This window comes from Exiguobacterium sp. s152, from assembly GCF_018618335.1.
In the GTDB taxonomy this organism is placed as follows: Bacteria; Bacillota; Bacilli; order Exiguobacteriales; family Exiguobacteriaceae; genus Exiguobacterium; species Exiguobacterium chiriqhucha.
Genome location: NZ_JACSLX010000002.1, coordinates 343071 through 457339 on the forward strand (window position 1 = coordinate 343071; position 114269 = coordinate 457339).

At 52.0% G+C, this 114269-nt stretch carries 121 protein-coding genes (1 of these 121 only partly in view); 34 read left to right on the plus strand and 87 right to left on the minus strand.

All coding sequences use genetic code 11. The features are described 5' to 3' along the window. From tig to KNP72_RS05815, 11 genes are all read right to left on the minus strand, one after another. Positions 1 to 760, minus strand: the 5' portion of a protein-coding gene (tig, locus tag KNP72_RS05765) for a trigger factor (RefSeq protein WP_021066844.1). Its footprint begins 533 nt before the window's first position; only the first 760 of its 1293 coding nucleotides appear in the window; the start codon lies at positions 758 to 760; its stop codon lies beyond the left edge, outside the window. Between the two features lie 88 nt (positions 761 to 848). Beyond that, the gene (locus KNP72_RS05770) at positions 849 to 1754 is read right to left on the minus strand and encodes a hypothetical protein (protein WP_214719950.1); all 906 of its coding nucleotides are present in this window, start codon (positions 1752 to 1754) and stop codon (positions 849 to 851) included. Between the two features lie 541 nt (positions 1755 to 2295). Continuing rightward, positions 2296 to 2808, minus strand: a complete 513-nt coding sequence (locus KNP72_RS05775; protein ID WP_214719951.1) for a metallophosphoesterase family protein — start codon at positions 2806 to 2808, stop codon at positions 2296 to 2298. 5 nt (positions 2809 to 2813) lie between these two features. Next, the gene (locus KNP72_RS05780) at positions 2814 to 3404 is read right to left on the minus strand and encodes an XTP/dITP diphosphatase (RefSeq protein ID WP_214832463.1); all 591 of its coding nucleotides are present in this window, start codon (positions 3402 to 3404) and stop codon (positions 2814 to 2816) included. Further along, the gene (gene rph, locus KNP72_RS05785) at positions 3401 to 4150 is read right to left on the minus strand and encodes a ribonuclease PH (protein WP_214752631.1); all 750 of its coding nucleotides are present in this window, start codon (positions 4148 to 4150) and stop codon (positions 3401 to 3403) included. The genes KNP72_RS05780 and rph overlap by 4 nt, the downstream gene beginning before the upstream one ends. Further along, positions 4143 to 4949 (minus strand): glutamate racemase, encoded by an 807-nt coding sequence (gene racE / locus KNP72_RS05790; RefSeq protein WP_285222555.1) that lies wholly within the window; start codon positions 4947 to 4949, stop codon positions 4143 to 4145. The genes rph and racE overlap by 8 nt, the downstream gene beginning before the upstream one ends. A 116-nt stretch (positions 4950 to 5065) precedes the next feature. Then, positions 5066 to 5329, minus strand: a complete 264-nt coding sequence (locus KNP72_RS05795; protein ID WP_021066838.1) for a phosphocarrier protein HPr — start codon at positions 5327 to 5329, stop codon at positions 5066 to 5068. Positions 5330 to 5399: 70 nt separating this feature from the next. Continuing rightward, a complete protein-coding gene (locus KNP72_RS05800) occupies positions 5400 to 5840 on the minus strand; it encodes an acyl-CoA thioesterase (protein ID WP_214832464.1) in 441 nt (146 codons plus the stop codon). Between the two features lie 9 nt (positions 5841 to 5849). After that, positions 5850 to 6638 (minus strand): succinate dehydrogenase iron-sulfur subunit, encoded by a 789-nt coding sequence (gene sdhB, locus KNP72_RS05805; protein WP_200881496.1) that lies wholly within the window; start codon positions 6636 to 6638, stop codon positions 5850 to 5852. An 8-nt stretch (positions 6639 to 6646) separates the two neighbouring features. Next, positions 6647 to 8404, minus strand: coding sequence for a succinate dehydrogenase flavoprotein subunit (gene sdhA / locus KNP72_RS05810; RefSeq protein WP_034776790.1), 1758 nt, complete (start codon positions 8402 to 8404; stop codon positions 6647 to 6649). A gap of 16 nt (positions 8405 to 8420) precedes the next feature. Then, a complete protein-coding gene (locus KNP72_RS05815) occupies positions 8421 to 9038 on the minus strand; it encodes a succinate dehydrogenase cytochrome b558 subunit (protein WP_034776788.1) in 618 nt (205 codons plus the stop codon). Between the two features lie 223 nt (positions 9039 to 9261). Between KNP72_RS05815 and KNP72_RS05820 the strand changes: the two genes are divergently transcribed. Next, on the plus strand, positions 9262 to 9654 hold the full coding sequence (locus tag KNP72_RS05820; RefSeq protein WP_251128893.1) for a YslB family protein: 393 nt from the start codon (positions 9262 to 9264) through the stop codon (positions 9652 to 9654). Between the two features lie 44 nt (positions 9655 to 9698). Here KNP72_RS05820 and uvrC read toward each other — a convergent pair whose 3' ends face one another. Further along, positions 9699 to 11483 (minus strand): excinuclease ABC subunit UvrC, encoded by a 1785-nt coding sequence (uvrC, locus tag KNP72_RS05825; RefSeq protein ID WP_214832466.1) that lies wholly within the window; start codon positions 11481 to 11483, stop codon positions 9699 to 9701. A 73-nt stretch (positions 11484 to 11556) separates the two neighbouring features. Between uvrC and KNP72_RS05830 the strand changes: the two genes are divergently transcribed. Next, positions 11557 to 12870 (plus strand): dihydrolipoyl dehydrogenase family protein, encoded by a 1314-nt coding sequence (locus tag KNP72_RS05830; RefSeq protein ID WP_214832468.1) that lies wholly within the window; start codon positions 11557 to 11559, stop codon positions 12868 to 12870. 37 nt (positions 12871 to 12907) lie between these two features. Here the strand turns inward: KNP72_RS05830 and mnhG are convergent, their stop codons facing one another. The 16 genes from mnhG to KNP72_RS05910 all read right to left on the minus strand — a co-directional run bounded on the left by mnhG (position 12908) and on the right by KNP72_RS05910 (position 26647). Then, on the minus strand, positions 12908 to 13267 hold the full coding sequence (mnhG, locus tag KNP72_RS05835) for a monovalent cation/H(+) antiporter subunit G (RefSeq protein WP_031200113.1): 360 nt from the start codon (positions 13265 to 13267) through the stop codon (positions 12908 to 12910). Next, complete coding sequence (locus tag KNP72_RS05840) at positions 13245 to 13535, minus strand: Na(+)/H(+) antiporter subunit F1 (protein WP_114165745.1); 291 nt, start codon at positions 13533 to 13535, stop codon at positions 13245 to 13247. The genes mnhG and KNP72_RS05840 overlap by 23 nt, the downstream gene beginning before the upstream one ends. Further along, the gene (locus tag KNP72_RS05845; RefSeq protein ID WP_214832470.1) at positions 13535 to 14014 is read right to left on the minus strand and encodes a Na+/H+ antiporter subunit E; all 480 of its coding nucleotides are present in this window, start codon (positions 14012 to 14014) and stop codon (positions 13535 to 13537) included. The genes KNP72_RS05840 and KNP72_RS05845 overlap by 1 nt, the downstream gene beginning before the upstream one ends. A 7-nt stretch (positions 14015 to 14021) precedes the next feature. After that, the gene (locus KNP72_RS05850; protein WP_138859773.1) at positions 14022 to 15506 is read right to left on the minus strand and encodes a Na+/H+ antiporter subunit D; all 1485 of its coding nucleotides are present in this window, start codon (positions 15504 to 15506) and stop codon (positions 14022 to 14024) included. Further along, positions 15499 to 15840: a Na(+)/H(+) antiporter subunit C gene (locus tag KNP72_RS05855; protein ID WP_021066825.1), complete on the minus strand. Its 342-nt coding sequence runs from the start codon at positions 15838 to 15840 to the stop codon at positions 15499 to 15501. Before KNP72_RS05855 ends, KNP72_RS05850 begins: the two co-directional genes overlap by 8 nt. After that, on the minus strand, positions 15840 to 16277 hold the full coding sequence (locus tag KNP72_RS05860) for a Na(+)/H(+) antiporter subunit B (RefSeq protein ID WP_138859774.1): 438 nt from the start codon (positions 16275 to 16277) through the stop codon (positions 15840 to 15842). The genes KNP72_RS05855 and KNP72_RS05860 overlap by 1 nt, the downstream gene beginning before the upstream one ends. Beyond that, positions 16261 to 18690, minus strand: a complete 2430-nt coding sequence (locus KNP72_RS05865) for a Na+/H+ antiporter subunit A (RefSeq protein WP_214832472.1) — start codon at positions 18688 to 18690, stop codon at positions 16261 to 16263. Before KNP72_RS05865 ends, KNP72_RS05860 begins: the two co-directional genes overlap by 17 nt. A gap of 371 nt (positions 18691 to 19061) precedes the next feature. Beyond that, positions 19062 to 19376: a thioredoxin gene (gene trxA / locus KNP72_RS05870; RefSeq protein ID WP_021066822.1), complete on the minus strand. Its 315-nt coding sequence runs from the start codon at positions 19374 to 19376 to the stop codon at positions 19062 to 19064. Between the two features lie 106 nt (positions 19377 to 19482). Further along, positions 19483 to 20448, minus strand: coding sequence for an electron transfer flavoprotein subunit alpha/FixB family protein (locus KNP72_RS05875; protein ID WP_214832474.1), 966 nt, complete (start codon positions 20446 to 20448; stop codon positions 19483 to 19485). Between the two features lie 13 nt (positions 20449 to 20461). Next, positions 20462 to 21235 carry an electron transfer flavoprotein subunit beta/FixA family protein gene (locus tag KNP72_RS05880; RefSeq protein WP_214832476.1) on the minus strand — a complete coding sequence of 258 codons (774 nt, stop codon included), beginning with the start codon at positions 21233 to 21235 and terminating at the stop codon, positions 20462 to 20464. A 79-nt stretch (positions 21236 to 21314) separates the two neighbouring features. After that, a complete protein-coding gene (locus tag KNP72_RS05885; RefSeq protein ID WP_021066819.1) occupies positions 21315 to 21893 on the minus strand; it encodes a fatty acid metabolism transcriptional regulator FadR in 579 nt (192 codons plus the stop codon). 80 nt (positions 21894 to 21973) lie between these two features. Continuing rightward, entirely contained in the window at positions 21974 to 23647 is a 1674-nt protein-coding gene (locus KNP72_RS05890; RefSeq protein ID WP_214832478.1) for an AMP-binding protein, read from the minus strand. Positions 23648 to 23784: 137 nt separating this feature from the next. Further along, positions 23785 to 24252 carry a DUF4825 domain-containing protein gene (locus KNP72_RS05895; protein WP_058763177.1) on the minus strand — a complete coding sequence of 156 codons (468 nt, stop codon included), beginning with the start codon at positions 24250 to 24252 and terminating at the stop codon, positions 23785 to 23787. Positions 24253 to 24266: 14 nt separating this feature from the next. Further along, positions 24267 to 25400 (minus strand): ABC transporter permease subunit, encoded by a 1134-nt coding sequence (locus KNP72_RS05900; RefSeq protein ID WP_214832480.1) that lies wholly within the window; start codon positions 25398 to 25400, stop codon positions 24267 to 24269. Further along, on the minus strand, positions 25390 to 26271 hold the full coding sequence (locus KNP72_RS05905; RefSeq protein ID WP_214832482.1) for an ABC transporter ATP-binding protein: 882 nt from the start codon (positions 26269 to 26271) through the stop codon (positions 25390 to 25392). Before KNP72_RS05905 ends, KNP72_RS05900 begins: the two co-directional genes overlap by 11 nt. Continuing rightward, positions 26246 to 26647: a GntR family transcriptional regulator gene (locus tag KNP72_RS05910; protein ID WP_214832484.1), complete on the minus strand. Its 402-nt coding sequence runs from the start codon at positions 26645 to 26647 to the stop codon at positions 26246 to 26248. Before KNP72_RS05910 ends, KNP72_RS05905 begins: the two co-directional genes overlap by 26 nt. A gap of 179 nt (positions 26648 to 26826) precedes the next feature. Here KNP72_RS05910 and KNP72_RS05915 point away from each other — a divergent pair, with 179 nt between their 5' ends. The 6 genes from KNP72_RS05915 (at position 26827) to KNP72_RS05940 (ending at position 29791) form a co-directional block, all read left to right on the plus strand. Further along, positions 26827 to 27579: a hypothetical protein gene (locus KNP72_RS05915; protein ID WP_214719970.1), complete on the plus strand. Its 753-nt coding sequence runs from the start codon at positions 26827 to 26829 to the stop codon at positions 27577 to 27579. 122 nt (positions 27580 to 27701) lie between these two features. Beyond that, positions 27702 to 28112 (plus strand): MarR family winged helix-turn-helix transcriptional regulator, encoded by a 411-nt coding sequence (locus tag KNP72_RS05920; RefSeq protein ID WP_214719971.1) that lies wholly within the window; start codon positions 27702 to 27704, stop codon positions 28110 to 28112. A 23-nt stretch (positions 28113 to 28135) separates the two neighbouring features. Continuing rightward, the gene (locus tag KNP72_RS05925) at positions 28136 to 28774 is read left to right on the plus strand and encodes a nitroreductase family protein (protein WP_021066809.1); all 639 of its coding nucleotides are present in this window, start codon (positions 28136 to 28138) and stop codon (positions 28772 to 28774) included. Between the two features lie 15 nt (positions 28775 to 28789). Beyond that, the gene (locus KNP72_RS05930) at positions 28790 to 29083 is read left to right on the plus strand and encodes a putative quinol monooxygenase (RefSeq protein ID WP_021066808.1); all 294 of its coding nucleotides are present in this window, start codon (positions 28790 to 28792) and stop codon (positions 29081 to 29083) included. A 1-nt stretch (position 29084) separates the two neighbouring features. Next, positions 29085 to 29441 carry a DUF1304 domain-containing protein gene (locus KNP72_RS05935; protein WP_214719973.1) on the plus strand — a complete coding sequence of 119 codons (357 nt, stop codon included), beginning with the start codon at positions 29085 to 29087 and terminating at the stop codon, positions 29439 to 29441. A gap of 77 nt (positions 29442 to 29518) precedes the next feature. Beyond that, positions 29519 to 29791: a CPCC family cysteine-rich protein gene (locus KNP72_RS05940; RefSeq protein ID WP_214719974.1), complete on the plus strand. Its 273-nt coding sequence runs from the start codon at positions 29519 to 29521 to the stop codon at positions 29789 to 29791. A 46-nt stretch (positions 29792 to 29837) separates the two neighbouring features. On the opposite strand, the gene KNP72_RS05945 is transcribed toward KNP72_RS05940, so the two are convergent. The 6 genes from KNP72_RS05945 to KNP72_RS05970 all read right to left on the minus strand — a co-directional run bounded on the left by KNP72_RS05945 (position 29838) and on the right by KNP72_RS05970 (position 37860). Continuing rightward, positions 29838 to 31376, minus strand: coding sequence for a hypothetical protein (locus KNP72_RS05945; protein WP_214832486.1), 1539 nt, complete (start codon positions 31374 to 31376; stop codon positions 29838 to 29840). Positions 31377 to 31503: 127 nt separating this feature from the next. Next, positions 31504 to 31761 carry a hypothetical protein gene (locus KNP72_RS05950; RefSeq protein WP_214708034.1) on the minus strand — a complete coding sequence of 86 codons (258 nt, stop codon included), beginning with the start codon at positions 31759 to 31761 and terminating at the stop codon, positions 31504 to 31506. A gap of 20 nt (positions 31762 to 31781) precedes the next feature. After that, positions 31782 to 34139 carry a DEAD/DEAH box helicase family protein gene (locus KNP72_RS05955; protein ID WP_214832488.1) on the minus strand — a complete coding sequence of 786 codons (2358 nt, stop codon included), beginning with the start codon at positions 34137 to 34139 and terminating at the stop codon, positions 31782 to 31784. After that, the gene (locus KNP72_RS05960; RefSeq protein WP_214719977.1) at positions 34132 to 34461 is read right to left on the minus strand and encodes a nucleoside triphosphate pyrophosphohydrolase; all 330 of its coding nucleotides are present in this window, start codon (positions 34459 to 34461) and stop codon (positions 34132 to 34134) included. The genes KNP72_RS05955 and KNP72_RS05960 overlap by 8 nt, the downstream gene beginning before the upstream one ends. Positions 34462 to 34480: 19 nt before the next feature. Next, on the minus strand, positions 34481 to 37027 hold the full coding sequence (locus tag KNP72_RS05965; RefSeq protein WP_214832490.1) for an ornithine cyclodeaminase: 2547 nt from the start codon (positions 37025 to 37027) through the stop codon (positions 34481 to 34483). Positions 37028 to 37656: 629 nt separating this feature from the next. Next, on the minus strand, positions 37657 to 37860 hold the full coding sequence (locus KNP72_RS05970) for a hypothetical protein (protein WP_021066795.1): 204 nt from the start codon (positions 37858 to 37860) through the stop codon (positions 37657 to 37659). Positions 37861 to 38065: 205 nt separating this feature from the next. On the opposite strand from KNP72_RS05970, the gene KNP72_RS05975 reads away from it, so the two are divergent. Together KNP72_RS05975 and KNP72_RS05980 are read left to right on the plus strand one after the other, a co-directional pair. Beyond that, positions 38066 to 38758, plus strand: coding sequence for an ABC transporter ATP-binding protein (locus KNP72_RS05975; RefSeq protein ID WP_214719979.1), 693 nt, complete (start codon positions 38066 to 38068; stop codon positions 38756 to 38758). Beyond that, entirely contained in the window at positions 38751 to 41975 is a 3225-nt protein-coding gene (locus KNP72_RS05980) for an FtsX-like permease family protein (protein ID WP_214719980.1), read from the plus strand. The genes KNP72_RS05975 and KNP72_RS05980 overlap by 8 nt, the downstream gene beginning before the upstream one ends. Positions 41976 to 42030: 55 nt before the next feature. On the opposite strand, the gene KNP72_RS05985 is transcribed toward KNP72_RS05980, so the two are convergent. The 8 genes from KNP72_RS05985 to zapA all read right to left on the minus strand — a co-directional run bounded on the left by KNP72_RS05985 (position 42031) and on the right by zapA (position 49712). Continuing rightward, positions 42031 to 42453, minus strand: coding sequence for a hypothetical protein (locus KNP72_RS05985; RefSeq protein WP_214719981.1), 423 nt, complete (start codon positions 42451 to 42453; stop codon positions 42031 to 42033). Positions 42454 to 42554: 101 nt separating this feature from the next. After that, positions 42555 to 43499, minus strand: coding sequence for a sensor domain-containing diguanylate cyclase (locus KNP72_RS15960; protein WP_214719982.1), 945 nt, complete (start codon positions 43497 to 43499; stop codon positions 42555 to 42557). A 155-nt stretch (positions 43500 to 43654) separates the two neighbouring features. Further along, positions 43655 to 44113, minus strand: a complete 459-nt coding sequence (locus KNP72_RS05995) for a hypothetical protein (protein ID WP_214719983.1) — start codon at positions 44111 to 44113, stop codon at positions 43655 to 43657. A gap of 274 nt (positions 44114 to 44387) precedes the next feature. Further along, the gene (locus tag KNP72_RS06000; RefSeq protein ID WP_144429829.1) at positions 44388 to 44804 is read right to left on the minus strand and encodes a DUF350 domain-containing protein; all 417 of its coding nucleotides are present in this window, start codon (positions 44802 to 44804) and stop codon (positions 44388 to 44390) included. A 7-nt stretch (positions 44805 to 44811) separates the two neighbouring features. Further along, positions 44812 to 47166 carry an endonuclease MutS2 gene (locus tag KNP72_RS06005; protein WP_214719984.1) on the minus strand — a complete coding sequence of 785 codons (2355 nt, stop codon included), beginning with the start codon at positions 47164 to 47166 and terminating at the stop codon, positions 44812 to 44814. Then, positions 47167 to 48876, minus strand: coding sequence for a DNA polymerase/3'-5' exonuclease PolX (gene polX, locus KNP72_RS06010; RefSeq protein WP_214832491.1), 1710 nt, complete (start codon positions 48874 to 48876; stop codon positions 47167 to 47169). Positions 48877 to 48945: 69 nt separating this feature from the next. Then, positions 48946 to 49482 carry a CvpA family protein gene (locus KNP72_RS06015; protein WP_021066786.1) on the minus strand — a complete coding sequence of 179 codons (537 nt, stop codon included), beginning with the start codon at positions 49480 to 49482 and terminating at the stop codon, positions 48946 to 48948. An 8-nt stretch (positions 49483 to 49490) separates the two neighbouring features. After that, complete coding sequence (gene zapA / locus KNP72_RS15840) at positions 49491 to 49712, minus strand: cell division protein ZapA (protein ID WP_021066785.1); 222 nt, start codon at positions 49710 to 49712, stop codon at positions 49491 to 49493. A gap of 211 nt (positions 49713 to 49923) precedes the next feature. On the opposite strand from zapA, the gene KNP72_RS06025 reads away from it, so the two are divergent. The 3 genes from KNP72_RS06025 (at position 49924) to KNP72_RS06035 (ending at position 52319) form a co-directional block, all read left to right on the plus strand. Continuing rightward, positions 49924 to 51138: a dicarboxylate/amino acid:cation symporter gene (locus KNP72_RS06025; RefSeq protein ID WP_214719986.1), complete on the plus strand. Its 1215-nt coding sequence runs from the start codon at positions 49924 to 49926 to the stop codon at positions 51136 to 51138. Between the two features lie 86 nt (positions 51139 to 51224). After that, the gene (locus KNP72_RS06030) at positions 51225 to 52070 is read left to right on the plus strand and encodes a GNAT family N-acetyltransferase (RefSeq protein WP_214832493.1); all 846 of its coding nucleotides are present in this window, start codon (positions 51225 to 51227) and stop codon (positions 52068 to 52070) included. Positions 52071 to 52112: 42 nt separating this feature from the next. Then, positions 52113 to 52319, plus strand: a complete 207-nt coding sequence (locus KNP72_RS06035) for a hypothetical protein (protein WP_214832495.1) — start codon at positions 52113 to 52115, stop codon at positions 52317 to 52319. A 33-nt stretch (positions 52320 to 52352) separates the two neighbouring features. Here KNP72_RS06035 and KNP72_RS06040 read toward each other — a convergent pair whose 3' ends face one another. Both KNP72_RS06040 and KNP72_RS06045 read right to left on the minus strand, forming a co-directional pair. Further along, positions 52353 to 53657 carry a murein hydrolase activator EnvC family protein gene (locus KNP72_RS06040; protein WP_214832497.1) on the minus strand — a complete coding sequence of 435 codons (1305 nt, stop codon included), beginning with the start codon at positions 53655 to 53657 and terminating at the stop codon, positions 52353 to 52355. A gap of 291 nt (positions 53658 to 53948) precedes the next feature. Continuing rightward, positions 53949 to 54470 carry a VanZ family protein gene (locus tag KNP72_RS06045; protein ID WP_214828687.1) on the minus strand — a complete coding sequence of 174 codons (522 nt, stop codon included), beginning with the start codon at positions 54468 to 54470 and terminating at the stop codon, positions 53949 to 53951. A 162-nt stretch (positions 54471 to 54632) separates the two neighbouring features. Between KNP72_RS06045 and KNP72_RS06050 the strand changes: the two genes are divergently transcribed. Next, positions 54633 to 55106 carry a glutathione peroxidase gene (locus KNP72_RS06050; protein WP_029595900.1) on the plus strand — a complete coding sequence of 158 codons (474 nt, stop codon included), beginning with the start codon at positions 54633 to 54635 and terminating at the stop codon, positions 55104 to 55106. 44 nt (positions 55107 to 55150) lie between these two features. On the opposite strand, the gene KNP72_RS06055 is transcribed toward KNP72_RS06050, so the two are convergent. Further along, positions 55151 to 56077 carry a CAP domain-containing protein gene (locus tag KNP72_RS06055; RefSeq protein ID WP_214719991.1) on the minus strand — a complete coding sequence of 309 codons (927 nt, stop codon included), beginning with the start codon at positions 56075 to 56077 and terminating at the stop codon, positions 55151 to 55153. 19 nt (positions 56078 to 56096) lie between these two features. Beyond that, positions 56097 to 56543: a MarR family winged helix-turn-helix transcriptional regulator gene (locus tag KNP72_RS06060; protein WP_214719992.1), complete on the minus strand. Its 447-nt coding sequence runs from the start codon at positions 56541 to 56543 to the stop codon at positions 56097 to 56099. 118 nt (positions 56544 to 56661) lie between these two features. Between KNP72_RS06060 and KNP72_RS06065 the strand changes: the two genes are divergently transcribed. The 3 genes from KNP72_RS06065 to KNP72_RS06075 all read left to right on the plus strand — a co-directional run bounded on the left by KNP72_RS06065 (position 56662) and on the right by KNP72_RS06075 (position 59274). Next, positions 56662 to 57075, plus strand: coding sequence for an organic hydroperoxide resistance protein (locus KNP72_RS06065; RefSeq protein ID WP_214828681.1), 414 nt, complete (start codon positions 56662 to 56664; stop codon positions 57073 to 57075). 94 nt (positions 57076 to 57169) lie between these two features. Beyond that, positions 57170 to 58027: a metallophosphoesterase gene (locus tag KNP72_RS06070; protein ID WP_214719994.1), complete on the plus strand. Its 858-nt coding sequence runs from the start codon at positions 57170 to 57172 to the stop codon at positions 58025 to 58027. Positions 58028 to 58134: 107 nt separating this feature from the next. Beyond that, positions 58135 to 59274, plus strand: coding sequence for a zinc-dependent alcohol dehydrogenase (locus tag KNP72_RS06075; protein WP_058763103.1), 1140 nt, complete (start codon positions 58135 to 58137; stop codon positions 59272 to 59274). A 41-nt stretch (positions 59275 to 59315) separates the two neighbouring features. Here KNP72_RS06075 and KNP72_RS06080 read toward each other — a convergent pair whose 3' ends face one another. The 3 genes from KNP72_RS06080 to abc-f form a co-directional block, all read right to left on the minus strand. Further along, positions 59316 to 60227 carry a cation diffusion facilitator family transporter gene (locus KNP72_RS06080; RefSeq protein ID WP_214719995.1) on the minus strand — a complete coding sequence of 304 codons (912 nt, stop codon included), beginning with the start codon at positions 60225 to 60227 and terminating at the stop codon, positions 59316 to 59318. Positions 60228 to 60341: 114 nt separating this feature from the next. Beyond that, entirely contained in the window at positions 60342 to 61118 is a 777-nt protein-coding gene (locus tag KNP72_RS06085) for a hypothetical protein (protein ID WP_214832499.1), read from the minus strand. Positions 61119 to 61130: 12 nt separating this feature from the next. After that, positions 61131 to 62825, minus strand: a complete 1695-nt coding sequence (gene abc-f / locus KNP72_RS06090) for a ribosomal protection-like ABC-F family protein (protein ID WP_214719997.1) — start codon at positions 62823 to 62825, stop codon at positions 61131 to 61133. 363 nt (positions 62826 to 63188) lie between these two features. Between abc-f and KNP72_RS06095 the strand changes: the two genes are divergently transcribed. The 3 genes from KNP72_RS06095 (at position 63189) to KNP72_RS06105 (ending at position 65623) form a co-directional block, all read left to right on the plus strand. Beyond that, entirely contained in the window at positions 63189 to 64100 is a 912-nt protein-coding gene (locus KNP72_RS06095; RefSeq protein ID WP_214832501.1) for an MBL fold metallo-hydrolase, read from the plus strand. Positions 64101 to 64161: 61 nt separating this feature from the next. Next, the gene (locus tag KNP72_RS06100; protein ID WP_214719999.1) at positions 64162 to 64995 is read left to right on the plus strand and encodes an aldo/keto reductase; all 834 of its coding nucleotides are present in this window, start codon (positions 64162 to 64164) and stop codon (positions 64993 to 64995) included. Between the two features lie 13 nt (positions 64996 to 65008). Continuing rightward, positions 65009 to 65623, plus strand: a complete 615-nt coding sequence (locus KNP72_RS06105) for a PH domain-containing protein (protein ID WP_021066768.1) — start codon at positions 65009 to 65011, stop codon at positions 65621 to 65623. A gap of 40 nt (positions 65624 to 65663) precedes the next feature. Here the strand turns inward: KNP72_RS06105 and KNP72_RS06110 are convergent, their stop codons facing one another. After that, positions 65664 to 66188 (minus strand): DUF1836 domain-containing protein, encoded by a 525-nt coding sequence (locus KNP72_RS06110; protein WP_214720000.1) that lies wholly within the window; start codon positions 66186 to 66188, stop codon positions 65664 to 65666. Between the two features lie 124 nt (positions 66189 to 66312). Here KNP72_RS06110 and trhA point away from each other — a divergent pair, with 124 nt between their 5' ends. Both trhA and KNP72_RS06120 read left to right on the plus strand, forming a co-directional pair. Beyond that, the gene (gene trhA, locus KNP72_RS06115; protein WP_029595912.1) at positions 66313 to 66957 is read left to right on the plus strand and encodes a PAQR family membrane homeostasis protein TrhA; all 645 of its coding nucleotides are present in this window, start codon (positions 66313 to 66315) and stop codon (positions 66955 to 66957) included. Positions 66958 to 67043: 86 nt separating this feature from the next. Continuing rightward, positions 67044 to 67739 (plus strand): DsbA family oxidoreductase, encoded by a 696-nt coding sequence (locus KNP72_RS06120; protein ID WP_021066765.1) that lies wholly within the window; start codon positions 67044 to 67046, stop codon positions 67737 to 67739. Between the two features lie 54 nt (positions 67740 to 67793). Here KNP72_RS06120 and relB read toward each other — a convergent pair whose 3' ends face one another. Next, on the minus strand, positions 67794 to 68012 hold the full coding sequence (gene relB / locus KNP72_RS06125; RefSeq protein ID WP_029595913.1) for a type II toxin-antitoxin system RelB family antitoxin: 219 nt from the start codon (positions 68010 to 68012) through the stop codon (positions 67794 to 67796). A 163-nt stretch (positions 68013 to 68175) separates the two neighbouring features. Here relB and KNP72_RS06130 point away from each other — a divergent pair, with 163 nt between their 5' ends. Continuing rightward, complete coding sequence (locus KNP72_RS06130) at positions 68176 to 69393, plus strand: MFS transporter (RefSeq protein ID WP_214832503.1); 1218 nt, start codon at positions 68176 to 68178, stop codon at positions 69391 to 69393. Between the two features lie 25 nt (positions 69394 to 69418). Here KNP72_RS06130 and KNP72_RS06135 read toward each other — a convergent pair whose 3' ends face one another. Genes KNP72_RS06135 through KNP72_RS06150 form a run of 4 tightly spaced genes read right to left on the minus strand, consistent with a single transcriptional unit; the run spans position 69419 to position 72284 of the window. Continuing rightward, entirely contained in the window at positions 69419 to 70540 is a 1122-nt protein-coding gene (locus tag KNP72_RS06135; protein WP_251128894.1) for an MBL fold metallo-hydrolase, read from the minus strand. 60 nt (positions 70541 to 70600) lie between these two features. Next, positions 70601 to 71188, minus strand: coding sequence for an SCO family protein (locus tag KNP72_RS06140; protein ID WP_214832506.1), 588 nt, complete (start codon positions 71186 to 71188; stop codon positions 70601 to 70603). Between the two features lie 11 nt (positions 71189 to 71199). Beyond that, on the minus strand, positions 71200 to 71616 hold the full coding sequence (locus tag KNP72_RS06145; protein ID WP_114166344.1) for a disulfide oxidoreductase: 417 nt from the start codon (positions 71614 to 71616) through the stop codon (positions 71200 to 71202). Then, a complete protein-coding gene (locus tag KNP72_RS06150; protein WP_214832508.1) occupies positions 71613 to 72284 on the minus strand; it encodes a DsbA family protein in 672 nt (223 codons plus the stop codon). The genes KNP72_RS06145 and KNP72_RS06150 overlap by 4 nt, the downstream gene beginning before the upstream one ends. A 157-nt stretch (positions 72285 to 72441) precedes the next feature. Here KNP72_RS06150 and KNP72_RS06155 point away from each other — a divergent pair, with 157 nt between their 5' ends. Continuing rightward, entirely contained in the window at positions 72442 to 74037 is a 1596-nt protein-coding gene (locus KNP72_RS06155) for a diguanylate cyclase domain-containing protein (protein WP_214832510.1), read from the plus strand. A gap of 38 nt (positions 74038 to 74075) precedes the next feature. On the opposite strand, the gene odhB is transcribed toward KNP72_RS06155, so the two are convergent. Both odhB and KNP72_RS06165 read right to left on the minus strand, forming a co-directional pair. Further along, a complete protein-coding gene (gene odhB, locus KNP72_RS06160) occupies positions 74076 to 75353 on the minus strand; it encodes a 2-oxoglutarate dehydrogenase complex dihydrolipoyllysine-residue succinyltransferase (protein WP_214832511.1) in 1278 nt (425 codons plus the stop codon). Positions 75354 to 75371: 18 nt separating this feature from the next. Beyond that, positions 75372 to 78218 (minus strand): 2-oxoglutarate dehydrogenase E1 component, encoded by a 2847-nt coding sequence (locus KNP72_RS06165; protein WP_214832513.1) that lies wholly within the window; start codon positions 78216 to 78218, stop codon positions 75372 to 75374. A 335-nt stretch (positions 78219 to 78553) separates the two neighbouring features. On the opposite strand from KNP72_RS06165, the gene KNP72_RS06170 reads away from it, so the two are divergent. From KNP72_RS06170 to KNP72_RS06185, 4 genes are all read left to right on the plus strand, one after another. Further along, positions 78554 to 79489, plus strand: coding sequence for an ABC transporter ATP-binding protein (locus KNP72_RS06170; protein WP_214720492.1), 936 nt, complete (start codon positions 78554 to 78556; stop codon positions 79487 to 79489). Continuing rightward, on the plus strand, positions 79467 to 80204 hold the full coding sequence (locus tag KNP72_RS06175) for an ABC transporter permease (RefSeq protein WP_021066754.1): 738 nt from the start codon (positions 79467 to 79469) through the stop codon (positions 80202 to 80204). Before KNP72_RS06170 ends, KNP72_RS06175 begins: the two co-directional genes overlap by 23 nt. Before the next feature lie 65 nt (positions 80205 to 80269). Then, positions 80270 to 80818 (plus strand): cysteine hydrolase family protein, encoded by a 549-nt coding sequence (locus KNP72_RS06180; protein WP_214832515.1) that lies wholly within the window; start codon positions 80270 to 80272, stop codon positions 80816 to 80818. A 106-nt stretch (positions 80819 to 80924) separates the two neighbouring features. Beyond that, a complete protein-coding gene (locus tag KNP72_RS06185) occupies positions 80925 to 81119 on the plus strand; it encodes a hypothetical protein (RefSeq protein WP_214720495.1) in 195 nt (64 codons plus the stop codon). 19 nt (positions 81120 to 81138) lie between these two features. Here KNP72_RS06185 and KNP72_RS06190 read toward each other — a convergent pair whose 3' ends face one another. The 4 genes from KNP72_RS06190 to KNP72_RS06205 all read right to left on the minus strand — a co-directional run bounded on the left by KNP72_RS06190 (position 81139) and on the right by KNP72_RS06205 (position 85153). Then, complete coding sequence (locus KNP72_RS06190) at positions 81139 to 81753, minus strand: class I SAM-dependent methyltransferase (protein WP_214832517.1); 615 nt, start codon at positions 81751 to 81753, stop codon at positions 81139 to 81141. Between the two features lie 103 nt (positions 81754 to 81856). Continuing rightward, the gene (locus KNP72_RS06195) at positions 81857 to 83764 is read right to left on the minus strand and encodes an LTA synthase family protein (RefSeq protein WP_214832519.1); all 1908 of its coding nucleotides are present in this window, start codon (positions 83762 to 83764) and stop codon (positions 81857 to 81859) included. A gap of 195 nt (positions 83765 to 83959) precedes the next feature. Beyond that, entirely contained in the window at positions 83960 to 84739 is a 780-nt protein-coding gene (locus tag KNP72_RS06200; protein ID WP_034776656.1) for a sulfite exporter TauE/SafE family protein, read from the minus strand. A 42-nt stretch (positions 84740 to 84781) separates the two neighbouring features. Continuing rightward, positions 84782 to 85153 carry a rhodanese-like domain-containing protein gene (locus tag KNP72_RS06205; RefSeq protein ID WP_251128895.1) on the minus strand — a complete coding sequence of 124 codons (372 nt, stop codon included), beginning with the start codon at positions 85151 to 85153 and terminating at the stop codon, positions 84782 to 84784. Positions 85154 to 85266: 113 nt separating this feature from the next. Here KNP72_RS06205 and KNP72_RS06210 point away from each other — a divergent pair, with 113 nt between their 5' ends. The 3 genes from KNP72_RS06210 (at position 85267) to KNP72_RS06220 (ending at position 88218) form a co-directional block, all read left to right on the plus strand. Further along, the gene (locus KNP72_RS06210; protein ID WP_214832522.1) at positions 85267 to 85563 is read left to right on the plus strand and encodes a rhodanese-like domain-containing protein; all 297 of its coding nucleotides are present in this window, start codon (positions 85267 to 85269) and stop codon (positions 85561 to 85563) included. 69 nt (positions 85564 to 85632) lie between these two features. Then, the gene (locus tag KNP72_RS06215) at positions 85633 to 87033 is read left to right on the plus strand and encodes an MBL fold metallo-hydrolase (protein ID WP_214832524.1); all 1401 of its coding nucleotides are present in this window, start codon (positions 85633 to 85635) and stop codon (positions 87031 to 87033) included. 63 nt (positions 87034 to 87096) lie between these two features. Further along, on the plus strand, positions 87097 to 88218 hold the full coding sequence (locus KNP72_RS06220; protein ID WP_214832526.1) for a redoxin family protein: 1122 nt from the start codon (positions 87097 to 87099) through the stop codon (positions 88216 to 88218). A gap of 22 nt (positions 88219 to 88240) precedes the next feature. On the opposite strand, the gene nfsA is transcribed toward KNP72_RS06220, so the two are convergent. The 4 genes from nfsA to KNP72_RS06240 all read right to left on the minus strand — a co-directional run bounded on the left by nfsA (position 88241) and on the right by KNP72_RS06240 (position 91966). Continuing rightward, positions 88241 to 88990, minus strand: coding sequence for an oxygen-insensitive NADPH nitroreductase (nfsA, locus tag KNP72_RS06225; protein WP_214832528.1), 750 nt, complete (start codon positions 88988 to 88990; stop codon positions 88241 to 88243). Positions 88991 to 89051: 61 nt separating this feature from the next. Continuing rightward, complete coding sequence (locus tag KNP72_RS06230) at positions 89052 to 89738, minus strand: hypothetical protein (protein ID WP_214832530.1); 687 nt, start codon at positions 89736 to 89738, stop codon at positions 89052 to 89054. A gap of 68 nt (positions 89739 to 89806) precedes the next feature. Then, positions 89807 to 91276, minus strand: coding sequence for a catalase (locus tag KNP72_RS06235; RefSeq protein WP_214720237.1), 1470 nt, complete (start codon positions 91274 to 91276; stop codon positions 89807 to 89809). 108 nt (positions 91277 to 91384) lie between these two features. Continuing rightward, on the minus strand, positions 91385 to 91966 hold the full coding sequence (locus KNP72_RS06240) for a DUF2238 domain-containing protein (protein WP_021066644.1): 582 nt from the start codon (positions 91964 to 91966) through the stop codon (positions 91385 to 91387). A gap of 154 nt (positions 91967 to 92120) precedes the next feature. Between KNP72_RS06240 and KNP72_RS06245 the strand changes: the two genes are divergently transcribed. Further along, positions 92121 to 92534, plus strand: a complete 414-nt coding sequence (locus KNP72_RS06245; RefSeq protein WP_214832532.1) for a VOC family protein — start codon at positions 92121 to 92123, stop codon at positions 92532 to 92534. A gap of 218 nt (positions 92535 to 92752) precedes the next feature. Beyond that, positions 92753 to 93301, plus strand: coding sequence for a GrpB family protein (locus tag KNP72_RS06250; RefSeq protein ID WP_214720239.1), 549 nt, complete (start codon positions 92753 to 92755; stop codon positions 93299 to 93301). 153 nt (positions 93302 to 93454) lie between these two features. On the opposite strand, the gene KNP72_RS06255 is transcribed toward KNP72_RS06250, so the two are convergent. The 11 genes from KNP72_RS06255 to KNP72_RS06305 form a co-directional block, all read right to left on the minus strand. Beyond that, positions 93455 to 94180: a class I SAM-dependent DNA methyltransferase gene (locus tag KNP72_RS06255; RefSeq protein ID WP_214832534.1), complete on the minus strand. Its 726-nt coding sequence runs from the start codon at positions 94178 to 94180 to the stop codon at positions 93455 to 93457. Further along, positions 94180 to 94527 (minus strand): ribosome silencing factor, encoded by a 348-nt coding sequence (rsfS, locus tag KNP72_RS06260; RefSeq protein WP_021066647.1) that lies wholly within the window; start codon positions 94525 to 94527, stop codon positions 94180 to 94182. The genes KNP72_RS06255 and rsfS overlap by 1 nt, the downstream gene beginning before the upstream one ends. A 10-nt stretch (positions 94528 to 94537) precedes the next feature. Further along, complete coding sequence (gene yqeK, locus KNP72_RS06265) at positions 94538 to 95095, minus strand: bis(5'-nucleosyl)-tetraphosphatase (symmetrical) YqeK (protein ID WP_214720241.1); 558 nt, start codon at positions 95093 to 95095, stop codon at positions 94538 to 94540. Continuing rightward, entirely contained in the window at positions 95085 to 95654 is a 570-nt protein-coding gene (locus KNP72_RS06270; RefSeq protein WP_214720242.1) for a nicotinate-nucleotide adenylyltransferase, read from the minus strand. Before KNP72_RS06270 ends, yqeK begins: the two co-directional genes overlap by 11 nt. Further along, a complete protein-coding gene (gene yhbY / locus KNP72_RS06275; RefSeq protein WP_021066650.1) occupies positions 95651 to 95947 on the minus strand; it encodes a ribosome assembly RNA-binding protein YhbY in 297 nt (98 codons plus the stop codon). The genes KNP72_RS06270 and yhbY overlap by 4 nt, the downstream gene beginning before the upstream one ends. A 5-nt stretch (positions 95948 to 95952) precedes the next feature. Next, entirely contained in the window at positions 95953 to 96738 is a 786-nt protein-coding gene (gene aroE / locus KNP72_RS06280; protein ID WP_214832536.1) for a shikimate dehydrogenase, read from the minus strand. Next, positions 96735 to 97847 (minus strand): ribosome biogenesis GTPase YqeH, encoded by a 1113-nt coding sequence (gene yqeH, locus KNP72_RS06285; protein WP_214720282.1) that lies wholly within the window; start codon positions 97845 to 97847, stop codon positions 96735 to 96737. Before yqeH ends, aroE begins: the two co-directional genes overlap by 4 nt. A 134-nt stretch (positions 97848 to 97981) precedes the next feature. Further along, positions 97982 to 98608, minus strand: coding sequence for a YqeG family HAD IIIA-type phosphatase (locus KNP72_RS06290; RefSeq protein ID WP_021066653.1), 627 nt, complete (start codon positions 98606 to 98608; stop codon positions 97982 to 97984). Between the two features lie 127 nt (positions 98609 to 98735). Further along, positions 98736 to 99518 carry a phosphatidylserine decarboxylase gene (locus KNP72_RS06295; RefSeq protein WP_051627745.1) on the minus strand — a complete coding sequence of 261 codons (783 nt, stop codon included), beginning with the start codon at positions 99516 to 99518 and terminating at the stop codon, positions 98736 to 98738. Further along, complete coding sequence (locus KNP72_RS06300; protein ID WP_021066655.1) at positions 99515 to 99934, minus strand: thioredoxin family protein; 420 nt, start codon at positions 99932 to 99934, stop codon at positions 99515 to 99517. Before KNP72_RS06300 ends, KNP72_RS06295 begins: the two co-directional genes overlap by 4 nt. A gap of 66 nt (positions 99935 to 100000) precedes the next feature. After that, complete coding sequence (locus tag KNP72_RS06305; RefSeq protein ID WP_021066656.1) at positions 100001 to 100195, minus strand: YjzD family protein; 195 nt, start codon at positions 100193 to 100195, stop codon at positions 100001 to 100003. A 164-nt stretch (positions 100196 to 100359) separates the two neighbouring features. Between KNP72_RS06305 and KNP72_RS06310 the strand changes: the two genes are divergently transcribed. Beyond that, positions 100360 to 101172 (plus strand): Cof-type HAD-IIB family hydrolase, encoded by an 813-nt coding sequence (locus KNP72_RS06310; RefSeq protein ID WP_214832538.1) that lies wholly within the window; start codon positions 100360 to 100362, stop codon positions 101170 to 101172. Positions 101173 to 101228: 56 nt separating this feature from the next. On the opposite strand, the gene KNP72_RS06315 is transcribed toward KNP72_RS06310, so the two are convergent. From KNP72_RS06315 to KNP72_RS06365, 11 genes are all read right to left on the minus strand, one after another. Beyond that, positions 101229 to 101900, minus strand: a complete 672-nt coding sequence (locus KNP72_RS06315) for a 5'-methylthioadenosine/S-adenosylhomocysteine nucleosidase family protein (RefSeq protein WP_214832540.1) — start codon at positions 101898 to 101900, stop codon at positions 101229 to 101231. Positions 101901 to 101974: 74 nt separating this feature from the next. Continuing rightward, positions 101975 to 102823, minus strand: coding sequence for a YitT family protein (locus KNP72_RS06320; RefSeq protein WP_021066659.1), 849 nt, complete (start codon positions 102821 to 102823; stop codon positions 101975 to 101977). A gap of 145 nt (positions 102824 to 102968) precedes the next feature. After that, the gene (locus KNP72_RS06325; RefSeq protein WP_214832542.1) at positions 102969 to 105266 is read right to left on the minus strand and encodes a glycoside hydrolase family 65 protein; all 2298 of its coding nucleotides are present in this window, start codon (positions 105264 to 105266) and stop codon (positions 102969 to 102971) included. 210 nt (positions 105267 to 105476) lie between these two features. After that, complete coding sequence (locus KNP72_RS06330; protein WP_214720248.1) at positions 105477 to 105884, minus strand: general stress protein; 408 nt, start codon at positions 105882 to 105884, stop codon at positions 105477 to 105479. Then, complete coding sequence (locus KNP72_RS06335; protein WP_214720249.1) at positions 105881 to 106690, minus strand: YsnF/AvaK domain-containing protein; 810 nt, start codon at positions 106688 to 106690, stop codon at positions 105881 to 105883. Before KNP72_RS06335 ends, KNP72_RS06330 begins: the two co-directional genes overlap by 4 nt. An 88-nt stretch (positions 106691 to 106778) precedes the next feature. Next, entirely contained in the window at positions 106779 to 107750 is a 972-nt protein-coding gene (locus tag KNP72_RS06340) for a YsnF/AvaK domain-containing protein (RefSeq protein ID WP_251128896.1), read from the minus strand. 235 nt (positions 107751 to 107985) lie between these two features. Beyond that, a complete protein-coding gene (locus KNP72_RS06345) occupies positions 107986 to 109029 on the minus strand; it encodes a LacI family DNA-binding transcriptional regulator (RefSeq protein ID WP_214720251.1) in 1044 nt (347 codons plus the stop codon). A gap of 51 nt (positions 109030 to 109080) precedes the next feature. After that, positions 109081 to 110592 (minus strand): alpha-amylase family glycosyl hydrolase, encoded by a 1512-nt coding sequence (locus KNP72_RS06350; protein WP_214720252.1) that lies wholly within the window; start codon positions 110590 to 110592, stop codon positions 109081 to 109083. A 23-nt stretch (positions 110593 to 110615) separates the two neighbouring features. Continuing rightward, on the minus strand, positions 110616 to 111449 hold the full coding sequence (locus tag KNP72_RS06355; protein WP_214720253.1) for a sugar ABC transporter permease: 834 nt from the start codon (positions 111447 to 111449) through the stop codon (positions 110616 to 110618). Between the two features lies 1 nt (position 111450). Next, a complete protein-coding gene (locus KNP72_RS06360) occupies positions 111451 to 112803 on the minus strand; it encodes a carbohydrate ABC transporter permease (protein ID WP_052090084.1) in 1353 nt (450 codons plus the stop codon). A gap of 105 nt (positions 112804 to 112908) precedes the next feature. Beyond that, entirely contained in the window at positions 112909 to 114174 is a 1266-nt protein-coding gene (locus KNP72_RS06365) for an extracellular solute-binding protein (RefSeq protein WP_214720254.1), read from the minus strand. Positions 114175 to 114269: the final 95 nt, after the last annotated feature.

Here is a 114269-nt window from a genome sequence, read left to right on the forward strand (position 1 = left end):
ACTCGTCGTCGAGCTCAGGAACTTGCTTCGCTTTGACTTCGTGAAGTTTGACTTTGAATGTCGCTGGTTTACCCGCCAAGTTGTCAGCGTGGTACTCTTCAGGGAATGTTACTTCAACGTCTTTTTCTTCGCCAGCCGTCAAGCCGACCATTTGCTCTTCGAATCCAGGGATGAATTGGCCTGAACCGATTTCGAGCGTGTAGTTTTCAGCCGTGCCGCCTTCGAATTGCTCTCCGTCAGCGAAACCTGCGAAATCAAAGACAGCTGTGTCGCCGTTTTCGATTGCGCCTTCTTTAACAGCAAGCTCTGCGCCTTGCTGTTGAAGCGCGTCAAGTTCAGCTGCAACTTCTTCGTCAGTGACTGTTGTTTCAACAGCTTCGTACTCGAGACCTTTGTATTCGCCAAGCTCAGCTTCTGGCTCAACGACGAACGTTACTTTGAACGTTACTGGTTTGCCTTTTTCGAGCGTGCCGTCTACATCGATGTTTTCGAGAGCGATTGGTTCGAAACCAGCTTCTTCGACCGCACCTTGAACTGTGTCACGGTAGAGGATATCGAGCGCATCTTGATAGAGTGCTTCTTCTCCGTACATTTTGTTGAACATTGGGCGTGGCAATTTCCCTTTACGGAAGCCAGGCACGTTCAAAGTTTTGACGACATCTTTGAATGCGGCGTCGACTGCTTTATCAAAAGCTTCTGCAGGTGCTTCGTACGTGAGTACGCCTTGGCTACCTGATGTTTTTTCCCATTTTGCTGTCATGCTAAGTCCCTCCAACAATTCGTTTATACGTACAAGAATGTACAACAATCCGTATTATAGCATAAATCCGGCGACTGCACACAAGGATTTAGTCTAGAAACGCCTCGGTGAAACGCATGTCCGCCTCGAGGATTTCCGCTGCTAGGCCATCAGTTTCCTCGTGTTGCAAGATGGCCGTTTTCGCCTGTCCGAGCGCCGCCTCCACGTCAGACGCTTCTCGCGGTGTGAACGGGTAGTGCGTGTACATGTAATTCATAAGCAGTTGTGTCGCAATCTCGTCACCGTACACGACCCGCTGCAATTGATTGGTCATCGCTTCCCACGCTTGCGTATGCACGGTCGCCTCGTCTTGCGTCAATCGGTGCCGTGTCCCGAGATCGGTCCATTCGATGACCGGCAACTCGTCGAACGCTTTTTGAAGCACGATCAACTTCATCAATTTTGGGCGGTCGGCGACGAGAAGTTCTTTCAAGACGTTGTCGAGGACGTCGTCGATGTTGAAATGGACGTGTTCGAGCGTCTCGATTTGTTCACCGATTCCGCCACGATTCAGGATCCGCTTCACTTTGGCGATTGCCGCCGGGAACTCGGTCAACTTCAACACTTGCAACACTTGATGCGCTTGCGTGTTGACGTGATCGGTCTTCTCTTGCCATTCGAGATAGCGATTGATCCAATGGGCCGCCTCGAACGGTTGGTCACGCATGATGTAATACTGGGCGATTTGAAGCCCGCCGGCTGCAGGTTCTTCTGCGACCGTCATCTGAGTCGTGACGAGTTCTTCGAGTTTCTCAAGCGTCTCCGGTTCTTCCGGTCGTTCCATCAGACATTGGAATAGTTCCATGAAAACAAAGGGATCACCGGGCACTGCCTCATACCAATCCCACAGAATCGGTTCGACCCGTTGCCGTTCTCCGGCCGTGTCCGCCTCTTGAATCATCTTCTGAAGCCGCGACCAGTTCCCAGGAAACGGGTACGCTTTCTCTTTTGCCATCTCTCCACACCCTTTCCATTCATCTCCATCTTCCGTTAGGAATCGATTCGTTGTCAATCAATACCCCGAAAAACGAAAAAAGAGACAACCTCCGTGGAGGCTATCTCTATTTTAAATGGAAGTGTCCCAAGAGGGATTCGAACCCCCGACCGACGCCTTAGCTTACCACCATGGCTTTCGCCACCAACGTGTGTTGTTTGTAGTCTGGACTATATCTTCACCATTTCAGGTGCGACACGTGTAGTCTCTACGGAACCTCACGAGCAAACTGCTCCTTCAATGGCTCTACCTCTAAAGAATGACCTTTAGTCCTTCGAACCATCTTGTCCCCGAAAGGAAATAAGTTTCCTCGGTATTACCATCAGCATAATCTGTTAAGGCTTCACCGATATAGTGTCGTCCACTCTATAGGTTTCTGTTTCCCTATAAAGGCTCCTATTTGTCTTGAAGGGCGTTGCTCTATCCAGCTGAGCTATTGGGACATTGACAAGAAAACTATAATAGAAAAATGGTTTGCTGTCAATTCCTTCTTTTCATTCCGTCACAGCTTTCCGCTCACATCGAGATCCTCGACGGCTGAACCATCCTCAGACCGATAAAAGCGGACGTTGGCCTGTCCGTTCTCGAGATCCATCAGTACATACGTCTTGTCACTCCGCCCGCGCGGCATCCGAATCGAACCCGGGTTCACATAGAGCACCCCGTCCTCAATCAACGCCCCGGCGACGTGCGAGTGGCCGAACAAGACGACGTTCGCCCCGACCTCTTCGGCCCGGTAACGCAACCGGTTCAAGTCGTACTTCACGTCGTGATGATGGCCATGGACGATGAGAATCGTGCCTTCGGCCGTCTCCTCGATTCGCTCGAGCGGCAAGTCGCCACCGAAATCGCAATTGCCGCGCACCGTGTGATACGGGAGCAGATGCTCGTCGACGAGCGCGAGTTGCGAGTCGCCACAATGATACGCATCGTCGATTTCTTGTTCGTGCCGATTGAAGATGATCGATAGTTCTTCGGTCAATCCGTGACTGTCACTGACTACGAGAAAACGCATACGGGTCACCCTTTCATGAACGGAATGATTTCTGCCTCTAACTTTCGTAGTGCTTGACCGCGGTGACTGACCGCCGCCTTTTCGTCGCGTTCGAGTTCGGCTGCCGTTTTATGGAGCGACGGGACGATGAAGAGCGGGTCATAACCGAAACCGTTCTCCCCGTGCGGTGCGTAGCCGATCGTCCCTTCGATCGTACCGCGTACCGTCAACGTCTCTCCCGTTGGTTTGGCCAGGCAGAGGGCACAGATAAAGCGTGCCGTCCGGTCCGTCGCGCCGTTCAACTTTTCGAGCAAGAGGGCGTTGTTCGCCTCGTCCGATTTCTCAGGTCCGGCGAAGCGGGCCGAATGGACACCCGGTGCCCCTTCGAGTGCGTCGACTTCAAGCCCCGAGTCGTCAGCGAGGACGGTATGACCAAAGTAGCGGGCCGCTTCCTTTGCTTTCAGTTCGGCGTTCGCTTCGAACGTCGTGCCCGTCTCGTCCGTCTCCGGTGCGTCCGGATAGTCGAGCAATGACTCGACCTCGAAGCCGAGCGGCGTGAGCATGCCTTCGATTTCTGCGACTTTTCCTTTATTACGTGTTGCGACGATGAGTTTCATGTTGTTTCCTCCAATTGTTCCCCGACATACCACCATGAGGCACCGAGCGCGTCTTCGGCCGCTTTGAACAGCGTCTCGATCCCGCTCTGGGCCATCTGGAGCATCTCGTTCATCTCGAGCAACGTGAACGTCGCCTCTTCTCCTGTGCCCTGCACTTCGACGAAGCGTCCGCTCGCCGTCATGACGACGTTCATATCGACCTCGGCCGCAGCATCTTCTTCGTAGTTCAAGTCGAGGAGCAGTTGATCGGTCCGACCGACCGAGATGGCGGCGACGCCTTCTTTAATCGGTGTGTCGTCGAGCTTGCCTTGACGGATGAGCGCGTCGACCGCGAGGACGAGGGCACAGAAACCGCCAGTGATCGAGGCCGTGCGCGTGCCCCCGTCCGCTTGGATGACGTCACAGTCAATCCAAATCGTCCGTTCGCCGAGCCGTTCCAAATCGACGACCGAACGGAGCGAGCGGGAAATGAGACGCTGAATCTCCATCGTCCGGCCCGACTGTTTGCCGCGGACCGATTCACGTACGGTGCGGTTGCCGGTCGCGCGCGGAAGCATGGAATACTCGGCGTTGATCCAGCCTTGCTTCTTGCCGCGCAAAAAGTTCGGGACGCGTTCTTCGACCGTCGCCGTACAGATAACTTTCGTGTCCCCGATCGAGATGAGGACCGATCCTTCCGCATGCTTGTTCACATGAGGAACGATTTCGACGGGCCGGAGCTCGTCCTGGTTTCGTTCGTTACGCATCGACACCGGACACCTCTACTTTCTCCGCTCTCACGGGCTGACCGAGCCACTCTGTCGCGAGCCGGTCAAAGATGACGACGTCCCCCGTCGCATAAAACTGGTGCGCCGGGACCGTGTCGAGGTCGTTCTCGAGCTCTTTGAAATCAAGGATGGCCGCCACTTCGAGCGCCGTCTCGTCACCTGACGAAATCAAATGGACGTCCGGTCCGACGACGTCTTGAATGACCGGAGCGAGCAACGGATAGTGCGTGCAGCCGAGGATGAGCGTATCCATCTCGGAAGATTGGAGCGGCCGAATCGTCTCGGCGACGATCGTACGGACGCGTTCCCCGTCGAGTTCGCCGGCTTCGACGAGCGGGACGAACGGCGGACAGGCGAGCGAATACACGTCAATCTCGCCGGCCACGTGCCGGAGTGCCGTCTCGTAGGAGTTGCTCTCAATCGTCATCTTCGTACCGATGACGCCGATATGTTTATTGCGCGTCCCTTTGACGGCCGCGCGGGCTCCCGGGTCGATGACACCGATGACCGGGATGTTGAGGCGTTTGCGCGCTTCTTTCAAGACGACCGCTGTCGCCGTGTTACAGGCGATGACGATCATCTTCACGTTCTTGCTTAATAGGAACTCGATCAGTTCCCACGTATAGGCTTCAATCTCATCGTGCGGGCGCGGGCCATACGGGCACCGTTCCGTGTCGCCGATATAGATAATTTCTTCTTTCGGTAGTTGGCGCATCAGTTCTTTGACCACCGTCAAGCCGCCAACTCCTGAATCGAGTACTCCAATCGCTCGTTTCATGATCATCACTTCCATTCCCATCTATCTTACCAAAAAAGCCGATTCTGAAAAAGAAACGGTCTCGTGACAAACAAAAAAGACGAGGTAGCCGATTGGCCGCCTCGTCCGTCGCTCAATTACTGAGCAAGACCTTCGCTTGTGAGCATGTCAGAAAGCGTGTTAACCGCTTCTTCTGCATCGTCACCAGCTGCAGTGATTTTGATTGTAGAATCTTTTGCGATTCCGAGTGAAAGAACACCCATGATCGACTTGAGGTTTACTGTTTTACCGTTGTACTCAAGGTTGATATCTGATTGGAATTTAGAAGCTGTGTTTACCAACTGTGTAGCTGGACGAGCGTGAATTCCTGAATCTGCAACGACTGTGAACGTTTTTTCCATGACGTGAGGTCTCCCTTCAAATTTCAATTCTACAGGCGGACCTGCAGAATAATTGTTTGTGAACTCATTATCAAATGATAGCGGATTCGCTAAAATTCTGCAAGCGATTTTTATATTCTGGAGTCCATTCGGTCGGACGACCGGATTTCGACAAGTGCACGAGGCTCGTACGCCCCGCGAACATGAGCTGGTCTCCATCATATGCCCCGTAATGAATATCACATGAAGTGTTTCCGACCGTCAAGACATTGGCATACACCACGATCGATTGCCGTGGCATCACTTGGCGAACGTAGTCGCACTGGGCATCTGCCACGACGACAAATCCATCTTTCAACGAAAAACCTGTCGCTTCAAGCAACTCGATCCGCGCGTCTTCGAAATAGATGAACGGAATTGTGTTATTCATGTGACCGTACGGGTCGCACTCCGAGAATCGGACTTTGACGTCTAGCGCGACCCCTGCTCTGACACGTGTTTCCCAATCGGCTTCCCGGAAGTACTTCGTCATCCGTAGCCCTTACGCCTCGACCGCAGAACCGGTGCGGCCTTTGTCGCTACCGAAGAACGATTTGAACGAGTGAAGCGTCGTCTGACGGTTCATCGCGGCGATTGATGTCGTGAGTGGAATACCTTTCGGACAAACTTCGACACAGTTTTGCGCGTTCCCGCACTGTGCGAGGCCGCCGTCTTCCATGAGCGCTTCGAGACGGTCCTCCGCGTGGAAGGCGCCAGTCGGATGCGAGTTGAAGAGACGGACTTGCGAAATGGCGGCCGGTCCGATGAAGCTCGATTTGTCATTGACGTTCGGGCACGCCTCGAGGCAGACACCGCACGTCATACATTTCGATAATTCATACGCCCATTGACGTTTGTTCTCTGGCATCCGCGGTCCAGGTCCGAGGTCGTACGTCCCGTCGATTGGGACCCATGCCTTCACTTTTTTCAACGCGTCGAACATGCGCTGACGGTCGACTTGAAGGTCACGGATGACCGGGAACGTCTTCATCGGAGCAAGGCGAATCGGCTGCTCGAGTTTATCAACGAGTGCCGTACACGATTGGCGCGGCTTGCCGTTGATGATCATCGAGCAGGCACCGCACACTTCCTCGAGACAGTTCATATCCCAGTTGATTGGTGTCGTCTTGTCCCCGTTCGCATTGACCGGGTTTCGGCGGATTTCCATCAACGCCGAGATGACGTTCATGTTCGGGCGGTACGGGACGGTGAACTCTTCCGTATAAGCGGCTTGGTCCGGTCCGTCCTGGCGTTCAATGATAAAACGAATATCTTTTTGTTCAGATTGCATCGGCGTCGTCATTTCGTCTTCGCCCCTTTCTTCGAGTAATCCCGTTTGCGCGGCGGGATTAACGAAACGTCGATCTCTTCATACGAGATATCGACTTCCCCTGCGTTGTAACGTGCCATCGTCGTCTTCATGAACTTGTCGTCATCACGTTCCGGGAAGTCCGGTTTGTAATGAGCACCACGGCTCTCGTCGCGTTTCAAAGCGCCAAGCGTGATGACGCGCGCGAGGTCGAGCATGTGGTCGAGTTGTCGGATGAACGATGCCCCTTGGTTGCTCCAGCGAGCCGTGTCGGTCGCGGAGATGTTGTTATAGCGTTCACGAAGCTCACGGAGTTTGAGGTCCGTCGCCTCGAGCTTGTCGTTGTAACGAACGACCGTGACGTTGTCGGTCATGAGTTCGCCGAGCTCGCGGTGGATTTGATACGCGTTTTCCGTACCGTCCATCGCGAGGATGTCGTTGAACCGCTCGATTTCTTCACGTTCGTTGAAGTTGAAGAGCGCTTCCGGCACGCTCTCTGTCGCTTGGTCGAGACCACGCATGTAGTGAACGGCCGCCGGACCGGCTTCCATCCCGCCGTATACGGCAGACAAGAGCGAGTTGGCCCCGAGACGGTTCGCACCGTGCATCGAGTAATCGCACTCACCGGCTGCGAACAGGCCTGGGATGTTTGTCATCTGATCGTAGTCGACCCATAGTCCGCCCATCGAATAGTGAACGGCCGGGAAGATCTTCATCGGGACTTTGCGTGGATCGTCGCCGACGAACTTCTCGTAAATCTCAAGGATCCCGCCGAGCTTGATGTCGAGCTCTTTCGAGTCTTTATGCGACAAATCGAGGTACACCATGTTCTCGCCGTTGACGCCGAGCTTTTGGTTGACACAGACGTCGAAGATCTCACGCGTCGCGATATCACGCGGCACGAGGTTTCCGTAGGCCGGATACTTCTCTTCAAGGAAGTACCATGGCTTACCGTCTTTATACGTCCAGACACGTCCGCCTTCACCGCGCGCCGATTCACTCATGAGACGAAGCTTGTCGTCCCCTGGGATCGCCGTCGGGTGGATTTGGATGAACTCACCGTTCGCATAGACGGCGCCTTGACGGTAAACCGCTCCAGCCGCTTGTCCGGTGTTGATGACCGAGTTCGTCGATTTGCCGAAGATGACACCCGGGCCGCCTGTCGCGAGGATGACCGCATCCGATGGGAACGCTTTAATTTCCATCGAGCGCAAATCCTGACAGACCGCACCACGACACACACCTGCTTCATCGATGATGGCCCGGAGGAACTCCCAGCCTTCATACTTCTCGACGAGACCTTGCGCCTCGTAGCGACGAACCTGCTCGTCTAGTGCGTACAGGAGCTGTTGCCCCGTCGTCGCACCGGCGTAAGCCGTACGGTGATGGAGCGTACCGCCGAAACGACGGAAGTCGAGAAGACCTTCTGGCGTCCGGTTGAACATGACGCCCATGCGGTCGAACATATGGATGATCTTCGGTGCCGCTTCCGCCATCTTTTGGACCGGCGGTTGGTTGGCGAGGAAGTCGCCCCCATAGACCGTGTCATCAAAGTGTTGCCAAGGAGAATCCCCTTCCCCTTTCGTGTTGACGGCACCGTTGATGCCGCCTTGTGCACAAACTGAATGTGAACGCTTGACCGGTACAAGCGAGAATAGTTTTACCGGAACACCCATCTCAGCCGACTTGATTGTCGCCATGAGTCCAGCCAGACCGCCACCGATGACGATCAAACTTTGATTTGCCATGAACTTTTCCCCCTAATTACAAGATGCCCGCGAACGTCAAGATAGAACGGATGCCGACAAAAGATAGTGCCAAGAAGACGACGCCTGAGACATAGCTCATGAAGCGCTGTGAACGAGGCGACTGTGTGATCCCCCACGTGATGGCAAACGACCAGAGACCGTTCGCGAAGTGGAACGTAGCCGAGAGGATCCCGACTATGTAGAAGATGAGCATGAGCGGATTGTCGACGATGTTTTGCATCATCTCCGCGTTCACTTCAACGCCACGCAACTTCGCCAAGCGCGTTTCCCAAACGTGCCATGCGATGAAGATAACGAGGAAGACGCCCGTGAAGCGTTGGAGCATGTACATCCAGTTACGGGCGTATGAGTAACGGTTCGTGTTAATCGAACCGAGGAACGCGTAATACACGCCATACACTCCGTGGAAGATCATCGGCAAAGCGATGATGGTCACTTCAAGGAAATACAAGTACGGTAAGCTCTCCATAAATTTTGCTGCCTTGTTGAACGACTCCACCCCATCGACGATATAGTAGTTGACCGACAAGTGAACGATCAAAAACAAGCCGATTGGGATGACCCCAAGTAGCGAATGGACTTTACGACTGAAATAGTCACGACGCGCTGCCATTCTAGTTCCCCCTTTTCACGAGCCCTTGGCTCGTTTTGTAAATAAAAGCGTTTTCAAATGTAAATATAGCTTTCTGTCTCCTATTCTACTCTTGTGAAATTTGTATGACAAGACAACCCGACCGATTTGTGCCACATTCTTTTGCAAAATACCCGGTGACCAAAAGGCGAATCGTCGTTATAATGGTATAGAGAGAATGGAGTGATGGAAGAAGATGGAAACGATGAGCCAACCCACTTTCGCGATCGAACTGCTTCGCGATTATGTGTTGACGGATTTGCTCGGGGACGATTACGCCCAAGTCATCTATTGGTCGGGCAAAAGGGTCGCACGCAAGTTCCCGGTCATGACGAATGACGAACTGAGCGCCTTCTTTATGGAGGCTGGCTGGGGGCAATTGACGCTCTTGAAAGAAAAAGGAAATAAGTTCTTGTTCGAACTACTTCCCCCGCCTGCGACCCAAGAAAAGGCAACCGGCTACTTCCAGCTTGAGGCTGGCTTTTTAGCCGAACAAATTGCCGGTCGTTCCCAATGCGTCGCCGAGGGCTACGCCGATGTGGCGCGCCAGGCCGTCCAAATCACCGTCCAACTAGACCGAAAAGATACGTATGAATGACGAAGAGCCGATGCGAACTGACCGCATCGGCTCTTGTTTTATCTTCATTCGTCCGTCTCCTCATGAACGTATTGCAAAACGGTCTCGGCCAACTTCTCGGGCAGGCCTGCTTCCTTCAACTGTTCTAGCGAGGCGAGTCGGATTTGTTTCATCGACCCGAAATGGCGGATCAACTGCTGACGTCGCTTCGGCCCGACGCCCGGGATATCGTCGAGCACCGACTTCGTCATCTTCTTCGTCCGCAAACTGCGGTGGAACGTGATGGCGAAGCGGTGGACCTCGTCTTGCATACGTTGGAGCAAATAGAACGCGCTCGAGCGCGAATTCAGTTCGACGACCCCGCCGCCTTCCCCGAACAAGAGCTGGCTCGTCCGGTGACGGTCATCTTTTTTGAGCGACCCGACCGGCAAGTCGAGCCCGAACTCGTTCTGCAGGACGTCGAGGGCGGCGTTCAATTGCCCGATGCCCCCGTCAATCAACAGCAAGTCCGGTAGACGCTTCTCTTCCGTCAACAGGCGACGGAACCGACGACGGACGACCTCTCGCATCGTCTCGTAGTCGTCCGGTCCTTGGACGGTACGAATCTTGTATTTCCGGTATTCCTTCTTGAGCGGCTTCCCGTCTTCGAAGACGACGAGTGCCGAGACGGCATCAGCCCCTTGGATGTTCGCGTTGTCGATGATGTCGACGCGTGACAAGTTCGGGATGCCGATCGCCTCACCGAGTTCACGCATGGCGAGGAGTGTCCGCTCTTCGTCGCGGGCGAGCAACTCGAACTTCTCGTTCAAGGCGATGCCCGCATTTTTCGTCGCCAAGTCGAGCAACTGTCGCTTCGCGCCGCGCTTCGGTTGCATCACTTTCGTCCCGATCGCCTCGTTCAATAAATCGATGCGGACGATCTCGGGGACGAGCACTTCCTTCGGCAATACGTTCTGCTCGTAGAACTGGACGATGAAACTCTCGAGCTCCTCAGACGGTTCGCCGTGGAGCGGGAACAGTGATACGTCGCGCTCGATCATCTTGCCGCCCCGCATATAGAACACTTGGACGCACATCCAGCCGCGGTCGAGCGTATAGCCGAAGACATCGCGAGCTGTCGGGTCGGCCGTGATCATGTTCTGTTTGTTCATAATCGACTCGACGGCCCGGATTTGGTCACGGAGCTCAGCGGCTCGTTCGAACTGCATATCTTCGGCCGCTCGTCCCATGTCGACTTGGAGCTTGGCGAGCGTCTCGCTCGTCTCCCCGTTCAGGAAGCGGCGAATTTCATGGACGATCTCTTTTTGCTCGTCCGTGTCGACAGCGAGCTCGCAAGGTCCGAGACACTGCCCGATATGGTAATACAGACAGAGCTTGCGCGGCATCGGTTGGCATTTCCGGAGCGGATACAGTTTATCGAGCAACCGCTTCGTCTCGTTGGCGGCATAGGCGTTCGGGTACGGGCCGAAATAGAAGCCGCCGTCCCGCTTCAGCTTCCGCGTCGTGAGTAACCTCGGGTACGGCTCGTTCGTGATCTTGATGTACGGGTACGACTTGTCGTCTTTGAGACGGATGTTGTATTTCGGGTCATGCTTTTTTATGAGCGTCATCTCGAGCAGAAGCGCCTCGAGTTCGCTCGCCGTGACGATATACTCAAAGTCGCGAATCTCAGCGACGAGGCGCATCGTCTTGATGTCATGCGCCCCGGTAAAATAAGACCGGACCCGGTTTTTCAGATTTTTCGCTTTCCCGACGTAAATGGTCTCGCCGTACTCGTTCTTATGCAAGTAACAGCCGGGCTCGTCCGGGAGGAGCGCCAATTTATGTTTAATGTGGTCAGAATGACTCAAATTCAATCACCTCAGTTTAAGTTCCTTCCAGACGGGAAAAATTTTGATGAAGTCTCAGAGGGAGGGTTTTGTTATGAAACGGTACGATGTCATCATCATCGGCAGCGGCTCGGCAGCGAGCCAAGCCGCTAACGTATTATGCGACGCCGGTAAACAAATTGCCATCGTCGAGAATTGGACGTTCGGCGGGACGTGTCCGCAACGCGGATGTGACCCGAAAAAGATGCTCGCGGAAGGAGCAGAGCTCATTGCCCGTACGGAACGGATGAAATCACTCGGTGTCCACGGCGAGCTCACGCTCGATTGGCACGCCTTTAAACGGCGTATCGACGAGTATCGTTTCGCCATCCCGACGACGAAGATGCATCATTGGAAAGAGCACGACATCGACTTGTTCGAAGGCGAACCCCATTTCATCGATGAAGACTCGATTGTCATTGATGGGCATGAAATCTCGGCGCATCAGTTTTTAATCGCTTCAGGCCTCATTCCGCGACCGCTCGACATCCCGGGTGGCGACTTGGCCATCACGAGCGACGACGTTTTCGACCTCGACGACTTGCCAAAACACATCATCATCATTGGGGCCGGCTATATCGCGTTCGAGTTCGCTCACATCCTCCGCCGCTTCGGGAGCGAGGTGACCCTCCTCATCCGATCGCGGGCACTTAAACAATTCGATCGCAAAGTCGTCAAACGTCTCGTCGATGAGACGATTCGGATCGGCATCGATGTCCGTTACGGCATCGAGCCCGTCCGGATGGATGGGGACGTGCTGACGTTATCAGATGACTCTACCCTCGAAGGCGTCGTCCTTAACGCCACCGGGCGAATTCCGAGCATCGAACGGCTCCGTTTGGACGCAGCCGGTATCGAGTCCGACCACGGCGGCGTCCTCGTCAATGAGTTCCTGCAGACGACGAATGCGAACGTATATGCAGCCGGGGACGTCGCCAAGAGCCGCAACCCGGCCCTCACCCCGTTTGCGGGGCAGGAAGGACGCATCGCCGCGCTCAACCTGCTCCGCAACAACACGCGTCCGCTCCCCGAGCGTCCCGCCCCGACGGTCGTCTTCACGACACCACCGATTGCCAAGGTCGGGCTGACGGTCGAGGAGGTGAAAGCGCGCGGCATCGACTATGAATGTAAAGACAACGACTTGTCCCATTTCCTCACGTATGAGCGGATCAACGACACGACGGCGTTCTCCCGCATATTGTTAAGCAAGGACGGTCATGTGCTCGGCGCCCACTTGATTGGGCAACACGCGCCGGAACTGATCAACCTGTTCTCGTTTATTATACAAAACAATATGACCCATCAACACGTCAAACACTTGGAGTTCGCGTATCCGACGTCCGCGTCCGATATCTCGTACATCATCTAAAAAAGGCTCTTCCATCGTGCGATGGAAGAGCCTTTCGTCATTCGATTCCTTTATCCTTATCTTCTTGCAAGGCGTCCTGGAGCGATTTGTCCCAGAGCTTTACCCCTTGAGCGTGAGCCGCCCGAGCGATCAAGTGTCCACCGACTGGAGCCGTCAACAAGACGAAGAACAGTCCGAGCAGAAGCCGTGCGTCAAAGATGCGCTGGTCGACCCAGACGTGCAAGAGCGCCGCGAACAGGACGAACATGACGCCGAGCGTCGCACTCTTCGAGGCGGCGTGGGCGCGGGAATAGATGTCCGGGAGCCGGATCAGACCGATCGCCGCGACGACGGTGAAGAACACCCCGATGATCGTGAAGACACCGGTCAAGATGTCATAAATCATTGTTGCGGTCATGTTGGATGATCTCTCCCTTCTCGAGGAATTTCGAGAATGCCACCGTTCCGATAAAGGCTAAAATCCCGAGCAAGAGGATGACCTCGAAGAACATCGTCGTATCGAGCAAAATCGATAACAACGACACGACCGAGATCAACCCGATGCCGATCGAGTCGAGGGCGATGACACGGTCCGCTGTCGTCGGCCCTTTGACGACCCGATACAGCATACCGAGCATGGCGAGCACGAGGATGGCGAGGGCGACGTAAATAATAATATTTAACATTAGCTGGTCGCCTCCTTGATGTTCGACTCAAAGTTATCGTAAATGTCTTGTTTGAGCGACTCTTTATCCGGCATATGGAGCGCATGGATGTAGAGCGTCTTATTGTCGTCTGACACTTGGACGACAAGCGTACCTGGTGTCAGCGTGATGAGCATCGATAGCCAACTCACTTTCCAACCGGCATCGAGTTCGGTGTGATACCGAAAGATGCCTGGTTGGATTTTTAGTTTCGGGCTCAAGACGAGCCGGAGCACTTCGATGTTGGCTACGACGAGTTCGCGACAGAAAATCAAGAACAGTTTAAGCAGTTTCAAGACGCGGATGAAATAGAAATCCGTATTCTTGAAGAAGCGGCGCATCATGAAGATGACGAGTAACCCGAGCAAGTAACCGATGATGAATCCGCTCGTCGTGAACGTACCCGTGAAGAACATCCAAATGAACGCCAGGAAAAAGTTGATGAGTAGTTGGTAAGCCATCTCTAAATCACTCCTTAATCACGGCATCGATATAGATTTCGGGTTGCACGAGCGGTTCGATTGCCTGGGTAATGAACGGATGCATCGCTTCGGCACCAAACCCGTAGGCGACGGCGACCGCGACAAGCAAGAACGTCGGCACGATGAGGCGGTTCATATACGGCACGAGCGGACCGTCATAGACGCGTTTCTCTTCTCCCCAAAATCCGTACAAGAAGATTTTGATGACCGAGAAGAGGACGAACAGACTCGACAGCAAGATGAGGAGCGGCCCGAATAGGCTGCCTTCCCCGACCCCGCCTTGAACAATCAACAGTTTCCCGAAAAATCCGCTGAGCGGCGGAATCCCGGCGAGCGACAACGCTGCGATGAAGAACGTCCAACCGAACAATGGGAAGCGGGTGATCAAACCGCCCATGTCGCGCAGTTGACCGGACTTGGTGATGCCGATCATCATCCCGACGAGCATGAACAAGGCGGCCTTGATCAACATGTCATGAATCAAATAGTAGAGCGCCCCTTCGAGCGACGTCTGCGTGTTGAGTGCGATTCCGTACAAGATGACGCCGACGGCGATCATGATGTTGTAGATGATGATCAACTTGACGTCGTTATAGGCGATCGCCCCAATCATCCCGATGACGATCGTCAACACGGCAAGGATAATCAAGAAGTTCTGCATGAACGCACTTCCACCATCAAACAGGAGCGTGTATGTCCGCAAAATCGAGTATACCCCGACTTTCGTCAGAAGTGCCCCGAACATGGCGAGAATCGGTGTCGGCGCCACGACATACGAGCCCGGGAGCCAGTAATGGAGCGGCACGAGTGCCCCTTTCAAGCCGAAGACGATGACGAAGAACACACCGATGACGGTGATGACGCTTTGATTCTCCACGAGCGGAATCTTTTGCGCGAGGTCCGCCAAACTGAGCGTACCGACCGTCCCGTAAAGAAGCGCGACGGCCATGACGAACAGCGCCGAGGCGATGACGTTCACGAGCAAATACTTGATCGACTCGCGTAACTGGACGCCCTTCCCGCCGAGCACGATCAACACGTACGACGAGATGAGGAAGACTTCAAAGAAGACGAACAAGTTGAAGATATCGCCTGTCGTGAAGGCACCGTTCACCCCGACGAGGAGGAACAGCATCGCGACGTAGACGTAGTTCGATTCATAGGCGTCTGAGAAGTAATGGGTCGCAAACCAGACGATGAAAAAGACGAGCAACGTCGACGTGGCGACGAGTAGTGCCGACAGCATGTCCGAGACGAGCGTGATGCCGAACGGTGCCGGCCAGTTCCCTAAGTTGACGGTCATAATGCCGTCTTGAGACACGGTGAAGATGAGCAGCACCGTCACTGCAAACGTTACAAGTAAAGCCCCGAGTGCCACTCCGCGTTGCAGACGAACTTGCTTCGGTGCGAAGAGAAGAAAGATGGCCGCAAGCGCCGGGATGACAATCGGAAAGATCGGTAAGTTAATCATTCGATTCCGTTCCTTTCATTTCCTCAATATTATCCGTGTTCAGTTCCTGGTAAGCCCGATACGCGAGCACGAGGAAGAACGCGGTCACCCCGAAGCTGATAACGATCGCCGTCAAGACGAGCGCTTGCGGGAGCGGGTCAGTATATTCCGTGACCCCATCGACGAGGACGGGTGCCGCTCCGGTTTTCAGTCCACCCATCGTCAAGACGAGCAAGTGGGCAGCGTGGCTGAGCAACCCGGTGCCGATGATGATGCGCAACAAACTCTTTGAGAGAATCATATAGACCGCGCTCATCGTCAGGACACCGATGATGATGCTAACGAAGATTTCCATTATTCACTCTCTCCAATCGTTTGAATGATCGTCATCGTCACACCGATGACCACAAGGTAAACGCCAAGGTCAAAGGCGATCGCCGTGTGAAGCGTCTGTTCGCCCAAGAGCGGCAAATCGAATTTGTCATAGGCGTGCGTCAGGAACGGACGGTCCCAGAAGATGCTGTGCAGCGACGTCAGTAACGCGATGGCGAGACCGAGCGCCGTCATCTTGCGATAATCGAACGGGAGCACGTCAGCGAGCGTCTTCGAATCGAAGGCGAGCAACAGCAACACGAGCGCCGCGGCCGTCATCAAACCACCGATGAACCCTCCGCCCGGCGAGTAGTGCCCGGCGAAGAAGAGGTTAATCGAGAACACGATGATGATGAAGAAGATGATCACCGCGGCCGTCTGTAAGATGACGTCATTGACTTGATCATTTTTTCGGTTCATGTTCACGTGCTCCTTTCGTACGTTCTGTCGTTCTGAATTTGATCATCGTGTAGATTCCGATGGCCGCGATGGCAAGGACGACGATCTCGAACAACGTATCAAAGCCACGGAAGTCGACAAGGACGACGTTGACCATGTTTTTCCCGGCTGCCAAATCATAGACGTTTTCTTTATAATACTCGGAGATCGACGACAGGGAACGGTTCGATAGCGCCATGAAGCTGAGGAGCGTCACCGTCACCCCGACGAAAATCGAGACAATCGCATTCTCGATTTTAAACTTAACACGCACTTCTTTCTTGCTGATCTCTGGCATATGGTAGAAGACGAGCAAGAACAACGCGACCGATACCGTCTCGATGACGAGCTGCGTCAACGCGAGGTCCGGTGCATTGAAAAAGACGAAGAACAACGCGACCGAATACCCGACGACACCGAGCAAGATGATTGACGGCAGACGCGAGCGCATGAACGTGATCGCGAGCGCCGCCAAGATGACGACGGCCCCGAGGACGTATTCATACGGCGCGACCGGTTCCATCTCGCCGAACGAGAAGTTGAACAAGTCGAAGCGATACATCGAGAACAACATCATGCCTGACAAGAACAAGAAGATGTACACCAAATACGAGCGGATGAAGCCCGTCATATAGTTGTCTTTAAAGCGGTACGCCGCCTTGTTCGACCAGACGAGCGTCCCGTCGTACATGCCATTGAGCGTCAAGCGATGCGGGATATGGTTGTAGATGCCCATCCACTTGTTGATTGTGAAGAACATGAGCGTCCCGAGCAGGACGATACCGATCGTCATAAGTAACTCAGGTGTGATGCCGTGCCAGAAGTAGATGTCGACTTTCACATCCTGACCGCTCGCGACGAGCGACGGATAGATCGACTCGACGGCCGGCTTGATGAGCGAGTTCGACAACACGTTCGGCACGAAACCGAGCACGACGACGAGGATAGCGAGAATCGCTGGCGGGATGAGCATCCCGATCGGTGCCTCGTGCGGCTGTTTCGGTAACCGGTCGAACTGGGCTTTGCCCATGAACGTCCGGGTGAAGATAATCAAGCTGTAGATGAATGTGAACACGCTCGCGATGAACGCGACGACCGGGATCAAGATGCCGATCGTATCGAGCGCGAAGAAGTCCATCGAGAACACTTTCGTGGTTGCCTTCAAGAACATCTCTTTACTGAGGAAGCCGTTGAACGGCGGCAACCCTGCCATCGACAATGAGCCGATGACGGCAATCGTGAACGTGATCGGCATGACGGTCATCAGACCGCCGAGCTTACGGATGTCACGCGTCCCCGTCTCGTGGTCGACGATTCCGACCATCATGAACAGCGACCCTTTGAACGTCGCATGGTTGATCAAGTGGAAGATCGCCGCGATCGTTGCGACCATATAGATGTTGTCATCCATGCCGTCATAATGTAGCGCCGCGGCCCCGAGGCCGAGAAGCGACATGATGAGACCGAGCTGACTGACCGTCGAGAAGGCGAGAATCCCTTTCAAATCGGTCTGTTTGACCGCGTTGAACGAACCCCAGAAGAGCGTGAACGTCCCGACCGAGGCAATGATCCATAGCCAGAGTGACGACTCCTGGAACACCGGGCTCATCCGTGCGACGAGATAGAGACCGGCCTTGACCATCGTCGCCGAGTGGAGGTACGCACTGACCGGGGTCGGTGCTTCCATCGCGTCCGGCAACCAGATGTGGAACGGGAATTGCGCTGACTTCGTGAAGGCGCCGAGCAAGATGAGAATCATCGCTGCGACAAAGAACGGGCTGTCGGCGATGAGTGCCTGATTGGCGACCATGTCACGGATGCTGAATGAGCCGACGATCGACTCGAGGATCACAATCCCCCCTAGCATCGACAAGCCCCCGAACACGGTGATGAGCATCGACTTACGTGCCCCGTAGCGTGAGCGTTCTTTCTCGTACCAATACCCGATCAACAGGAACGACGAAATCGATGTGAGTTCCCAGAACATGTACATGACGACCATGTTATCCGAGAGGACGACACCGAGCATCGCACCCATGAACAAGAGCAGGTACACATAAAAATGACCGAGCGACTCTTTGTCTTTATTCAAATAGTAAATCGAATAGAGGACGACGAGCGCTCCAATCCCTGTAATGAGGAGGGCAAACAATAATCCGAGCCCGTCCACGTAGGCCGTGAAGTTGATGCCGAGCGATGGCATCCATTCGACCGTCTCCGTCACGACGTCCCCTGCGCTCGTGATTCCGATGAAGCGGAAGAAGTACACGAACAGGACGACCGGAACGATTAACACGAACCAACCCGTATGAATTCGCTTCAGCGCCCGGAACAAGAACGGGATGAACGGTGCCGCGAGAAGCGGCAATAAGATAGCTAAATGTAACACCGACAAGAAAATTCCTCCTTCGAACAGAGTCTTACAAACGATGGGCCAATTATTAAGTTCACTTGACGCCATCATGTCTTCCTCATGAGTATAGCGTAAATTTTCAGTCTGTTTCCATGATAAAACCTTGCCGCATTTTCCAGTCTCCTCAAAAATTCCCGAACTGTTAAATATGAAGATAGTCGACAAAAAGCGACGAAAAAAAATCTGATTAAGCGTCGTATGTATCCGTTTTCAGATAGTGATTTTTCCGGATTCCCCGCTAAATCCGTACCGAACCTTAACCGTTGTTATTCCATGCGAAACGACTAAACTCCTTCTTCCCTAACGAGCCCAACAAAAAACAGCCGACTAGTTCCCCGGTCGGCTGTACGTGATTATTGTGCTGTTGCGATAAACTCTTTGAGTGCTTCTTTTGGTTGGAAGCCCATTGTTTTCGAAACAGGTTGTCCGTCTTTGAACATCATAAGTGTTGGGATACTTTGGATTTGGAAAGCGCCCGCTACTTCTGGGTTCTCGTCAACGTCGAGTTTGACGATTTGGACTTGGTCGCCCATCTCTTGGTCAAGCTCTTCGAGTACCGGTGCGATCATGCGGCACGGTCCACACCAAGCTGCCCAGAAATCGACGAGGACGACGCCCTCTTTTACTTCTTGTTCGAATGTTTGAGTCGTTGCGTGTTTAATAGCCATTTGGTAAATACCTCCCCAGTAAGATGTGAGAGCCGATTAAGAACTCTCATGCATTTCATGTTCAGAGTATACCACGGAGGGTACGTTTCCCCAAACATTCTGCATATCAGCTATTGACGAGGTGTTTGCGGAACTCTTCCGTCAAGAGCGGGACGACGTCGAACAAGTCACCGACAATGCCGTAGTCGGCCACGGTGAAGATGTTCGCTTCCGGGTCTTTGTTGATGGCGACGATGACTTTGGCGTTGCTCATCCCGGCCAAGTGTTGGATCGCCCCAGAGATGCCGCAGGCGATATACAAGTCCGGCGTGACGACTTTCCCGGTCTGCCCGATTTGTAGCGCGTAGTCACAGTAGTCGGCGTCACATGCTCCACGTGAAGCACCGACGGCCCCGCCGAGCAATTCCGAGAGCTCTTCGAGCGGCTTGAAGCCGTCCTCGCTCTTGACGCCACGGCCACCGGCGACGATGACTTTCGCTTCCGTCAAATCGACTTTCCCCGTCGCCTTGCGGACGACTTCTTTGACAATCATGGCGAGGTCCTTGAGCTCCACGCTCGGTGTCTCGACCGACACACTCGCTCCAGCCGTACGCGGAAGAGCGTCGATGTTGTTCGGACGGATCGTGAAGAACATGACCGAGTCTTTGAATTTCACTTTCTCGAACGCTTTCCCTGAATAGATCGGGCGGACGAACTCGGCATCTTTGCCAGATCCTTCAATCGAGACGACGTCACTGATGAGACCGGCGTCCAGACGAGCCGCTAGTTTCGGTGCGATATCTTTCCCGAGCGCCGTATGGCCGAGCACGATCATGTCCGGCGACTCCTGGTCGATGACTTGGCGGAGCACTTGTCCGTAACCGTCTGGCGTGTAGTGTTTGAGACGCTCGTCTTCGATGACGAGGACGCGTCCCGCGCCGTATTCCCCGAGTTCATTGGCGAGTGCTTTGACATCATCCCCGATGACGACCGCCGTCACGTCGTCCGTCAGTTGCTTCGCCGCGGCGATGGCTTCGAATGATACGTTTCGTAACGCGCCTTCACGCGCTTCTGCGAGTACTAGAGCTTTCATCTATGTGTCCCCCTTAAATGACTTTGGCTTCCGTGCGAAGTAATTGAACGAGCTCGCTCACTTGTGACGACGTATCCCCTTCAAGGATGCGTCCGGCTTTCTTCTCTTCTGGCAAGAACCGTTCAATCGTCTCGATCTTCGCTTCGATCTCGTCTTCATCGAGGTCGATGTCCGACAGTTCGAGTTCTTCGAGCGGCTTCTTCTTTGCCTTCATGATACCTGGAAGGCTCGGGTAACGCGGTTCGTTCAACCCTTGTTGCGCTGTCACGAGGAGCGGGAGCGCCACTTCGATCACTTCAGTGTCCCCTTCGACGTCGCGTGTGACCGTCGCCGTCGTGCCGTCGATTTTGAGTTCCGTGATCGTCGTCACGTAGTTCATGTCCAGCAGTTCAGCGACGCGTGGTGCGACTTGGCCGCTGCCGCCGTCGATGGCGACGTTCCCCGCGAAGATGAGATCTGGCGCTTGCTCTTTCAAGTACGTGGCGAGTACTTTTGAGATCGTCACGTGATCGGCGTCCTCGATGTCATCCTCGATTGAGATACGTACCGCTTTGTCCGCACCCATCGCGAGCGCCGTGCGAAGTTCTTTGTCCGCGTCTTCTGGACCGACCGTCACGACCGTGACTTCTCCCCCGAGATCGTCACGCTTGCGAATGGCCTCCTCGACCGCATACTCATCGTACGGGTTAATGATGAACTCAGCGCCGTCTTCTTGAATTTCCCCATTCTCGAGCTGAATCGCTTCTTCTGTATCGAACGTACGCTTCAGCAATACAAAAATATTCATCGTAGTTCCCCCTTTAAGTTGTTCGCACCATCATTCATGAATCAGCGTTCATTTTTTGAGCTAGCGAGAGGGCTTACGGTTAAGCAAGCCCTTTTTTTAACATATGGTGTACTTTCGGTAGCGTCGACATCAAGTCATACTTGAAGCCGCTCGCCATCCAACTCGTGACCACTTCGTCGATCGTGCCGAAAATCATCTGCCGAGCGAGTCGATAGTCGAGGTCGCGATCGAATTCGCCCGTGTCGATTCCGTGTTGTACGACCGCATCGATTAAGTTCAAGTACGGTTTGAGCACTTCGCTAATCTTTTGACGGAGCGCCAAGTTCGACTGACGGAGCTCGATTTGCGTCACGACGGCGAGGTCGTAATCGGCAGATAATTGCTTCAAGTGCGACTCAATCAACTGATACAGCTTGTCGCCGGCTGTCGTCTCCCGCTCGATTTGTTGTTTCGAGTAGTCGATGAACAGGCCCATCTTCGTCTGGAACAATTCAATTAACAGATGTTCCTTGTTTTTGAAGTACAGATAAATCGTTCCGTCGGCGACGCCCGCCTCTTTGGCGATGGCCGTCACCTTTGCACCGTGATAGCCATGATCCGCAATCACTTTCACTGCCGCATCGATAATGCGGTCACTTTTTGATCCATTCTTTGTCATAAACACCCAAGCTCCTTACCGCTGCTTAAAAATGAATGATGGTTCATTCATTTATTATTCTATCATGTGACACGCTTGTGTCAACTGCTTTGTTTCACTTGTTTCGCCTTCTCTTCGTCGACGAGGACGCGACGTAAAATCTTACCGACGAACGTCTTCGGCAACTCTTCTCGGAACTCATACAGCTTCGGTACTTTATACGCTGCGAGTTTCTCGCGACAGTGCTTGTCGAGCTCTTCTTCCGTCACGCTGGCGCCGTCACGCGTCACAATGAACGCCTTGACCGTCTCACCGCGATACGGGTCCGGTACGCCGATACAGACCGCTTCCTTGACGGCCGGATGTTCGTATAGCACTTCTTCGATCTCACGCGGATAGACGTTGAAGCCTCCGGCGATAATCATGTCTTTCTTCCGGTCGACGATATAAAAGAACCCGTCCTCGCCCATATAGCCGAGGTCACCGGTCGCGAGCCATTCGTCCTTCAAGACGGCTGCCGTCTCTTCTGGCTTCTGCCAGTACCCTTTCATCACTTGCGGACCGTGCAGCATGATCTCCCCGATTTCGCCGATATCGGCCAGCGTCTCTCCGTCTGCCTTTACAATTTTAGCAGATGTGTCCGACAACGGCACCCCGATCGAGCCGACAATCCGTTTATCCCATAAGAAGTTCGCATGCGTGACCGGTGACGTCTCCGACAAGCCGTAGCCTTCGACGATACGTCCGCCCGTGATGCTCTCGAACTGCTCCTGTACTTCGACCGGCAGCGGGGCCGAGCCCGAGATACACGCCTCGATTGACGACAAGTCGTATTTTTTCAGTTTCGGGTCGTTCAAGATACCGACGTACATCGTTGGGGCACCCGGGAAGAAATGTGGTTTCTTCTTATTGATTGTCTTTAAGACATCGGTGACGTCGAAGCGTGGCACGAGGACGAGCTCGTATCCGTTCGCCATCCCGAAGTTCAGGCAGCATGACATCCCGTAAATATGGAAGAACGGCACGACGCATAGGACCCGCTTCTCATCACCACGGTTATATCTATAGAAGAAGTTCGAAATCTGGTCGACGTTCGCCGTCAAGTTGAAGTGCGTCAGCATAACGCCTTTCGGCAGACCTGTTGTCCCGCCCGTATACTGCAGGACCGCGACGTCTTCTTTCGGGTCGACTGTGACCGGCGTGATCGGATCGAACTGTTTATAGTCCTTGAACGCGACCGAACCTGTCGTATCGATGACGATGTTGTTCTCGCGCTTCACTTTGATCGGATACAGCTTGTTCTTCGGGAATGGCAGATAGTCGGCGATGCTCGTCGTGATAATCGTTTTGACGTCCGTCTTCTGCTTCACACGAAGTGATTTTGGATACAGGAGGTCGAGCGTGACGATGATGCTCGCACCGGAGTCCGTGATCAAGTTCTCGAGCTCATGCTCCGTGTAGAGCGGATTCGTCTGGACGACCGTACCGCCGGCGTACAGGACCGCATAGAACGAAATGACGAATTGCGGACAGTTCGGGAGCATCAGACTGACACGGTCCCCTTTTTGCAGCCCTTTCGATTGAAGCATCGTCGCCAACCGTTTCGCCGCATCGTCGACTTCGGCGAACGTCAACTCTTTACCGATGAAGGAGATGGCGGTCTTGTTCGGGAAATCGGTCGCGGCTCGGGATAGCGCATCATAGAGCGGCTTCACCTCATAGTCAATCGTTTTTGGCATGTCAGCTGGATAATCTTGCAACCACGGTTTGTTCATCGCTTTTCCTCCTTGGAATGAATAGTCATTCAGTTAACTCTATTATAATGCCAAGAAAACGCTTTCATCTACCTTTTACCCGATAATTTTCAGAAAATATCGAAAAAACGTGTGCGAATGAAAGTTTCCGCACACGTTTAGATTCTCTTGAAATAGGCTTCCGTCTGTTCTTCGTTGCTGATTTTCTCGTCCAAGCGGTCCTTCAATTCCTTCTCCCACTTGATTGTCGAGAAGTCGATGTCGAGCCACGCCTCCATCTCCGGGCGCGAGAATGCGTACGTCCGGTTCGGGAAAGCGAAGCGGACGATTTCCGCGTTTTGGACGAGCGTGAAATATGTCGCCGCGTTGCGGATGGCCAACCGCTCTTGCTCAATGCGCTCGATTTCCGGGTCGCTGTACCGCACCGTCAAGCCGTACGGCCGTTTCGACGTCTGTAGCTCGATCGACTTGTAGCAGTCATGCATCGGTAACGTCTGCGCGATGCCCGAGACGGCGCTGTTGTCACCGACATATGAATCTTTATATTGGAAGGCGTTCGGTCGATGGGTATCCCCGCATCCCGCGAGCATGACGAGCAAGACGACGAGCAGACTGAGCCGTTTCATGAGAACCCTCCTTTTTATGATTTCAGTTTCAGGTTGAAGCGGTAAAGCAACCGTTTCGCGAGCAAGTGGGCGATGAAGCCGCCGATTAGGAAGCCAACAGTGTATAATCCAATGCCTGGGTAAATTCCAAATGTCGCGAGGATGATTCCACCGAGCATGCCAAAACAGAGCACCATGATGATATGGATCAACCAAAGCCAGTTCGAGAACATGAAGAAGCGGCCATTGTTCTCTTGCGGCGCTCGGTTAAACATCCAAAGGCCAAGGCCAAACGATAGGACGATGAACGCGAGCGCACTCCATGGTGCAATCGCGATAAACTTTTGCCATTCCGCTTGATTGGTAAAGTACTGATACATATCGACATTCACAAGGTTCGAAATCGGTGATAGGACACGCAAGTATATGCTTTGGTATAAACCGTCAAAGACTTGATACGTCGAGTCATACCGTTGGCCAATCGCAAAAAATGAACCTTGTACGAGCGCGATGATACCAAAAGGAAAAATAAGGGCGATGACCGTCCAAATGACTTGGGAAATGGATTCTCCTCCGAACGAACCCATCCATAGAGCGGCTGAGAAAAACGAGATTCCACTAAGCATCCAAAGGACAATGAGCGCGATGACTCGATTCGTGCTGCCCTCCATCAAAAACGCATAATCGGAGAAGTGAATCAACAGGATCATGAGTGTTCCCCCGAGGACAGATGATACGATAATCCCAATCGTCCCAATCAACCATTTTGATATGTAAAGCTGCGTCCTTGTGAACGGGAGCGACATCGTAAAATCGGACATTTGACTATTCCGTTCCGTCCCAATCAAGACAGAGGCCATGAGCGCTCCAAAAATGACGAACACAAACAATACCCCACCCATTGGCATGAGCGTTTGTAAGTCTCCAATCCAATAGCCCGTTCCATTATTTTCATTAAAAAAGTCTCGGACGGACATATCAGACGCATCCCCCTCAATCCAATCGGCATATTCACCTGGATTTTCTTGTATGTTACGAAGTTCCTGGTCGAAGTATTGCATCTGTGACCAGACCGGTACCGTGAACGCAATCACTCCGAGAAAAACGAGCAACATCCATAAAATCGAGACTTGTTTCCAATCTTTCTTTAATAGGACTTTAAAAGACACTTGCCTCACCTCCTAATTGGACCCGGAAGATGTCTTCGAGCGACATCGGGATCTCTTCGATTAACATCGGGTCGTGTGCATCGACGAACGTGTCGAGCTCTTTCGTCCGTTCTTTCGCCATGAACAAGGCGACGCGTCCGGTCACATTGATGATTTCGATGTCCTTGCGCTCGAGCAGCTCGACCGGTACTTGGTCGTTGAAAACGACTTGCAGTTTGACGCTCGTCTCGCGCGCCTCCTCGAGCGACATGATCGCCTTAACGCGCCCCTTCTCAAGCATGATGATGCGGTCGGCGATTCGTTCGAGCTCATGTAACTGGTGACTCGAGACGATGATGGAACAGTTACGTGCCTCGACTTGGGCAATCATCAGTTTCAAAACGTCCGACTTGGCGACGACGTCGAGTCCGTCCGTCGGTTCATCGAGCAGATAATATTTCGCTTGGACGGCGAACGCGAGCGAGAGCGTCACCATCGCCTTCTGCCCTTTCGAGAGCTGGCGAATCTTCTTGTTATCGATGTTATATCGGGTGAGCGTCTCTCTGAAAATCGATCGGTTGAACGATGGATAAATCGATTCGTAGAGCGCAGCCGCCTCGTTAATCGTATAATGTTTGAGGGCGTCGGCCGAATCCGGGACGAAGATGACGTCACGCTTCAACTCTGCTTTCTCAAAGATGCTTGACGGTCCGTAGCGGACATCGCCTTGATCCGGCCGAATGATGCCGACCATCGTCCGGAGCAGTGTCGTTTTGCCGGCCCCGTTCCGGCCGACGAGCGCGATGATTTCACCCGAGTTGACCGTGAAGTCGATATCTTCTAACACTGACTGGCGATCGATTGTCTTACTCAGTTGCTGTACTGTCAGCATGGTTCTCCCCTACTTTCTTATACTCTGTCTCAAATAGCGTCAGCGCTTCGGTGAGCTCAATGTTGGCATAATGGCAATCGATGGCGAGTTTCTTGATCGCTTCCAGGATTGGCGCTCGCGGCGAGTCTTGGTCAATCCAGTCCTTGGACACGAACGTCCCGCGTCCGCGATGCATCTCGAGCAAGCCGAGCCGTTCGAGTTCCTGATACGCCTTGCTGACCGTGTTTGGATTGATGACGAGGTCGGTCGCGAGGTCACGCACCGACATGACTTTATCCCCCGGACGTAAGATGCCACGGATGACGAGCGCTTTCGTCTGGTTGACGATTTGTTCATATAGCGGTTCCGCGCTCTTCATATCAATTTTATATAACATGGGTCACACCCTTTCTTGTGTACGTAACTTAAGTGTATTATATGTATTAGTACACGTAAAGACATTAGTTCTTCAAGGGCACTTTCAGTTTACAGGTATTTGGTAATAAATTGAATACGACTTTGGACCGAGGTAGGGCACTTCCATTTCAGGTACATTGGTAGAGAGGTGAATTAAAAATGAGAAAACGATGGTTAGTCGCGACCGCTGTCGCCGTGACCGCGCTTGGCACGACATGGTCGACGTATGCAAAACAAGATGAGGAAGAACGATACGCATCCTATATTGAAGATACATATGGAGAGGACGTCGAGGTCACGCTCAAGCGCGACTGGAAGATGGGCGGCTATGCGGCCGAGTTCACCCTGACCGATCCGATACTCGAAGGTGACTATTGGGCCGAGACGTATCGGTCTGATCAAACGATCCATGACAACGTGCTCGAACACGTCTGGCAGCAAGAGGCCGAAGATACGTTCAAGGAGCGACTCGAGCAGCTCGATTTGTTGACGGAGGCAGAGACGGTCCGCGCGAGTGTGCCGACCGGTGTGGATGAAGGGGTTGCGACGACTGTACGCCCTACCCCGACGTCCGTCTTCGACGTCGAGTCGAAAGAGTTCTTGGACGTGTCGGTCATGTTCCATGAGGACTGGGCGAACACCGATGCACAGAAACAACGAATGCTCGACGTGATTCGCGCTTTGGAGGACGACGTCTATTCGGTTCACTTCTCATTCGACGGGACACCGTATGAGGATGACGACTTCACCGAGCGGTATTTGAACGTCGCCCGCGATTCCTTACCCGGAGAACCGGCGATGCATGAAATTCAGACGATTGAGGACTTGAATCGTCATGATCGACTATATGGCTTCGACGAGACGACTTTCATCCATGATTACCACTTCGATGGCACCAAATATGAAGAATGATCACCATTCGCAAAAGCGGATGGTTTTTTTTGTGAGCATTCACCTTTACAGCACGTCATGAATGTTTTACATTTGACGAGTCAACAATTGATTTATCAAATGAGAGGGGTGAGACACCACAGATGGAATTACGAGACATCAGCCGACTGCTGTACCAAATCAAACTGGCGGACCAACGCGTCGCGACCTCGTTCGAGAAAGAGACGGGCTTCAGCCTGACCCGCTACGAGATGCTCATGATTGTACATGACAAAGGCGTCTGTTCGCAAAGCGAGATTCAGCAGGCGATGAAAATCGACAATGCGGCCATCACCCGACATTTGAAGATTCTTGAAGAAAAAGGCTACGTCCGACGGGAACGGAACACCGCGAACCATCGTGAAGTGTTCGTCCATTTAACCGACGAAGCCAAGCATGACTTGACGAGTTGTGAACAAGACCACGACCTCGGCAAACACTTGATCACGAAAGTGCTGTCCGAGTCAGAGATCAATCAGCTGTCGAATCTGCTGCAAAAGCTTAACCAACTATAACAAGAGAGAAAGAGGTAATATCCATGGCAACTACATTCGAAAACAACACATTCACTGACGTGATGCTCGGTCGTAAATCGATCCGCGTCTACGACGAGAACGTTAAAATCTCACAACTTGAAATGCTTCAAATGATTGAGGAAGCGACAACGGCCCCTTCTTCAGTCAATATGCAACCGTGGCGCTTCGTCGTCGTCGAGAGCCCTGAGGCGAAAGAAACGCTCAAGCCGCTCATCCGCTTCAACGTCCGTCAAAACGACACGTCGGCTGCGATGGTCCTCATCTTCGGCGACATGGAATGCTACGAGCTCGGTGAAGAGATTTATGACCAAGCTGTCGCAGAAGGCAAAATGCCACAAGAAGTACGCGACCAGCAGCTCGGCGCCATCCTCCCGTACTACAAAAACTTGTCTAAACAAGAGATGAACGACATCGTCAAAATCGACTCGAGTCTCGCTGCGATGCAATTCATGCTCGTCGCTCGTGCTCACGGTTACGACACGAACCCAATCGGTGGTTTCGAGAAAGACCAACTCGCGGAAGCGTTCGGTTTAGATAAAGATCGTTACGTGCCGGTCATGATTCTCTCGGTCGGTAAAGCTGCAGAAGAAGGCTACCAATCGGTACGTCTCGACGCTGAAAAAATCACATCATTCAAATAATCGGAGGACACCCACATGATCTTAATCAATGCTATTTTCGACGTGAAAGAAACAGAATTTGACAACTTCTTGGCCGACATCAACAAGCTCATCGACTCGTCGAAACAAGAAGCCGGTTGCTTGAGCTATGAACTGTTCCAATCGACGACTTCAGAGAACCGTTTCGTCATGATTGAGAACTGGGCCGACCAAGCGGCTGTCGAGCAACACAACCAAAACCCGGACCTCATCGCGTTCGCCCAAAACGTAGGCAATTACGTGACGGCGAAGCCGGTGCTCCATGTGACGGAAGTCGCGACGGCCAACTAACATGTCCGGACTCACCCTCGTCCTCGGAACGCTCGTCGCACTCGAGTTCTTCTACATCCTGTATTTAGAGACGTTCGCTACTCGTTCAAAAACGACGGCCCGTGTCTTCAACATGACGGAACAAGAGCTCGCGCGCGACTCTGTGTCGGTGCTGTTAAAGAATCAAGGTGTCTATAACGGATTGATCGGCGTCGGCTTGCTGTACGGGTTGTTCGTCAGCCAGTCAATCGAGATTGTCACGATGCTCCTCATCTATATCGTGCTCGTCGCGTTGTACGGCAGTATCACGAGCAATAAAAAAATCATCCTCACGCAAGGCGGATTGGCGATTTTGACGCTATTGTCCATGTTGTGGTGAGCTGAAAGCGGTCGACTTCGTGTCGGCCGTTTTTTTGTGTGCGGCGTGCGGTATACTGAAAAGTGAGGTGATGTTCGATGACATACACATGCCCTTGTTGCGGGTATCAAACGCTTAATGAAGAACCACCCGGAACGTATGATATTTGCGGCATCTGTTTCTGGGAAGACGACGAGGTCCAGTTCAATGACCCGGACTACGAAGGTGGCGCTAACACAGTGTCGCTCAGGCAAGCGCAACAGAACTACATTCATTTTGGCGCATGCGATCGAGGTTCGCTCAAATTTGTTCGGACTCCGAACGGGCACGACGTCAAAGACCCAAAGTGGCGGCCGTTCGCAGAAAAATAAGCACAAAAAAACCGCTTCTACACATTGGTAGAAGCGGCTGTTTTGTTTATACACCGAGAATCGCGAACGAGACTCCAACGACACCGATGAGCGCCATCGCGTAAACTGGTACGCGCGGCATTTCACCGTTGTTATCGAGCGCCTTCCCGAACATGTAGAACACGATCGGGTGGACGAGGAACGGCATCGAGAAGATGAGCGGGATGAGAAGCGACGCTTCTGTTCCGAACATGCCGCCTTGGACGGCTGCGAAGAGACCAAAGTGCGAGATGGCTGACGATTGAGCCATCGTCGTGTAGTCGAACGCGATCGTGCTGAAGCTGAGGATGACGAGTCCACCGAAGACCGCCATCATCTGCCAACCGAACGAGAACTGCATGAGCGCCTTCACTTCTTTGAAGTCTTCTCCGTTGGCACCGCGCAAGTTTTTGAGCGAGAGTGCCGTCAACGTGAGACCGACCAAGACGATGATTGCCGTCGGCCAAATCCAGAGCGCCCCGTTGTCGGCACTGACTGCCAAAATCGAGAACACGAAGATGTGACCGAAGAACGGGATGTTGATCATGATCGGGGCACGTTTGGCTGCCACTTGACCGAAGTCACCGGCTGTACATGCACCTGTGAGGCCGCTGTGTGAGAGCGATCCGGCCATACCTGGTGCGAGGTTGCGGATGTGTCCTGTGCGGGCGAACCACATGAGGAGCGCAATCCCACCGAACATCCAGAACAATTGACCGAAGAAACCGTACACGAGAATCGAGTTCATGCCTTCGATGGCGAACGCATCACCGATCCGTGAACCACCGATCATGAAGTTGGCGGCCAAGACGACCGGGATCCCGGCGAACAGAAGCGCACGGACGGTCGGTCCATACGTCCAGTTGTGGAAGATGGCACCGAGTGCTGACGAGAGCAACATCGCGAAGAAAATTTGTGGCAATGCGATGATTGGTTGTACCGCCATGGCGATGCCGTACGAGACGAACAAGATGACGAGCATCAAGACCGTCTCGATGACGCCTTTACGCATGTATACATTCTTATCGTCGATTTGCGCCTTGTGGTCGATCAAGAGGAACGATGCCGCGAGACCGATCAACGCGAGGATCGGGTAATAGAGCATGATGCCCTCTGCCGCACCCGGTTGAATCATCATGCGGAAGAACCCTTCGAGACCGACGAGCAAGAAGAATGAACGGAGGATGAAGATGAACTGTGTCCGTCCTGTTCCGAGGAACATCTCTTCTTTCGATGGCACGACGATGTCTTTCATGTCAAGCTCTTGCTTGCTTAAGATCTTGCGAAGTTCTTGTCCACCGACGAAGAACGATACGACGAGCGCGATGATCGTCGTCCGTGACATAAAGTCGACGAGCGGGAACTCAGGGAGACCCGGTGTCGCGATGCCCATCTCGACCATGGCGAAGCCAAGTCCGAGACCGAAGATGACGATGACGAGGATTGGTGAGAACCGTGAACCGGCCACGACCATCCGCGATAAAATGACCATCGGGATGACGAAGGCCATGAGCAACCAGAATTGGTTGAGTAATTGTACTTGCGATAATTGCTGAACGATTTCCATGGATAAACCCCTTATACATTTTTTTCACACTGTTTCGAAGTTTACAGGATTGAACATTCTGTGACAAGGGGGTGTGATGTTTTGTAAACATTGAAAGCGGAACCAACTGAAATGGTTCCGCTTTCGGTTAGTTATTCGGTTGGCGAAGGCCCCAGATGCCCTTATTTCCTGTGGAATAAAACAAGTCTTCTTTCCCCGCGAAGCTGGCCGAATCACTTGAATGGGCCCGAATCTGTTTATTGACGTGAGCCTTCCAGTCTTTATACCGATCGAGCTCGAGTTGATAGTATGACCGCTCGATATATGCGTTGATTTCTTTCAATGAAGCCGTCCCGCCATGATGCTGGAGAGCGAATTGGATTTTGCGAAGTAGTGCGCGTTTCAAGTTAAAGACTCCTTTCCCGATCATTCTGAAGCTTTACGACTGAAGTAATGATGTAGTCGTATTTCAACGATTTGACTGACCCATTCGTAAATCAAAGGATGAGCAAACGCTTCATTATGCTCGATATGTAGCGCTTCCTCTGACACGAAGAACGGTCCTTTAGCTATTTTATCAAATGGCATCCGTAAGAGTAACTTTTCAATCTTTTGTTGATGGAACGGTGATTGGAAGTCTTTTGTCTGTCCATCAATCTGTTGCCGATATGGGAAAGCATTGATGAACTCATAGAATGGACGAGCTGCCTCGCTCGCTGGTAGTGGCTGAAGCCATCCATCAATTCCACGACTTAACATGATGGATAACACAATCATCTTATAGCTCTTCGTCATGTCGGTGTATTCTACTTCAAGCAATAGCGACTTCGCCTCTTGAAACAGATGTTTTTCCTCGTCATTCAGTTCTCCCGTCCGGTTAAGGAATCCATAAAAACCACCGTCTTTCTTCCATTCAGAACGATAAGCGTCCATCGAGTATTCCCCTCGCTGGACCAACTCTAGATAACTCGGTCGTCTCCCGAGTTCCTCCTTCACCATGAAGTAGTTCCGCTCCAGCTGTTGTCGGCGTGTCGAAGAACGCGTGACCATTCGCTTCAACAAATCGATGGCATGTAAATCAAATTCGATGGTACAGCCATTAGGCAAGGTCCCGTTTGTCGGGAGCTCTTTGACAATCGGCTGTCGTTTCGTCGTCAACAGCGCCAACTTTTTATCGATGTTCTTATAGTTCCCAATCAAATCGATGATGGTGCAGTGCGTCTTCCCGCTCAATAGACGTAATCCACGTCCGATTTGTTGCGTGAACACCGTCAACGATTCAGTCGGGCGGCAGAACAATAACGTATCAATCTCCGGGATATCGACACCTTCATTGAATAAGTTGACCGCGAAGATGATATCGAGATGCCCTTGCTTCAATTGACGCATCACATCGGCGCGGTCATATTCGGCCTGGCTATGTAGCGCGACAGCTTGAACACCTTGCAAGCGGAAATAGTCGGCCAAATATTCCGCCTGAGTGACCGATGAACAGAAGCCGAGTGCTCGCGTTTGGTGATGCATCCGCCAGGCATCAAAGATTTTTTTAGCGACGCTTTCCTTCAACTGTTCCGCCAACAGTTCGTCTTGATCATAGCGACGACCATTGATCAATCGAATCTGTGAATAATCGATCTCATCATAAATCCCAACGTAATGGAATGGTGTCAAATACGACTCCTCAATCGCTTCGGTGAAGTGCATCTGGTACGCGACATTGTCGTCGCACAAGGCATAGACGTCTCCTCCGTCCAACCGATCTGGCGTCGCCGTCAAACCGAGCAAAAACTTCGGCTCGAAGTAATCCAAGACACGGCGATAGGATGGTGCGGCCGAATGATGGAACTCATCGACAATAATCAAGTCGAATTGGTCAGGCGCAAGCTGTTGCATCCGATGTTTGGATGCCAATGTTTGAATCGAAGCAAATAGCACGTCGGCGGTCTGCTCATCTCTCGAATCACCACCCAGCAACAAACCTGTCGTCCAATCACTAGACACTCTCTTGTATGAAGCTTCCGCTTGGAGCAGGATTTCTTTCTGATGCGCGATAAAGAGCACCCGCTTGAACTGACGGGCGAAGAAGGCACTCAAGTACGTCTTCCCTAGTCCAGTGGCGAGCACTAGCATCGCTTTACTTCTACCCTCGTCCATCGTCTCGCGTAACGCCTTCAATGCAACGTCTTGAACGGTGTTTGGCGTAATCGTATCGTCCTCGATATAAACAGGTGGTGGTTCTGCAATCAGCTCCGCTTCCTTCATCCGCTGTTGCTTCGCATCGTATTCTTCGCGATATGGCTGTAACGAGATACCGTTCATAATTTGGGCGTATTCACTATAAAACAGGTCATGAAACGCGTCGACTGACTGTTCAAACACGTCCTCCGAGATACTAGCCGGAATCTCGACGTTCCATTCGACGCCTCGATTTAAAGCGCTGTGAGACAGATTGGAAGAACCGACAAAGAACGTCCCTCCATCTTGTGTTCGGAACAAATATGCCTTCGGGTGAAATGACTGGCCTTTCGATCGATAGAGTCGTAGTTCCACGCCTTGAATGTTCATTAACATTTCAAGCGCGTCCGGGTTCGTCAAATAGAGATAATCTCCAATCAGAATCCGGACTTGGGCACCGCGATTGACTGCTTGTTGAAGTGAAGCAGCAAGTTCGTGAACACCTGATACTTGCGCAAACGCGACGACCATATAAATTTCAGTCGCCGCGTCGATTTGGTGTTGTAATGGAATTCGTAAATGACTGGTGTGCAGACGTAACTCACTCATTATCAAGAACCTCTTCCAAGAAAAGGCCTTTTTCAAAACCGCCCCGCTTCTCTCGTTTCTCCTCACGGATGCGATTTAATTCTTCAAAGCTCGCACCATGCATCTTTCCAAGCGTATAGACGAGCTCCAGAATATCAGCAAGTTCTTCGAGTGTTTCTTCATCGATGTTCGTCTCTTCGTATTCTTTGATTTCTTCATAGAGTTTTAAGCGAGCCTGTTCGAAATGTTCGGCTTGATTGAGATGTTTGACGACAGGAATTTGTCCTGCTTCGTGGATAATTTCAGGGATGCGGTCGCGGACTAATTTGTTAAATTGAGGCATTTTAATCACTCCTTAATAGTTAATCTATACTATACGCTTCAATTAAATTAGACTTTTGAATAATAAATATATTTTGTTCCTCATCAAATCTCGTCTGGTTATAGAGTAATAAATTACTGAACAATTGACTATTTAATATACTACCTTGCTCGTCAAGAGATGTTACATAAAATTCTTGCTTATTGCCACTCAACCATATAAATTTTTTGAGGGTTTCTAACCAAAACACATCGTTGAGAACAGTCTTTGGCGGAGCTGATATTCTCCAATTTGTCTGACCATTATCTAAACAATATGAGGTTACATCTTGCTTAGAAACAACTATTAGAGTTTTAGAACCGATTACGGTTTTTATTACAGTATTTCCAGTCTTAACTATCCATTTTTTATTTAAGTTAGAATCATATTTTACAAGAGTCTTGTTACCAATCCTAATCAATAAGTTCTCTTGATCAATAGTAAAGGCTTCATAAATAGCTGCAGTAAGTTTGAGTTCAAGTTCTCTATTTCCATACCGACATATATATTTCTTTTTATCGATTCTTCTAAGTGAATAGTTATTTATGTCTATATCGTTTATACCTGGTCCCAGGTCATTTTTTAACTGGTTTTTATCAAATTGTTCTCCTAACTTCCATTCTCCTGATTTAGCTTTATAAAATCTGTAAATCTTTGAATTGTTATCACGTTCCGTCGAAAATGTAATAATCGCCTCATTATGTGATTTAAAATCTATATAAAAACCATTTGCAGGAGCTTTAATTTCCCCGTTTTTTTCTCCATCTTTATTTACTAGCACTATATATCCAGGCTCGTATGTAACATTATCTTTTAAAGGCACACCTACAAATAACTGTTCGGAATCAGGACTTAAAAATACCGAAAATAAATAGTTATAGAAACGTTTTGACCATAGTTTATTTTGTTGGAAATCGTAACAAACTAAATCTTGTGCAGTAAATATTTTTTGTCTTTCTTTCTCGCTTTTCACATTCTCGTATACTTCTCTTACATCAAAATCTGGTCGTTCACTGACGAAAATTCTCTTGTTTTTAAAATCTACAATTCTTTTACCAAAAGTTTCATTTTGATTTTCCCTATTCAAGCTCCATATTTTTTTAAATGGAATGGTTTCTTTAATTTCTGGCGCAATGCTATTTAATACTCGAGAATCTTCATTATCGTTTACTTCAATTCTTTTTAGAATTGCCCATTCGTGATTAATTGGAGAGAGCCAAAAGTAACCTGATTTGTTGTATTCACCGTCAAAGAAAATAAGATGTTTCGAAATTGTAAATAGCTCCATACCAGGATGTCCTGCGGTTCCAACTATTAATTCACCACTTAATTTATCCATTTCGTATAATCTGTTATCTTTACTAACGATGAGGTACTTAGAAAGATTAGGGACATTAGATATAGTCCATACTTCTTTCGGCAATTTAGCACTATATTCACAATCCCCTTGCCTATTCAACCATAAAGTATTACCAGTTTCGAACGATAGAATAAGATATTCATCCAACCATGAAATAAATTTTCCGTTTTCTTTAAACGTATATGTCCAAACCAGCTCTCCGCTTGAATCCCATCCAGTTACTCTTCCTTCACTCTCTAGTATAAATATCATATTTGTTAATGGATCATGAGCAAAATCTGTGAAAGGAGAGCTAAAGGTCATCCTTTTCATATTAGATATAAACGATTCAGCAAATTCACTTGCTATTCTCCTTCTTGCTTCATCTTTATCTTTAGGTTGGAAAAATAGAGATTTTTGAGTCTCTTCTTGTTTACGTCGCAATTCATCCTCTTTTAATTCTGAAATAGCAATTCTTGTTTTCAGTTCTCCATCGCGAGTAATTCTATAAAGTCTATCCATGCAAGAAACAAAAAACTCATTGTAATCCGATGATACCTTCAGATTATAAGCAGTAACTTCTATAGACTGAAACATAGTTTGAATAGGTGGTTCACAGAAATTTATCGCCCATTTTAATGAACCATCTACACTGAACATATACAATTCACCAGGACCTTCATACGTCTGTCTAGTCCCTACCAACCAGTAATCGTCACCTACAACACATGAGAATGGTTGCCATATGAAACTGTAAACAGAAGCTTGAGCCGTTTCCAAATTAATATGAGCTATTCTATTTTTATCTCTTAAAATTAAATTTCTGTCATTTGCATCTACGATTGACATTTTTTCAAGCAAAGTATCTTTATAGAAAATTCGCTTTATTTCATTTTCATTCACAATTTCAATCGTAGATGCTGCATATGTGATGAAATTTTTCTCTGTTTTAAATAAAAGACGATATTTCTTATTGGAACGTTTATTGAATCCAATTAAATTAGGATTATCTTTATCAATTGAAAATAAATGGGACCAATTTTTATCGGATTCTACTTTTAAATCTAAAGAGCATTCCTTATTAAATAAATGTTCACTTATATTTTTATAACATTCATTTTCAGTAATCATTCGTACTTTAACTTTTTTCAGTGTCGAAACTTCATTAACTCCAACGAATAAATTCTTGATAGATTTAAAAAAATTCAAAAACTTCACTCCTCATTCATTTTTTATAACTTGAGTTTTAACTAGAACTCTTTTGTTACATAAAATATATTATAAATTCTTAAATTCGTGTAAAAACAAATTATATAAAATTATCCATACCCAAACATTGATGTAATAGTTAATTCAAGTAATTGGAACAACTATACTGGGGGTGCAAAAGATTTAGCAAAAGAACACAACATTGGCTTATTTACTTTCAAAGAATTTATGGGAGTCTTGAAATATGACAATAAACAATTCTTTATTAAATACATCTCTCCAACAGAAAGTGAAAGAAACAAAAGAAATAATCGTTCCATGTTCTGAGTTAAAACTATATCTTTTGGCTCTGTACTCCATCAATCTGAATCTAACGATATAGACTTGCTAATTCAATATAACAACTCAACATCTCTCATCAAAATGCTTAAATTCAGGAACATCTAAAAAAACTATAACCTCAGTTTGGATGGCACCTTAATAAAAGATAATGAGTTAACAGAAAGCGAATTTATGAGTAAAGTTAATCATCTTGAAATTAAGTTCTAGATAACAATATAATTACCTAGAACTTGTTTCGTCATTTAATTATGATGTAGCGCTCTGAAAATGATGCTAATTTTTATTTTTCACTCCACAATCTCAAACGCCTTCACATACACGACATGGTCGAGGAAAATGATCCACTCATCCTCGAACTGAACGAACCCGTCCGTCGCATGACGGAACGACTGATAAATCGATTCGAGCGCCGCATAACGACTCTCCGCTTCCACCACTTGCGTCAACACCTCATCGTTAATCATATGGAACTCAATTTCGAACTGTTTCATTGTTTCCACTCCCTTTCACTCGATTCAACACGCTCATAACTCTTTTCCCCATTCCGTCCCATACTTCTCTCGAAACCAAGACGAAAATTTTCTCGGCTTTCAACAGGAAACTTTTTCCTTTACACTATGATAAATAGTCAGAAAATTACGTGTTCTTACATATTTAATATTGACTATCTTATCCCACCAAGAGAGGAAGCTTCCAATGGCCTTTGATTTTGAATGCAAACACCTGACGAAACGCTTTGATAACGGCGACATCGCGACGCTCGCGCTCGACGATGTGAACCTTCACTTCAACCACGGCGATTTCATCTCGATTATCGGTCCATCCGGTTCGGGGAAATCGACCCTGCTCAGCTTGATTGGCACACTCGACCGTCCGACCGACGGCACGCTCTTATTCAACGGCGAACCAATCTCGACCTTGTCCGCGAAACAGCTCGCCGACTTCCGCTTCGACAACATCGGTTTCATCTTCCAACAGTTCCACTTGATTCCGACATTGACCGCTCTCGAGAACGTCATGGCACCGCTGTTCGGCCGGAAAGTCGACTATGACGGCGAAGAACGGGCACTTGAACTCTTAAAAGAAGTCGGCTTGAGCGACAAGGCGAACTCGCTGCCATCGCAACTGTCCGGCGGTCAGCAACAGCGCGTCGCCGTCGCCCGTGCCCTCATTCACCGTCCGAAGTGGCTGCTCGCGGATGAGCCGACTGGAAACCTCGACACGCATACGGGCGATATCATCTTCGAGTTGTTGACGCGTCTAAACCGGGACAACGGCTGTGGCGTCTTGTTCGTCACGCACGACCCGGAGCTCGCCGACCGGGCGAACCGAAAAATCGAGATGCGCGACGGGCAGGTCGTCGCCATGAGCGACGTCCATCATGCTTAAGTTCATCTGGAACTCATGGTGGCGGAATAAGGAACGGTTCATCCTGCTCATGGTCGGGATGCTCATCGTCAGTACCGGGCTCAGCTATCTACTCGGAGTGACCCAGGCGAACAACGGCACGGTCGTCAACGAGCTCCAGAAACGGTGGGACTCGTCATACCATATCGTCGTCCGGCCAGAAGGCAGCCGCAGCGTGACCGAGGACTTGAACCTGCTCGAACCAAACTATATGAGCGGGCTCGAGGGAGGCATCACGCGCGAACAATACGAGACGGTTCAACAGATTGCCGACGTCGATGTCGCGGCCCCGATCGCGATGATCGGGTCGACTTATTCTAGTTCGTTCACGCAAACGCATACGTTTGATAAAGCGGGTCTTTATCGCCTCAAGATGAATACACTCATCGATACGGGCATTGAAAAAATCAATGACTTCCAAGATCTAAAAGCTTATTTTTGGGTCGGCTGGATGCCAAACGGTGATTCGACCCATATCGGAATCGGTCCGACCGCCCTGTACGAGGAGTTTCCCCTCTCTTACGGGATCGATGTCATGTTGGCTGGGATCGACCCGGTCGCCGAAGCGAAACTCGTCGGGTTAGACGATGCCGTACAAGCGACAGAGTTCAGTCGTTATTTCAATGATGAGGATGTCCCAGAGCCTTACGATGAGGACATCACGACGATTCCGATTTTGATGAGTTCAAAAGACTACGTCGATGCCTCAATCAACTACACGATTGAAGAAGTAGATGTCGATACAAGCGATCAAGAGGCATTTATCAAAACGTATCTCGATCAAGGAAAAGATGAATACCTCGATAGATTGAAAGGGACGGAAGTCGCCTCATACGACTTTACAGCACAACAAATGCATGACAATATCACGAAACACATTTTAGAAGGGACACCACAACCGCAAGACCCTCGTGTCACAGTTGACTATACTTGGCTTGCCGAGAAGGCGTCACCGCTCGTATACGAAGGCGTGACGAGCCCGTTCCCGAAACGTTGGCCGTACTCGTATCAAATCAAACCGTTCCTCGCTGAGGGTCAAGTGGCTTACGGCCAAGAAAGTATGTATCGCAAGTCAAATAAATACGCGGAAGACCTCAACGATGCGCCGAAAGTGAAATATAACTACATCGGCTTGTTCGATCCGTCGAAACTGAAGTTGTCGAAAGACCCGCTGACGGAACTGCCGATGGAGACGTATTTCCCGGCGAGCGCCGATTGGGTCATGAACTCGAAAGACGAGCCGGTCAACCCACCGACGACGGTCAAGCCGACGAACAACCCGTACAGCTTCCTCACGAAACCACCTTCGATGTTGACGACGCTCGATGCCGCGTTCGCCATCGCCGGCGACAAAGCTATCTCGGCGATTCGCGTCAACGTGAAAGGCGTGGACGTCTTAAACGAAGAGAGTGAGGCGAAACTGCAAGCGGTCGCCAAAGAGATTGAGGACAAGACCGGTCTTATCACCGACGTGACGCTCGGGTCGTCTCCACAATACGCTGTCACGTATCTGCCTGGACTCAAAGATTCGAGCGCGCTCGGCTGGATTCAACAGCCGTGGATTAAACTCGGATCGTCGATTACGATTTTCCAAGAAGCGAAACTAGGCTTCTCTGGCGTCGTCGCGAGCGTCATCCTCGTCGCGATGCTATACGTGTTCAGCTCAAACATCATCATGCTGTACGCGCGAAAGAAAGAGTTCGCCATTCTGTTGTCGCTCGGCTGGCGCCCGAGCCAACTGTCGAAACTGTTGTTCCTCGAAGCGACGATTCTCGGGTCGATGGTCGCGCTCATCTCGTGGATGATTCTCGGGACGTTCCTATGGACGGCAGCCGGTTCGACGTCGATCGCGCGCATCTTATTAATTGGTTTGGCCGGTCTGTTGATTTACTGGCTCGGGACGCTTATCCCGATTCGACTCGTGCGGAAAATCAAACCGTATGAGACGATGCAGTCGGGTGAGGTGTCGAAAGGGCGCCGCCTGCTTCGCTCCCGCTCGAGCGTCGGCATGAGCTTGAACCAGCTCGTGACGTATTGGCCGCGGACGACATTGTCGATTCTCGCCATCGCCTTACCGACGAGTCTGTTCGGTTTCTTCCTATTCGTCACATTCCGCCTCCAAGGCGTCTTGTATACGACATGGATTGGCGAGTTCGTCGCCCTTGAAGTCGGGACGATGCATTACGTCGCCATGGGTGTCGCCTTGCTCATCGCCATGCTGACGACGACCGAAATCATGTGGCAAAACGTCTCGGAGCGCAAGCCGCAGCTCGCCGTCTTGAAGGCGCTCGGTTGGCAGAACACGTCTATCCGTCGCCTCGTCTTGACGGAAGGCGCGTTGACCGGTTTCTTCGCCGGACTCCTCGGCGTGACAGTGACCATCATCATCGTCACCATCATGTATCAACAGTTCCCGACGTCCGAGTTGCCGTTCCTGTTCGCGACCATCCTCATCCCGGTCGTGACCGGTGTCCTCGGGGCGCTCCTCCCGGCGGAACGGGCCGTCCGCATCACACCGGCTGAAGCCATCGGCGGACACGTCGTTAACCAGAAGAAAGTCGAGAAACGGTTCCGTCTCGTCCTCGGGACGACTGCGACCGCTCTCGTCGTCGGCATCATCAGCTTGTTCGTCTTCACGTCACCTGAAGTGAAACCGGCGACGGAAGAAGCGAAGACGACACCAGCCCCGACCGCACAGACGACCGGTGCGAAACAGGCTGATTTAAAAGCAGATAAACCGAAAGAAACCAAAGCAACGACACCAAAAGAAGATGACCTTCAAAAAATCATGAACCTCGGCACGTTCCAAACGTTTATTGGGGATCCACGAATGAAGAAACGTGAATTCCAAGTCGGACAGCCCGTCTTTGCTTCACCGGATGGGACCGAACCGGAAGCTGGAAAACGATTCGTCAGCCTACCGATTTCTCTCTTTAATGAGGATGATCAATATGGTGGCACTATGGACTATCGACCGAACGGGTTCCGCATGTACACGCCAGACGGCACAGAGTACAGTCCGGTCGACATAGTCAACCACAACAAGAAAGCATTTCGGGGTGGATTCATTTACACACCAGGCGAGAAATCCGAAATCGATTTGGTCTTCCTCGTTCCAGAGAAAGAGAAAACGCTCGTCTTGTATGCTTCAAGCGGCGCCATGCCGAAAGTGTATACCGTTAAAATTGAAGTACCGTAAACTAAAAAAAACGGAGCGTCGTCCCTTGCTGGGATGGCGCTCCGTTGCGTTTACATTATTTTGGCTCATATCGAAATTCTGACACTTTTGCGTTTGATTGCGAGTAGAGCGTATCCATCGAGAATCGACTTGGACGGCTCGTGCCTCCACCGTATAAGGCCTCGATAGTTTGATCGATATACGCATTTTCCGCTTCTAAATATTCGCCAACGAGGTCTTTGAACTCATCGGCCGAGGAATCCTCATGCCGCAATTCCTCCAGTTCGGTCGAGTATATGTCGTTGTCTGCTTGCATACCTTGCAATTCTTTAACCGCTCCGGATATGGCGACGACATCGGTCGGAATGCTCGATAGCGTGAGCATTTTGATTTGATGGTCGCGGGCAGCCGAAATGATGGAAGCCGCATCGAAATGAATGACGGGTCTGTCGTCAATCGTTTCAACCGTGCCAACGCAACCGGTTAAAATAGACGTCATGCCGATGAATAGACATATGGATAAAACGAACTTATAGATACGCTTCCCTCCTCTGAACTTAATCACGCTTCTTCAAATGTCTATCCCCGCAAGAAGCACTTTCAGTGAACAAACTTGAACGTTCGCTTCCCAGCTGATTTTGCTTGATATAGCGCCTCATCCGCTTGTTTCAAAAGCGTGACCAACGTCGTACGCTCATCTCGTATGTAGGTGACGATGCCAATGCTCGTCGAGACTTGGTAACCCTCATCCCACCTGCTTAACTCATCGATAATCTGAGTCGCGATGTGGCCCCATTCGTCTCGACCCGCGGCCTGTGAAAAGTGGAGCACGAACTCATCTCCGCCTAACCGGACCGCGAACGCATCACCTTGTTCGTTCACAATCGTTTGAAGCCTTGTCGCCACTTCTTGCAGGACGGTGTCCCCGATGTCGTGACCGTACCGATCGTTCACGCTTTTGAATCCGTCTAAGTCGAGGAAAAAGAGCGCACCGTGCGTGTTCGAGTCGTCTTCAAAGTACTTCGTCAAGTAGCGTCGATTGTACAGCTCCGTCAACATATCTCGCCACACAAAACGTTCTAGTTCCAAATAATACGAGAACAGCTTGACGATTCGTTGAAGCAACGCGATACTCCTCGGATCCAACACACTCGCCTCATCATTGACGGCACACAACGTGCCAAACTTTTCACCGTTCGTCAGTGAGATTGGGATACCTAAATATGAGCGGATGTTTACGTCGTCGAGTAGCCGTTCCACTTCCTCCACATCACAGTCTCGCTTGATATCTTCATATCGCAACGGTTGATTGTTCTCGAAATCAATGCGATTACAAACAGAATTGCTCAAATCGACGACCATGTTTTCCGTAATCTGAATCGATGATTTTTGATTGGACAGTTTCAAAATGACCTGTTGCGAGTCTGTGAACGCAGTCAAATAAAACATTTGCTCGGGCAAAATTTCATTTGCGAGATCAAGGACATCGTTCGCAAGCTCGTCAAAGCTCTCATACATCTTCAATTCTTCAAATTGTGTGTTCATACAATCTTCCACCCCATCCCATTCTATGTACAGCCTATGCATTGAAAGGTTATGCTTTTCTCTTCGTCTTCATACATTTTACCATATGAGAATTGAAAGTAGAGAAAGGTGCAGGGATGAACGCTCGATTTGTACACTCGCTTCTTCTCCTTCGTTTATGCCTCGTCCACGACCTCGATGATGACGCCCGTATCCCCGACTTTCCCCAAGTCGAGCACGGTCGGATCTTCGTACGCCAAGACGTGAAACTCTTGTTCGAACGTTCGAATGACATAATGGGATAGTTCGCCTCTATACGTGTTGATCCGCTCCGTACCCATGTTCTCTGCGGCGAATCGTGTGAAGCGAGACGTCTTCAGTTTCACGATTGGGTAAGCATTACGTAGCCCTTCTTCATGTATACTATGGTCTTCGATTGTCCCGAGAAACACCGCATATTGCTCGAAGCGGATCAGGATGCGGTCGCGCTCCTCGTCCCAAGTCAGCAACATTGTCGGGTCACTTGCCCCGCAAAACGTCCACTCGAGTGGATAATAGGTGACGCCCTTCATCTGGAACGACTCCGTCTCGAGCACATAGTCTTCCGTTGTCATCAAAAAATCTAAATCAATCACCATTCGTGCCTCCCCCAATTGATTCTTGTGATAAGTAAGTACCGCCTTCATTTTCTACCGATTGAGATGATTATAATTCAAATCAGATTTAACAATTGTCCAAAATTCAAATATCAAGGATATGCGTTTTTTAGAAATCAATCAAAAAAAGGAGCGCCCATCTCGGACGCTCCGTTCTTCGAGTCAATAAAAAATAAACCACAGTGCCGCTGCCACTAAAAACAGGCCGGCCCCGATGAAGAGAATCTTTGCCAATCTCTCGTATACCATGTCTTCACCTCACCAACGCCGCGCCGACGACGAGCGAGACCCCAATCGAGAGCAGGAACGCCATCAGGCCGACGGCGATGTTCCCTTTCCCGATTTCCTCGTTCACTTTGAGCGACGGCGTCAAAAATTCGAATAGCCAATACGTCACCAACAAGAGCACGAAACCGAAGCTCCCGCCGACCAACACGTCCATCGTCTGGTCGTGGTGGCTCTCGACGACGCGGAAGATGTTGGCGAGCCCGACGATTTTCCCGCCGGTCGCGAGTGCGACGGCGATATTGCCTTTTTGAATCTCGCGCCAATTGCTGTACGGCGTCGTCACCTCAAAGATGGCCAGACCGACGACAATCATGAGTCCGGCGATCGTATACAGGCCGAGCGACTCAAGCAATACGTTGACGTTCACATTCCCCATTACCATGTTCCCCTCACTTCAGTTCGACGACCGTGACACCGAGTCCGCCTTCACCCATCCCACCGGGGCGCTGACTCTTCACGTGACGATGTCCTTTCAGGTATTCCTGCGTCGCTTGGCGCATCGCCCCGGTCCCAAGACCGTGGATGATGCGGACGTTGTCGTACCCAGACACGAGTGCCTCGTCGATATATTTGTCGAGGCGGGAAAGTCCTTCTTCGACCCGAACGCCGCGCAAGTCGAGCTCCGACTTCGTCGAGCTCTGACGCTTGAGCGAGCTGCCTTTCGACTGGAGCGACTGCTCTTTCGAAGGTCCGATTTTTTGAAGGTCGTCCGCTTTGACGTTCACTTTCATAATCCCGACTTGGACGTTGTACTCGTTATCGTTCAATTGCTTCACGATATAGCCCTTTTGGTTGAACGTCGTCACTTTCACTTCTTCGCCTTTACTGAATGTACGTTTCTGTTGCGCTTTTTGTTTCACTTTTTGAATCTTTTTATCTTGGAGCGTCGGTTTCGCCGATTCAAGCTGTTTCTTCGCGGCGATGATCTCGTGCTCTTTGACGATGCCTTCTTCACGAAGCTTCTTCAAGCGGTCGATGACTTCGTTTGCTTGGCGCTTCGCCTGTTCGACGGCCTTTTCGGCACGCGCCTCGGCTTCGCCGTACATCGTGTCGCGCTCGCGTTCGAAATCGGTCAGCTTCGCCTCGAACGCAGCTTGCTCTTCTTCGAGGTCGTGGCGTTTGACGATGAGTTCTTTCTCGAGCTGTTCGGCGCGATGCTTGGCCGCCTCGAGCTGATTGATCATCGATTCGACCGACTCGGCGTCGGTGCCGACATGGCTTCGCGCTTTGTCGATGACCTGTTCCGATAAGCCAAGACGTCGACTAATCTCGAACGCGTTCGAACGACCCGGTACGCCAATCAATAGGCGATACGTCGGGCTGAGCGATTCGATATCGAACTCCATCGAGGCGTTCATGACGCCTTCCCGGTTATAGGCGTACGCCTTCAATTCCGAGTAGTGCGTCGTCGCCGCCACACGGGCACCACGACGTTTCACTTCGTCAAGGATGGCGATGGCAAGGGCCGCCCCTTCTTGCGGGTCGGTCCCGGCACCGAGCTCATCGAATAGGACGAGTGACATGAAGTCAATCTTGTCGAGCATGCTGACGATGTTCGTCATGTGCGAGCTAAACGTCGACAAGCTCTGCTCGATCGACTGCTCGTCACCGATGTCGGCGTAGATGGCGTCAAAGACGGACAGTTCCGTCCCGAATTCGGCCGGCACGTACAGACCTGACTGCACCATCAATTGGAGCAGTCCGAGCGTCTTGAGCGTGACCGTCTTCCCGCCGGTGTTCGGTCCCGTGATGACGAGCGATGTGAACGCCTCACCGAGTTCGACCGTGATCGGCACGACCTCGTCTTGCGGGATGAACGGATGGCGCGCCTGTTTCAACTTGATTTCGCGCTCGTCATTCAGTTTCGGTTCCGTCGCTTTGAGCTGATGACCGTAAGCGACTTTCGCGAACACGAAGTCGAGCGTGGCGAGCACGTCGAGGTTCGTCACGACCGAATCGGCGACACCGCCGACGAGGTCTGACAGTTCGCTCAAGATACGGTCGATCTCGGCGCGCTCTTTCAAGCGGACTTCTTGAATCTCGTTGTTGATCGACACGATCGCCTGCGGCTCAATGAAGAGCGTCTGGCCCGATGCCGATTGGTCGTGGACGATCCCGCCGAACGCTTGGCGGTACTCCATCTTGACCGGGACGACATAGCGGTCGTTCCGAATTGTGACGATGGCGTCCGACAGCATCTTCGCATTGTTGCGGAGGATGTTGTCAATCCGTGAACGGACGCTACCTTCAAAGCTACGGAGCTGGGTCCGTAGGCCACGGAGACGGTCGCTCGCCGAATCTTGGACCGTGCCTTGGTCGTCGATGGCGTGACGGATCGTCTGTTCGACCTCGATCAGCTTCGTCAAGCGCTCGGCATACTCGTCGAGGCGCGGGATACGGAGGTCTTCATTGTCCTCGTGCAGCTTCTCGAAGAAGTTCTTCACTTGGCGGCCGCTATACATGACGGCGGCGACGGCGAGCAGTTCGCTCGTCGAGAGGACCGAGCCGATGGCGGCCCGCTTCACTTCACTGCGGACGTCGGTCAGTCCGCCGAGCGGCAACCGGTCGCGGAGCCTTACGACCTCGGTCGCCTCGCGGGTGACGTTCAAGTTCGACAATACCCGGTCGTACGTATAGTCGGGCTGCATGTTGAGCGCCCGTTCTTTACCGAGCGAGCTCGCGGCGTGGGCGGCGAGCTGCTGGCGGAGTTTTTCATATTCTAAAACGCGTAACGCGTGATCCATCTAGCATGTTCCTTTCTGTCGCTTCGCGTCGATGAACGCCTTGGCGTCCTCGAACGAGAGGCAGTTGATGATGTCTGACGGTTCAAGATAGGCTTTCCGGGCGTGCAGGACGCCGAGTGCCATATCTTCCATCATATCAGGGTGGTGCGTGTCGGTGTTGATCATCAGTTTGACGCCGGCCGCCTTCGCTTTCTTCAGCGTTGAGGCTGTCAAGTCGAGCCGGTTCGGGTTCGCGTTCAACTCGAGCGCCGTCCCCGTCTCTTTGGCGAGGGCAATCAAGCGCTCCTCGTCAATCGGATAGCCGTCACGGCGGCCGATGAGACGACCGGTCGGATGGGCGATGACGTTGACGTACGGCGAGCGGCAGGCGTTCTCGAGCCGGGCCATAATCTCGTCGACGGATTGGTCCATCTTCGAGTGAATCGAGGCGACGACGTAGTCGAGCGTAGCCAAGAACTCAGGCTCATAGTCGAGCGTCCCGTCCGGGCGGATGTCCATCTCGACACCGCGCAGGACGTGCATATCGTGCTTTTTGGCGGCGGCGAGAATCTCTTCCCCTTGCGCCTCGAGCCGTTCCTCGGTCAAGCCGTTGACGAACGACATGTATTTGCCGTGGTCGGTGATGGCAATCCACTCATAGCCGCGCGCTTTCATCGCTGCGACGAGTTCGTCGACCGTCAGCTTCCCATCCGACCAGACCGTGTGCATATGGGCGTCGGCCTTGATGTCGTCGAGCGTGACGAGCTTCGAAAGGTCGTGCTCGAACTCTGCGTTTCCAGACCGGAGCTCCGGCGGGATGAACGGCAGCCCGTAACGTTCGAACAACTCGGCTTCCGTCTCCGGTTGCCAGAGGCCGTCCGCCGTCTCGACGCCGTACTCAGAAATCGACTCACCCTTCGCTTTCGCGAGCTGGCGCATGCGCACGTTATGGTCTTTCGAGCCGGTGAAGTGATGGAGCGTCGCGGCGAAGGCGCCCGGTTCGACCATGCGGAAGTCGACCGACACCATCTCCTCGCGCTCGAGGACGAGCGACACTTTCGTCTCGCCTGCCGCAATCACCTCGTTGATGAACGGGAGGGCGAGCAGCTTGTCACGGAGGGCGATAGGCTCTTCGGTCGCGATGATGAAGTCAAGGTCTTTACACGTCTCCTCGGCGCGGCGGAAACTGCCCCCGACCGAATGGCGCAAGACGAGCGGCTCGGCTTCAAGCACCGCTTCAATTTCTTCGACGACCGGACGCATCATGGCGTACGCGAGACGCTCCGGACGTGACTCGAGGTTCCGTGCCGCCGTGAGCAACTTCTCGACGCTCTTGGCGCCGAAGCCAGGCAGGCTCGCGGCCGTTCCGTCCTCTAATACGGTGATGAGCGTCTCGAGGTCGACGACGCCTACCTCACGGAGCTTGGCGAGCTTCTTGCCGCCGAGTCCTTGGATTTTGAGCAGTTTCATGAGACCGTACGGAATCTCTTCTTGGAGTGACTCGAGCACTTCACTGCGTCCCGTGTCCCGCCATTCTTCGAGGACGGCGGCCGTCCCTTTGCCAATCCCGGAGATTGTCGTCAAATCCTCGATGTCCTCGAGTTCGAGTTCCGTGTTCTCGAGCGCCGTCGCGGCTTTGCGGAAGGCGTTGATTTTGAACGGGTTCTCCCCTTTAATCTCCATATATTGCGCGATTTTTTCTAGCAGCATCATCGCTTCGACTTTATTCATCGTGCTTCCCCCTTTTCCATACAGAAAAGGCCGAGACACAAGCACTAGCTTGCATTCCGGCCTGTCGTGTTACAACATCTTATTCGAGAACCATTCAGAGAGATATGGCGTATCTTGAATGATGTACGTCGCAAGCGACGAGTTGTCGACGGCGCTCTGGACGCTTGCCATCGGTACGAACGCGATGACCCACAAAATAAAGAACGTGATCACGTACGCCTCGAAGAACCCGAGGACTGCTCCGATAATTCCTTTTAATTGACGCAAGATCGGCAAGTCCGTCAAGAAGTCAAGCATAGATAGGATGAGATGCAAGACGAGCTTCGTGATGACGAACAAGACGACGAACCAGAAGACGTTATAAAACGTCATCTCGAGTCCTGTCAGTGCGTTTAAATCGATGACACCTTCCGGAAGCGACCCATCGAGTTGCGACGGGTATGGAATCCATAGCTTGAACGCTTCGGCGAGATCACGGTAGTAGGCATTCGCGACGAGGAAACTGATGATGAGCGCGACCCAATGGCCGAGCTGCAAAATCGCCCCGCGGCGGAATCCGTTGATGATCCCGATGAACAAGAAAAACAGTATAAGTAGAGTAACCATAAAGTGATTTATTCTCCCGTATTTCGTTTAGTTTTGACGTGATCACTCGCGATTTGGATAGCGGCGAGCACCGCTGCCTGACGAGCGTCTAGATGAGGGGACTGTTCACGAATCTCACGGATCTTGCTATCGACCAGAAAGCCCACTTCCCTCACATGATCGGCCGGCTCTTCGCTGACGATCGTATAGTCCTGACCCGCGATATGAATCGTTGTTCGTTGTACCTGCACGCGTCACCCCTCCTTTACGTCTATTCAAAATTAATCATAACATCGTTTGTATATTAGGAAAAGAAGAAGGTCCCTCCCTTTTCCACTCCAACATTTTGTGATACCCTATTTCAAAGTTGTCAAACGTCAATCTTCGTTAAAAAATGAAAGATAGGGTGGCAACACCGCATGAAATGTGCGAAAATAGCAACAATTCAAACATTAAGAGAGGATGATTTATTTGAAATTACGCATTGGCCTTCTAGGTCGCATCATCATCGCTATCGCATTCGGGATTTTACTCGGTAGCATCGTACCAGAAAGCCAGAACTGGATTGTCCGGACGTTCGTCACGTTCAACACGGTCTTTGGACAGTTCCTAGGCTTCGCCATCCCACTCATCATTCTCGCCTTCATCATTCCAGGAATCGGGGAACTTGGAAAAGGCGCCGGGAAATTGGTCGGTTTGACGGCCGCCATCGCCTACATCTCGACAATCGTTGCTGGGACGCTCGCTTACTTCACGACGAGCAACTTGTTCCCGCAAATCTTGTCACGCAGCACGGCCTCTGCAGAAAACCCGGAAGAAGCTCTTTTGAAAAGCTTCATGGAGTTCGAGATTCCACCGGTATTCGGCGTCATGACGGCGCTCATTCTCGCCTTCGTCATCGGCATCGGGATTGCCGCCATCGAAAGCAAGCGCTCGCTCGATTTGGCCATGGATTTCCGCGATATCATTGAACTACTCATCAGCAAAGTCATCATTCCACTATTACCGATTCACATCGCCGGAATTTTCATGAACATGACGTATGCCGGACAAGTCGCTGAGATTCTCTCGGTATTCTCGCTCGTCTTCGTCACGATCATCGTCCTTCACTTGACGATGCTCTTGATTCAATACTCAGTCGCAGGTGCTCTCAACAAAGAAAACCCACTTCGTCTCTTGAAGACGATGATGCCGGCTTACTTCACAGCCATCGGGACACAGTCGTCAGCGGCGACAATCCCGGTCACACTTCGTCAGGCGAAAGCGAACAACACGGACGAAGGCGTCGCCAACTTCGTGGTGCCGCTCTGTGCGACCATCCACTTGTCAGGGTCGACAATCACGCTCACATCGGTCGGTGTCGCCCTCATGTACTTGAACGGCATGCCGATGTCATTCGCGATCGTGCTCCCGTTCATCCTCGCCCTCGGCGTCACGATGATCGCAGCACCAGGCGTACCAGGTGGAGCCGTCATGGCCTCGCTCGGTTTGTTCGGTTCGATGCTCGGATTCAGCGAAACGATGCTCAGTCTTGTCATCGCCCTCTACTTGGCACAAGATAGCTTCGGTACGGCGACAAACGTCACGGGAGACGGCGCCATCGCCAAAATCGTTCATTACTTCAAACGCAACACCAACATTTTGGATGACGCAAAAGAACGCGAAGAAATCGCGTAATCTCATCTATAATTTGATAGAATGAAAAAAACGGGCAAGCCATCAGGTTTGCCCGTTTCGTATACATACGATGAAAGGGTGTTCATATGGAACTGATTCGTTGGAACGACCTATCCGGATTTGCAGAACGTGTCATGCCCCACCTGCTCGAACATGAGGCCGAGAACAGCTTGATGATTGGCGTGCTCGATGCCATCAAACAAGGCCGATACGAGTCGTATCATCAACTCACCGTCGAAGATGACGGTGATGTGCTCGCGATCCTGCAAGTAACTCCGCCCCATCCGCTCAACTATGTGCTCGTGAAGCATGAGCGAGAGGATGACGTCCTTCGTCTGCTCGTACCTGAACTATTAAATAGTGATATCCCATTCACCGAGGTCGTCTCGCAAGCTGATCTAGCGATGAATTTCTACACGCTCTGGTACATCCTGACGGCGCGAGAGCCGAAAGTCTTCATGGAGCAAGGTCTGTATCGTCTTGATCGTGTCAACGACATCCCGCTGTCGGAAGGGTCGATGCGACGGGCGACCAAGGACGATGAGGCATTCCTCGTGAAGGCGTATAACGCGTTCGAAAAGGATACCGGTTTACCGGTATCGTCGAAGGCAAACGCGACACAAAAGATTGCGACGATGCTCGAGAATCAAGAAGTGTACGTCTGGGAAGTCGACGGCAAGGTCGTCTCGTGCGCGAAGAAATCGCGTGAGACCGCGAACGGCGTCACTGTCTCGTTCGTCTACACGCCAAAAGCGTTGCGCAAGCGCGGCTATGCCCGCTCGCTCGTCGCCGAGCTGAGCCGGGAGCTCTTGACGTCGAAACAATATTGTACGCTCTATACGGATTTGAGCAACCCGACATCGAACAAGATTTACAAAGAAGTCGGCTATCAAAAAATCTTCACCTCGGCGTGGATTCGATTGCCTAGCTGATTTGATGCGCCTCCCCTATACTGTAGGTGGAGGCGATTTTTGATGAACAGATTATTCGGTTGGTGGCTCCGCATCCCGCGCCGGGTACGGTTGACCGCCTTGACGGTCGTTACGTTCGCTGTGCTCGGCCATATGGTGTTTCTCGGAGGCCAGAGCATGCTCGACGACCCGAACTGGGACACGCTCTGGCTGAGCGTCATCGGCGCCGCCCTGCTGACCTTTATCGCGTACAAGGCAACAAAAAAGTGATCGACGCGTTCGTCGATCACTTTTTGTATAGGCTTAGAAGAATGAAGCTGGGTTGACCGTGCTGCCCGCGCTCGAAGATGAGTACGAGTAACCACCACGGTGGATTTCGAAGTGCAAGTGTGAGCCAGTCGAGTTCCCTGTGCTACCCATGCCGCCGATGTGTTGACCTTGTGTCACACGTTGGCCGGCCGATACCGATACCGAGCTCATGTGTGCGTATACAGTCGTCCAAACTTGACCGTTCAAGACGTGCGTGATGATGACGTGGTTCCCGTAAGCACCACCCCATCCAGCTGTCGTGACCGTACCTGTTTGTGCTGCGTTGATCGGTGTGCCGACCGGTGCTGCGATATCAAGTCCGTTGTGGAACGAGTAACCGTTCGCACCGCTCGCCGCGCCCCATCCTTGTGAGAGACGACCGTTTGCCGGACGTTGGAACATGCCGCCGCTTGCCGGTACAGAAGATGCCGCTGCCGACGCTGTCGGTGTGCTTGCCGCGCTAGAGCCCGTGTTTGATGCTTGTTGTTTCTTCGCAGCCGCTGCTGCCGCTGCCGCACGTTTGGCTTCTTCGGCCGCACGACGTTGTGCTTCCATTTCAGCCTTGATGGCTTTCTCTTGTGCTTTGAGTGTTGACTCCATTTCTTGGAGGCTCATCAATTTCGATTCGAACTTCACTTTCTCAGCGTTGAGTTTCTTAATCTTCGCTGCGCGCTCTTTCATTTTTTTGTTGAGCGTCTTTTGACGTTGTTCGAGTTCTTCTTTTTGTTTCACGAGAGCATCGCGCTCGGCTTTCAACTCAGCTTGCGCTGCGGCCAATTTTTCTTTTGTCGCTTGATACTCTTCGAAGATTTGTTTGTCGTTCTCTTGAATCGTACCAGCCGTGATCATGCGTGTGAGCAAGTCACCGAAGTCTTTCGATCCGAAGATGAACTCCGCCCAGTCGATTGAGCCGCCGCCATTTTTTTGCATCGTGGCCATGCGCTCTTTCATGAGCTCTTCTTGTGCCTTCATTTTCGCTTCATATTGTTTAATCTGCTTTTGAAGGGCTGCAATTTTTTGTTGTGTCGCACGAATTTCAGCTTTCTTTTGTGCGACGTCGTTGATGACGTCTTGGAGTTCAGCATCTAACTTGTTGATTTCTTGCTGCTCTTTGCTGATTGCCTGTTCACGTTTTTGGATCGAGGCGTTCGCTTTGCTCTGTTCACTGTTATTCTGTTGTTGCTGCTGTTGCACCTTTTTCTGCTTGTCTGTAAGTGACGCTGCATAGCCAGGTGTCGTGCCGCTTATGAGAAGAGCTCCTAAAGTGACGGTTGCTGCAAGTTTCTTCAAGTTAACCAATGTGCTTCCCTCCGCTGAGTTCTCTGAATTTCTATATAATATAGATCGCATAAATTATAAATTAATAGGCAAAATTCGATATCGCTCTGAGACTCATTATAGCAATCTAAACCTAAAGTTATTTTACACTTATATTTCATTCGCGTTACATTGACCTGTTTTAGGTTTTATCCGTTAAAAAATGGGGGTATAAAGGGCTTTTGCAATTTTGCTTGTCACACAAACGTTATAAATCAAAAAGAAAAGCCCTTCATGAAAGCGCTTTTCAAATAACTACCTATACGATTTTTTTTACCACCTCGGAGTCACGAACCCCGATCGTGACCGTTTATGACGCCCTTGTTTGAACAGCAGAAACCCGCCAATCAAGAGGATGCCACAGGCGGCACCAAAACTGTCGAGCATGACGTCTTGGATGAGCGGTGTCCGCTCCGGCGTCAAACTTTGATGGAACTCATCAAAGATGGCGACCGTGTTCGCGAGCGCCCAGGCGAACAAGAGCGTCAGCACTGCATGAAGTTGTGTGCGCGACACCGCTTTGACGAGAAGTGCCCCGAGTGCGAAGAAGACGGTGAAATGCGCCGCTTTCCGAATCAAGAATTCGATGAGACCGACGCTCCCTTTCGCTTCGAGCGACACCGGTCCCCCGGCATACTCGAAGTCAATGGTCGAGAGGACTGGCTCGGCCCACGTCCAATTGATACGTTCGAGCGGTGAGACGATGCTCTGGTCAGAGTATGGGGTCGCGCTCGATAAGAATAAGCCAAGCAGGATCAAAGCGATCCATATAAATTCATTTTTTAATATGTACATGACACCTTTCCTTTCTACAATGAGTCTCATTATACGCCGTCCATCACGTTTCATTGTAACAACGACTTCATAATTTTATGACAATTTGATTGCGAGCAACCGATTTAAAGTCGTGACTTGAATTGCTGCTTGTTATAATGAAAAGAAAAAGGGGGAATCAACATGATCTATCAATATGAGGCGGCCGATATGAGTGGCAAGCTCCAACCGCTATCGAAATATGAGGGGGACGTCCTGTTAATCGTCAACACGGCGAGCAAGTGCGGCTTCACCCCGCAACTCGACGGGCTCGAGAAATTATATGAACGCTATCAGGGCCAAGGGTTCCATATCCTCGGCTTCCCATGCAACCAGTTCGGCAATCAAGACCCGGGGTCAAACGAGGAAATCAGCGAGTTCTGTCAATTGAACTACGGCGTGACGTTCCCGATGTTCGCCAAAGTAGACGTGAACGGCAAAGACGCCCACCCACTCTTCCAATACTTATCGAAAGAAGCACCCGGCCTGCTCGGTTCGAAGACGATTAAATGGAACTTCACAAAATTCCTCGTCGACCGGAACGGCAACGTCATCGAACGGTTCTCGCCGCAGACGACGCCGGATGAGATCGAGACGGCGGTCAAGCGCCTGTTATAAGTCAAAGGATGGGCTGCCGTAATCTGGCAGCCCATCCTTTTTTATTAGCGTGGTGTGATGAAATTGATCGTATAGAACGGGCTCGACTCCTCATTGTAGACGAGACCGACCGACACGTGCGTGAAGCCATCTTTCAAGATGTTCTCCCGGTGGCCGAGCGAATTCATCAGACCCCAGTGGGCGTGAAAGACGCTCATCTGCCCCATCGCCAAGTTCTCGCCGGCGAGGGAGTAAGCGATACCGGCCTCGTTCATCCGCTCGAACGGGTCGCGGCCCTCGGGGTCGGTATGGCTGAAGAAGTTGTTCCGGGCCATGTTCTCACTATGGGCGCGCACGACCGGTAACAACGGCTCATAGTCAGCGAGTGCTGACAGTTCGAACTTCTGGCGGTCCCAGTTCATGAGCATCCGCATCAATTGTTCGTTCGCGACGAGATTGTCTTCCGATACGTCACCGTAATAGCCGTCACTCGACTCCTCAACGTCCCGGTCTACCGTGAGCACGGCCTTCAGCTTGTCGTCGTCATGCTGATCGAAAAACATCGTCACGTAGTCATCGTCAATCGCATAGACGTTGAATGACGGGTCGTCCGGAATCAAATAGCGCTTCAGTCCCTTATTATACGATTTGACCTCATCGAAGCCGATTTTTTCGATTTGTTGTCGTGTCGTCTCGCCCACGATGAGCCCTTCAAAGATGCTGCCCGTCTCGAACTGATACTGGCCTTGCTTCGACCCGTCGGCATCAATCAACTCGAGGCTGCGGTCGCCGCTCTTCTCGAGCAAGTACCAGTCGTGCCCGGCATATTGGCTCGTGAAGCGCGGGGCGTCGGTCGAGCGTTCTTGCTGCTCCTCCGCCACTTCCGTCGACTTCACTTGAATGCTCGTCGGCGCCGACACGTTCGGCACTTCAAATTTCCAGGCCGCATACATGCCGATTGCGAGCAATAAAATCACTAGTTTACGAAACATCGCGTCTCCTTTCGAAAACCTACTCCTCTCGCTCACCGAATGCACGCAAGCGCACCTTGATATCGATGAGCATCTCCATATAAGCGATATACGTCGCTTGATCTATATTCAGCATACCACTCACTTTGAGCGGTACCTCTTCGGCCTGCTCACGCAGTGCGCTCCCGGACGGCGTGAGTGACAAGAGGACACGACGCTCGTCGTCGGTCGCCCGCACTTTCTCCACGTAATCGAGTTGCATGAGCCGCTTGACGAGCGGTGACAACGTGCCCGAATCGAGCGTGAGTCGCTCCCCGAGCTGTTTCAAATCAATATTGTCCTCTTCCCACAAGACGAGCATGACCAAGTACTGGCTATATGTCAGGTTTAACGGCGCCAAAATTGGGCGATATAGTCTTGTAAGCTCTTTTGAAGCGGTATAGAGCTGAAAACAGATCTGATGCTCTAATGTTAATGAACTTTTCATAAAATTTCCTCCGGCTATAGTCTTAGGACAAGCATATCATTTGCTTATCTGTTTGACTGCCCTATAATTAGATTGTGCACAACTTAATTGCCTAAAAACGAAATGGAGGAATTGAATCATGAAACCATTATTCACAGCTTCTGCAACTGCAATCGGTGGCCGCGAAGGTCGCGTCACATCGACGGACGGCGTCATCGACTTGAACGTATCAATGCCCGGCTCAAAACACGCGGACGAAGCGACGAACCCGGAGCAACTCTTCGCAGCAGGTTACGCGGCATGTTTCGGTAGCGCCTTGAACCTCGTCATCGGCAAAGAACGTATTAAAACAGACGGCACGAACGTCACAGGACACGTGACGCTCAACCAAGACGATGAAGGTTTCTTCATCTCGGTCGAACTCGAAGTCGAAATCAAAGGTGTCGATCAAGCGACGGCGGAACGTCTTGTCGAAGCGGCACACCAAGTTTGCCCGTACTCGAAAGCGATACGCGGCAACGTCGACGTCAAGTTGACTGCCAAAGCAGCATAATTCGATGGCCCGCTTCCGAGCGGGCTTTTTTTGCGTCCGGAGCATCAACAGAGTAAACTGAAGAAACGAACGATTCATCGAGAGGAGGCGGACGATGTTCAAAGGCAAACGTAAATATGTGACGATCGGCGTCGGAGTCGCGTTCCTCCTCGCCGCTTTCTATAACGGACTGACCGTCCGGAACTACGCGATCGAGTCGGACAAGCTCGCGTCGGGACAATCGTTCCGGGTCGTCCTATTGTCCGATTTGCACGGCTATTCGTACGGGGACGACCAACGCGTCTTAATCGACAAAGTGCGGGAACAGGAACCGGATTTGATCGCCCTTCCCGGCGATATCCTCGACCGCTTCCGCTCACCCGATGCCTCCTTCGAATTGATTGAAGGGCTGCAGGGCATCGCGCCGATGTATTTCGTGACCGGCAACCACGAGATTGACGGCTCTGACGACTTTGTCCGTCACGACGTCAAAGACGTGTTCCGCTCCTACGGCGTGACGGTGCTCGAGAATGAGACGGCCTCAGTCAACGTCAATGGGGTCGATCTCCTCGTCGGTGGGCTCGAAGACCCGCTCCGGACGTATACCGAAAATATTCAGGCGAGCTGGGAAGAGACGGCCTTGACCTCGCTCGGCGATGTCGACACCGAGACGGCGTTCAGCCTGCTCTTGTCACACCGGGCCGAACAAGTCGAGACATACGCCGCCCTGCCGTTCGACCTCGTCCTGTCAGGCCATGCCCACGGCGGGCAGGTTCGCATCCCCTATTTATTGAACGGACTGTACGCGCCGGACCAGGGCTTCTTCCCGAAGTATGCCGGCGGCCTGTACGAACACGAGTCGTTCACCCACGTCATCGGGCGCGGTTTCAACTATAGCGTCAGCGTACCGCGCGTATTCAACCCACCGGAGATCGTCGTCATCGACGTCACTGGGACCGGGGCTCCTCAGTGAGTCCCTTTTCCTATTTTCCCCAAAAATCGGATTCGCATGCGTGCGGGAGGGGTACAGTACTCTTGTTGTGACTTACTTGTTTTTGAAAAAAGGGAGGAAGTGGACAAATGCGTGCTGTCACCTATCAAGGAGCGAAGAACATCGAAGTGAAAGACGTGAAAGACCCAGAGATTGAGAATCGGGAAGAGATTATCGTCAAAATCACCTCGACGGCCATCTGCGGATCAGATTTGCACATCTACTTAGGCAACATGCCGACCCGACATGGCTACGTCATCGGGCACGAACCGATGGGCATCGTCGAGGAAGTCGGACCTGACGTGACGAAAGTGAAAAAAGGCGACCGGGTCGTCTTACCGTTCAACGTCTCGTGCGGCCATTGTTTCTATTGCGAGAACGAGATGGAGAGTCAGTGTGACAATTCGAACCACGCCCCGCATACGGACGCGGGCGGCTATTTCGGATTCACCGAGCAGTTCGGGAACCATCCTGGGGGGCAGGCCGAATATTTGAAAGTGCCTTACGGCAACTTCATGCCGCTCGTCATTCCCGAATCGTGCGAACTCGACGACGAAGCACTCCTCTTCCTCTCCGACGTCATCCCGACCGCTTGGTGGAGTTTGGACAGTTCCGGGATGAAAGCCGGCGACACGGTCGTCGTCCTCGGTTCGGGACCGGTCGGACTAATGACACAAAAGCTCGCCTGGGTGCGTGGTGCGAAACGCGTCATCGCCGTCGACCCGGAATTGTATCGCTTGAACCGAGCCAAATTGTCGAACAACGTTGAGACCGTTCTCATGAAAGACCCGATTGATACGGGCAAATACATTTATGAGATCACGAACGGCGGTGCTGACGTCGTCATCGACTGTGTCGGCTTCGACGGCAAAATGTCTCCAATCGAGAAAGTAGAGCAAAAGTTGATGGTTCAAGGCGGCACGCTCAGCGCCATCAAAGTCGCCAAAGAAGCGGTCCGGAAGTTCGGGACGGTTCAATTGACCGGGATTTATGCGATGAACTATAACCAGTTCCCGCTCGGCGACTTCTTCACCCGTAACGTAAGCATCCGGACGGGACAAGCACCGGTCATCCACTACATGCCCGAGCTGTTCCAGATGATCGTCGACAAGAAGTTCGATCCGACCGACATCATCACGCACCGCTTGCCGCTCGAACAGGCGGCCGACGCATACAAAATCTTTAACGATCATTTGGACGACTGCGTCAAAGTCGTCTTGAAGCCATAACAAAAGCGGTCCCCGACTTCTGTCAGGGACCGCTTCTTCGTTTACCAAATCGTTCGTTTCTCACAACATTGCGCTTCCCGTTCGATTTGAACGGTTGAACGCTCGAACGTGGCGAATTGACGGATTCGTTCCGTCACATCATGCAAGACGCGCTGGTCGTCCGTGTCGGACTCGATTAAGACGTGACACGTGACAGCGAGTTCGTTCGATGAAATCGACCAGACGTGCAAGTCATGGACTTCTTTGACACCGTCAATACCTCCGAGCTCCCGTTGCATCGCCACGACGTCGACTTGGTCAGGTGTCCCTTCCATCAAGATGTGAATCGCCTCCCGCGTCACCCGGTAGCCGCTGACCAAGATGAGCACGGCGACGAACAGGCTCGCGATCGGATCGGCGAGCGTCCAGCCGAACGCCATAATCAACACGGCCGCGGTGATGGCCCCGACCGAGCCGAGCAAATCGCCGAACACGTGCAACAACGCACTGCGGACGTTCAAGTTGTCACGCTCGCCCCGCATGAGCAGCCACGCCGCGAGCACGTTGACAAGTAGCCCGATGATCGCGACCGTGAGCATGCCGCCGCTTAAAATCTCTGGCGGTGCGAACAAGCGTTGATACGCCTCGATGATGATATAGATGGAAATGACGAGCAACGTCAAGCCGTTGACGAACGCCGCCAAAATCTCGAAGCGTCGATAGCCGAACGTCCGCTCCGGCGTCGCTTGGCGTGCCCCGAACCGGACAGCGAGGAAACTGAGCCCGAGTGCCGCCGCGTCGCTGAGCATATGGCCCGCGTCCGACAACAGCGCCAAACTGTTCGTCCAGATTCCGCCGATGACCTCGACGACCATAAACGTCGCAATCAGGACGAACGACCAGAATAATGCCCGTTGGTTCGTCGTATGATGATGATGATGGTCGTCCCCGTGATGTTCGTGATGTGCGCCCATATTGTCGCCCCCTCTCTCTACTAGTTTATACCTTCCACCCCTAACATTCAAACGTTCATTTGAATGAATATATAAAAACAATCGCCGAAAGGGATGTCCTCTCGACGATTGTCGTTATTTCTGTTCGAGCCGGACCCGCATGACACCGTCATATGGGAACAACTTCAACTGGCGAGTCTCGCCCTCATACCAACTGCCGGCGTTTTGACTGCTCGTCGCTGTCACATCAGGCGTCGCGACCGCTTGTCGGTCCCAGTCGATTGCCCGCACTTGCTGGTCACGTACCATCAAGAAGAAGCCGTCATAGAAATGGTATTCGTTCACTTGGTCACGCTGGACCGCTTTCGGGGCACCGAGTGTGGCCCGGACACTGTCGATGTCTTGGCCGAGCACTTCGAGTGTCGCTTCATCAGCAGTCGGGACGACGGTTTTCCATGCCGCGGTCACATCGTCATCGGAAATGCTCGTCGCTTCTCCCGTCACTTGTGCTTCCGTCACCCATCCGGTCGTCTGCTCGTTCAATTGGAGCTTGACGAAACCACTGACGGCCTCGAGCTGTTCGAACCGGTCACCGAGGTCGGCCTCATAAATGACCGTCGCGCGGTCGTCGGCGAACACTTTCGTATAAGGTGCCGCGATATAGACGTACGTTCCCGCTGACTCGTCGGCCTCCGCTTCCGGCTCGTCTCCTTCTGTCGCCTCTGATTCATTATTGACCGACTCGGTCGCGATGTCGTCTGTCTCCGGCAACGCCGAGTTCTTCGTATCCATGAGGGCCGCGAAGGCGATGACGCCGACGAGTGAAGCAATCAATGCGATGACCGTCGCCGTTTGCCATAACCGCTTCCGCTTCCGTGATGCGGCCCGTGATGCCCGAACTTCTTCTTTCATATGATTCCACCCCTATTTGTTTCGTCTATTCTGTTCGGATTCGGCAAGGGGGATGCCGTTTCCTGCCTCGTCGAAGAAAATATGCGGTTCGCTCGTCAATGTCTCAAGCGTCTGGAGCGTCGCGTCAACGTCGACCGGCTTTGTATCTCCGGACTCGAGCACGCGTACCGTCTCCCCAAGCTCGATCGTCCGGTCCGTCAAGCGGTGGAACGTCCGGTCATGCGAGATGAGAATCAATCCGCCTCGATACACCTCGAGCGCGGCCTCGATTTGCTCCCGTGTGGCCACGTCCAAATAGTTCGTCGGCTCATCGAGGGCGAGCAGGTCCGCGTCCGAGAAGTACAAGATGAGGAAGGCGATGCGGCACTTCTCACCCATGCTCGCCTCTCGGATCGGCTTATACACCTCATCGCGGCGGAACAAGAAATGGGCGAGCAGCGTCCGCGCCTCCGTCTCGGTGATGTCACTTTCGGCCAGGAGCGCCTCGAGCAACGTTCCTTCGGCCGGTAATCGGGCGAGCGTCTGTGAGAAGTAACCGATTTTCAGTTTCGGATGACGCTTGATATCCCCTGCCTCCGGTGCGAGTTCGCCAATCAATAGTTTCAACAGCGTCGTCTTCCCGCTCCCGTTCGGTCCGACGATGGAGATGCGGTCAACCCGGTTCACCGTGAGCGAGAGTCGTTCAAAGAGGGGTTCGTCGTAACCGAACGAGATGTCGTCGACCGCAATCCACGTCTTCGCCTCGAGTGGGTCGGCTTGGAAGCGGACCGAGATATGGGCCGCATCTTTCGGACGCTCAGGTCGCGTCCCTTCGAGCTGTTCGAGTTTACGTTCCCGGGCCTTCATCTTGATGGCAAGGTTCGCCGCGCCTTTTTGAGCGCCTGGACTTCGCACGCTCGCCGTCGCTTTCGCTTTTAAATGCCAGCCCTTATATTGGGCGATCATATCGAGCAACTCCGACTTCCGCGCCATGTAGCGGGCATGGGCTCGCTCGTCGCGTACCAGTTCCTCAGCCTTCTGATGTTTATACGCCGTGTAGTTGCCCGGATAGCGGACGATGGTCCCCTCATGCAGCTCGAGGATGACGGTCGCGACGTCATCGATGAATTGACGATCGTGGGAGATGGCGAGCACCGTCCCCGAAAACTCGTTCACCCAGCGTGTCAGCCACTCGATCGAGTCCAAATCGAGATGGTTCGTCGGCTCGTCGAGCAGGACGATGTCGACGTGTCGCATCGTGAGACGGGCGAGTTGGACCCGTGTCTGTTCACCGCCGCTCAAATCGCGGAGTCGGCTCGCGTCATGTCCGTCAAGACCAAGTCGTTTGAGTGCTTGTCTCGCCTCAAGCTCGAGCGCGAAGGCGTCAACCGCGAGTGCCTCGTCATACGCTTCGAGCACGCGCGCCGAATCACCTGATGTGACGGCAAGGTAGAGATTGTAGCGCGCCAAGTCGCCTTGCATGACGTAGTCGAGCGCGGTCTCTTCTCCATCAAACACCGTCTGTTCGACGACACCGATCGTGCCCAAGACGTCAATCGAACCTGACTGTGGGGCCAGTTCACCTATGAGCAGCTTGAATAGCGTCGTCTTGCCGGACCCGTTCTGGCCGAACAAGACGGCCCGTTCGCCTGCAGCGACGTCGAACGAGACATTGTCGAATAAGGGTTGCCGGTCGTGGTCGAACCGGACTTGCTTCATACTTAACATATTGTTTCACCTCGCTAGTTTGTCTGATACGCGATGAAACAAAAAACACCATCCGCAACGTGCGGTGGTGTGAAGAGATCCGGTCAAGCGGAAAGAAGGGTCACCCCCGTAGCCTGAAATTGGACACACTTCACCCGTGACTGTTCGTGCGAACAATGATGATTCGTTTCATCAGTTGAGTGAGTGTGACTTTTTCATGGCACGCGGTACCTTCCTTTCCTAAGTTACTGTCACCGTACCAAATTGAAAGCGGATTCGCAAGAGCCGGACCACAATCTCCCATTTTTTCTACACCTTCCGGCGGATGCGGGGGCGTCGGTCGAGCGGTATGATTAAACCATCTTAGATGATGAGGTGACTGTTATGCGATTACGAAACCTGCTCGTCCCGAGCGCCGTCTTGGCGAGTGTCGGTACGTTCTTATATACTCGATTGAAACGAAGACTGCCTCGACCGGCTTTCAAAGTCCCGACGGTCAAACCAGACCTCGCCTCGTTCGATGAGACGATGGTCAGTGCCACCTGGGTCGGCCATTCGACCGTGCTCATCCATTGGTACGGATTAAAAATTTTGACGGATCCGGTTTTCTCGAAGCGAATCGGCGTCCACGTCGGGCCGGTCACGTTCGGGATGAAACGTCATACCGCCCCTGCCCTCTCGATTGAGGAAATTGGGCACGTCGACGTCATCCTGCTCAGCCACGCCCATATGGACCACTTCGATCATAAGAGTCTGAAACGACTGATTACCCGCGACACGGTCGTCATCTCGGCCCCGGGCACGAGCAAGCTGTTACGTAAATACCCGAGCCTGCAGACGCTCGAGATGCATCCGCACGACAAGCTGACGCTCGCGAACGGGCTTCACGTCCAAGCCATTCCCATCGCCCACTGGGGCAATCGTTTCCCGTGGGACAAACATATGGGCTATAACGGCTACGTCTTGAAATATAAAGGCGTCCGCATGTTGTTCGCCGGGGATACGGCGTTCACCGAGTCGTTCAACGGGCTCGCGAACAAAGAACCGATCGACCTCGCTTTCTTCCCAATCGGTGCCTATCAACCGGAGTCGTTCGAGGAAGCCCACTGCACGCCAGAACAGGCATGGACGATGTTCAAACAGAGCGGCGCGAAACGTTTCTTCCCGATGCATTGGGACACGTTCGTCTTATCGTACGAACCGGTCGAGGAGCCGTATGAGCGACTCGTCGCCGCTGCCAAGCTCGAACGTGACCAAATCGTGATCAAGTCCCACGGTGAAAGCATTCGGCTGTAGCTTTCGCTTTCACTTCCGTGCGATTTTCGGTAACGTAAGAGTTGAGAGGGAGGGAATCAATATGGAATGGACAACACTCAACAATGATGTGAAACTGCCGATGCTCGGGCTCGGCGTGTACAAAGTGGAAGACGGGGCGGTCACGGTCGAAACGGTCAAAGCAGCGCTTGACGCGGGCTATCGATTGATCGACACGGCCGCTATCTATCAGAATGAGGAGAGCGTCGGCCAAGCGATTCGCGAATCCGGCGTCCCGAGGGAAGACATCTTCGTGACGACAAAACTGTGGAACGAGTTCCACGGCTATGACGAGGCGCTCCAAGCGTTCCAAGACAGCCTCGACCGGCTCGATCTCGAGTACGTCGACTTGTTCTTGATTCACTGGCCGATGCCGCGCTTCGGTAAATTCGTCGAGACGTATAAGGCGCTCGAACAGTTGTATGAAGAAGGCAAGGTCCGGGCCATCGGGGTCTCGAACTTCGAGGTCAGCCACCTTGAACAGATCATCCAGTCGTGCTCGATCGTCCCGGCGGTGAACCAAGTCGAGATCCACCCATACTTGTCCCAAAAAGAATTAATCGCGTTCTGCCAGCGGTACGATATTCAAATCCAGGCGTGGAGCCCGCTCATGAAAGGGCGCGAGGCGCTTGAGGATCCGGTCATCGCCGAGATCGCGTCCAAGCACGGGAAATCACCGGCTCAAGTCATCCTGCGTTGGCACTTACAGAACGGTGTGGCCGTCATCCCGAAATCGGTCACGCCGAGTCGAATTCGTGAGAATATAGAGGTGTTCGACTTCACGTTGACGAAAGAAGAGATGCACGCGATCGACGGACTCAACCGAAACGAGCGGACCGGGTCTGACCCGAACGAGATGCACAAAATCCACTACTGAGGAGAGATTTGACATGTTCAAAAAACTAGCTTCTGATTTGACGGGCTTCAGCGATATCGGCGAAGTCATCGACCCGAAAGATTTCGATAAGGCGGATTCGGACGATTACGTCCTCCATGAGGATAACGAGAAGATTTACTTCTTAATCAAGTCGAAATCGGACGAGTACTGCTTCACGAACTTGGCGATGATTCACCTCGACGGAACGAGCGCGATGAGTTCGAAACGCGTCTTGTATCGCTATCCATACGCCCACTTCCCATTGAATAACGTCATGTTCGAGACGGCCGGCACGGTCGACATGGACGTCGAGATCAAATTCACCATCGGCGACAAGCCGTATTCGATTGACGTGAACAAGAAACAAATCGAGCATGTGAAAGACTTGTACAAATCGCTCCTCGCCATCGCCGAGAAACAACGCGAAGGCCGTAAGATGATGGAATACGCCAACGCCTCGCTCACGCATTCGGTGTCGATTTTGAGCGGGCTTCGTCAAGGCGATATGAATGTCGCCTCGACGTTCAAGGAATTGAATGAACAGAGCTTCGACTGGCTTAAAGGTCACTATCACGAGTGGAACCGCAAAGATTTCGGTGACGTGTTCGAGAAGTACATCAACAACTAATGAAAAATGGCCCACGATTCAGACGAATCGTAGGCCATTTTTAATTGCTTTCATCAATCAATTGTTCGGCGAGCCGTTGGAACAAGTGGCTCATATGGACGGCCGAGGCGATGGCGAGCGACTGTTGGATGCCGTTCGTCTCGTTCGTGCGCACGTTGGCGAGGAGCGTCTCGGCTTGTGCCTCGAACGCCTGCATGTTCTGTTCTTTCTGCACCTGGTACGCGTCATAGAAGTCCTCGAGCGAGAAGCCCTCGTCCGACTCGTTCAGCGGCCGGAGCGTCTCTTTGATGTCATTGATTGAGAGCAATCCTTTCATCTCGTAAATCAGGCTGAGCAACATCAAGTGCTCGTTCGTGTACTTCTTGTTTTTGACGGGATGGAACAGCTTACCTTTGGCGTAGTTGTTGATCATTGTCTTCGTCAAAATTGTCTCATCGTCACTCCGTTTCATCTTGCCGTAATGTTGCTCGAACAGCTGGATGACTTGGTCCATATATAAGTCGATCGTCGGGAGCACCTGCTTCGGGAGCGTCCCTTCCGTCTTTACAATTTCATGCGGTTTCATTGGATCACCTCCCCTTTAGTATACGGACAAACCGGATTTGTCGAAACAAAAACCTTGTCGTTCTGACGTATACAGCTTATCATGTAGTTATGGATACTACATGACGTGATAAGGAGTGTTTTACATGAATTCGATTTTTCGGGAACCGATTAACGCACTGACCCACTTGGCCGGTGCCGTGCTCGCGTTCGTCGCGTTGATTGCGATGACGGTGAAAGCGTCACTGCTCGGCGAGCCGCTCGCCATCATGGCTGCGATTTTGTTTGGCATTAGCCTCGTCTTTCTCTATTTGTCGTCCGGCCTCTACCACAGCATCATCGCCTCGCCGAACGTCATCGCCTTCTTCCGGAGAATCGATCATGCAATGATTTACGCCTTGATTGCCGGTACGTACGCCCCACTCACATTGCTTGCGCTCGAAGGGCCGACGCGTTGGGTGTTGTTCGGCACCGTCCACGCGCTCGCCTTGTTCGGGATCATCTTCAAGCTTGTCTGGTTCCACGCACCACGCTTCTTGTCGACAGCGCTCTATATCGGCATGGGCTGGTTATCGGTGTTCTTCATCGGACCGCTTCATGACGTCATCGGCAACGCCGGCATCTTCTGGCTCATCCTCGGTGGCGTCATGTACACGATTGGCGGCCTCATCTACGGCTTCAAGCCGAAGTTCGTCAACTGGCGCGGTTGGGGCTTCCACGAGGTGTTCCATTTGTTCATCCTGTTCGGCAGTTTCGCCCATTTCGTCTGCGTGTTCTGGTACGTTTTCTAAGTCCTCCTTGCGAGGGCTTTTTTCGTGAGCACATTCATTTACTTCGATTTCAAGACATCCTACACTGACTGTAGGAGGGATTAAATATGAAAATTGAAGTTTGGTCAGACTATGTCTGTCCGTTCTGTTATATCGGCAAGCGCCGTCTAGAAGAAGCGCTCGAACAGTTCCCGCACGCGGACAACGTCGAAGTGGAGTTCAAGAGCTTCGAGCTCGACCCGAACGCACCGACGACCGACTCGCGTTCGATTTACGAAGCACTCGCGAAGAAATACAGCATGCCGCTCGAGCAGGCGAAAGGCACGACGGCCCAAGTCGCCGCCCAGGCCCGCACCGTCGGACTTGAGTACGATTTCGACAACATGGTCGTCACGGGTACACTTGACTCACACCGGTTGACGCACTATGCGAAGACGGTCGGAAAAGAGAAAGAATTGTCAGAAGCGCTCCTTAAGGCGTATTTCGTCGACGCGAAACATATCGGCGACCACGACGTCCTCGTCGAGATCGCAACAAGTGTCGGACTCGATGCTGACGCCGTGAAAGACGTGCTCGCTTCAGACGTATACACAGAAGACGTCCGCGCTGAAGAGAAGCGCGCGAGCGACCTCGGCATCACCGGTGTCCCGTTCTTCGTCTTCGATAATAAATATGGCGTCTCTGGCGCCCAGCCGACCGAGGCGTTCACGCAAGTGCTCGAGAAGACGTGGGCCGAATCGGCACCGACGCTTCAAGTGCTCTCGGGTGGCGCGACGTGCACGGACGATAACTGCGATATTTGATGTGAAACGAATAAAAGCAAAGCATTCGCCCATATTTGGACGAATGCTTTTTTGTTAATTTAAATCTTTCATCATATCCTCAAATGAAATGGTTTCAGAACGTTCTTTGTGCCTATGCATTGCTTCGTTGTAAAATTTCAAATCGAGTTCATTCTCGATACGTTCAAAGACAGTGTCCCGAACGAGAGTCGAGAGGGAGAGGTTCTTAGACTTCGCATACGCTCTAATCAGACGCTCGTCTTCTTCGTTGAGTTCAAAAGATATCGTCCTCATACAATCGACCTCCTATATGGAACATTGTATTACAAAATGGAAATGTTCATGTAGTCAAAACTTATATCTCTCGGAAGCCGAATCCCGGCTTCTTTTTTGTAGCTTTCTAAATCGTTCTGAAGGATAATTATTATTACCTAATAAGAATCGAGGACTTAACCATATGTGGAAAAATCGCAACGTCTGGATCATCTTGACCGGGGAGTTCGTCGCCGGTCTCGGGCTTTGGCTCGGCATCATCGGCAACTTGGAGTTCATGCAGGAGAAAGTGCCGTCTGACTTCGTCAAGGCGCTCATCCTCGCTGGCGGATTGCTCGCCGGGGTCGCCATCGGGCCGCTCGCCGGCCGTCTCACCGACCAAGGCTCGAAAAAGAAAATCATGCTCATCTCAAGTATTGTCCGGGCGCTGAGCGTTCTATTCATGTTCGTCGCCATCGAGACGGGAAGCGTGCTGTGGATGGTCGTTTTCCTCGTCTTCCTGCAAGGGTCGGCCGCGTTCTACTTCCCGGCACTCCAGGCCGCCATCCCGCTCATCGTCAAGGAACGGGAGCTGCTCGCCTTGAACGGGGTGCATATGAACGTGTCGACGCTGTCCCGGGTCATCGGGACGGCCATCGCCGGCATCTTGCTCACGCTCATCTCACTTCGGGACGTCTACGCGCTCTCGCTTGTCGCTTATCTGCTTCTCGCCGTCGCGACGTGGTTCTTGAAGATCGACGAGACGACCGTCCCGTCTGCGAAGAAAGTGGACGCGAAATCGTCCGGCGGGTTCAAGGACGTCTTTCCAATCATCAAATCGATTCCGGTCATCTTTATGACACTCGTCATGACGCTCATCCCGCTCCTCTTCATCGGTGGGTTCAACTTGCTCGTCATCAACATTAGCGAGCTGCAAGATTCGACGGCGATCAAAGGATGGATTTACACGGCCGAAGGGATTGCCTTCATGGCCGGTGCCTTCCTCATCAAACGGATCGGTGAGAAGTTCTCCGTGTTCTCCATCTTGTTCACGTTCTCGTTTTTGATTGGAATCGCCCAGCTCATGCTTTACTTCGCCGACATCCCGGCCGTCTCGATCGCCGCATTCGTCTTGTTCGGCTTTTCGGTCGGTTGCTTCTTCCCGACGGCCGTGACGATTTTCCAGACACGGATGCCGAAAGACTATCACGGCCGCTTTTTCTCGTTCCGGAACATGCTCGACCGGATCGTCTTCCAAGTCGTGTTGCTCGTCACTGGCTTCTTCCTCGATTTGATCGGCTTACAGCTCATGGTCGTCTTGTTCGGGATCAGCTCGATCCTCATGACAGCAGCGTTCCTCGTCTATACGCGCAAACACAAACTTCATATCGAAACGGACGAGATTGAACGGATTTCCTCCTAACAAAACAAGCGCTGACCAAATTCGGTCAGTGCTTGTTCATGTCTTCGATGTCACGCCACCAGTTGGTCGTGTCGTTCCGTCCGTCGAGTGTGATCCGCTCACCGATACGCGGCGTGAGCACGTCCTCTCGTGGTAATAGCCCCACCATCTGCTCAGCTGGGTCGAACCAGGCATGGAACGATAACGTGAACGCGCCCCAATGGATTGGGAGCATCTTGTCGGCCCGCACGTCACGGAACGCCTGTGCCGTCTCACTCGGTTGCATGTGCACGTCCGGCCAGCGCTCATCGTATTGTCCGCATTCGAGCGCCGCGAAATCGAACGGTCCGTACGCGTCGCCGATTTCTTTGAAGTGTGGTCCATACCCGCCGTCCCCGCTGAAGAACAGGCGGTCCGTCTCGCCGAGGACGACCCATGACGCCCAGAGCGTCGCGTTGCGGTCGGTGAGCGAGCGGCCCGAGAAGTGCCGAGCCGGCGTACAAACGAACGTCCATGAGCCGAAGTCAAACGTCTCGCCCCAATCGCGCTCGACGATGCGTTCCGCCCCGACGCCCCACCGTTTCAAGTGGCTACCGACGCCGAGCGGGACGATGAAGACGGCAACCTTGTCTTGAATCGCTTGAATCGTCGCATAGTCCAAATGGTCGTAATGGTCGTGCGTGAGCAAGACGACATCGATGTCCGGCAAGCCGTCGAGCTCGAACGGCAAGTCTTCGCTGAACCGCTCGTTCTTCGCGAACGGGAGCGGCGATGGGCTCCGGCCGAACATCGGGTCGACGAGCATCGTCTTACCGTCCATTTGGACGAGCATCGCCGAGTGTCCGAGCCAATAGATGCGTGTGAAGCTTGAACCGAGTTTCTCGCTGAAGTCGATCGGGACGACCGGTAAGCGCTCGCTCGGTTTCCGGAGCGAGTCCGGATTCAAATATTCCTTCGACATCGAAATCATGTCGTCCGATGAGAACCGCATCGGCGTCTCGAGCTGATTCTGAAACTTGCCGTTCACCAGGTTCGGCGACCGGAGCGCCTTCGGCTTTTTCCCGAGCGGTTTATATTGCGTGAGCACGGTACCTGTCACGGCAGCCAGGCCCATCAATGAAAATAATAGTGTCTTCTTCAATTCCATCCACTCCTCTACCTTATTCATTATACGGCACCAACGCCGATTCCCCTGTTTTCGAATACAAAAAAGACGGCACGGGCCGTCTTATGAGTTCTGTAAAATCTTGATGTCATTGACGATGTCCTCGATTGGCACGTCTTGGAATCCTTGATACGCCTTGATGATTTTCCCGTCCTGGTCGACGAGATAGAACCACGTCGCGTGATCCACTTGGGTGCCTTCTGACGGTTTGCGGACGAGCGCTTTGAAGTTTTGTTGCGCGAACGCCTCAATCTCTTCTTGCGAATACCCCGTCAAGAATTGCCAATCGGCTTTCGCCAAGTCGTAATCAGCCATGAACGCTTGAATCTTGTCCGGCGTATCGACGGTCGGGTCGACGCTGAACGACACGAATTGGACGTCTTCGACGCCTTCCTCGACGAGCGCTTCATTGAGTTTCGTCATGTTGTACGTCATCGGTGGACAGACCGTCTCACAGCTCGTGAAGACGAAGTCGGCCATCCAAACTTTGCCCTTCAAATCGTCCAGACTAACCATCTCTTCATTTTGATTCATATAGTCGAACGACTCGATCTCCCAATTGAGCGGGTCTTCAATCTCCTGGCCGCACGCGGCGAGCACCGCTATCAAGCTGATCAATCCGATGAGCATCCACTTCTTCACACGTTCCATCTCCTTCATTGTCAATTGCGTCTCACGCGCCAGACGAGGAGCGTGATCAAAGTAAATGCCGTCAAGGCAAGGAACGGAATCGTCACGAACCCGAACCAGTTGATGTATTGCACGTTGCATGGTACGCCTTGCACGCACGGCTTGATATCGGCGAAACCGGGTACTTTTTGAACCAAATAATGGTAGAGTGAAATCAGACCTCCGATGATGGAGAGCGGCAATACATACTTCTTCACCGCCCGGTCGTCCGTGAACACGGCGACCCCGAGCAAGATGACGAGCGGATACATAAAGATGCGTTGAATCCAGCAGAGCTCACATGGCACGAACTCGCGAATCTCGCTGAAATAAAGACTGCCGAGCGTCGCCGTGAGGGCGACGAGCCAAGCGAGATACAGACCATAACGGGTCAAGAATGACTGCTTCATGGTGTGCCTTGCTCAATCAATCGCTCAATCGTCTTGTAATCGAACGGGTCCTCGAGCATGACGCCGTTAATCATGATTGACGGTGTGAACTGGACACCGTGCTCTTTGACGAGCCCGTCATCGAGACTTACCTGTTCGAGCACCGTCGAGTTCTCACTCAAATCGTCCTCGAGCTTCGCCACATCGACCGATGTCGTCTCGCTCGCAATCTCTGTCAACCGCTCGACCGTGACCCATGCCTCGTCGTGCTGTTGACTCGCCGGTTGCGCGTCGTAAAGCGCCTTATGGAACTCCCAGAACGCGTCCGGGTCTTGTTTATACACCGACTCAGACGCGAGCGATGCCAAAATCGACTCTTGTCCGTGGAACAGGACGTTAATGTAGCTGAAACTGATTTTCCCTGTATCGATATAGTCTTCTTTCAACTTCGGATAGACCGTTTCGCCCCACTGTTTACAAGACGGGCATTTGTAATCGCCGAACTCGACGACCGAAACGGGTGCGTCCACATCACCGAGCGTCGGCTGGCCTTCCGTCGACACGTGTTTCGCCGTCGCCGGTGCCGCCGTCTCCGCTTGTTCGGTCGGTCGATTCATCAGGACGACCACGACGGCCACCAAGGCGACCGCGAGCAGCGTCGCGATGACCAATAGTTTATTCTGTTTCATTCGTCTCACCTCTATTTGTATCGATTCGTCTTTCATTATAACGAAAGCGCTATCTGTTTCCACGAAATCAACCTTGTTTTTTCTCAACTTTGCTTCATGTCACGGAAAAGATGACGATGAACAAAGTGGATGTTGTGATTGTAGGAGGAATTTGTTCATGAAATCATTTTCGATGCGCCTCGGCCTCATCTTGGCGCTCAGCATTGCCACGCTCGTCTTTTTACTCACCATCACGTTGACGTACATGACGAGTCAACGGTCTGCCGCCTCGCTCGAAGCCGAGATCGGGGAACGGTTGTCGATGACGTCGCACCAGCTCGTCGACAAGCTCGACTTTTACATGTGGTCACGCTATCAAGAAGTGCAATTGCTCCAAGGACTTGACGCCTTGAACGACCCCGCCTCGAGTCGGGCGCTGCTCGACCAGGTCCAGACGAACATTCCCGCCTTCTCATGGATGGGCGTGACCGACGCGTCGGGGAACGTCGTCGCTTCGACGAACGGGATTTTAGAAGGTGCGTCGATTGGCGAACGTCCCGTGTTTCTAAATGCGCAGCAAGAGCCGTTCATCGGTGACGTCCATGAGGCCGTGTTGCTCGCCGAACTGTTGCCGAACCCGAGTGGTGAAGTACTCCAGTTCGTCGACATCAGCGTCCCGCTTGTCCGCGAAGGTTCGTTCCAAGGCGTGCTCGCGACCCACCTCAGCTGGGAATGGGGCAAGGAAGTGCTGCGCCACTTCAACCGGACGCTCCACCATCAATCCGACTACACCGATTTGTTCGTCGTCAGCGGACGCGACAACACGGTGTTGCTCGGACCTGACCACCTCATCGGCAAACCGCTCCCGACGTCTTTAAAGGAGGGCTGGCACGTCGATACGTGGCAGGATGGCAAAACGTATTTGACGGGCGTCGCCACCGGTGAGGGCTATGAAGATTACGCCGGACTCGGTTGGAGTGTCGTCGTTCGCCAACCGACCGAAGTCGCGTTCGCCCCGGTCATCGAACTAGAGAACAAAATATTATGGATCGGTCTCATCGCCTCGCTCGTGACGTCTACGCTCGGATGGTTCCTCGCCTCGATCGTGACGCGACCGTTACAACGGATCACCGAAACGGCTGCTCTGATGAAGCAAGGGAAGGCCAAGACGTTCCCGCACCAGTCTGGGATTCATGAGATCGAGTCGCTCGCATTCGCCCTCGAGTCACTTGTCTCATCTCTCACCGAATCTGAGACAGAACGTGTCCATTACGAGTCACTCGCCAACCGTGACGTCTTGACCGGACTCGCGAATCGGACGGCGCTTCGACACTATTTGAACGAAGCCCAAGTGACGAAGAACGAGTACGTCTGTTTCTATATCGACCTCGACGGTTTCAAAGCCGTCAACGACACGTATGGACACGCCACGGGCGATGATGTCTTGATTGAGATTGCCGAACGGTTGAAACGCGTGACGCTCGATGGTGCCTACCCGGTCCGGTTGAGCGGTGACGAGTTCTTCCTCTTGTTCGAACGGAATGGAAAGAGTGAACGATTGATCACTCAAATCGGACAAGACCTCATCACTTCCCTCTCCGAACCGATCGCCATTGAAGGCGGGACGACAAGCGTCGGGGCAAGTATCGGCGCCTCGCTCTGGCACACAGAGACGGTGCCCCACGTCGCCATCGAACGGGCCGACCAAGCACTCTACCGTTCGAAAGCGAACGGCAAGCATCAAATCACGCTCGATGAGACGCTCATCACATAAACAGCAGGTCCATGCCGCGTGGCATGGACCTGCTTGTATTACGCTTCGAACAACAATTGTTCTGGATCTTCAATCATGTCTTTAATGTGCTTGAGGAATGTCACGGCCTCACGACCATCGACGATGCGGTGGTCATACGAGAGCGCCACGTACATCATCGGGCGGTTCTCCATCGTTTCCGCGTCGATAGCGATTGGGCGGAGTTGAATCGAGTGCATCCCGAGAATCGCGACTTGTGGGCCGTTCAAGATCGGTGTCGACAAGAGTGAGCCGAAGACGCCACCGTTCGTGATCGTGAACGTTCCACCTGTGAGGTCGCTCAACCCGAGCTTGTTGTTGCGCGCTTTATCGGCGAGGTGCAAGATGTCTTTCTCGATTTCACCGAAGTTCTTGCGATCCGCTTCGCGGACGACCGGGACGACGAGGCCGTCCGGAGCCGACACGGCGATACCGATATCATAGTATTTTTTCAAGACAATCTCGTTGCCTTGAATCTCAGCGTTCAAGTACGGCATCCGTTTGAGTGCCGCAACGGCCGCCTTCGTGAAGAACGACATGAAACCGAGTTTGACGTCATTGTCTTTGATGAACTTCTCTTGGCGACGTTTGCGGAGCGCCATGACAGCCGACATATCGATTTCGTTGAACGTCGTCAGCATCGCTGCCGTCTGTTGAACTTCGACGAGACGGTTGGCAATCGTTTGACGACGGCGCGTCATTTTGATGCGCTCTTCGTCTTTGCCGCTCGCCGCCGGTTGCGGTGCCGCTGCTGGAGCTTTCGGTGCTTGTGGCGCTGGCGTCGGTGCCGGTTTCGACTCGTGGCTCGTCACGTCATGGACGTTGATGCGACCAATCGGGTCGTTCGTTTGGACGGCTGACAAATCGATGCCTTTCTCACGGGCCAATTTACGGGCCGCCGGTGTCGCGATTGGTCCTTTGCCTGGGCTCGCGACGTGCTCTTCACGGCGCTCGACTTTCTTCGCTTCTCCGACCGCTTCGACTTTCGTCTCGGCTGGTGCTGGAGCCGTCTCAGCAGGTGCTTCTGTCTTTGTCTTCGTCGCGACGGCCGTGCCGCCACCCGATCCTGAGCTGAGGCGAGCGATCACTTGTCCAACTTGGACCGTGTCCCCTTCGGCCGCCAATTGCTCGTCGAGCGTGCCCGACTCATCGGCCGGCACCTCGATGTTGACTTTGTCCGTCTCGAGTTCGACGATGGCTTCCCCTTTTTCGACGTGGTCGCCTGGCTGTTTGAGCCAAGACGCGACCGTTCCTTCCGTAATGGACTCTGCTAATTCAGGTACTTTGATTTCGATCACAATGAGTTCCCCCTTAACTTATTTACGATCTTTTTGGTATGTGCTCGTGCCGGCAGCAGCCGAGACGGCGTCACGTGAAATGGCTTCACGGATGATGCGTGCTTGCTCTTGTTTATGGGCTGTCGGATTCCCTTCAGCCGGGCTCGAACGGCGGCGACGGCCGACGTAGCGGACGTTCAGACGGTTCGATGTGACAGCTTCGAGACGAGGCTCGATGTACGTCCATGCCCCCATGTTCTTCGGCTCTTCTTGGACCCAAACGATTTCTTTCGCGTTCGGATAGCGGCTGATCAATTCACGGATCTCACGGACCGGGAACGGATAGATTTCTTCGACGCGGATGATGTGCAGGAAGTCGAGTGACTCCTCTGACTTCATCGTCGCTTCTTGCAAATCGATTGCCATCTTCCCTGAACAGAAGACGAGACGTTCGACTTGCTCCGGATTCTCACCGAGACCGACTTGTTCGATGATCGGACGGAAGTTATTGTCTGACAGTTCATCGACCGGTGAGGCTGCAAGCGGATGACGGAGCAGGCTCTTCGGTGTCATGATGATCATCGGACGGATTTGTTCCGTGCCGAGCATCTTCGCCTGACGACGCAAGATGTGGAAGTACTGCGCGGCCGTCGACAAATTCGCGACCGTCCAGTTTTTCTCTCCAGCGAGCGTCAAGTAACGCTCCATGCGGGCGCTCGAGTGCTCTGGCCCTTGGCCTTCATAACCGTGCGGCAACAGCATGACGAGACCTGACTTCTGTCCCCATTTGGCGCGACCGGCCGAGATGAACTGGTCGAACATGACCTGCGCCGAGTTGGCGAAGTCACCGTACTGTGCTTCCCACAGCACGAGCGTGTCTTGGGCGAAGACGTTATAGCCGTATTCGAAACCAAGCACTGAACCTTCCGAGAGCGGGCTGTTGTGCACCGAGAACGAGGCGTTTGCCGTCGACAAGTGATGGAGCGGTGAGAACTTCTTGCCTGTCTCGACATCGTTCAACATGATGTTACGTTGCGCGAACGTACCTCGCTCCGAATCTTGTCCGCTCAAACGGATTGGTGTGCCGTCCGAGATGATCGAGGCGTAAGCGAGCGTCTCGGCATGGCCCCAGTCGACTTTCCCGTTGTCCGCGAACGCGTCACGGCGACGGTCGAGCACTTTTTGCAGCTTATGGAACACGCCGAAGCCTTCCGGCCAGACGAGCAATTCGTCATTCAATTGCTGGAGCACGTCACGTTCGACACCTGTCTCAACAAACGGGAAGCCTTTGTGGACCGCTTCCGGCAAGATGATGTCGGCATCTTCTTCTTCGGCCGGGACGAGGTCACGGGCCGATTTGAGACGATCTTCAATCGATTGCTCGATCGTCGCTTTGTCTTCTTTCGACATGACGCCTTCCGCTTCGAGCACGTCGGCATAGACATGACGGACCGATTTGTGTTCTTTGATGGCCTTATAGAGCACTGGGTTCGTGTTCATCGGCTCATCCATCTCGTTATGACCGTAGCGGCGGTAGCCGACCAAGTCGACGAGAATGTCTTTATGGAACTTGGCGCGATACTCGCTGCACAGTTTAGCGACAGCGACACACGCTTCCGGATCGTCCGCATTGACGTGGAACACCGGAATCTCATAGCCTTTGGCGATATCACTCGCATAACGTGTCGAGCGCGAGTCGCTCGGTTCGGTCGTGAAGCCGATCGTGTTGTTGGCGATGACATGGACCGTCCCGGCTGTACGATAACCATTCAAGTTCGTCATGTTGAGCGTCTCGGCGACGATGCCTTGACCTGGGAACGCAGCATCCCCGTGAATCAAGATTGATGCCGCCTTGTCGTCATGTTGGACGGCCATCCCTTTTTCAGAGCGGTCGTCTTGCGCGGCGCGCGTATACCCTTCGACGACCGAACCGACGAACTCGAGGTGACTCGGGTTGTTGGCGAGGTTCAAGCGGACTTCTTTCTTCTCTTCTAACACTCTGCGGTCGAGACCGAGGTGATATTTCACGTCGCCGGACCAACCGAAGTTGATGCCGATCGATCCTTCCGACGGAATCAATTCTTTATTCGGAGCGTGCTGGAACTCAGCGAAAATCATCTCATACGGTTTGCCGAGCACGTGCGCGAGCACGTTCAAGCGTCCACGGTGGGCCATCCCGATGTTGATATGTTCTGACCCGCTCGAGATGAGGCCGCCGACCATCGCGTCAAGGAGCGGCACCATCGCGTCGAGCCCTTCGATTGAGAAGCGTTTTTGTCCGACGTATGTCTTATGAAGGAACGACTCGAACAACTCTGTTTCCGCTAGACGTTGGAACAACTCGATTTTCTCGTTCTTCGAGTATTTCGCTTTCAATGCGCCCTGCTCGATGCGGCGGCGAATCCAACGCTTCTCTTCCATGTCATCCAAGTGACGGAGCTCAATGGCGACCGGTCCTGTATAGACGTCAAGCAAGTGACGAACGAGCTCGAGCGCGTTTGCACCCGGCTTCGGCACGTCTTCCGACAACAAGTGAGCCGGTACTTGCTCGAGGTCCGCTTCACTCAACCCGTAGCGGTCAAACGAAAATAAGCCGTGCTCGCGCGGGTGGTCTTTGAGCGGATAGATGTCGGCCGCTTTATGGCCGAGTGCCCGGATATCATTGACCAACCGTGTCGCTGCCACGACTTTCTCTAAATCAAACGATGCAGCCGGCGCGACAGGTGCGCTCGCTTCCGGTGCCCCGTGCTCGTCAAAGTATTGACGCGTCTCCGCATCGACTGATTCTGGGTCTTCCACATACTGCTCGTACAATTCAACGATATATCCTAAGTTTGGACCATAAAATGCTTGCACTTCTTCGCGACCGTTCGACGACTCTCCCATTGAATAAATCCCCCTATCCGTTCCTGTGCGCCCGATGTGTGAACGCTTTCATTTTAACATTAAGCACGAAGCAGTTCATCCTTCTGATTCGTCCTGCAAAAAGAGCCAAATCTTGCCTCTTTCTCTCCTCTCCATACTACACCTTTCCATATGGAAAGACCCTTTCAAATTCACAATTCGTCCATACTATTTCAATAAGTTTTCCTTATCAACAAATTGTGAAATCAGGCTTTTGTTTCAACAATTTCAAAAATAGGTGAAACCTTGTTTCAATCTACCCCGTATAGTACGGTAATCCAGTTGGAAAATACTCTCAACGAAAGCAAGGTGACCTTATGTTATCCGTACAAAACGTACACAAGAAAATGGGGCAGACGAACGTCCTGACAAACGTCAGTTTTGACGTCACCCCTGGAGAAATCTTCGGATTCCTTGGACCGAACGGCGCCGGGAAGACGACGACGATCCGCATCATCACCGGACTCATGCCGGCGACACACGGAACTGTGACTGTCGACGGGTTCGACGTCTCAACAGATCGCCAACAAGCGCTCAGTCGCATCGGAGCCATCGTCGAGAACCCGGCCTTCTATCCATATTTGACGGGCCGCGAGAACTTGATTCATGCGATGAACTTGATTCCCGGCCTGAAGAAAGTCGACTTGAACGCCCTAGGCGCCCTCGTCGGACTCGAGACGAAGCTCGATATGAAAGTGAAACAATACTCGCTCGGGATGAAACAACGCCTCGGGATTGCCCGTGCCCTGCTCCATAACCCGAAAGTTTTGATTCTCGACGAACCGACGAACGGGCTCGACCCGGCCGGAATCGCCGATTTGCGTAACTACTTACGGCATCTAGCCGACCATCGCGGCATCGCCATCCTCATCTCAAGTCATTTATTGAGCGAGATGGAACTGATCACCGACCGGTTCGCCATCATCGACCAAGGACAAATCAAATCGATTCAAGGTGACGGCGAAGCGAAGACGGAGAGCGTCATCCTCTGTAAAGTCGACCGCAAACAAATGAACGAGGCGCTCGATGTCGTCGCACTCGCGTTCGATGACGTGAAAATCATTCAACAATCGGCCGAGACGTTCATCGTCCCACGTCCGGAAACGGATATCCCGCACTTGTTGAAACATCTTGTCGATCGCGACATCGCGGTCTATCAAATAGGCATGAAGCACGAGACACTTGAGGAGCAGTTCTTGAAAGTGACGAAGAAAGAAGGAGGCACGAACAATGCGTTCATTACTGGCCAATGAATTTATGAAGTGGCGGCGCACGATCAAACCGTTGATCGCGCTCGGCATGTATACCGGGATTATCATCTTGACGTACTTCATCGTCCGGAGCGGCGACAATCCAGGTGACGCGGAAACATTCGTCAACTATGCGACGATGGCCGCCATGACGTTCCTCGGGATTTTCACGATCGTGTTCACAGCCGAGATGATTGGAAATGAGTTGAAATTTGATACGTTGAAGCACTTGCTCATGAGCCCGTACTCGCGCGACCGGATTTTACTCTCGAAACTTGTCGCCGCTCTTTTGATCATGCTCGTCCAATTCGTGTTCATCCTTGCCGTCACGTATGGCTTCGCCTGGACGCTCGACGGAGCATTGACGTTCGAGCAGTTCCGCAACGTCTTACTTAGTGTCTCGAGCGGCGTGTTCGTCATCTTCTTGACGCTCATGTTCTCGGTCGTCTTCAAGTCCGTTGGCGTCGTCATTGGTTTCACCGTGCTCGCGAACTTCGTGTCGACGATGATTGGCGGACTCCTCATCGCTTGGAAGCCGGACATCGCCAAATGGATCGTCTTCTTGCATACGGACCTGTCGATTTATTACCAGAGCCCTGGCTTCATGGAAACAATGGACGTAACGATTTGGTTCTCGGCGTTCTATGTGTTGATTCATATCGTCGCGTTCTATATCATCACTGCATTCGTATTCCGGAGCAAAACGTTCGCTGAATGACGATTAACGCCGTCGGCAGAGTGGTACTTCATAATGTGAGACTCACTTGGAATGGAGGGACCACGATGTCAAAGACGGCGTTACTCATCATCGACATGTTCAATGATTTCGACTTTGTCGGCGGGGAGGACCTACTTCGAAACACGGAGCCGATTGTCGACCCGATATTAAAACTGAAGCGGCATTTTAAGGCGAACGATTGGCCGGTCATCTATTGCAACGACAACTTCGGACAATGGAAAGACAGCACCGAGGATATCATCCGTCACGTCGAGTCGTCGAAAGGCAACGCTATCGCTGAACGAATCGCGCCGGAAGAGAAAGAGTATTTCATCATCAAGCCGCGGCACTCGACGTTTTACGGGACGCAGCTCGACATCTTGTTGCGACAGCTCGACGTCACATCACTCGTCCTGACCGGCGTCGCCTCGGATATCTGTATCTTGTTCTCGGCGAACGACGGGTACATGCGCGAGTATGAACTCCACGTCCCGCTCGACTGCGTTGCTGCCGAGACGGACAAACGAAATGATAGCGCCTTAATCGTCATCCATGAGGCGCTCGGCATTCCGATTGACGATGCTGAGACGTATATTAATCAGCAAGACGTGTGATAAAAGCCTCTGATTGTTGGACACAGAATCCCAACATTTCAGAGGCTTTTTCGTTTTGTTTTCAGCTATGCTAGAAGTATGAAGAAACTATGAAGGATGTGACAATATGTATCTCACAATTGGATTATCGTTACTCGTTTGCTTGATTGCCCTCATTTTTACAATCATGGTCGGACTCGGGAAAGACAAATCAGACTACAATCAAAAGAAAAGCTGGTCAATGGTGTCGTGGACGTATATCGTCTTGTTCCCGGTCTCATTTTTGGCGCTCGGCCTGTTATACTATTTCATTACCCGATGACCTCGTTCATCGGGATTTTTTATTTGACCGCGACGGTGATCCCGATTGGATAATGGCGCGTCCCCCGCTTCGGTTCGACGAGCACGCCTCGCTGGTAATAGAACTCGGTCGATGTGAAGGCCGTAAATAATTCCTCAAACTCGGCCTCAGTGAACTGATGGGCATGGAAGGGCTCATTCGTCGGTTGCCCGACGCCTTGACCGAACGGTGTCGACAACACCAAGATTCCGCCTGGCTTCAATAAGTCCCACACGTTCGCCATGAACGTCTCATAGTCGGTGACATGTTCAATCGTCTCAAAGCTGACGATACAATCGAACGACCCCAGTTTGTCCGGCAACGTCCGGTCGACGACATCGCCGACGATATAGTTGACGTTCGGATGGTGATAACGCCCTTTCGCATAACGCGTCGCCTCTTCTGACAAGTCGACGGCGACGACCTCGGTCACGATCCCTTTCAAGTTCTTCGCAATCAACTGACTGCCATATCCACTCCCACTCGCAAAATCGAGGACGCGTCCGTTCATGTATAAGAGGGCGAAATGGTAACGGGCGATATGTTCAAGCAACAAGCCGTTCAGCGGGTCCATGCGATCTGGGATGACCCGTTCTCCCGTATAATCTAATGTCATCTCGTTCTCCTTTTCTGATGTGCACTTCTTTCATCTTAGTCTTCCTAAGGCGCGACGACCACAAAAAAAGAGAAAAGACTGTTTCCAATCTTTTCTCTCTTCATTATTGAGCTTGTTTGAAGCGGAGTAAATCTGAATAGATGAGCTGGTCGTTCATCTCGAGGATTTTGTTCGCTTCTGATTCAAGTGGTGCACACGCCTCACCGTCTTCTGCGACTTCGCCAGTCTTGGCGTCATAGCACATCGACTGCGTGAACAGATGGTCTTGCGTCACGACCGTTCCATCACGGAAGATGGCGCGGTCATAATGCTCTTTCGAGAACAAGTCGTTCCCGAATCCGACCTGTTCTGACGTATCGATTCCAAGCAAGTGCTGAATCGTCGGGTTCATGTCGACATGACTTCCGATCGTCTCGTGCACTTCACCTTTGTCTTGTCCCGGCAAATGAATCGCGAACGGGACCGCTTGGAGCTTGGCGACGTCGTATGGCGTCAACTCGTCTTTCCCGAGCAGATCCGCCATGGCGGCGTTATGGTTCGTTGAGATGCCGTAATGGTCACCGTAGACGACGAAGATCGTGTCATCCCACATGCCGTTCGCCTTCAACTCGTCGATGAACAAGCCGAGGGCGTAATCCTGATAGGCGAGCGCCTGCGGGAAGTTGTTGAGCGTCGTCGAGTTCGTCTCAAATTTCGGGACGAGCTCGTGCTTCTCACTCGGCATCGTGTACGGGAAATGGTTCGTCAGCGTGATGAACTTCGCATAGAACGGTTCCGGCAGCTCTTCGAGCATCGGTACCGATTGGCGGAAGAACTCATCATCGAGAAGACCCCACTCCGTCATATCCTCAGGGTTTCCGAGGTCGTAGCTGGCTTCGTCAAAGAACTTGTCGACGCCGATGTTTTGATACATCTGGTCTCGGTTCCAGAACGACTTGTTGTTGGCGTGGAACACGGCCGAGTAGTAGTTGTCATCTTTGATGACTTCTGGTAACGCGTTGTATTCGTTATCGGCGTTCGTGAAGTAGACTCCTCCACGCGAGAGGCCGTAGAGCGAGTTATCGAGTGCGAACTCGGCATCTGACGTCTTCCCTTGGCCGGTCGTATGGTAATAGTTCGGCCAGTAGTGTGACTCTTCGATCAGTTTGTTCAAGTTCGGCGTGATGTACTCGCCGTTCGACGCTTTCATGTTGTGCGTGAAGTTTTGGGCCGACTCGAACGAGACGACGACCACGTTCTTGCCTTTATATTTCCCGAACATCTCCGGGTCCGGCGCCGCATAGTTCTGACGTGTGAAGTTCTCGACTTCATCCAGTTCAGATCCGTCTGCGAGCGCTTTTTGGGCCGATGTCTTCGTTTGAAGCATGGCATCGTAGACGTGGAAGTTGAACGTTCCTAAGTTTTTGACCAACAGTTCTCGGTCGAACGAGCGCGTGAGTAACTCTGGACGCTCCGTTTCCGCAAGGACGAGGTTGAACCCGAACATGGCGGCGGCTGCCGTAAATGTGATCAAGACGCGGCGCTGTGACGCTTGGCTCGTCTCTTTCATTTTCCATAGTAGGAACGGGAGCACGACGAGATCACCTAACAAGAGCAAGTCTTTCCATTCGAGAAGCGAGAGGAATGACGACGAGAGCGTCTCCATGTTCGACGATTGGAATAGGACTGGTACGGTCAAGAAATCCGTGAACTCACGGTAATAGGTCGTATCCGCGAACAAGATGAGCGAGGAGACGAGATATAGACTATAAAGCGCCCACTTCCTCTTATTTCCCCCGAAGAAGAAGCTGAAGGCGAACAAGAACAACGTGAAGCTGAGCGGGTTGATGATGAGAATAAATGCCTGGACCGCATTCTCGGCCGGCATGTTGAAGAAGAACTGATACGCGATCAGCGACTTCGTCCATAACAGGATGGTGAACATCCAGAACAGACGATGTGTTTTGAACGAGTCGAGCGCCGATTGGCGGAATCGGTCCATTCTTCCTTTCGGTTGATTCGTGTGATTCATGTAAACACTCCTTATATGCAATTCAAGTGAAAGGCTCATTTTCTTTTTAGACGTATAGCCTCTATTTTAACGTTCTTGTGAACCCGATTCAACTAATCGACGTTTACAACTATACATAAACTTAACAATTCCATTGCAGTCTTTACACAAAAAAGGCTACCAAGTCGCCTTGGTAGCCATTTAACATTGATTCGATTAACCGATGATGTCCATCCAAATTTTTACTGTACTCGCTAAAATGAGTAGCGCTAAAATCATCTGCAGTGATTTTGTCTTCATGTTTTTACCGACGTTCGCGCCGAGCGGTGCGGCGATCAAACTGGCGATAATCATGATGACGGCAGGTTCCCACACAATTTGATCGGTGATAATTTTCCCCGCTGTCGAACCGATTGACGAGATGAACGTGATGGCAAGCGAACTCGCGATCGCCATCTTCGTCGGAATCCGGAGCACGACGAGCATGATTGGCATCAAGATGAACGCTCCTGCTGCCCCGACGATCCCTGCTGCCACCCCGACGATGAACGCCGAGCTCGATGCGATCACTTTATTGAATGTGACTTGGTCGAGCGGAACATCCTCGACGTTCTTTTTCGGTAAGAACATCATGATTGTCGCAATGGTCGCGAGCACGGCATAAACGACGTTAATCAAGTTCTCAGACAAGAGCGTCGAGCCGTAGCCTCCGATGAAACTCCCGATCAAGACGGCGACACCCATATACAAGATGAGCTGTTTGTTCAAATAACCGCCCTTCCGGTATGCGTAAATTCCGCCGATCGTCGCGAAGAAGACTTGAATCGCGCTGATCCCCGATACTTCGTGGGCGCTGAACGCAGCGAAGCCGAGGAGCGGTGGAATATACAACAACATCGGATATTTAATAATCGATCCGCCAATTCCGACCATCCCTGAAATGAACGACCCGATAAAGCCGATCAAAAAGATGGTGATGATAAATCCAAATTCCATATCAATTCCTCCCATTCCCTACCCTATATAATAAGTAAGTTTTTATTTTTGTTCCCAGGCAATCATACCGCCCGAGACATCATAAACTTCAGTGTAGCCACGTTCTTTCAACAGTTGTGCCGCTTGGGCGCTTCGATTTCCGCTCCGGCAGATGACATAGATCGGCTCATCTTTCGGATAAGGTAATTCGGTTTCATTTAATGAAGAAAGTGGTGCGTTCATCGCTCCTTCGATATGCCCCCCCACGTATTCGTCCACTTCTCGGACGTCTAACAAGGTTATTTCTTCGTTTTCCAATCTGTTTTGTAGTGTTTCGACGTCGATTTTTGTAATTCTAGTCTCTTTGGACGTGAAAAGAACGATTCCGATCGTCACCAGCACCAAAATCGATAAAATCAGCATTAATTTCTTCAATTTTCGACCTCCGATTCTTTTTATTGCATTCAGTATACCTCAGGGGGTATATTAAAAACAACGAAAGAAACTCACTTCAAAAATTCTACAATCACAAAGGAGATCAATGACTCATGAAAACCATTTCGACAACTGAACTAGAAACATTGCTTCAATCTGATGAAACACTCAACTTGATTGATGTTCGGGAGACAGACGAATTTACAGGTGGCCACATCAAGCAAGCGAAAAACGTGCCACTCTCTGAATTCGGTGCGAAAGTCGATGAGCTCGATCGTTCGAAACCGATTCACGTCATCTGTGCGGCAGGCGGACGAAGCATGAACGCTTCGGCTTACCTTGATTCACTCGGCTTCGATGTCATCAACGTCGATGGCGGCATGATGAGCTGGACGGGCGAAACAGTCTAACAATCTTCTATATATATATTTCAAAAACGACAATCGTTTACAGTCAACTATTCTTAGGGGGTATTTCACATGTTATTACGTTATTTCTATGATCAAAAATTAGCACAAGCATCTTATATGGTCGGTTGCCAAATGACCGGCGAGGCCGTCGTCATCGACCCGGCCCGTAACATCACACCGTATCTTCAGGAAGCTGAAAAAGAAGGCATGAAGATCGTCGCGACGGCTGAGACTCACATCCACGCCGACTTCGTCTCAGGTTCACTCGAGCTTGCGAAACGTACCGGTTCAACGGCTTATCTATCAGACGAAGGCGACGCGTCATGGAAATATGCATTCGCGAAAGACATCGACTCAAAACTTGTCAAAGATGGCGACACGTTCAAAGTCGGTAACGTCACACTCGAAGTCATGCATACACCAGGTCACACGCCAGAACATATCTCGTTCTTGCTGTATGACCGCAACCAGACACAACCAATGGGCATCTTCACAGGTGACTTCGTCTTCGTCGGCGATATCGGTCGTCCTGACTTGCTCGAAGAAGCAGCCGGTGTAAAAGGAACGACAGCAATCGGTGCCGAGCAAATGTTCGACTCGCTCAAGAAGTTCAAAGATCTTCCTGACTTCGTTCAAGTTTGGCCGGGCCACGGTGCCGGAAGTGCCTGCGGGAAAGCGCTCGGCGCCATCCCGACATCGACGGTCGGTTACGAGAAAGCGACGAACTGGGCGCTTCAGATGACAGACAAAGACGCGTTCATCAAAGAGTTGACGACGGACCAACCAGAACCGCCGAACTACTTCGCGATGATGAAAAAAGTGAACAAAGAAGGCAACCAAGTCACGAACGAAATCGCTCGTCCAGAAGTCGTCGGTTCGGACCGCCTCGATACGCTCGTCGAGGAAACACAAGTCGTCGATACGCGTAAAGGGGAAGAGTTCGCCAAAGGTCACGTCCCAGGCACAATCAACATCCCTTACAACACGAAGTTCGTCTCATGGGCCGGCTGGCTCGTCAACTTCGACAAAGACATCACGCTCATCGCGAGCGCGGAAGATGTCGATCAAGTACAGACGGACCTCCAATCAATCGGTCTCGACCGTCTCCGCTTCGTCGTCCCAGTCGAAGAACTCGGTCAAGAATTGTTGACGGAAACGTACACGGACGTGACAGCGGAACAAGCGATCGAGTCGGCAGAAAAAGGTGACGTTTTCGTCCTCGATGTCCGGAATGCGACAGAATGGAACGCGAGCCACTACGAGAAAGCCGAGCGCATCTTACTCGGTAAACTGGCACGCGACCATGAAGGTCTCCCGACAGATCAAGCAATCGCCGTTCACTGTGCATCTGGCGTCCGTTCACGGATGGCCGCGAGTGTGCTTCAATCACTCGGCTACAAGGATATCCAAAACATCCTCGGTGGCTATGGCGCGATGAAGACTGTCCTCAATGCAGAACAAATCGGCTAATGCTATACTACAAACAAAGAAAGCGCCCACTCGTTTGGGCGCTTTTTCTCTAGGAGGGATTGTGTGATTGCGATCGGTCCATTGAACGTTCGACTCGATTTGCTGGCTATGATGGCCAGCCTACTTATTCTCTACATCGGCTTTAAAAAAATCGGCTTGTCGGAAAAAGAACGCGATGCCGTCCTCGGGACATGGTTCGCCGGTTTCCTCGCTTGGAAAGGAAGCGCGATCGTCCTCGGTCTCGCGTCGACAGGAAGTTTGGCCTTATCCCTTTATGCGACCGGCGGCACGTGGTCACTTCTCATTGCCGCTGCCGTGATTGCTATTTTTGTATTCCGGCTTACACCTAGCCTTCGTGGCTATTGGTTGTTCTCGGCCTTGGTCTTTTGGTTTGCGGTGACGCTCGTCGTCCCCAAATATGGGATGCTCCCACTGCTCTCATCTCCGCAACCGCTCCATATCTATATGGCCGGCCTAATCGCCTTGCTGCTCGTCACGACATGGCGCTGGATGCAGAGTCCTACGCTCGGATTGTTACTCTGGACCGTGGTCGGTGCGTTCGCGATTTGGTCGGTCGGGTCGCTTGTGACCGATACATTCGAGTTGTGGTGGCTCATTCCGCTCTTTCTTCTCATCGCCGTCGCCACATATGTAGCACGGCCATCTCAAAAGGCGGTCCAATACGGACTCGGGCTCATCGTCGTGCTCGCCGTCATCAACGCGAGCTTACCGGACGAGACGCCACGGCTCGAGGCCGACTCGTCCCAGACCGGATTGAACATCGGCCAAGTCCCACCGAATTTTGAGTTGAAGCGAACCGATGGGACGCCGTTCAACTTGGAAGATTTACGCGGTGAGCGGGTCGTCGTCAACTTCTGGGCATCGTGGTGCCCTCCGTGCCGGGCCGAGATGCCGGACATGGCCAAGTTTGCCCGAGAACAAGACGATGTGACCATCGTCGCCGTCAATACGACGACGAGTGAACGGGACATCGAGGATGCGCGGACGTTCGTCGCCCCATATGAAGATGCGTTCAAGGTCGTCTATGACGAGGAAGGAATCGTCGGTAACGCCTACCGAATTCAAGCGATGCCGACAACATACGTCCTTGATGAAAATGGGGTCATCATTGCCAAGCAATTCGGCGCGATCGACCACGCCTGGCTCGATGCCGAGACAAACTAAAAACCGCCTCCCGGCGGTTTTTTCATTGCTTCAAATAGCCTTGCGTCTTCAAGAAGTCTTTCACGTCGAGCCGGGTTGGTTTTGACAACATCCGTCCCATCTGTCCGGTCCATGTATCACTTCGTTGGTTCGACCCGCGGACCGCATAGTAGTCGTGAATCGTCGCATCATACGCATCGAGTTCTTGTTTGAGTTGCTCTGCGTCTGCGACGTACGTGTTCTCGTGATAAATATGTTCGAACGGGAGGCGCGGTTTCTGGCCTTCGACGTGCTCCGGTACACCGACAGCAAGTCCGAAGAGCGGCAATACCCGCTCCGGTAAACTGAGCAGTTCCTTCACGGCGAACATATCGTTGCGAATCCCACCGATGTAACAAATGCCGAGGCCCATCGATTCAGCGGCCACGACCGCGTTTTGGGACGCGAGCGCGGCATCGATGACCGCGACGAGCAGCTTCTCGTCCGTCTCGAGCGTCGCATTCACTTCGGCCTCCCGCAGCTCCCCGATCAACTCGTGTCGATACAAATCGGCGCAGAAGACGAAAAAGTGACCGTTGTCGATGACGTACTGCTGGTTACCGGCAATCTCGGCCAGCCTTGCTTTCTTCTCCGGGTCGGTCACCCCGATAATCGAATAGGCTTGGATAAAGCTCGACGTCGAGGCGCGCTGGGCACTCTCGACGATGAGTCGGATTTGTTCGTCGGTCAACGTCTCGTCCGTAAATGAACGGACGGAGCGATGGTTCAATAGTGTGTCGATTATTTGGTTCATAAAACATCCCCCTTTTTCTTATATTTACATAGAGGGAACGTCCCCGACAATTTTAGAGACCTCACTCCACTCCATAAATGGCCCAAGGTAACCATATGACAGGCTCGGTCTCAACGTCTTCTTGATTGCTATATGCACAATAGCGTTCCGCTTCTTCAAGCGTAGGAATGAAACCATTTTTATTGAGTCGAAACGTGAACTGCTTGGCGAAGTCTTGCTCTAGACTATTGCATAAATACGAGTGAAACATACCGTTCTCATAACCGAGCACTTCGTACCCGAGCAATTGTCCTAATGGCGCGTCGTATCCGTGTCGTAACATGAAACGTTCGACACCGTAACGCTCGGGACTCTCTCCTTGGTCACCTTGTACTAAAAATTCAGCAACATAAGATTCCGGCAGCCCGATTTCAATGATGTCGAGTTCAATGTGAGAGAAGAAACGGTCCCGAAATGCCTTAGCGAGTTCAATCGTCTGAAACGCTTGAGGAAATCCGAGTTCTCCGCTCTCCTGATAGATTTCTACCCATTCTGTAAGCGTGGAGAACTCTTCTTCAGGGAGTCGCAGTCGTTCCCGGTACTGATCTTTTCCATGTTTTGACGTCCCCCAAAGTACATCGAGCGTCGGATGTTGCCCACAAATGCATGCACTCGCTGATTGGACGAACTCCGGAATGAGTTGCGCGTCCATATAGTCAGCTCGTTTTGTACGTTCAATCAGTAAGTATCCCCCACTTCGCACCTTCATCTCATCACCTCTAATCTCTAGTATACGCAAAAAAAGCAGAATGGCGTTTTTCCACTCTGCTTCCGTGCTTATTCCGTCACTTGATTCAAGAATGGTGTGATATCGACGTTGAGTGCTTCCGAGAGACGCGCGCCGAGGTCGCGGTCGGCCCGATAGAAGTTGCAGATCAAGAGGAGCACCGTGTTTTCATGGCGGACTTCTTTAATGTGCGCCACCAAGTTGTTCACGAGTGCCGTCTTCTCTTCTTCCGAGTAGCGACGGTACACTTCTCCAGCTTGACCGAAGTCATTTGTCTTCTCGATTTTTTGACGTCCAGCCACTCCTGAGATTGGTTGTTCCGTCTCGATATAAGCCGCGTCCGGTTTCGGTGCGTCCTCATAGCGGTTCGGTTCATAGTTGACCGGGCTCGTCTGTTGTTTGAACGGCATCACGCCATCACGCTGATTGTTCGACACTTGTGCGAACGGACAGTTGATCGGGAGCTGCAAGTAGTTCGCCCCGATACGATAACGTTGCGTATCCGAATAGGAGAACAAGCGACCTTGGAGCATCTTGTCTTCAGACGGTTGAATCCCAGGTACGAGCACGCCCGGGTTGAATCCGACCGATTCCGTCTCGGCAAAATAGTTGTCGACGTTTTTGTTAAGCGTCATCGTACCGACGAGTTGATACGGGATGACATCTTCGAACCAGTCTTTTGTCGCGTCGAGCGGATCGAAATCGAAGTTATCCATATCGGCCGGGTCGAGGATTTGGACGTAGAGATCCCATTCTGGGAAGTCGCCTTCCTCGATGGCGTTGAACAAGTCGCGTGTCGCATGGTTGAAGTCTTCGGCCTGTACTTTCGCCGCTTCTTCCATCGACAAGTTTTTAATGCCTTGTTTCGGGACCCAACGGAGTTTTATGTACACCGTGTTTCCGTATTCGTTAACCCATTTGAATGAGTGGACCGATGAACCGCGCATATGACGGTATGAGGCTGGAATCCCTTCATCGCTGAACAAGTGGATGAGCATGCTCGTCGATTCCGGCGTGAGCGACATGAAGTCGAAGAAACGGTCTGGGTCTTGCAAGTTCGTCCGTGGGTCCGGTTTAAGTGAGTGGATCACGTCTGGGAATTTGATGGCGTCACGGATAAAGAAGACCGGTAAGTTGTTTCCGACGAAATCATAGTTCCCTTCTTCCGTGTAAAACTTGACCGAGAATCCACGTGGGTCACGAAGCGTCTCTGGTGAGCCAAGACCATGGATGACGGTTGAGAAGCGAGCGAAGATTGGAGTCTCTTGCCCTTCTTCCTGCAAAAATTTGGCTTTTGTATATCGTTTCATGCTATTTTTAACTTTGAAGACACCGTGTGCTCCGGCACCACGAGCATGAACGACCCGCTCCGGCACGCGCTCACGGTCAAAGTGGGCGAGTTTTTCAATGAGTTGATAATCTTCGAGAAGTGTGGGGCCGCGGCGACCCGCTGTGATGGAGTTGGCGTTATCCCCGATTGGGACGCCTTGGTTAGTAGTTAGACGACGATGTTGATCCATATTGTTGCCTCCTCTTTATAATCATTCTTACAAAGTTAATGATATTAAAAGATAATAATTATTACAAATAAAACGCTCGAGCAATACTCGGGCGTTTTGCAATCGCTTTCAGTTTTTACGTTTCTTATGTTGTTCTTTTCGGTGAATCTCGGTCACGAGCAAGGCCGCGATGATGCCGCCGAGTGATCCGGCAACGAGATCGACCATCGTGTCGTCGTTCCCGTTCCCTTGCATCGTCGTGTTCAATAGCAAGTCCGATGTGAATTCATACATTTCCCAAAGTGCCGCCCCGGCCATCGCGAAGACGACGATATAGACGAAGACGAACCGCTTCGGCATCTCAAGTCGGATGTCCTCATCAAGTCGACTTAAGAAATCGAAGCCGAGAAACGCCAAAAACACCCCACTCAACACGTGAAGAAACGTGTCCCACCAACCGTTCGAATACAATCCGACAATCGACCCCAAGTACTGCGACGCAAACAAGAATAAGATATAGGCGACTTTCATTTTAGCGTCGAACTCGGTTTTGAACGTCTTCTCGAGGATGAACGGAATCAAACCCGACACGATCCCCGCCCCGGCGACGCTCGCGTCAAACCACTCTCCTTCGATGATCGACGTGACGAGTATGACCGCCATGAACAACACGAACCCGAATTCTAGTAGACGTCCTCGTGTCAGTTTCATCTCCTTACGCCTTCTTTCGTAAGAATGTCTCATCTACTCCATTCCCGTTTCAGCGACCGTTTCAACAACCTTGTCCGAAAATTCGTGCTTTTGTCGGATTCTTCCGTCATCCGTTTGTCTCATACTGAAAGAAACGATTCGAGGAGGAACACTCATGCCGATCAACCCTTATCTCAATTTCAATGGCGACTGTCGCGACGCCGTCCTGTTTTATGCCGGCGTCTTCGCCGAGCCCGCCCCGGACATCATGACGTTCGGTGCCCAGCCTGGACCGGACGGTGAACCTGTACCGGACGAGCTGGCCGACCTCGTCCTCCATGCCCGTCTGAGCGTCCATGGTACATCGCTCATGTTTTCGGACGCTATGCCGGACGGTCCGGTCACGTTCGGGCAGAACATCACACTCGCCGTCGTGACAGATGACCTCCACGCCATCCGTCGAGAATTCGAGGCTTTATCTGCCGGTGGCCGTGTCCTTATGCCGCTCCAAGAGACGTTCTGGAGCAAGGCGTATGGCATGGTCGAAGACCGTTTCGGTGTCCAATGGCAATTCAGTCACGAGGCTTGACCATGACAAAGACCCCATGCTACTTGCAATGGGGTCTTTCGACTCTTTTTATGATTAGCATTATGACGGGGCCATGAATCAACATTGAATTACTTGTGAACGGAGAAACAAGGCTGTAAGCAAAATGAGATAAAAATTATCTGGTTCTCTATATCGCGTTTAAAAATGAGGTTCTGGGTATAAAGTGAAAAAAACTTTCAGGGAGATGGGATAAACTCATGAAAGAAGACAAACACGAGCACTCAAATATTCCAATTTGGGCTTATGAGACTATTGAAATAGAAGATTCTAACGTGCAGTGGGCACGGTTAGGTCTACAAGAAACAAGAGAGTTGTTCGACTTACTTTCAAAGTTTGACATCAAGGAAGCAGAACACATAGGTAGTACGGCCGTTCCTGGTCTACCCGCAAAACCTATTATAGATGTGATGATTAGTATCGAATCGTTTGAAAAAATCCACGATATTGTTGATACATTAACGTTGCATGATTGGCACTATGTACCACCTGAACTAGATGGACAAACCTGGCGGAGATTTTTTGTGAAAGTAAAAAATGATAAGCGAGTTGCTCATTTACACATCATGAAAGTGGCAGAAGATCGTTGGGGAAAACAGATTGAGTTTCGAGATAAATTACGAGACAATCCTTCGCTTGTAAAAGAGTACGGGCTTCTTAAAAGGCATTTAGCAAAAGAATTTCGTAATGACCGAGAAAAGTATACTCAAGCTAAAGCTGCCTTTATAAGTCAAGTATTAAACACCTGACTTGGAGGCACGGAAACACGAATTGGGCAAACATGACTGCAACGATGCTTCACTTCGGGCAGAACCATCAATAAAAAAAGAATCAGACCGCATGTTGCGATTTGATTCGTTAACAGCTCGAGACCCCATCGCAAATCCGCGATGGGGTCTCGTTTATTTCTGAGCGACAAAAAAGATTCGTTCTGCGTTCGGGCCCGGAGCTTGGTCCGTGAAGTCAGCGGTGACCGATTTCACATGGAAGCCGGCCCCGATGAGCCATTGCATATACTGCCCCGACTCATACGTCCGTTGCTCATGCGTCTCCTCGACGCGATCATACGTGCCATCCTCGAGGGCGACGAAGAACGTCAAATCGTGAACGACCGAGAGCGGTGCTTCGCCCGGGTCGGCGAACCAGATATACGAACAATCTTCCCCGTTCGAGGCATACGTCTTCTGGTTGAAAAGCGTCTGCATCTTGTTCGGCGAATGCACATCAAAGATGAACATGCCGCCCGGTTTCAATTGTTCGTACACCGCCTCGAACGTGTCGATGACATCGGCCTCATCCTCGAGATAGCAAAGCGAGTCACAGAGGATTGTCACGGCGTCGACCGGGTGTGGCAATTCAAGCTCCCGCATATCCTGTTGCCAGAGCGGAAGCGTGATGCCTGCCTCGAGCGCTTTCTCTTGGGCGACTTCGAGCATCGACTCAGATAAGTCGAGTCCGATTGTCTCGTAATGCTCCGCCAAGCGAATCGTCGCCGAGCCCGTCCCGCATCCGACGTCAGCAAGCGATGCACCGTCTTTGACATGGCGACGCACGAAGGCGACCCAGTCCTCGTACGGGGCATCTTTCATCAACTCATCGTAGACGTAGGCGAACCCTTCGTACGCCATTAGCCGACTTCTACTTCCACTTGTGGCGCATCTGCCCACAATTTTTCAAGGTTGTAGTAGTCACGGTCATCGCGATGGAAGATATGGACGACGACGTTTTCGAGGTCAGCGAGGACCCAACGTGCCGAGTCCATGCCTTCGAATTTGTGGAGCGGGAGCTCATGCTCACCGGCCACGTCTTTGATTTCGCGCGCGATCGCTTGGACTTGCTTCTCTGAATTACCGTGGCAGATGACGAAATAATCTGCGACCGGTGAGATGCCTTCCATGTCGAGGACGACGATATCTTCGGCACGCTTATCGTCAGCGGCCTTCACGATCAATTCTAATTCTTCTTTTACAGTCATACTGTACCTCCTAGGGTGTTTTCACAAAATGGTTATACGTCTCAATCGTCAGCGGGAAAATCCGCACCGACTTGTTCAATAAATAAGCAATCGTATGGCGCAACGTCGCGACGACGGCCGCTTCGAGCGAACGATCCGCGAGGTCACGCAAGACGTCGACGCCCGGATACGACCGATTCGGTTCGATCGCGTCCGCAACGAATAAAATCTGGTCGATCCGGGACATGCCCGGTTCTCCTGTCGTATGATTCTTGATGGCCGACACGACGGCCGGGTCAAGGTCGTACGCTCGGTCTAACAGGATGGCCCCGACCGGCGCATGCAACAGCTCGTCATCGAACTCAAGCAAGCTCGGATTGAGGTTCTCCTCGACCACGACTTGCCGCATCATGTCGGCATCCAAATATTTCGCATAGTCGTGCAACATCGCCGCGAGTCGCGCCGCTTCCACATCGGCCCCGTACAAGCGGGCCAACCGGTCGGCCGTCTCGACGACACCGAGCGTGTGGATGTAGCGTTTCTCGGGCAATGTCGCCTCAATCAATGATTGTGCTTCCTCATACGTCATACAAGTCGCGCTCCTTGATATAAGTTTCGACATCGAGCGGGACGAGATATTTGATGGACTTGTCCCGTCTCGTCCGCTCCCGGATATCGGTCGACGAGATCTCGAGTTGCGGCATATCGATCGTGCGCACATCTGCCTGTTTCGGGATGCGGTATCGGCTGCCCGGACGCGCGACGGCCCCGAACGTGACGAGGGTGACGAGCGTCTCGTAATCGTACCACTTCTCAAGTGATTCGAGCGAGTCCGCCCCAATCAAGAAGAAGAATGTGTCGTCCGGATACAAGTCCCGCAACCGTCTCATCGTCTCGACCGTATAGGACGGTTCGTCACGTTCAAACTCAATCAAGCTCAGTTTGAACGCAGGTTGATCCGCAATCGCCCGCCGAGTCATTTCGATTCGGTCTTTAGCCGGGCTGAAGCCCGCCTTGTGCGGCGGAATCGCCGCCGGCAGAAACCAGACCTCATCGAGTTCCAACTGTTCGCGCGCCTGTTCGGCGATCAATAAATGACCGAGATGTGGCGGGTCGAACGTGCCTCCCATCAGGCCGATGCGGCTCATGGGAGTTTGATTTGGCGATTTTCTTTCTCAGTCGCCTGTTTGTACAAGACGATGACTTTTCCGATGACTTGAACGACTTCGGCTTTCGTGCCTTCAGCCAATTCTCCGGCTACGTCTTTCGGCGTATCGGTACAGTTTTGAAGCACTTGAACTTTCAAGAGCTCACGTTTTTCGAGCGCGTCGCTAATGTCTTTGCACATCGCTTCACTCACTCCATTTTTTCCGACTTGATAAATCGGCGAGAGGTGGTGTGCCTCGGCACGTAAAAAGCGTTTTTGTTTACCTGATAACATACTATTTATTCCTCCAATAAGCGTTCAATTAACTTCATTCCGACAAGTTGATCCGGTCTCACACCTGTCCAATATTCAAACGCCAAAGCGCCTTGTCCGACGAACATGGCAGTTCCGTTGACGATTTTCGCGTCTGCTTTGGCGGCTTCCTTTAAAAACGGTGTGACGAGTGGACGATATATGATATCACAAACGACAGTGTTTTGTCGTAAACCTTTTAACGATCGTGGTGAATCGACGCCGTCCATGCCGACCGATGTCGTCTGGATGATGACGTCATACCGTGCGATCTCGACATCTGTGAGCGCCTGCGCCTCGATCCCGAACGCGTCCGCGAGACGCTCCGCCCGTTCCATCGTTCGATTTGTGACCGTAACGTCACGGGTCGGCAAGGCACTGATGATGCCGCGCGCTGCCCCACCCGCCCCGATGACGAGCACATGGCCCGTCCAATCGGTCCAGCGGTCGAGCGCGGCGACGAGGCCAGCCCCGTCCGTATTCGTCCCAATCAGCTTCCCGTCCCGCTTATACACCGTATTGACGGCACCGGCGGCTTCGGCCGCCTGATCAAGCTCGTCCAGGTACGGGATGACAGCCTCTTTATACGGGATGGTGACGTTGAAACCGTCCCAGACGCCGTCACGCATCTGTTGAAACAAGTCCGCGAGTTCGTCCGGGGTGACGTCAAGAGCCTCATAGCGCCCGAAAAGCCCAGACGCTCTCAGCCACTGCTCGTGCAGGACGGGAGAGAGCGAATGAGCAATCGGGTGACCGATGACGGCCAGTCTCATACGAGCGCCTCACGTAATGTGACGGCAACTCCTTTTGGTGCCCACGCGGCGATGCGTCCACCTTTTCCGTGAATCGCGACCCAACCGAGTCCGCTGAAGACGATGTCTGTCTTGACGCCGTCACGAAGACTGAACTCGTGACGCACGAGCGGAGGCAACAATTGCAACGTTTTCTCGTTCGGCGGATTGAGCATCTTACCGATATGGTTTTCGTATAGTTCATCTGCTTTGTCGAGCTTGGTCCGGTGTGTCTTCAACTCGTTCGACATGTAGACAACGAACGAGCGCTTGTTGCCTTCCATGTAGTCGAGACGGGCGAGTCCACCGAAGAAGAGCGTCTGCTGCGGGTTCAACTGGAACACGTGCGGCTTAATCTCTTTTTTCGGGGTGATCGTCTTCAAATCTTTCGCATCGACATAATGCGCCATTTGATGACGGTTGATAATCCCCGGCGTATCGTACAGGTTCGCATCATCGTCGAGCGGGACGTCAATCAAATCGAGCGTCGTTCCCGGGAAATGACTGACCGTGATGATGGCCTCGTCTTCTGCTCCGAAACGCTTGATGATTTGGTTGATGAGCGTCGACTTCCCGACGTTCGTACAACCGACGACATAGACGTCCTTGCCTTTACGATAGTACTCAATTTTCTCTGCGAGCTCGTCGATGCCGTGCCCTTTTTTCGCACTAATTAAGTGCACATCGACCGGGTTCAAGCCGAGCTCTTTCGCTTCAGACTTCATCCAGTTGGCCATCCGGTTCGGGTTGACCGACTTCGGTAATAAGTCGACTTTGTTTCCGACCAAGAGGACCGGGTTCGTGCCGACTGAGCGTTGAAGCCCTGGCAACCAGCTACCGTTGAAGTCGAAAATATCGACGATTTTAATGACGAGCGCTTCTTTAGCACTGATGCCGTTCAAGATGCGCAAGAAGTCGTCATCTGTCAATTCGACGTCTTGAATTTGATTGTAGTGCTTCAATTTGAAGCAACGTTGGCAAATGACGATCTCGCGATCGAGTGCCGATTTTGGTGCATAACCGGCACCGGTCGGGTCTTCCGTTTGAATAGCGACACCGCAACCGGCGCAATAACGTGTTGTTTCTTCCATAATGTTGTCTGCTGTCATTTAAGTTGCCTCTTCTTCATTCACTGTAGCGCCTCGCCGCTACTCCTGAAGCGTTAATTCCGACGCCTTACGCGCCGTACATGGACAGCCTCCTTCTTCCTGTGCGTTCGAGGTCCTTATTCATCTTTTTTATGTGAATCTTCGGAACGTGAGTGCATCGCTTCACCGATTTTCTCGGCGACGGCCACTTTGGCGCGCTTCGCATCGACGGCGAGCTCCTCAACTTTTTTCGTGATCAACACGTACTTTCCGCGACGTTTCATATGGGCGAACACGACTTTTTCAAGCATGCGATTGAACTTCGTGACGAGTCCGTCCGTCTTGACGACCGGTTGCACGTGGATGACATGAATCCCGGCCATGTTGGCACCGAGTACGTCCGTGAACAATTGATCGCCTAAGAAAATGGCTTCTTTCGTCGAATAGCCATATTTTGCGAGCGCCTGTTTGAATCCAGACGGTAACGGCTTTTTCGCACGTGCCACATAGTGAAGGCCGAGCGGTTCCGTGAACGTACGTACGCGGTTCTCGTTATTATTCGAGACGACGATGACATCGAGGCCGTGTGACTTCACTTTTTCAAGCCATAGCAAAAGAAGCTCTGGTGCGTGCGGGACGTCCCAGGCCACGAGTGTATTATCAAGGTCCGTCAAAATTACACGTACCCCACGGTCTTTCAATTCTTCAAGGTCGATGTCAAATACTGACGCGACGAACTGTTTCGGATAAAGTCGATTAAACACGGTTAAATTCCTCCAATTAGCTAAAGCGATTCAACTACTATACATGTAGTGATATCCCTTCTATGGTAAACGAAAACCGACCAAACGACTAGTGTATCGTTCGGTCGGCCTGAAAAAGTTTTAAAAATCAACCGTTTTGCATCGTCCCGATGACTTCTCCGAGTCGAACCGGGCCGATTTTGGCTGGGTCGATGGTGACGCGGCCTTTCTCAAAACAAAGGATGACGGTCGAGCCGAATGAGAAGTAACCGACCTCGTCGCCTTTGCCCGCGTGTTCGCCTTCAAGCGTCCATTCGATCGTATTGACGTTCAACGCCCCGACCATGATGTGCTCGTATACTCCAACGGCCGTCTCGAAGCGCGTGACGCGACGATAGTTGCGTGAGAGCGGACGAACCGTCTCCGTCAACCCGATGTCATTCACCGGTGCCGAACGGTCACCGAGTTCATAATGACTGAGCACCCGCCCGGCGAGCGGGACGTGGACGCGGTGATAGTCACGCGGGCTCAAATAAAGGACACAGACCGTACCGCCGGCGTAACGTCTTGCTTCTTGTTGCGATCCGAGCAGTTCGGCGAGCGTGTACGACTGACCCTTGACCTCGAAGCGGCTGTCGTCCGTAATATCGGCCACGATGGACAGTTTTCCGTCGCATGGTGAGACGACCGAGTTCGGGTTGGCGTCAATCGGCCGGACCCCGTCTTTCAAATGACGTGTGAAAAAGGCGTGCAGGCTCGGATAAGCCTCGATCGGTTCCGCCGCTTCATCAACGTTGATTTGATACGTTTTCGCAAACGACGGGATGAAAGCCCGGCTCGCTGACGATTCAGCGAAGGCACGGAGTCGCTTGGCAATGACCGGGGTCGCGTTCAATTCAAACAAAGTCTGATATAAGCGGCTTTTGATCACTGTGTGCCCTCCTCGTTTTTAAAGAACGTTTCATACTGTTGCTCAGAGACCGCTCCTTCAACACGTCCGACTTCTTTTCCATCTTGGAAACGAATCATCGTCGGTGTCCCGTTGATGCCATAAGTCGTCCAGACGTTGTGGTCGGCCAAGTTGATGGAGACGGCGTCATTCTCTTCGATGAGTGGCTCGACGTATGGTTTGACTTGCTCACAGTATTCGCAACCTGTCTGCCAGAAGTAGACGACGACTTCCTCTTCTTCTGAAATCTTCGTCTCGAGCTCGTCAGGTGTGACGGCGTTGACGCCCGTCTCCTCGTTCGCGTTGTTCAAGAAGAACAACAAGCCGAGACCGATGACGATGATGACCCCGATGATGGCGAACGTGATGAAGTTCGCCCGTTTGGCATTGTTTTTCATATTCGATTCCTCCTAATAATATAAAAAGAACTGACTCGGATATGAGCCAGCTTGGTTGTAGACGTCTTACTTCTCTTGTGCGACGTCGCTAATCCCCATATCTTGGTTAAGCGTGTCCAAGAGTACAATAAAGATCGTGATGACGACGCCAAAGAATGTCGCGAGCATCGCGTTGAACGTCACGCCATCGACAGCAGAAATGATAAAGATTGCTGTATTCGAAAGCAAGATCGCCCAGAACAATGTGACTAAGTAACGCATCGATAGTCCCCTCCATCTCACAGATGATTCATGAAAAATTCATACGTCCTTAGTATAGCATTGTTACCGTAAAATGTGCGACCTCGATTGTATATTCTTTCCGTCGAAACGGGAAATATGGTACGGTTTGAGAAATAAGCAACTCGTAGAAAAGAGGAAACCCTATGTCACGTTATTTAATCGCAGTCGATTTGGATGGAACGTTGTTGCGCGACGACAAGACGATCAGTGAGCGCAACGTGCGCGCGCTTCAAGCAGCCCGTGAGGCGGGTCATGCAGTGATGATCGCGACCGGTCGCCCACAACGCCACTCGATCATGTATTACGAAGAGCTCGGCTTGACGACACCGCTCATCAACTTCAACGGCGCGCTCGTCCATCACCCGAAAGATCCGTCATACGCAGTGACGCACCGGCCGATTCCGCTCAAGACGGCGCACGAAATTATCGAGGAAGTATCGGAAACGAAAGCGCACAACATCGTCGTCGAAGTGACCGACCACGTCTATTTCCATAAAGATCCGCAAGAGTTTTACAGCCCGTACGCCGAGCGCGCGCTCAGCGTCACCTCGGGCAACTTGCTCAAACACTTGCAGGAAGAACCGACATCGCTCCTCATCCACGCGACGAAAGAGCACGTCGACAACGTCCGCGCTCGTTTGAATAAAGTCCACGCCGAGGCCGTCTTGAACCGCCAATGGCGCATGCCGGAGCACATGATCGAGGTCATGAGCCAGAACACGTCGAAAGCACTCGGGTTGCGCGAAGTATCGAAACATCTCGGTATCAACCGCAAAAACATCATCGCGTTCGGCGACGAGGAAAACGACCTCGAGATGCTCGACTACGTCGGCACCGGCGTCGCGATGGGCAACGCCATCAGCCAGTTGAAAGCCGTCGCGGATGAAGTGACCGCGTCGAACATGGAAGACGGCATCGCCATCTACCTTGAAGAAAAACTCGGCATCAAAGCATAATCCACACACCGGCTGTTCATGCAGTCGGTGTTTTTTGCGTTCAATTCTGACCTTGGTCAAATAAAGCGCCACAAATAGTCGTCAAAAATCTTGGTCATCACTTTCGGGGTGTTTGCGATGTACACATTGATTTGTTCTACGTTCGAGTCGACTGGATTCGCGTCGCGTTCATCCGTCGGGAAGTCAGAGATTCCTTTGACAATGATACACTCGACGCCATTTTTCTTGCAGATATACGCGATGGCGCCTGCTTCCGTATCCGCGATGGTGATGTCGTGTCCTTTCAGTTCCAGGTAGTCGTTCCACATCACGACCGCCCGATCGGCCGTCGCAATGGTACCCGTCAAAAAATCGTCCCCGTAGTTCGCTAGTTCAATGTCGACGATGAACGATTGCTTGATCAGCGGCTCTACTTCTTTGACCGTGCAATCGTATTGAACAGCGCGATGAGGGATGAGGATATCCAACTGGTTGAACGTATCGTCGATTCCGGCGCACGTGCCAGCCACAATCACTTTCATTAAATTGAAACGAGACATCATATATTGATTGGCACCGACCCCGTTCGCTTTCCGCACACCGGTGCTGTAGAAAACGAGTTCGACATCATCAAGCGTCCTCTTGAAATACTCGCCATACGGGTAACTGAACCGTTCATCCACGCTAACGTCATAATACTCCAATGTCGCTTCATACTCCCATTTCGTCGCAATACTGACTCCAGTCATCACACGTCCCCCTCACACTCGTTTGATCTCTACCTATACAATAACCCCCGCTGAGCGTTCAGCGGGGGTTTATTTTAGCGTCGGAACGCACCTTCGACATCTTCAGTCGGGACCATATTGATGAAGACGCTTGGATCGGCGTCTTTACAGATGCGTGTGATTTCACGCACTTCGTGTCGTTGAGCGACCATCATGAGCGTCGCTTTCTCGACTTTCGAGTATGTGCCGATCGCCGGCATGAGCGTGATGCCGCGGAAGACGTGCTGGTGCAACTCCTTCGTCACTTCGTCCGGATGACTCGTGACGATGAAGAGCGTCTGGCGCTGCGTATTCGTATAAATCTCATCGATGACTTTCGACGTCACATATAAGAAGACGATCGTATAAAGCGCGGTCTGCCAACCGAACAACGCACCGGCCCAAAGCGCGATCATCATGTTCATGAGGAACAGATAGACGCCGACCGAGTTGTTCGTGAACTTCGCTAAGATCAGGGCGACGATATCGAATCCGCCGGTCGAGGCACCGAAACGAATCGTAATCCCCGAACCGATGGCGAGCAAAACCCCACCGAACACAGCGTTCAAAAGCGGGTCGTCCGAAATGATTGACGACTGCGGAAGCACGCGAATGAACACGGTGACTGCCGCGACGCTGATCAATGTATGAATCATCATGTTCTTGCCGAGCATGAAATAACTGACGATCAACAGCGGTACGTTCAAGACGAAGAACCAAATCCCTTCCCCGAGCTCAAACGGTGTCCCCGCAAACAGTTGCGTAAAAATTTGGGCGAGCCCCGTAAATCCGGTCGAGTATACCCCCGCCGGGATTAAAAATAATGTCATGGATAATGCAACGAACACTCCCCCGATAATCGAAACGATTCCGATGCGAGCGTGTTCTTTAACGGCTTCCGTCAAGTTTTGTCTCCCCTTTCAAAAATGGCTAAGAATCAAGATAACATAGTTTTCTAGTGCTGCCTACCATAAAAATAATGGGATGTGTCTACGCTCTTCATAAAAAAACAAGCCGGCCGAGGCCGACTTGTTGAGCTGATGCGTTTGGTCACGCTTTCACCGTCTCGATTGTCACGGCATCATTTGCCGGGACCGTGACGACGTTTCCGTATACGCGGATGGACACGTCCGTGCCACCTGTCTGTTTGATCGTCACTTGTTCACGCGTCGACGTGACCGTCAAGTGATGACCGCGCCAGAGCATGTTGAACGAGTACCCGTTCCAGCCCTTAGGAATCATCGGGCTGAATGTGAGCTCCGACTCAAGGGCGCGCATTCCTGCGAAACCGTGAACGATCGACATCCATGAGCCGACCATCGACGTGATGTGAAGCCCGTCTTCCGTATCGTTGTTATAGTTATCGAGATCGAGTCGTGCCGAACGTTGGTACAACTCGACCGCCTTGTCTTCATAGCCGACTTCGGCTGCGATAATCGAGTAGACGCAAGGCGACAAGCTCGACTCATGGACCGTACGCGGCTCATAGAAGTCGAAGTTGGCCCGCTTCTGTTCGACCGTGAAGCGATCGCTGAACGTATACAGTCCTTGGAGCACGTCCGCCTGCTTGATGAAGTTCGAGCGGAGGATGCGGTCCCACGACCAGTTTTGGTTGAGCGGCAAATGTTTCGGATCGAGGTCTTTCACCAAGATTTGTTCTTTATCCATGAAGCCGTCCTGTTGCATGAACACGTCTGGGACGAGGTCATCTTTCGGGTAGTACATCTTCGTTTGGATATCGTTCCACTTCGCGAGTTCTTCGTCTGAAAGACCGAGTGTCGCAATCAGTTCTTCAAGACGCGCCGGCTCTGCTTCTTTCAAATAGTTGTACACTTCTTGCGTGTACTCGAGCGTCCAAGCGGCAATCAAGTTCGTATACCAGTTGTTGTTGACGTTGTTGTCGTATTCGTTCGGACCTGTGACGCCTAGAATCATATACACGTCTTTGTGCGGGACAAAGTTGACGCGGCTCGCCCAGTAACGCGAGATCTCGACCAATACTTCAAGTCCGTATTGACCTAGGTATGACTTGTCGCCCGTGAAGTTCGTATAGTTGAAGATGGCGTGGGCGATCGCACCGTTCCGGTGAATCTCTTCATGCGTGATTTCCCACTCGTTGTGGCACTCTTCCCCGTTCATCGTCACCATCGGATAGAGGGCGCCTTCCATGCCGACGTTCTTGACCGAGTTCTCTTTTGCTTGCGGCAATTGGTTGTGACGATATTTGAGCAAGTTCCACGATACTTCCGGTTTCGTCGTCGCCAAGTAGAAGTGGAGGCAATACGCTTCCGTGTCCCAGTATGTGGCGCCGCCGTATTTCTCGCCAGTGAACCCTTTCGGTCCGATGTTGAGGCGCGAGTCCTCGCCCGTATACGTCTGATACATGTTGAAAATGTTGAAGCGGATACCTTGCTGCGCTTCAGCGTCGCCGTCGATGCGGACGTCCGCATCTTCCCAACGAGCGAGCCATGCTTCCGTCTGCTCGGCGAGAAGCGTTTCGAAGCCTTTTTCGAACGCCATCTCGACACGTTGCATCCCTTCCGATTGTAACGCCTCGACTTCATAATCACGGTTCGTGACGACCGAGACGTACTTGTACGCCGTCGCCGTCTCACCAGCTGGTGCCGTGACCGTGAACTTGTTGGCGACGTAAAGGTCCGTCGCTTCGAGCACTTCGCAACGTGCCCCCTCAACGTCAGCAATCATCGATGCCGTGACGTGCCAGTCGAGCTTCTTCGTTTTCGTTGTCACGAACCCAAAACGCTCTTCGACCCCGTGTTCGACCGGCAACCAGAACTTCTCATCGTAGTTTGAGTCTTCGTTGACGACATCGCCGTCCAAGAAAGGTGTGAATTCGACTTTCGCTTCGTAGTTGACCGGAGTGACGTTGTAACGGATCGCCAAAATCTCTTTGTCGACGATTGAGAAGAACCGGACGACTTCGACGTTCGTCTCTTCCGTCCCGTTCACGAGTGTGAACGTCCGCGTCAAGACACCGCGCTGCATATCAAGTTCACGCGTAAAGTCTTTCACTTCCCACTTCGCCAAATCGACCGGCGTCCCGTTGATGGCGACACGAAGCCCAACGACGTTCGTCGCGTTCAATACTTTTGCGAAGTATTCTGGATAACCATTCTTCCACCAACCGACACGTGTCTTATCTGGGTAATAAACACCGGCCACGTAAAAGCCTTGATGTGTATCGTTTGAATACTCTTCTTCAAAGTTGCCACGCATCCCCATATGCCCATTCCCGAGCGAGGTAATTGATTCCGCCAGGCGATTTTCTTCCGGATGTAGGCCTTTTTCCATTACTTTCCATTCGTCGACTGCAAACAATCGTTTCATCTGTCTGCCACTCCTTTTTCTCTACAAGGCTACTCGTCATTAGACAATCGAATCATGCAACCGTTTGTCTATGAAAGCGCTGTATTTCAATCTCACCTCTCATTTTACACGACTCGCACGAGAATGCAATCGTTTGCATAAACTTTTTTCTTACTTTTTGGAGCAAACAAAAAACCTACCACCTTTTCAAGAAGGCAGTAGGTGCTCTAGTCACTTGTCTTGGTCGCGCCCGAACGCCGCGTTCGCTTCGTGCCCTTCGAACGCCGGGTTGTTTCCATCATTGAACCCCGTGTCCGGTTCATCGAGAACCAAGGCGTAGCCTCCGTTTAAAATATCGCCATACGCGCGGTTGACGTCGTCGTCAGCGAGACCGAGGTCGAGCAACGCCCGCTTCACTTCCTGCTCACCTTCGGCCACACCCGCGAACTTTTGCATCCAGTTCGCGCTCGCTGCTTCCACTTTTGCGTCGGTGTTCCGTTTGACGAGCGAGACGTCATCTTTGTCTCTCGCGACGACATATAAGTCGCTCTCCTCATAACCTTCCTCGGTCAATTGATCGATTTTGGCGACGAGGGCCGCCTCGTCTTGGTATGTGTCTACAAATCGACGTTTGCTCATCGTGTCTCATCCTTTCGGGTTGTCTGGTCATGAATCGTGACGTCGGTCTGACCGACCTCGGTCACTTTAATTTCTTCTTTACGGAGCGTCTCCGTCATAGTCTTCACGTCTTCGGTCACTTGTTTCCGGACGATAATCTCTTCGACGACGACAGGACGTTTGACGATGAACGCCCGTTCCTCGATGACTTGAATCCGGAGATGGTCCCCTTCGTCAATCGTGCGAATGCCGGGCTGATTAAAGTCATAGTCCTCGAGCACGTCTTCTGACCCTGGTGTCCGCTCCACATGAACCTGTTCCCTGCGGACCGGGACTTCAATCTCTTGAACTGTCTCCGCGACGTGTCGATTGATGACGACCTCGCCCGTTTGAACGGCTTGTTTCTCGACGGTCAAGCGCTCCTCGTGCAAGGCAAGCGTCTGTTCTTCCGTCTCCGGTTCTGATTTCATTTTCGGGCGGCCGGCCTCAAGCGATTGGTCGCCACGGTCGGCATCGACGTACAAGAAGAGTCGTCCCTGCTCGACTTCCTGAGCGAAGCGATCCTGTTGCTCCTTCGTGAGCCGCATGCTACCAAGCCAGCGTTCAATCGGTCGCTCGCTCGATGTGACGAGTGAGGCGACCGTACCCGGTTCGTCGGTGACGAGCACATATAACTTCGACTGGCGTCGGACCGCGTCCGCGACGTCGGCTCGTTTGACGAGGACGTACATGTCCTCTTCGGCGTATCCTTCTCGTTTCAAATCGACCGTTCGATTGAGCAGCGCCTCCGGCTGGTCAAATACTTCAGAGATAATCGCATGTTTCATGGCATTGATTCCTCCTATGGTTACTTGGCGAAAAAAAAGGATGCTCCCTCAGAGAGAGCCATCCTTGTCGAGGTACTTGGTCAATCGATTACAGGCGGTCACGCTCGTCGCGACGTTTGCGATCGAGCTCATGATCGCGATGGCGAACGTCGTCTTCCCCTTCGATATGCGCTTCTTCTTTACGCAACGTCTCACGTACCGTTTCCGTATCTTTGACTTTCTCTTTGCCGACGATGATTTCTTCGGCAACGACATCTTTCTTCGTCACATCGACACGTTCTTCCGTGACCGGTACGCGAATCTCATCGCGGTCAGTCGTCGCATCGAACGAATGCCCTGTCGCTTCACGGTCCCCTTCGACACGGCGACGTTCGACATACACTTCATCGTGCTCGACTTCGACATCGACGCGTTCTTCGCGTTCGACGACATCTTTCTCGACGCGAACTTCACCAGTCTGCACACGTTCCTTGTTCACAAGGAGACGCTCTTCGTGCAACTCGAGTTTCTGTTCGTCCGTTAAGTCTGTACGGTTACGGATGTCCTCATCCATATCGTTGAAGCGGTTCGAGTTGACGCCTGCACCTGTTGCACCGATGCCGGCACCGGTTACGCCAGTCCCTGTTCCGAAGTCACGCGCGGTCATATTGCCCGCTTCGTTACCTTCTGATCCGTACCCAGCTGATGTGCGGCCGCCTTCGAACGTATCGTTACGTCCGTCGTCAAACACGCCGTCATTCTTGTCGAGTAAGAGGACCATGCCGCCGTTCTCGATATCTTGGTGATGACGCGCTGTTTCTTCTTCTGAGAAGCCGAGTTTATCGAACGTGTGACGTACTTCGTCTCCGCCGTCTGCTACTCCGAAGAAACGATCAAGCCATGAAGCTTTCGTTTCTTTTACTTCTGCATCCGTTTCGCCGCGAACCATCGAAAGGTTCGACTTATCTTTCACAACGACGTACAAATCGTCTTCGCGATGCCCTTGGGCGCGAAGCTCATCAATTTTTGACACAAGCTCTGACTCCTGATAGTAAGTGCCTACATAACGTTTGTTATCCATGATTGTATCTCCCTTTCAAATTCTTTATTTTTTTGGTTATTGGCTGGGCGGATTCGTAATGATCTGCCATTCGGCCGGTAATGTAGATGTTCCCTTGCAACTCCGTTTCATGCATTTCTTTCACGATTGTAATCTATTTGTAACGATATGACTTTTGACCGATTGATTCCGCTTCTATTATATGCATCCTGATTGAACATAAAAAAACCTCCCGCATGAAACGGAAGGTTTGACCTCATTCAACGATTTCAGTTTTCTTTTTCTGACCACATGACTGACGAACGACCAAATAATGCGGAACGATGACGCGTTTCCCGTAAGGTGGCGCGCTGTCTCCAATCTGTTCAATCAGACAGTTCGTTGCCTCGAAACCGAGGCCGAAGATGTTGATTTCGACCGAAGTGAGCGGCGGATTCGAATGTTCGGCGATGTAGACGTTGTTGAAACTGACGACGGCGACGTCCTCAGGTATCTTAAGCCCCATCTCACTGAGCGTGCTGATGACGCCGAGCGCCATCATATCGTCACTGACGACGACGGCTGTCGGTGGTTCCTCTAACTGGAGCAACTCCCGCACGGCTTTGGCCCCGCCCTTCGTCATGAACTCGGCACGAGCGATATAGTCTTCCCGAACCGGGATGCCCGCCTCCATCAACGCTGTCGCGTACCCGTTGCGACGATCTTGTGTGACGGCGAGTTTATCGGATCCCCCGATAAAGGCGATGCAACGATGGCCGAGGTTGTATAAGTGTTTCGTCACTTCACGCCCGGCCAAATAGTTGTCCGTGTCGACGTACGTAATCGACGAGGCATCTCCAAACGGCTTCCCGACGACGACGAACGGGAATTTTGTCTGACGTAAATATTGAACGACTTTGTCGTCTTCACGTGAGTACAAGACGATGACGCCGTCAACGCGACGGCCTTGGACCATCTCGATGACCCCCGACAAGACCTCTTCTTCGGTCACGCCCGTCGTCATGTAAAGCGAGTAACCGTTTTGGTGGGCTTTCGTACTGATTCCACGCAATACTTCAGGGAAGAATGGATTTTGAAGCGTTTTCGTCGCTGCGCTCGGCATGACGAGACCAATCGACTGTGTCGAGCGGTTGGCGAGACTTCGCGCGTGAATGTTCGGATGGTACCCGAGTTCTTCCATCGAACTGCGTACACGCTCTTTCGTTTTCTGACTGATACGCGGACTGTTGGCGATGACGCGAGACACGGTCGACGGTGCGACATTGGCGTGTTTGGCGACCTCTTTAATCGTGATTTGCATGATGCTCCCCCTTGCTTCCGTTAATTCATAATTCCCTATCACAGGGTATCGTCAGCTCGCGCTCTTGCGACGCTTCCACATGACCAATCCAGTCAAGAAAATCGGGATGGCGATGACAAGTAGACCGATCGTCCACATGTTCACTTCCGATTCCTCGACGATGTAGGCGTTCGCGCTTTCTCCTGCGAGCTTGATGGTGAACGTGCCACGTTTGTCGGTGACAAGTTGTGAGAACAAGAGACCACGAAGGCGTGTATCTTCTCCGACTTCGCTTACCTCGAATTCAATCTCTCGGTCCTCGGCGTTCATATTGATAGCGTACAAAGCGACATCGTCGCCGTCACGACGCTCGAACACGGCCATGCCGTCTTTCGAGGCGATCATGCGTTGTTCGCCGGTCGCGAAGACGGGATATTCCTCTCGCATCCGGTTCATCATCGTGACGTATTCATGGAGCTCTTCATTTCCAGGGAAATCGGTCATGGCCCGGTTCGCCGGATCGGCTCCGCCCTTTTGTGCGTTCTCCGTCCCTTGGAAGACGATCGGCATGCCTGGAGACGCATAAAGGGCGAACAATCCGAGGCGTAGGCGACGCTCGGCCGACTCGGCCCCGCCGAGTTCCGCGACGTGCATGAATCGTTCTACGTCGTGGTTATCGAGGAACGTCGCCATTTGGTTCGGGTCGTTGAAGAACGTCTCGGCGTAGCTGGCGGCCACGTCGATTTCGTCTACACTCGCCGACTTTTGCGTCATCGTCTTCGAGACGCGGTCGTAAAACGTGAAGTTCGTGATGCTGTTGAAGCCTAGGTCATCATATTCCGCGATGTACTGTGGATCCGGATCGAACACTTCGGCCAACAGATAAAAGTCGGGGTCGACGGCCCGCACCGCTTTAACGAAGTCTTCCCAAAACGGTTTGTCGACGTGACGTACCGTATCGAGACGATAGCCGTCAATGCCGGTCTCTTCAATCCAATACGTGGCCGCCTCGAGTAAGTAGTCTTTCACTTCCGGGTCTTCCGTTTTGAAGTCCGGCAAATCGAATAGCCAGTGCGTCTCGACTTGTTCTTGATCGTTCCAAAGCACGATCGGCAACTCGTCATGGAACCAGTCCGGTCGTTCTTCGACCCACGGATGTTTCGGACCGACGTGGTTGACGACGAAGTCGAGGATGACTTTCATGTCCCGTTTATGGGCCTCGTCGACGAGTTCTTGCAAATCTTCTTTCGTCCCGAATTGAGGATCAATGTTATAAAAATCTTTAATCCAATATCCGTGATAGCCGTCCGGCATGTTTTCAAACACCGGTGTCAACCAGACTGACGTGAATCCGAGCGACTCGATGTAATCAAGTTTTTCAATCACGCCTCGGATATCGCCCCCATGAAAGGCTTTCGGGTCATTCTGATCGACCTGGTCATTGTTGTCCGGATTCCCGTCAACGAACCGATCGACCATGATAAAGTACATGCGTTCCTGTTCCCACGATGCTGCTTCTTTCGCTCCGACGACTGTTGGAAACAAAAGAAGCGACAGAAGAACGAGCACGACGCCTCGCCTCATATCGCTTCCCCCTTAAGTGAGTATTATCCTTTCGTACCACCGGCAGTAAGACCCGAGACGAAGTAGCGTTGGAACATGAAGAACAAGAGAACGATTGGGAGGGCCGAAAGGACGGCGCCTGCCGCGAACAACGTGAAGTTGTTGTCGAACTGTCGAGAAATCATGTTGTAAAGACCAACCGCGAGCGTCTGTTTCTCTGGTGTCCGAAGGACGAGCGATGCCAAGATGAAGTCGTTGAACGGGCCCAAGAAGTTGAAGAGGGCGATCGTTGCGACGATTGGCTTCGCGAGCGGCAAAATGATTTGCCAGAAGATACGAAGGTGACCGGCACCATCCATCCGAGCGGCTTCATCGAGCTCTTTCGGAATCGTATCGAAATAACCTTTTGCCAAGTACGTATTCATCGGAATCGCGCCACCGGCATACAGCAGAATGAGCGCTGTGTGCGTGTCGAGAAGACCGAGCATGTTGAGCAATACGTAGATGGCGATGATGGCGACGAATTGCGGCACCATTTGCAAGACGAGGAACAAGACGAGCGAGTTCTTCCGTCCGACGAAACGATAGCGCGAGAACACATAACCAGTGATCGTCACCAAGATGACAGCGAGCGCCATCGTAATGAAAGCGATTTTCAACGTGTTCACATACCATAAACTATAATCCGAAATCGTTAGATCGAACAAGTTTTTATAGTGAATGAACGTCGGATTTTCTGGAATGATTTTTGACGTGATGGTACGACCCGGGTTGAATGACGTCCCTACCACCCAAAGCATTGGATAGAGAATGATGATCGACGCAAGCGTCAAGATGACATAAGAGAACGCCAAATTGATTCGTTTTTGTTTTTTCATATCAAATCATATCCTCGTCTTTGAAAGATTTTGTCCGACGGAACTGGATGACGGCAAGTGTCATGATGAAGAATGACAAAATGAGCGTGATCGCAGCCGCAAGTCCGTATTGCGGGTTGGCTCCGAGAGACAATTTGTAAATCCATGAAATCAAGATATCGGTACCACCGGCAGTTTGTCCCGGTACAGCCGGCCCACCGCCGTTAAAGAGATAGATGATGTTGAAGTTGTTGAAGTTGAACGTGAACTGCGTGATGAGAATCGGTGCTGTTGCGAACAAGAGCATCGGTAACGTAATCAAGCGGAACTTGTCAAAGATGGTCGCACCGTCAATCGTTGCCGCTTCATATAAGTCGCCAGGGATCGATTGCAATACCCCAGTCATGAGCGTCATGATGAACGGGAAGCCGAGCCACCATTGAATCAAGATGAGCGCGCTGCGTGTCGCCGTCGGATCGGTCATCCAGTTGATCGGATCAAGTCCGAACGCTGGAAGGATCGTCGTGTTGAACACACCGAACGATTCGTTGAACATCGAACGGAAAATCAAGATTGTGATGAACGCTGGAACGGCCCATGACAAAATCAAAATCGAGCGGAACAAGCGGCGGAAGCGAAGGCCTTCTTGGTTCAAGAGGACCGCGAGGAAAATCCCGATCGCGATGACACCGACCGTCGAAGCGACCGTCCAGACGAGTGTCCAACCGAGAACGCCGACGAATGTGTCGCGCCAAATGTCGATTTCAAAAATTCGTGTGAAGTTCTCAAACCCGATCCACTCGACAAGTTTTGCCGGTGGTGCGTTGTTGTAACGATAGTTCGTGAACGCGATCAAGAATGTGAAAATGAGTGGTAATACGACTGTGAAGACGAGCAAGATGAGCGACGGGATCAACATCAAGTATGGGAATCCATGGTCGCGCAAGTTGCGGAGTTGCACTTGGAACGTTGGGACGTTTAGGTGCTGATCACGAATGCGACCGACTCGGTAGGCGTCACGAATGTTCCAGATGTAGAACGCGATTCCGAAGAAAAGTAAGATTAATGCGACAATCCCTTCTACCATCAAGAAGATGGAGTGGTCGTTACGAGGTCCTGCCACTTCGCCAAGCGTGATCAATCCCCAAAGGCCACCACGGTCGCCAGGTCCTGCGCCCGCTCCTTTGAAAAAGAGATCGTAGTTTACTGCAAAATAAGACATGATGACGATAAAGAAAGCGATCGCTTTCGCTTTTTGATTGTTATAGAATTGACCGGCTCCCGGAATGATCGAAAGTAATGCGGCGTTCCGAGCATGATTGGTCGGTTTTTCCGGACGTTGTTCCGGCGTTTTAGGGTTCGCGATTGAAGCCATCCTCAATTTCTCCTTTCAATTTGAGCAAATCAATCGAGCAAGCGTTTGCTCAATTCTAGAAAATGAGGGGGAACGCCAGTCGGCGTACCCCATCATTTCATATCCTTATTGGTTGTTTGCTTGGATTTGTTGCTCGATGACTTTAACAGCATCGTCAGCTGATTTTTGTGCATCTTGCTTGCCAGTTGCTACGAGCTGAAGTGCTTGTGCCATTGGCTCCCAAACTTGTCCCATTTCAGGAATGTTAGGCATTGGGATTGCGTTCGTCGCTTGATCGAATACCGCTTTCGCAACTTCGTTCGACGTGATTGTCTCGTTCGACTCGAGTGCTGCTACTGGTGGGATCTCGTTGTAAGCTTCAAACATCTTCAATGCGTTCTCTTCGTTCGTAAGTTCTGCGAGGAACATTTCAGCCCACTCTTGGTTTTCTGTGTAAGCAGAAAGTGCGTATGTCTTCACGCCCATGAACGTCTTGATTGGCTCACCGTTTGGAAGTGTCGGCAATGCAGACGCTCCAAGGTTGACGCCGGCATCTTCGTAACCATCTACGGCCCATGGTCCGTTCATGACTGTGTGTGCTTTCTTCTCAGTGAAGAGTTGGTCCATCGCTTGGCCACCAGACTCGCCGATCAACCCTTTAGGGAAGAGGCCTTCTTGGTACCATTTGCCGATGTAGTCGAAGCCTTCAACTGCGCCTTCGTTGTTCAATCCGATGTCGGTTGGGTCGAGCGCGCCGCCGTCTTCTTTGAAGACGTAACCGCCGAAGCCAGCCACTACACCGTGAGCGAAGTAGAAGTTATCCCAAAGACCGAGGAAGCCGTACTCGCCTTTATCTTTAAGATCTGTAGACAACTTGTACAAGTCGTCCATTGAAGCAGGAGCTTCTGATACCAAATCCTTGTTGTACATGAGGACTGGTGTTTCAACTGATTTCGGATAGCCGTAAGCTTGTCCGTCGAACATAACAGCCGATTTCGAAGCGTCTGTGAACGCTTCAAGTGCGCCTTCATCCGTAAGTGGAGCCAAGTGACCTTGATCAGCGATCGTTCCGATTTGGTCGTGTGGTACGAGAACGATATCAGGACCTTTACCAGATGGGCCATCAAGCGCCAACTTGTCTTTTTGATCCGTCATTTGAACTTCAACGACTTCAACTGCGACGCCGTGTTCTTCTTCAAACGCCTTCGCAACTTCTTTCGTCGTTTCCGACTTATCAATATCTTCCCAAATTACGATTTTTTCTGGCTTGTTCTCGCTAGAAGAACCGCCTTCGTTAGTAGAACCGTTGTCCGTACCGCCACCACATGCAGCAAGTGCACCGAAAGCGAATACTGCCGTTGAAAGTCCTGCTACCATTTTTTTCATCTTCATGATGAAAAACCTCCCCAAGGAATAGTATGGTCAGATTTGCGCAATCGCACTGGCCTACTGATTTTAAACAACTCCGCTACAGAATCAGTAGGTTA

Coding starts and splice junctions, on each gene's coding strand:
- KNP72_RS06120 (WP_021066765.1), top strand. CDS start 67,044: ATGAAAATTGAAGTTTGGTCAGACTATGTCTGTCCGTTCTGTTATATC.
- trxA (WP_021066822.1), bottom strand. CDS start 19,376: ATGGCTATTAAACACGCAACGACTCAAACATTCGAACAAGAAGTAAAA.
- yqeH (WP_214720282.1), bottom strand. CDS start 97,847: ATGGAAGAAACAACACGTTATTGCGCCGGTTGCGGTGTCGCTATTCAA.
- KNP72_RS05920 (WP_214719971.1), top strand. CDS start 27,702: ATGGAATTACGAGACATCAGCCGACTGCTGTACCAAATCAAACTGGCG.
- KNP72_RS06235 (WP_214720237.1), bottom strand. CDS start 91,276: ATGGATCAACATCGTCGTCTAACTACTAACCAAGGCGTCCCAATCGGG.
- KNP72_RS05860 (WP_138859774.1), bottom strand. CDS start 16,277: ATGAACCGAAAAAATGATCAAGTCAATGACGTCATCTTACAGACGGCC.
- KNP72_RS05850 (WP_138859773.1), bottom strand. CDS start 15,506: ATGATTAACTTACCGATCTTTCCGATTGTCATCCCGGCGCTTGCGGCC.
- KNP72_RS06025 (WP_214719986.1), top strand. CDS start 49,924: ATGATTTATTTGAAATTACGCATTGGCCTTCTAGGTCGCATCATCATC.
- abc-f (WP_214719997.1), bottom strand. CDS start 62,825: ATGTTAAGTATGAAGCAAGTCCGGTTCGACCACGACCGGCAACCCTTA.
- KNP72_RS05915 (WP_214719970.1), top strand. CDS start 26,827: ATGAGAAAACGATGGTTAGTCGCGACCGCTGTCGCCGTGACCGCGCTT.
- KNP72_RS06140 (WP_214832506.1), bottom strand. CDS start 71,188: ATGGAACGTGTGAAGAAGTGGATGCTCATCGGATTGATCAGCTTGATA.
- trhA (WP_029595912.1), top strand. CDS start 66,313: ATGAATTCGATTTTTCGGGAACCGATTAACGCACTGACCCACTTGGCC.
- KNP72_RS06175 (WP_021066754.1), top strand. CDS start 79,467: ATGCGTTCATTACTGGCCAATGAATTTATGAAGTGGCGGCGCACGATC.
- KNP72_RS06185 (WP_214720495.1), top strand. CDS start 80,925: ATGTATCTCACAATTGGATTATCGTTACTCGTTTGCTTGATTGCCCTC.
- KNP72_RS06345 (WP_214720251.1), bottom strand. CDS start 109,029: ATGCAAATCACGATTAAAGAGGTCGCCAAACACGCCAATGTCGCACCG.
- KNP72_RS05910 (WP_214832484.1), bottom strand. CDS start 26,647: ATGTTATATAAAATTGATATGAAGAGCGCGGAACCGCTATATGAACAA.
- KNP72_RS06215 (WP_214832524.1), top strand. CDS start 85,633: ATGTTATTACGTTATTTCTATGATCAAAAATTAGCACAAGCATCTTAT.
- KNP72_RS05980 (WP_214719980.1), top strand. CDS start 38,751: ATGCTTAAGTTCATCTGGAACTCATGGTGGCGGAATAAGGAACGGTTC.
- KNP72_RS05970 (WP_021066795.1), bottom strand. CDS start 37,860: ATGAAACAGTTCGAAATTGAGTTCCATATGATTAACGATGAGGTGTTG.
- sdhA (WP_034776790.1), bottom strand. CDS start 8,404: ATGGCAAATCAAAGTTTGATCGTCATCGGTGGCGGTCTGGCTGGACTC.
- KNP72_RS06135 (WP_251128894.1), bottom strand. CDS start 70,540: ATGAATAAGGTAGAGGAGTGGATGGAATTGAAGAAGACACTATTATTT.
- KNP72_RS05800 (WP_214832464.1), bottom strand. CDS start 5,840: ATGACGAAGTACTTCCGGGAAGCCGATTGGGAAACACGTGTCAGAGCA.
- KNP72_RS05830 (WP_214832468.1), top strand. CDS start 11,557: ATGAAACGGTACGATGTCATCATCATCGGCAGCGGCTCGGCAGCGAGC.
- KNP72_RS05775 (WP_214719951.1), bottom strand. CDS start 2,808: ATGCGTTTTCTCGTAGTCAGTGACAGTCACGGATTGACCGAAGAACTA.
- KNP72_RS06325 (WP_214832542.1), bottom strand. CDS start 105,266: ATGAAACGATTGTTTGCAGTCGACGAATGGAAAGTAATGGAAAAAGGC.
- KNP72_RS06015 (WP_021066786.1), bottom strand. CDS start 49,482: ATGGTTACTCTACTTATACTGTTTTTCTTGTTCATCGGGATCATCAAC.
- relB (WP_029595913.1), bottom strand. CDS start 68,012: ATGAGGACGATATCTTTTGAACTCAACGAAGAAGACGAGCGTCTGATT.
- KNP72_RS05925 (WP_021066809.1), top strand. CDS start 28,136: ATGGCAACTACATTCGAAAACAACACATTCACTGACGTGATGCTCGGT.
- KNP72_RS06110 (WP_214720000.1), bottom strand. CDS start 66,188: ATGAAACCGCATGAAATTGTAAAGACGGAAGGGACGCTCCCGAAGCAG.
- KNP72_RS06340 (WP_251128896.1), bottom strand. CDS start 107,750: ATGGATAACAAACGTTATGTAGGCACTTACTATCAGGAGTCAGAGCTT.
- KNP72_RS05795 (WP_021066838.1), bottom strand. CDS start 5,329: ATGGAAAAAACGTTCACAGTCGTTGCAGATTCAGGAATTCACGCTCGT.
- KNP72_RS06130 (WP_214832503.1), top strand. CDS start 68,176: ATGTGGAAAAATCGCAACGTCTGGATCATCTTGACCGGGGAGTTCGTC.
- KNP72_RS05875 (WP_214832474.1), bottom strand. CDS start 20,448: ATGAAAGCTCTAGTACTCGCAGAAGCGCGTGAAGGCGCGTTACGAAAC.
- KNP72_RS05930 (WP_021066808.1), top strand. CDS start 28,790: ATGATCTTAATCAATGCTATTTTCGACGTGAAAGAAACAGAATTTGAC.
- KNP72_RS06255 (WP_214832534.1), bottom strand. CDS start 94,180: ATGGCGTACGAAGGGTTCGCCTACGTCTACGATGAGTTGATGAAAGAT.
- KNP72_RS06005 (WP_214719984.1), bottom strand. CDS start 47,166: ATGGATCACGCGTTACGCGTTTTAGAATATGAAAAACTCCGCCAGCAG.
- KNP72_RS05940 (WP_214719974.1), top strand. CDS start 29,519: ATGACATACACATGCCCTTGTTGCGGGTATCAAACGCTTAATGAAGAA.
- KNP72_RS05975 (WP_214719979.1), top strand. CDS start 38,066: ATGGCCTTTGATTTTGAATGCAAACACCTGACGAAACGCTTTGATAAC.
- KNP72_RS05855 (WP_021066825.1), bottom strand. CDS start 15,840: ATGGAAATCTTCGTTAGCATCATCATCGGTGTCCTGACGATGAGCGCG.
- mnhG (WP_031200113.1), bottom strand. CDS start 13,267: ATGACCGCAACAATGATTTATGACATCTTGACCGGTGTCTTCACGATC.
- KNP72_RS05840 (WP_114165745.1), bottom strand. CDS start 13,535: ATGTTAAATATTATTATTTACGTCGCCCTCGCCATCCTCGTGCTCGCC.
- KNP72_RS06100 (WP_214719999.1), top strand. CDS start 64,162: ATGGAATGGACAACACTCAACAATGATGTGAAACTGCCGATGCTCGGG.
- KNP72_RS05845 (WP_214832470.1), bottom strand. CDS start 14,014: ATGGCTTACCAACTACTCATCAACTTTTTCCTGGCGTTCATTTGGATG.
- sdhB (WP_200881496.1), bottom strand. CDS start 6,638: ATGCAATCTGAACAAAAAGATATTCGTTTTATCATTGAACGCCAGGAC.
- KNP72_RS06180 (WP_214832515.1), top strand. CDS start 80,270: ATGTCAAAGACGGCGTTACTCATCATCGACATGTTCAATGATTTCGAC.
- rsfS (WP_021066647.1), bottom strand. CDS start 94,527: ATGACTGTAAAAGAAGAATTAGAATTGATCGTGAAGGCCGCTGACGAT.
- yhbY (WP_021066650.1), bottom strand. CDS start 95,947: ATGTTATCAGGTAAACAAAAACGCTTTTTACGTGCCGAGGCACACCAC.
- KNP72_RS06085 (WP_214832499.1), bottom strand. CDS start 61,118: ATGAAAGAAGAAGTTCGGGCATCACGGGCCGCATCACGGAAGCGGAAG.
- KNP72_RS06270 (WP_214720242.1), bottom strand. CDS start 95,654: ATGAGCCGCATCGGCCTGATGGGAGGCACGTTCGACCCGCCACATCTC.
- KNP72_RS06335 (WP_214720249.1), bottom strand. CDS start 106,690: ATGAAACATGCGATTATCTCTGAAGTATTTGACCAGCCGGAGGCGCTG.
- KNP72_RS05955 (WP_214832488.1), bottom strand. CDS start 34,139: ATGAGTGAGTTACGTCTGCACACCAGTCATTTACGAATTCCATTACAA.
- KNP72_RS05905 (WP_214832482.1), bottom strand. CDS start 26,271: ATGCTGACAGTACAGCAACTGAGTAAGACAATCGATCGCCAGTCAGTG.
- KNP72_RS05815 (WP_034776788.1), bottom strand. CDS start 9,038: ATGGCAGCGCGTCGTGACTATTTCAGTCGTAAAGTCCATTCGCTACTT.
- KNP72_RS05780 (WP_214832463.1), bottom strand. CDS start 3,404: ATGAAACTCATCGTCGCAACACGTAATAAAGGAAAAGTCGCAGAAATC.
- KNP72_RS06310 (WP_214832538.1), top strand. CDS start 100,360: ATGTCACGTTATTTAATCGCAGTCGATTTGGATGGAACGTTGTTGCGC.
- KNP72_RS06240 (WP_021066644.1), bottom strand. CDS start 91,966: ATGAAACTGACACGAGGACGTCTACTAGAATTCGGGTTCGTGTTGTTC.
- KNP72_RS06145 (WP_114166344.1), bottom strand. CDS start 71,616: ATGAAGCAGTCATTCTTGACCCGTTATGGTCTGTATCTCGCTTGGCTC.
- KNP72_RS06170 (WP_214720492.1), top strand. CDS start 78,554: ATGTTATCCGTACAAAACGTACACAAGAAAATGGGGCAGACGAACGTC.
- KNP72_RS06080 (WP_214719995.1), bottom strand. CDS start 60,227: ATGGGCGCACATCACGAACATCACGGGGACGACCATCATCATCATCAT.
- KNP72_RS06055 (WP_214719991.1), bottom strand. CDS start 56,077: ATGTTTCGTAAACTAGTGATTTTATTGCTCGCAATCGGCATGTATGCG.
- KNP72_RS05985 (WP_214719981.1), bottom strand. CDS start 42,453: ATGACGTCTATTTTAACCGGTTGCGTTGGCACGGTTGAAACGATTGAC.
- KNP72_RS06365 (WP_214720254.1), bottom strand. CDS start 114,174: ATGAAGATGAAAAAAATGGTAGCAGGACTTTCAACGGCAGTATTCGCT.
- KNP72_RS05890 (WP_214832478.1), bottom strand. CDS start 23,647: ATGAACAAACCGTGGTTGCAAGATTATCCAGCTGACATGCCAAAAACG.
- KNP72_RS06060 (WP_214719992.1), bottom strand. CDS start 56,543: ATGAAAAGTTCATTAACATTAGAGCATCAGATCTGTTTTCAGCTCTAT.
- KNP72_RS06105 (WP_021066768.1), top strand. CDS start 65,009: ATGTTCAAAAAACTAGCTTCTGATTTGACGGGCTTCAGCGATATCGGC.
- KNP72_RS06065 (WP_214828681.1), top strand. CDS start 56,662: ATGAAACCATTATTCACAGCTTCTGCAACTGCAATCGGTGGCCGCGAA.
- KNP72_RS06355 (WP_214720253.1), bottom strand. CDS start 111,449: ATGAAAAAACAAAAACGAATCAATTTGGCGTTCTCTTATGTCATCTTG.
- KNP72_RS06250 (WP_214720239.1), top strand. CDS start 92,753: ATGAAAGAAGACAAACACGAGCACTCAAATATTCCAATTTGGGCTTAT.
- KNP72_RS06210 (WP_214832522.1), top strand. CDS start 85,267: ATGAAAACCATTTCGACAACTGAACTAGAAACATTGCTTCAATCTGAT.
- KNP72_RS06045 (WP_214828687.1), bottom strand. CDS start 54,470: ATGTACATATTAAAAAATGAATTTATATGGATCGCTTTGATCCTGCTT.
- KNP72_RS06075 (WP_058763103.1), top strand. CDS start 58,135: ATGCGTGCTGTCACCTATCAAGGAGCGAAGAACATCGAAGTGAAAGAC.
- KNP72_RS06230 (WP_214832530.1), bottom strand. CDS start 89,738: ATGAAGGTGCGAAGTGGGGGATACTTACTGATTGAACGTACAAAACGA.
- KNP72_RS06050 (WP_029595900.1), top strand. CDS start 54,633: ATGATCTATCAATATGAGGCGGCCGATATGAGTGGCAAGCTCCAACCG.
- KNP72_RS06000 (WP_144429829.1), bottom strand. CDS start 44,804: ATGGTAATGGGGAATGTGAACGTCAACGTATTGCTTGAGTCGCTCGGC.
- KNP72_RS06245 (WP_214832532.1), top strand. CDS start 92,121: ATGCCGATCAACCCTTATCTCAATTTCAATGGCGACTGTCGCGACGCC.
- KNP72_RS06350 (WP_214720252.1), bottom strand. CDS start 110,592: ATGAGGCGAGGCGTCGTGCTCGTTCTTCTGTCGCTTCTTTTGTTTCCA.
- KNP72_RS06030 (WP_214832493.1), top strand. CDS start 51,225: ATGGAACTGATTCGTTGGAACGACCTATCCGGATTTGCAGAACGTGTC.
- nfsA (WP_214832528.1), bottom strand. CDS start 88,990: ATGAACCAAATAATCGACACACTATTGAACCATCGCTCCGTCCGTTCA.
- KNP72_RS06330 (WP_214720248.1), bottom strand. CDS start 105,884: ATGAGCAAACGTCGATTTGTAGACACATACCAAGACGAGGCGGCCCTC.
- KNP72_RS05935 (WP_214719973.1), top strand. CDS start 29,085: ATGTCCGGACTCACCCTCGTCCTCGGAACGCTCGTCGCACTCGAGTTC.
- KNP72_RS06165 (WP_214832513.1), bottom strand. CDS start 78,218: ATGGGAGAGTCGTCGAACGGTCGCGAAGAAGTGCAAGCATTTTATGGT.
- racE (WP_285222555.1), bottom strand. CDS start 4,949: ATGAAACGAGCGATTGGAGTACTCGATTCAGGAGTTGGCGGCTTGACG.
- KNP72_RS06315 (WP_214832540.1), bottom strand. CDS start 101,900: ATGACTGGAGTCAGTATTGCGACGAAATGGGAGTATGAAGCGACATTG.
- KNP72_RS06305 (WP_021066656.1), bottom strand. CDS start 100,195: ATGCGTTACTTAGTCACATTGTTCTGGGCGATCTTGCTTTCGAATACA.
- KNP72_RS05945 (WP_214832486.1), bottom strand. CDS start 31,376: ATGGAAATCGTTCAGCAATTATCGCAAGTACAATTACTCAACCAATTC.
- aroE (WP_214832536.1), bottom strand. CDS start 96,738: ATGAGACTGGCCGTCATCGGTCACCCGATTGCTCATTCGCTCTCTCCC.
- KNP72_RS06035 (WP_214832495.1), top strand. CDS start 52,113: ATGAACAGATTATTCGGTTGGTGGCTCCGCATCCCGCGCCGGGTACGG.
- KNP72_RS06095 (WP_214832501.1), top strand. CDS start 63,189: ATGCGATTACGAAACCTGCTCGTCCCGAGCGCCGTCTTGGCGAGTGTC.
- KNP72_RS05770 (WP_214719950.1), bottom strand. CDS start 1,754: ATGGCAAAAGAGAAAGCGTACCCGTTTCCTGGGAACTGGTCGCGGCTT.
- KNP72_RS15960 (WP_214719982.1), bottom strand. CDS start 43,499: ATGAACACACAATTTGAAGAATTGAAGATGTATGAGAGCTTTGACGAG.
- KNP72_RS05880 (WP_214832476.1), bottom strand. CDS start 21,235: ATGAATATTTTTGTATTGCTGAAGCGTACGTTCGATACAGAAGAAGCG.
- KNP72_RS05820 (WP_251128893.1), top strand. CDS start 9,262: ATGAGCCAACCCACTTTCGCGATCGAACTGCTTCGCGATTATGTGTTG.
- KNP72_RS06200 (WP_034776656.1), bottom strand. CDS start 84,739: ATGGAATTTGGATTTATCATCACCATCTTTTTGATCGGCTTTATCGGG.
- KNP72_RS06070 (WP_214719994.1), top strand. CDS start 57,170: ATGTTCAAAGGCAAACGTAAATATGTGACGATCGGCGTCGGAGTCGCG.
- KNP72_RS06360 (WP_052090084.1), bottom strand. CDS start 112,803: ATGGCTTCAATCGCGAACCCTAAAACGCCGGAACAACGTCCGGAAAAA.
- KNP72_RS05960 (WP_214719977.1), bottom strand. CDS start 34,461: ATGCCTCAATTTAACAAATTAGTCCGCGACCGCATCCCTGAAATTATC.
- rph (WP_214752631.1), bottom strand. CDS start 4,150: ATGCGTAACGAACGAAACCAGGACGAGCTCCGGCCCGTCGAAATCGTT.
- KNP72_RS05895 (WP_058763177.1), bottom strand. CDS start 24,252: ATGAAACGGCTCAGTCTGCTCGTCGTCTTGCTCGTCATGCTCGCGGGA.
- KNP72_RS06190 (WP_214832517.1), bottom strand. CDS start 81,753: ATGACATTAGATTATACGGGAGAACGGGTCATCCCAGATCGCATGGAC.
- KNP72_RS06155 (WP_214832510.1), top strand. CDS start 72,442: ATGAAATCATTTTCGATGCGCCTCGGCCTCATCTTGGCGCTCAGCATT.
- polX (WP_214832491.1), bottom strand. CDS start 48,876: ATGAATAAAGTCGAAGCGATGATGCTGCTAGAAAAAATCGCGCAATAT.
- yqeK (WP_214720241.1), bottom strand. CDS start 95,095: ATGACGTATGAGGAAGCACAATCATTGATTGAGGCGACATTGCCCGAG.
- KNP72_RS06150 (WP_214832508.1), bottom strand. CDS start 72,284: ATGAAACAGAATAAACTATTGGTCATCGCGACGCTGCTCGCGGTCGCC.
- KNP72_RS06195 (WP_214832519.1), bottom strand. CDS start 83,764: ATGAATCACACGAATCAACCGAAAGGAAGAATGGACCGATTCCGCCAA.
- KNP72_RS05885 (WP_021066819.1), bottom strand. CDS start 21,893: ATGACAAAGAATGGATCAAAAAGTGACCGCATTATCGATGCGGCAGTG.
- KNP72_RS06300 (WP_021066655.1), bottom strand. CDS start 99,934: ATGAAAAACAATGCCAAACGGGCGAACTTCATCACGTTCGCCATCATC.